The organism is Shewanella marisflavi (assembly GCF_023283925.1).
GTDB lineage: Bacteria > Pseudomonadota > Gammaproteobacteria > Enterobacterales > Shewanellaceae > Shewanella > Shewanella marisflavi.
Window position 1 is genome coordinate 1 of the sequence record NZ_JAKIKX010000006.1, and the last position, 115,343, is coordinate 115,343.

Below are 115,343 nucleotides of genomic sequence, written 5' to 3' on the forward strand. Positions count from 1 at the left end.
GCGATGGCCAAGGTTTGCGCCGCCTGTTGGGCTTCGGCGAGAGTGGGGTAATATTTGTCTTCAGTGCCTAAAAATGAAGGCCAGCTTTGCCAGTCGGCTGCATAGGTTCGGCTTGGGCTGCTGGGTAAGCGAGGGTCCTGACGGTAGCGCTTTTGGTATTCGGTCAGAGTGGCGATGGCCAAGGTTTGCGCCGCCTGTTGGGCTTCGTCGAGAGTGGGGTAATATTTGTCTTCAGTGCCTAAAAATGAAGGCCAGCTTTGCCAGTCGGCTGCATAGATTCGGTTTGGTTGGCTGGGTAAACGAGGGTCCTGACGGTAGCGCTTTTGGTATTCGGTCAGAGTGGCGATGGCCAAGGTTTGCGCCGCCTGTTGGGCTTCGGCAAGGGAAGAGTAGAATTTTTTCATAGCTCTAATTCCCTCATTTTACTTCTGATTTCTTTATCTTGTGGCGATATATAGATAAGACAACTATCTGGATTTTTATGATGCATCGCTTTTTGTATTTCTAATTGGTTGAAGTGAGAGACTGCTAGTCGATAACCATAAGAGTGCCTGTGGGAGTGTGGGCTAGTGCCGAGGTGTTTCCCAGCATCAAGTCCGATGCGTTCTACAGCTCGCTTGTACTTTTGAAGAAAGTTCTTCTTTGATTCAGGCCCACCTATCGAATTGCTAAAAAGATATGGATGATCTCCGTCAACTCTTATCGCTAAGTATTTGTGTAATAACCAGGTGAAATCGTTGGCCTTGTTTGCTGGAAAAAACATGACATCAAATGATAGGTTTCGATTTGTTAGCAGAGGTTGCTTCCAGCCGGAATAAAGCTGATGGGATCGTTTGTACTCATTACGTGGCTTTTGACGAAATCGACTGTTTAAGTAGTCTCTGCGATTTGAGAACCTTGGTTCAGGACTTGCTCCATCACTGGGATGAAAAACTGAAACTATTGCTGAGCCTGTTTTGGTATCAACTGAAATGTCACTGGTATAAATGTGGAAGCATTCGGATAGTCTAAGACCGCCGTAATGCATCAGCATCACAATTAGCAGGCTTCCGAAATCCATGTCACCGGTTCGAGGATTAAGAAAGCCATATTGTAAGAAACGTTCGAAATGTTCTTCTGGGAAGCGATGTACTGATTCAATCGCCAACAGATGATTCAATGGGCCTTGAATGTTGCGCACAACAGAGGAGTGATGTTTTGATCGATTGCTGAGGTGGTTTAAGAAACAGTTTGATTGGCGTTTATAGTAAGCGCACCAGCGCATTCTCTCTTCAGCTTTAGTGGCTTTTCTTAATGGATTTAGATTGGGTAGCTCATGACCATGAAGTTCATCTAAATAGTCGCAATAGAAGTTGATGTGGCCAAGTATTGCGTTAACATCCTCAACCCTTCTTGATTGCCAGTACAAACCAGATTGGTCATCGTTTGAGTTATCTATTGAACCAAAGCAAAGGGTATCGACAAACGAGCGAAGCATCTCCGTGGCCGAAGTAGAAGTATTTATATGGGCATTGATAAATTTTAGTAGTAGTTCTACTGCAAATATATTTCGTTCAATCCAAGATTGAGATTTGTGACGTTTTGAATAAAGGAATCTGAGATGCGATACAAGGAGACCTTGCTCAGTAAAAATTGCAGGAAGCGTAACCATTAAAGCTGATTGATTAGCTTTATAGTTAACATGCCTCTTGAAAACATAAGCCATAACTCACTTCCTAAACTAGATACTTTTTATTACATAGTTAGTGTTACTAACATATGATCTTTGAAATAAAATCTATTGATCTAGAGCATTAAACTATTCACTTTCATTTGTTTAGTATGCTTATTGGCATGGTACTAATACACTTACAACAAGCGTTTACTGCGCCAAATAGACAGCCGTGTGCGCTATCTGGTGAAGCGGGTGGAGGATCTGCAAATTGTCGACTATTCCCCCCAGCAAGAGGGCAAGGTGTTCTTTGGTGCCTGGGTGGAGCTGGAAAACGAGGCGGGCGAAATTGTACGCTATCGCATCGTCGGTAAGGATGAGCTGGATACCAAGCTCGGCTATATCACCATAGACTCGCCCATGGCCAGAGCTCTTATTGGTAAGCAGGTGGATGACGAAGTGGTGGTTAACACGCCCGCCGGTAAGAAAGAGTGGTACGTCAACAAGATCCAATATAAGGCCTTTGAAGACTAGCGGCCAAAGTAGGATGTAAGCCTGAGGTAACAGGTCATCCACTTTTTAACTGATTGATATTATATTTAATATTTAGCTCTTAGCTTCGTTGTAACGAAATCTTGTCACCCTGGAGATCATCTGTCATTGCCTGGCCCCTGATGGCTTGATGATCTCGATCAAAGCGTCGCATTGCGACTCCTCCTAGGCTACAGGCTGTTTTGGATAACCGAGAGCCTGCCGTGTCTGTATCGATTGAATCTAATTTTGGCGCCGATTACGCCGCCCATCTCCCCTTGTTAGGCGATAGCATCGCCGAACTGCTTGCCTTCTTTGGCGTGAAGCGTGTCTATGGTGTTGGCGGTGACTTTGTCGCTAATCTGATTAATGCGCTGGATAAGCAGGTCGCGGTATTGCCGTCCAGCAATGAGATGCACGCAGGTTTTAGCGCCTGTGCTCAGGCCGAGTTAAACCCACTTGGTGTCTGTATGACCACCTATACGGTGGGTAGCTTGCCCTGCACCTCGGCGGCTGCCTTAGCGCGTACCGAAGGCCTGCCTGTGGTAATTATCTCGGGGGCGCCCGGTGAGGCAGAGATCAACAGTCAGGCGCTGCACCATAGCGTGCACCCTCATACGGCTTGGCATACGGATCTCGATGCAGCGCTCAACGCCTTCAAGGCGCTGGGGGTGCGCGCCGAGCGTCTGCAAGGCCAGCGTCATAGCGGTCAGCCCAATGTGGCGGCGGAGCAATTTTTGCAGCTGCTGCTTCATGCCTATGTGAACCGTCAACCCGTGTATATTGAGGTGCCGCGCGACCTCATCTATCAGCCGACTCAGGCATTAAACCTGCCTAGCTGCCCGAGTGAGTTAAGGCCGCAGGCGCTCAATTTGAGTGGCGCCGAGCTGATCGCCAATCAGATCCGCACTCAGCTGACTCGTGCTAAGGCACCCTTGGTGTTTTTGGGAGAAAAGCTCAGGCTTAACCCAGTGTTATTGGAAAAGATTCTGACCTTCTGCGAGCATCACCATCTGCCCTATGCCACCACCTGGTTTGGTAAGGGAATGCTGGATGAGTCAAAGCCGCTCTGTTTAGGCAGCTATAATGGCGTGTTCAGCCGTTTGCCCCAGCAGCAGTATATCGAGTCAGAGGCCGATTATGTGCTGGAGCTGGGTACGGCGATTTTCCCTTCTGACACCAACAATGCCTTTAGCAGTCAGACCCATGCCATAGATAATCACGGCAACAAGACGATGCTGAAGGGCACGGCGCAGTGGGAGACTGACGTAGATGCGGTGATCTCGCTGCTGATTGAGCAGCCGCTGGCATTGCAGACGCAAGTCAACCTGAACCCAATAGAGGCAGAGAAGCCTGCGCCGCAAGCAGAGCTTGGCTATCATCTTCTGGCAGCGGGAATTAATGCTGCGCAGCAGGCAGCGACTCGCCCCTTCATCTTTGTGCCAGAGGTGGGTAATTCGCTGTTTGCCAGCTTTGAACTCGACACCCTTGGCAGCGATATCGGTCGCAGCTATCTGGCCAATCCTTGGTATGCCGCCATGGGCACCAGTCTGCCTTACGCCAGAGCTGTGGTGGACCAACTTTCGGAGCTGGGAAGCGATCAGAGCGTGGTTGTGATCACTGGCGATGGTGGTTTTAACTTTCAGGCCAATGAGCTGATCAATTTGCAAAAGCAGGGCGCAAACTTAGTGGTCGTCTATATGCGCAACAACATCTTCCATCTGGGCAAGGCCGGTGATGCCCCCATCTATGCCTGTAATCACGAGGGATTCGATCCTAAATTATTGATTCAGGCCTATGGCGGCAGGGGGCATCTGTGTCAGTACATTGGTGAATTTGTTGATACCCTGTGTAGCTGCGTCGCCAGCGGTGGCCTGCACCTGATCGAAGTGCCAGCACCGATTGAAGAGGCGGCCCAGAGCGATACCACTCAGAAGCTCAACTGTTATATCGGCTATCGCAATGGTGATGTTGAGGCGATTTCACGCTGGCAAGAGTTGTGCGAACAACGCGGCTAAACTGAGAGATGTGTCGCCTATTTAACTCGCCAAAAACTGGGGTTGCGACAGATAGGGCGTACAACTTAGTCCGTGCCTGTGTTATCTTTGGCGGCAATTAACTCTCTATTTGGGCACGATGTAATCTATGCAAAATATTGCACAAATCATCGCTCAGGAACTCAATGTTCGTGAGCAGCAAGTGACGGCAACTATCACTCTACTGGATGACGGCGCGACGGTACCTTTCGTGGCGCGTTATCGTAAAGAGGTCACAGGTGGTTTAGACGATACCCAACTGCGCACGCTATATAGTCGCCTAGGCTATCTGCGCGAACTTAACGATCGCCGTCAGGTGATCCTCTCCAGCATCCAGGCCCAGGGCAAACTGACCAGCGAGCTACAGGCCGCTATCGACCAAGCCGACAGCAAGACGCGTCTGGAAGACCTTTATCTTCCCTATAAGCCTAAGCGTCGCACCAAGGGACAGATCGCCATCGAGGCGGGGCTGGAACCTTTAGTGGATCGTTTACTTGCCGATCGTCAGGCGGATATCGAGGCCTTGGCGAGCGAGTACCTCAATGCCGAGGCGGGTTTTGATGACGTAAAAGCTGTGCTCGATGGCGCTCGTTTCATCCTGATGGAGCGTTTTGCCGAAGATGCCGAGCTGCTGCAGAAGGTGCGTCAGCATCTGACCCAGAGCGCCGTGCTCGAAAGCCGTGTGCTTAAGGGCAAGGAGAAAGAGGGCGCCAAGTTCAGAGACTATTTTGAACACAGCGAGAAGCTGATGAATGTCCCGTCGCATCGTGCGCTGGCCATGCTGCGTGGTCGCAACGAGGGCATTTTGAGCCTGAGCATGAATGCCGATCCCGATAACGAGTCTAAGCAGGGCAGCTATTGCGAGGTGATTATCGCCGATCACTTTAACCTAAAGCTCAGTGACTCAGCGGTGGATCAGTGGCTTAAGCTAGTGGTCACGTCGACCTGGCGTATCAAGATCGCTTTGCAGATGGAAACCGAATTTATTGCCAAGCTGCGTGAACGCGCCGAGACCGAGGCGATTAACGTCTTCGCCCGTAACCTGGGCGATCTGCTGATGGCAGCCCCTGCCGGTGCTAAGGCGACACTGGGGTTAGACCCAGGGCTGAGAACCGGCGTCAAGGTGGCCGTGGTGAACAACACGGGTAAGCTGATGGCGCACTCCACCATCTTCCCTCATGCGCCGCAAAACCAGTGGGAGAAGTCGATCCGCACTTTGGCCAATCTGGTTAAGATGCATAAGGTTGAGCTGATCGCCATTGGCAATGGCACGGCGTCGCGCGAGACTGACAAGCTGGCGGGAGAGGTGATTGCCGCGGTGAAGGGTGAGATGCCGACACTCACCAAGATCATGGTGAGCGAGGCGGGTGCCTCTGTCTATTCTGCCTCTGAGTTGGCGGCGGAGGAGTTTCCTGATCTGGATGTATCGATTCGTGGCGCCGTCTCTATCGCCCGTCGTCTGCAGGATCCTTTGGCCGAGCTGGTGAAGATCGAACCTAAGTCTATCGGTGTGGGACAATATCAGCACGATGTGAGCCAGAGTCAGCTGTCCCAGTCTCTCGAAGCCGTGGTGGAAGATTGTGTAAACGGTGTTGGCGTGGATCTCAACATGGCTTCTATGCCGCTGTTGACCCAGGTTGCGGGCTTAAACAAGACGCTAGCGCGTAATATCGTCGAGTATCGCGACCAGAATGGTCAGTTTACCTCGCGTAAACAGCTGCTTAAGGTGCCACGTCTCGGTCCTAAGGCGTTCGAGCAAGCCGCCGGTTTCCTGCGTATTCGAGAGGGAGAAAACCCATTGGATGCCAGTGCTGTGCACCCCGAGACCTATGCCCTGGTTGAGCGTATTGCCAAGGCGCAACAACAGGCGGTCGATGCCCTGATCGGCAACAAAGATCTGCTCAAGCAGATCGATGCTAAGGCGTTTGTGACCGAAGAATTTGGTTTGCCTACCATAGAAGATATTCTCAGCGAGCTGGATAAGCCGGGCCGTGACCCTAGAGGCGAGTTTAAGACCGCCGTGTTTAAGGAAGGGGTCGAGGAGATCAAAGATCTTAAGCTTGAGATGATCTTAGAGGGCGTGGTGACCAATGTGACCAACTTCGGTGCCTTCGTCGATATTGGTGTGCATCAAGATGGTTTGGTACATATCTCCTCGCTTACCGACAAATTTGTCAGCGATCCCCATACCGTGGTGAAGGCGGGTGATGTGGTCAAGGTGAAGGTGATGGAAGTCGACGTTGAGCGTAAGCGTATCAGCCTGACCATGCGTCTGGATGAGAAACCCGGCGAAAAGGCAAGTGCTCATCAGGGAGCAAAGGGGCCTGCTAAAGGGCCACAGGGTAAGGGCAGTCAGGGTAAAGGCCATCAAGGCAAGAGTCAGCCTAAGGGGCAATTTAAACAGCCTAAGGCGCCGGCCAACGCGGCCATGGGTAACGCCTTTGCCGATGCCTTTGCTAAATTAAAAAAATAGCCAATAAGTAAATAAAGAAAAAGCCAATTCCTTTAGGGGGATTGGCTTTTTTTGTTTCAATATTCTCGTGTTTCCTATCTCTCAAGCCGCTCCTGCAGGCACCCTTCGACAAAACTTTCACCTTGTGACTGCTCTACTAGATGATGGCCAGACTTGTCTATTTTCGTTGATTGTGCGCACTTTGAAACATAAATAGAACTTAAGTTTTACTTTTATGTCAAACTATCGTTCGACGTGCGCAAGAAAACAAGTGCTTCGCCAGAAAGCATTCGACTATATAAAAATACTTGGAAAATTTATGACTAAAGTTAAGTCAGCTTTGGGGCCCTTTGGCGCCATTATCTATTTTGGATTGATAGCCTTAGCCATCACGACACTGAGCCGTATCGGCTTAGGTATATGGCAGGCCGATAGGGTGGCAGCCGTGGATGGCTGGTCTCATCTTCTGTTACAGGGATTGAGAGTGGATTTCGCTACCCTGTGTTGGCTCTGGGGTATCGCGGCCTTAGGGACTACACTCTTTGCTGGCGATCACCTTGTGGGACGTGGCTGGAAGTCTGTGCTCCGAGTCTGGCTGACTCTGGGGCTGTGGTTGATGATTTTTCTAGAGCTTTCTACTCCCTCATTTATTGAGGAATATGGCCTAAGGCCGAACCGTCTCTATATCGAGTACCTTATCTATCCCAAAGAGGTGCTCTCCATGTTGTGGACCAGCCGTAAGGGGGAGATATTTCTCGGATTGCTGGTCACTAGTCTTAGCCTTTGGGGTGGCTGGCGCCTGAGTGGGCGCTTACTCAAAGATGTGGTTTACCCTCGCCGGCTATGGCGCCCGATAATAGCGCTGCTGGTGATCGTAGTGACCTTGCTGGGCGCGAGATCTAGCCTGGGTCACCGTCCACTGAACCCGGCCATGGTTGCCTTTGCCGATGATCCTCTGGTGAATTCTCTGGTAGTTAACTCCTCCTATTCTTTGGTGTTTGCCATTAAGCAGATGGGGGCCGAAGCTAGTGCCTCTGAGGTTTACGGCAAGCTGGATAAGAGTCAGATCATCGACAATATTCGTAAAGACAGCGGTCGCCCGCTGAGCGCCTTTACCTCAGAGTCCCTGCCCAGCGTGACCTATAACCAGGCAAGTTATCAAGGTAAGCCGAAGAATTTAGTGATCATATTGCAGGAGAGCCTGGGAGCGAGGTTTACCGGCTATCTTGGCGGCTTACCCCTGACGCCCAATATCGACGCCTTGGCAAAGGAGGGGTGGGCTTTTAACCGTCTCTATGCAACAGGTACCCGCTCGGTTAGAGGTATCGAAGCGGTGACCACAGGTTTTACACCGACACCGGCGCGATCTGTGGTCAAATTGGGTAAGAGTCAGACAGATTTCTTTACCATCGCCGATCTGCTTAAGATGAACGGTTATCAGACTCAGTTTATTTACGGTGGTGAGAGTCATTTCGATAACATGCGCACCTTCTTCCTGGGTAATGGTTTTAGCGATATCGTCGACCAGAAGGATTATAAAGATCCTGCGTTTGTCGCTTCTTGGGGTGTGTCGGATGAAGATCTGCTCAAGCGGGCCAATGATGAATTCGAACAGTTCCATAAAGAAGGTAAGCCTTTCTTTAGTTTAGTGTTTAGTTCTTCTAACCATGAGCCTTTCGAGTTCCCCGATGGCCGCATCGAGCTTTATGAGCAACCCAAGCAGACCCGCAACAACACCGCCAAGTATGCCGATTATGCGGTGGGAGAGTTCTTTAAACTCGCTAAGCAGTCCAGCTACTGGAAAGATACCCTGTTTGTGGTGGTGGCCGACCATGAGAGCCGTGTCGGCGGTGCATCGCTAGTGTCTGTTGAGCAGTTTAGGATCCCGGCGATCATTCTGGGGGATGATATTGCCCCTAAGATGGATCAGCGAGTGGTGAGCCAGATAGATTTGGGGCCGACGCTTTTATCGCTAATGGGGATATCGGGCAGCTATCCTATGCTAGGGCGAGATCTGACCCAGGTGGATGACAACTGGGCTGGTAGGGCCCTGATGCAGTATGACAAGAACATGGCCTATCTGCGTGGCAATGATATGGTGGTTCTTCAGCCCGAGCGCGAGCCAGCAGGTTATGTATATGACTTTGAGAGCAAGACGCTTACCCATAGCCCTCAAAGCGATGAGATGAAGCAGATGGCCCTGTCATGGGCGCTGTGGGGGAGCATGGCTTATCAGCAGCAGCTATATCAAACGCCGCTGCAGCAGGTAGCATCGATTAAATAAAGGTGGATAACTCAGGCTCTCCCTTGGGGAGAGTTTGGGTTTGATAGAAGTTGGCGACATGGGCCGACACACTCTGATAGAAGCTGGTGGCCTGATTGTCGAAGCGAGTCTTGGGTTTCTGCGGTTCCTGTGGTGATTCAGCCTGTGGCGATCGTATGTCACGACGGGCCAGCGCAGGTTTCATGATTAGAGGCCGAATGATGGCCGCACCTTGTTTCGCCTGTTGCTGTTGTTGCTGACCTTCCTGCTGATGTTGGCCCTGACCCTGCTGTTTGGCCTGAACTTTTTCGTTGAGCCTAGCTTGTACATTGGCCTGATCGGCAGCGCGCTCGTTCTGCGGGTTAAAGGGGCGCTCTTCGTTGCTCTTGGCCATCTGAGGCGCAGGAATAATAGGCGGGCGTTGCTGACTTTCTACCCGTGCGCTATCGGTCGCGGCGTTGGTCGTCGCGATCGGCACTTGCGGATAGTTGGTCACCACTAACATAGAAAACTCCTAGACGGTTGTCTAAATAATAACCAAAAAGTGTTATGAATTAAAGTGATTATTCTTTAAGCGCCTGCAACCAGGTCTCTACCCCTTCGACAAACTCGCCTTTATGGGAAAAGAAGGGCGCGTGAGAAGCCTTGGGCAAGATAAGATCTTTATATAGCTCGGTATTCACCGGCATCAGCGGCTGTACCCGGCGAGACACCAAGCCATCTAAACGCCCCCATACTCTCAGCCAAGGCCGTTGAATTTCTTCGAGTTGCGGCCTGAGGTCCACCTCTTTGAGCATTTGCAAGCCGGCGCGCAGCGCGCCAGCATCCGGCAGCGGTTTGGCCATTACCAGATCCCTAAGCTGCTTGATATCCTGTTTAGCGGTTTCGCTACCCATGGCTTGTATGGCCAGGAATCGCTCGATCATCTTACCGAGATCTTGCTCCAGCTGGTCGCCAAATTGCCCCAGAATCTGCGGCGGAATACCTGGCCAGCCTTCGGTATCACGCGCCATAAAGCAGGGAGAGGAGGCTATGGTGAGTAGTGCGTCGATACGCTCTGGATAGCGCACCGCCGCACGGGTAGCGATAAGCCCGCCGAGGGACCAGCCAGCCCAGATCGCCTGCTCAGGTACCTGCTCCATGATGTGATCGACCCAGGTATCCAGTTCACCACTGATGGCGGGGCTGTCACCGAAGCCCGGCAGGTCGATGCAAATCAGTTGGTGATCGGCAATTGCGTGGTGCAGGGGGTTAAAGACGGCGCTGTTGACCCCCCAACCATGGAGCATGACGATGGGACGGCCTTGGCCTATAGTTTCAATGTGCAAGGATTGCTGACTCACAAAGATGCCTCTAACGGTCGGATACAAGTTAAATGGATAGAACTCATCTGAATTTATCGCGTTGGCACTGGCTCGGCGCCAGGCTGAAACGCCTGCTGGCGGCTAGTCTACCCAATCGCTGTATGATGTGCCATCAAAGGGTGGTCTTGCCACAGCGAGGGATCTGTTTAACCTGCCTGCACGCGGGCCTTTATTCTTCTCCTAGCTGCTTGGGCTGTGGCCGGCTTATTAGCGTGCAAACCTGCTATTGCGGTGCCTGCATGAAAAGCCTGCCAATTAAAGTGGTTGCCCCCGCCAGTTATCATGATGGGCTGGGTGAGGCGGTGGCGGCAATAAAATATCAGGGGCAGCTGGCTGGCCTGACGCCTTTGGTGAATGCTTTGGTGCAGCGAATACAGGCACTGGTAGAGATAGAGGCGATAACCCTGCCGCAGGTGTTAGTGCCTGTGCCTCTGCATCCTAAACGTTTGCGTGAACGGGGTTTTAATCAGGCTTATTTGATTGCCAGTGAGCTGGGTCAGGCACTGTCACTGCCTGTCTTGCCCCATGCACTAGCGCGGATCTGCGATACTCAGCCTCAGGCTGGCTTAACCGGCAAGCAGCGGCGGCGTAACTTAGCGGGCGCGTTTAGCTTGATGGAAGATTTTGATTATCAGCGCATCGCCCTGATAGATGATGTGGTGACCACAGGCACTACGGTCAGTGAAATCACCAAGTTGTTTGAGCGCCGCTATATTCAGGTACAGGTGTGGTGCCTGGCAAGAGCCGAGGCACCACACCTAAATGATTAATAGCCGTTGCGACGCCAGTTACGGTATTTGGTATGTACCCCGCGGGTAAAGAGCGAGGAGTATTCCTCCAGCAGATCCACGCCGTAGAGAATGGCGACCACCAGGAGCGATAGCTTGATCCCCACAAAAGGATCGATCACCGCAATACAGACACCTATGGCGGCCAAGGCCCAGATGGCGGCGGCAGAGGTCACCCCTACCACGACACCCTCTTTCGCCAGCATGACACCTGCCCCGAGAAAACCTATGCCTGTCACTACCTGACCTATGATGCGCGAGGGATCTGATACCGAGGTGGCGACGGTCATGGAGGCGGTGATGAAGATATAGGTACCCAGCACGATCAGAGAAGAAGTGCGTATACCCACGGGTTTGCCCCTGAGTTGGCGCTCCAGGCCTATGATGAGGCCGCAGAGTACGGCGCTGCCGAGTTCGCGCCAGCTAAAGGGATCGATAGCTACCCAAGCATCAAAGTTCATGGTTTGGTCCTAGTTCAACAGTTTGGTGCAGAGGGCTTACGGGCGGGATAACGTCTTGGGCGGATCTGCGGGTCAATTTTCGGCGAGTGTCGATCTAAAAGGCCCCTGAGTCAATAGGGGCCAGAAGAAAAAATGCTCAGGCTTCAGCGCGGGTTTCATCCTCGAAGATCGCCTCGATGGGAAGTTGAAACAGGCGGGCAATTTTAAAGGCCAGCGGAAGGCTGGGATCGTACTTGCCCTTCTCGATAGCGTTGACCGTTTGTCTCGACACATCCAGCAGACCTGCGAGATCGGCTTGAGTCCAGTTCCGCTCGGCGCGCAGGGGTTTTAGTCGGTTTTTCATCTGTAGTTGAGCCTCCCTATAATGATGCCCAGCATATAGGTTAGCGCCAGCAGTACCACCAGGTAGGCGGCCTTGAGATCCGGTAGCAGATCCGCCAGATCCAGAATCGAATAGATGGAGAAGCCTATGATGCTGACGCCAACAGCCAAGGCGAGGGCATCGAGTTGTATCTTGCGCTCCATCTCGTCAAGCTGGCGTAAAAAGCGCTTAAACGCCAGTAACATCCAGATGCCTAAGACGCTGTGAACTAGCAGGCAGGTGGCCAGTATCCAGTTTGAGGTCAGATAGTCTTGGTGCGCCAGCCAAGAGGTGCCGCCCAGGCTGAGTGCCCACAATAGCGCGAGTAAGTTAACCCGGTTGGCATTCTTGATATCCCTTAACGGCAATCCTTTTGAGCAGATGGCGTCGATGATCTGTTTCATGTGCAGTTCCTCTCGCTTGATTAAAATGTCAAACACCCTTTACACATCAAGTTAAGTCAAAAAACAACCAAGGTCAAGCTTGCTTTACATAAAGTTTGGTTTGTTTGACTTTGCCCAGCAGGCAAGAGATGAAAAAAAGGTGCCCATAGGGGCACCTTAGTGAGGGCATCTAGCTGTGACTGTATTTATCGAGGATCACGGCGCACGCGGCGTCCCCCGTAATATTGAGCGAGGTGCGGATCATGTCGAACACCCTGTCCAGGGCAAACAGTAGTGGTAGTCCATCGATGGGGATACCGGCGGCCAGTAGCACAGCGACGACCAGGAATGACGGGCCTGGCACCCCTGCCTGACCTATGGCGCCCAGGGTCGAGGTGAAGATGATCGCCACATAGGCGCCGAGGCTGAGATCGATACCGTACATCTGAGCAAAGAAGATAGCCACCAGACCGTAATAGATGGCGTTGCCGCTCATGTTAATGGTGGCGCCTAGTGGTAGCACGAAGGAGGCGGTAGGTTTAGACACGCCCAGTTCCTCTTCACAGGTCTCCATGGTCACCGGTAGGGTCGCCATAGAGGAGGCGGTAGAGAGCGCCATCACCTGAGGCTTCTTCATGACACTGATAAATTTTTTGGCGCTCACATTAGAGAACAGCTGCACCAGCAGCGGGAAGAAGAGAAAGCCAAATAGTAAGATGCCGAAGACGAACACGGCAAATAATTTAAACACCACTTCTAAGGCATCGAAGCCGAAAGTACCGACCGAATCGGCCATCAGGCCGAACACCCCGATAGGCGCGATCACCATGACGCAGTTGATCATCCAGACGAAGGCATCGACTATGGTGTTAAGCGCCGCCAGAATAGGCTTGCTGCCTTCTCCCTTCACCTTGGTCAGGGCGATACCGAAGAAGATGCTAAATACCAAGATCTGCAAAATATTGCCGCCGGTGAGCGACTCGAACACATTGGTGGGGATCATACCGATAAAGGTATCCATCACACCGGGCAGAGCGCCTTGCTCTTCGGTCACTTTCATCAGGCCGCTGGCGCTGTGGGCGGTGAAGTCGACGCCCTTGCCGGGTTGGAACAGGTTACCCAGTAGCAGTGCCAAGGAGACGGCCACGCCCGAGGTGAGGATGAAGAAACCAAAGGTGCCTATACCTATTTTGCCCGCCGAGGGGCTGTCTCCCAGGCTGGCGGCACCAGAGATGATGGAGACCAGCACCAGAGGGATAACCAGCATCTTGATCAGGTGGATGAATATGGTGCCCAACGGTGCAAATATGCTGGCCTCTTCGCCCATGATAAAACCGACGGCAGCGCCGATAATCATGGCGATCACCACTTGCACCCCGATATTGCCTAATAGCCTACTTGTCTTGGTTTTCACCTTTGCCTCGTCTTATCTGTGTTTTGCTAGTGGAATGAGTATAGTCTTGCAGGCGCGCAGCGTAGCACGGGCGAGGGGAGGAGTCTGTGAATTGGGGCTTATCCCGAGGATAAAGCCAAAGCACTCATTACAAGCATGAGGTCTAAGCATTAGGTTTAAGTATTGGGCGTGAACGGCGGGATTTTGAGGGGGATAGCCTGGTTCGGCCAAACAGCTCAGGGAACAATTTGTGGAAAGAGAAAGAGAAAGAGAAAGAGAAAGAGAAAGAGGATGGGGTTCACCATCCTCTTTGCTTGTTTAGCTGACTCGCCCGGCTTAAGGTTACTGCCCTTTGACGACTGCCTCCAGGTGTTGGTGGAAGCGTTGGTTGAAGTTGTCTTCATTGCCGTCGAAGCTGAGGCTGAGGTAATCGCCGAGCTTGCCGCTGTAGTCGGTGGCCTCGTAGACACTGACTTCGATGAGCGTATCTTCTTGGATCAGATAGTTATCGACAGACACAAATTCGGCATAGGCGGCTGGTAGGTCTATCTGCTTCACACGCAGAACAGGTTCATCGCTTGGACTGGTGCTCAACGACCATTGATAAGTCGTGACCTCTCCCGTGATGTTGAGTTTGATGGTCTGGCTCTCTTCATCGATCACCACGTCGTCTGGGTAGAAGGCAGGCCAGAAGAGGCGAGCGACATCTGCCGTGGTTAAAAGCTCTGGATCTTGATGGCTTGGCATGGGCCAGGTGGCGAACTCACCCCGTACACGACACATCACGTCCGCAGCCTGCTTTCCACGGTAGCGATACACCTGGCTTGGCCAATTGAGCTCGGCCAGCTTGAGTGCTGGTGGTGTGGTACTGAGAATGGCCTGCCACTCCTCGCCTGTGCCTGAGTATTTAGTGAATTCGATTGTGATGGGGACCGAGGTGCCGCTGTACACTGTGTGTAGTGTGTTGTCTTTGAACTTAATCTCCGGCGGCTGATAGTCTTTATCGCCTTCGATAACCCATAGTTTTAATTCACCGTTCCAGCACTCCTCTGGAGTGTCAGTTCCTTCGCGATCATCGAATACCCGGCCATTGACCTTGCCTTCGACGATAGAACCTACGAAGGTGAGATCGGGTGTGCCATAGGTGAGGGTAAAGAGGCTCTGCAATGTGGCGGGGGCCAGGGTGAAGTTGCTATGCAGCTGGTCGTCCTCAAGGAAATGGTTGTTGATCACCTGCCAATCGGCGTCCGACATGATCTTCTCATCGATTGGCGTCTCGATATAGCCTTGGGCGATCAGCGCATTGCTGACCAGAAAGCGCACCGCCATGGGGTCGCTGGCTAAATATTCCTGAGTGCTTGTACCGCTGGCTTCTACCAGGGCCCTTAGTTGATCCCGGGTCATCGACATGATGTCGTCCACGGCCAGCACATCGCTGAGCTGCTCGCCGATTAGCGCCTCTAGATGGCGGTGCAGTTGGTAGGTGTCGACAAACTCAGGAGCCAGAGATTGCTCGGCGCTGAGTTTATAGGGATTCCCCTCGCGTTCGTAGATAGTCAGTAGCATGGCGGCGAGCAGGGTGCGCTGGGTTGCGATATCAAGGGATGTGGTACCAGCGGCGCGCATGCGTGCGACGCGCTGATACTCTAAGTTAGTCATAGGGTTGAGAGCGCCGCCGTGTTCTTGCAATGCGATCAGCTTGCCTTCTCCTTCCGTGAAGATGATGGTTTGAGTGCTATCTGATTCACCTTGCTCGCTTGAGGTATTTGCATTTAAGAGATCGGTGCGAAACGCAGCCTTGAGTAGGGCTGGCTTGCTGCTGGCCTCAGCTGCCTGCTGCCAGCTGGCGACTAGCTCATAGACGGGCATTTCTACGTCACTTTCCCAGTCGATCTGATACTTACCTTCTGCATCCGCGACTGTGCTGGGCTCATCATTATCACAACTGGCATTTTGGTTAAGGTCCACGCAGACCTCGGCGCCGGCTACTGCGCCCTGATACACCACAGTGCCGATCACTTGATGGTCGAAGCTAGTGGGGGGCGGCGTGCCGCCGTCAGTGGGAGTGTCTGAATCCTTATTGGAGCCGCCGCAGGCACTGAGTAGGCAGGTGCCGAGCAGCAGAGAGCTAAGGTGAGTTAAACGCATATTTGTGTCCTTACAAATATTAACAATGAAAAGGACCCGACAACGACAACTTAGCCAAGGTCCAATACGGCTGAAAGGACATTATCTATGGCTTTGATTAAATTACCATTACCCGAACGGGTAGGTTAGGGCGACTGGGCTTACTGATTCGTGGGCAATAAAAAATGGCCCCGAAGGGCCATTGATTTCTAAGCGCTTTGACCTAGGGCTTAAGCCTTAGGACCTGCCTGCTTGATGGCGTCAGACACGTCGTACTTGGTAAAGTTTGCCGCAAACTCTTCGGCCAGCTGCTGAGCATACTTAGCGTACTCAGCCTTATCGGCCCAGGTATTGACCGGGTTCAGCAGCTTGCTGTCAACGCCAGACACGGCCACAGGCACGTCAAGGTTTAGCTTGTCGATGTGAACAGTTTCAACATCTTTCAGCTCGCCGCTAACGATGGCATCGACGATGGCGCGGGTCGTTGGGATGTCGAATCGCTTACCTACACCGTGTGGGCCGCCAGTCCAGCCAGTGTTGACCAGGTAGACCTGGCTACCGAATGACTCGATACGCTTCATCAGTAGCTCGGCGTAAACGCCAGCCGGACGTGGGAAGAAAGGCGCGCCGAAACAAGTCGAGAAAGTTGACTGAATCGCAGAGGTAGAGCCCATCTCGGTCGAACCCACTTTAGCCGTATAGCCAGACAGGAAGTGATAGGCCGCCTGCTCTTTGCTGAGCTTAGACACAGGAGGCAATACGCCAGACACGTCGCAGGTCAGGAAGACCACGGCATTTGGCTCGGCGCCACGGTTATCTTCCTTACGTTGAGCGATATGCTCTAGCGGGTAAGCCGCGCGGCTGTTTTCGGTCAGCTCTGTGTTGCTGTAGTCAGGAACGCGGTTCTCATCTAGAGTGACGTTTTCCAGCACAGTACCGAAACGGATAGCATCCCAGATAACAGGTTCGTTCTTCTGGCTCAGATCAATACACTTGGCGTAGCAACCGCCTTCGATATTGAAGACACCGCCAGGTGCCCAACCATGCTCGTCATCACCAATAAGGAAACGCTTAGGATCGGCTGACAGTGTGGTTTTGCCTGTGCCTGACAGGCCGAAGAATAGGGTGGTGTCGCCTTCGTTGCCGACGTTAGCTGAGCAGTGCATTGGCAGCACGCCTTTGGCTGGTAGCAGGAAGTTTTGTACCGAGAACATAGACTTCTTCATTTCGCCGGCGTATTTCAGACCTGCCAGCAGCACCTTGCGATCGGCAAAGTTGATGATCACGGTAGCATCTGAGTTGGTGCCATCACGGGCAGGATCACACTCGAAACCCGGCGCGTTCATGATCTGCCAAACGGGTTTGTTGGCGACGTTGAACTGCTCAGGTACGATAAACAGGTTGCGGGCGAAGAGTTGATGCCAGGCGGTTTCTGTTTTGACTTCAATGGGTTGGTAATGTTCAGGATCGGCACCCACTTCCAGTTCAGAAACAAAGGTCTCCTTGTCGGCCAGGTAGGTTGCAACGCGATCCCACAGGGCATTAAAGGCATCCATGGCGAACGGCTTGTTGACCGAACCCCAATCGATATCGTTTTCGCTGCTCGCTTCTTTCACGATAAAGCGGTCGTTAGGTGAACGTCCTGTACGCTCGCCAGTTTTTGCCACTAATGCACCATTCGCCGTCAGCTCTCCTTCGCCGCGTGCGAGTGCAAACTCAACTAGTTGTGCTGTAGAGGGATTTTTATGAGTTTGCTTAGATCCATCCGCCATCTGTAAGGTCTCCATCATTCGAGTAGGGTTGGCTGGTCTGTGCCAGCTTGTTATTTTTTTGTCTGCATGTTAGGCAGAGCTCGATTGTAACTTAAGCGGAATTGAATGTGTGAGGAAGATCTCGAAAATTGCGAAAAAAAGAGGATGCGCACAGGCATCCTCTTAATCTAGCGAAATCAAAGTCGCTGGCTTACTGCTTGGTATCCGACGTCGGGGCGTTTTTGAACAAGGCCTCAACATCGATAGAGTCGAAGCTGTAGCTGCTATTACAGTATTCGCAGCCCATTTCAATCTTACCCTGCTCGGCTAAGATGGCATCCAGCTCAGCTTTGGTGACGGTGCGCAGGGCCTGGCCACTACGCTCACGTGAGCAGGTGCAGGAGAAGGTGACTTCGATAGGATCGAACAGGCGTACCTCTTCCTGATGGTATAGGCGGTGTAGCACTTCGGTGGCTTCCAGCTCAAACAGCTCTTCGGCCTTGATGGTGCTAGTTAGCTGTTCCAGGTGCTCGAACTCTTCATTGTGCTCATTTTCACCCGGCAGAACCTGTAGCAACATGCCAGCAGCTTGCTTGCCATTGGCAAATAGACGGATGGCGGTAGGCAGCTGTTCAGACTGGAGGAAGTATTGCTCCAGACACTCGGCCAGGGTTTCCTTCTCCAGCGCCACCACACCTTGATAACGCTCGCCGTTGCTCGGGGTCAGGGTGATCACCATGTGGCCTTGGCCCATCAGCTGTTGCAGGTTGGCACCTTTGGCGACTTCGCCTTCCCAGCGAGCAACACCGCGCAGCTGCTGCAGGTTGTTGCCATTAATCACCGCCAGAGAGACGGGACCATTGCCTTGCACCTGAATACTTATGTCGCCATCAAGCTTAAGCGTAGCCGTGAGTAAAGAGGTGGCCGCCATCAGCTCGCCCAGCAGACACTGAATTGCTTCTGGGTAGGTGTGGGCCGACAAGATCTCCTGATAGCTCTTCTCTAGCTGTACGATTTGTCCGCGCACATCGGCGTTGTCGAATAGGTAACGGTTTAAGATATCTTTACTCATTTGTGTCTCACAGTTAGCTTTCTTTAAAGCGTATTAGTTGGCGACGTTGCTTCTTGTCTGGCTTGGTATCCGGCGCGGGATTGTTCAGCACATTCAAGCGTCTTGCCTCGGCATAGGTCTCACGTTTGGCTATGCTTTCTGGCGTCTCTTCATATAAGGTTTGGGCGATCACCGCCTTTTGGCGCTGCTCTGATAATTTTTTTATGACGATCTCTTTTTCGTCATATCCTTGTCTTAGTCTAACCACGGCATCGACTTCAGCCATCTTACTCGATTTGGTGCGCTGACCATTGTAGTGCACCTTACCGCCATTGATCATCTCTTTGGCGATAGTACGAGTTTTGTAGAAACGGGCTGCCCATAACCATTTGTCGAGCCTAACCGCGATTTGTTGTTCCGAGGTCATGGTGATTAGGTCTCCTTAAGTGTATAAAGATGTGCAAGTTCACAGCCTGAATATTTAGTCCATACTTATGCTTGGCAAACCGCTGAGATAGCGACAGACTTCACACCCTTTTTAGGCGCGTAAAGTTAGCATAAATCGCCTCTAGAGGCCAATAAAGAGACTGTTATGGGCTTGTTGCGATTAGCTGTGTAGGTTAGCATGAGCCACAGATTGGAAATTATTATAATCAGATTAGAGACCTGACTGAGGGTCCACAAAATATGGATTTATTAGACAAAGTAATATCTAAGGCAGCTGCGATCCCGCATAAGCCACTGAGTTCGGCCGCCTTCTGGCTCGGTTTGATTATCGCTATCTATCTTTTGGCGCAGATCACATGGAAGTTGGTTCCCGTTGCCGAAACCCCACAAAAATGGCAACCCACGCCTGTAGCCAGTAGTGGGTCGTCATCGCAGGTAAATGTTTCCAGGCTGCAAGCCTTAGGTCTTTTTGGTCAGGCGGATCCCAATACGGATAAGCCTAAGCCAGTCGTGGAAGAGAAAATTACCGATGCGCCTAAGACCTCATTGTCTATCCAACTCACCGGCGTGGTCGCTTCAACAGCCGAGCAGAAAGGGCTGGCGGTGATCGAGTCTGGTGGCAGTCAAAATACCTATAGCCTAGGTGACAAGATTAAAGGTACTTCGGCGTCACTAAAAGAGGTGTATGCCGATCGCATTATTATCTCCAACAGTGGCCGATACGAGACCCTGATGCTCGACGGGCTTAAGTATGAGACCCAGGGCGAAGCCAATACCCTGTTACAAGAGGCGCGCTCCTCTCGCGATGTGCGTACCATAGATAATCGCAGCAATAGTGACGTTTCAAGAGAGATAGAAGAGTCGCGCGATGCTTTGCTGGATGACCCCAGTAAGCTCACCGATTACCTGGCGATTTCACCTGTCAACGCCGGTGGCGAATTGCAGGGATACCGTTTGAATCCGGGTAAGGACAGAGAATTATTTGAACAAGCTGGCTTTAAGGCCAACGATTTAGCAAAATCAATGAACGGCTATGATCTGACTGATATGAGCCAAGCATTGGAAGTGATGGCCCAGTTGCCAGAATTGACCGAGATTTCTTTGATGGTAGAAAGAGAAGGTCAGCTGGTCGAGATCATGTTTAGTTTGCCGCAATAAAAAGGGTTTAGGGGAAGTCATTAATGAATAATAAGAAAATACGCCGCAATCTTATCGCGAGCGTCGTGATGGGGGCCTCGTTACTGGCACCACAACTGGCGTGGTCGGAACAATATGCGGCTAATTTCAAGGGCACAGACATTCAGGAATTTATCAATATTGTTGGTAAAAACCTGAATCGAACTATCATCGTCGACCCAACCGTGCGCGGTAAAATTAACGTCCGCAGCTATGATCTGCTCAATGATGAGCAGTATTACCAGTTCTTCCTCAATGTGTTGCAGGTCTATGGCTACGCCGTCGTCGAGATGGATAACAACATCATCAAGGTGATCAAGGACAAAGACGCCAAGACCTCGGCCATTCGCGTTGCCGATGACCAGGCGCCAGGCCTGGGTGACGAGATGGTCACCCGTATCGTCGCCCTGTATAACACAGAGGCTAAACAGCTCGCTCCCTTACTGCGTCAGCTTAACGATAACGCCGGTGGCGGTAACGTAGTTAACTATGACCCCTCTAACGTCCTGATGATTTCGGGCCGCGCAGCCGTGGTAAACAAGCTGGTAGAGATCGTTCGCCGCGTCGATAAGCAGGGTGATACCGAGGTGCAAGTGGTGCCGCTGGAATATGCCTCTGCGGGCGAAATGGTGCGCATCATAGATACCCTGTATCGTTCAACGGCAAACCAATCGCAACTGCCAGGCCAGGCGCCTAAAGTGGTCGCCGATGAGCGTACCAACGCCGTTATCGTCAGTGGTGATGAGAAGAGTCGCCAGCGCGTGGTCAGCCTGATCAAGAAATTGGATGCCGAGCAGGCTACAACAGGCAATACTAAGGTTCGCTATCTGCGTTACGCCAAGGCCGAAGATCTGGTGGAAGTGTTAACCGGGTTTGCCGAGAAACTGGCTAATGACCAAGATGGCGGTCAGGCACAGGGCGGGCGTAGCAAGCGCCGCAATGAAATTAACATCATGGCTCACCCAGACACCAACGCCCTGGTGATCAGCGCCGAGCCCGATCAGATGCGTACTATTGAAAGCGTGATTAATCAGCTGGATATTCGCCGGGCGCAGGTATTGGTTGAAGCCATTATCGTAGAAGTGTCAGAGGGTGATGATGTCGGTTTCGGTATCCAGTGGGCCACAGAGGCCGGTGGTGGTACCCAGTTTAATAACCTAGGCCCGACTATCGGTGAGATCGGTGCTGGTATCTGGCAGGCTCAAGATCAAGATGGCACTAAGGTTTGTACCGAAAATGGTACATGTACCGAAAACCCAACCCAGAAGGGTGATATCACTCTGCTAGCCCAAGCGCTGGGCAAGGTTAACGGTATGGCCTGGGGTGTGGCCATGGGCGATTTTGGCGCCCTGATTCAAGCCGTTTCCAGCGATACTAAGTCGAACGTACTGGCAACGCCTTCGATTACCACACTGGACAACCAGGAAGCGTCCTTCATCGTAGGTGATGAAGTGCCAATCCTCACAGGTAGTCAAAACTCCAGCAATGGTAACAGCAACCCCTTCCAGACGGTTGAGCGTAAGGAAGTCGGTGTGAAGTTAAAGGTGGTGCCACAGATCAACGAAGGCACTACGGTTAAATTAACCATTGAGCAAGAAGTCTCAGGCATTAATGGTAAGACAGGGGTCGATGTGACCTTTGCTACCCGTCGCCTGACTACCACTGTGATGGCCGATTCGGGCCAGATCGTGGTGCTCGGTGGTCTGATTAATGAAGAAGTACAGGAGAGTGTGCAGAAGGTACCTTTCCTGGGTGATATCCCAATCTTAGGTCACCTATTTAAGTCATCATCTAGCGGCAAGAAGAAGAAAAACCTTATGGTTTTCATCAAGCCGACCATTATTCGTGATGGCGTGACCATGGAAGGAATTGCCGGTCGTAAGTACAACTACTTCAGAGCCCTGCAGCTACAGCAGCAGGAGCGTGGTGTGAACCTGATGCCGAACACAAACGTGCCGGTATTGGAAGAGTGGAGCCAGGAAGAGTACTTGCCACCAGAAGTTAATGATGTGCTGCAGCGATACAAGGATCGCAAAGGGTTAGAGACCAAGATGCGTGAAACTGACCCTGCGCTGAGACAAATTAACGAAAACAAGCAGCAAGATAAGACTGATGAGTGATATTCAAGCCACACAGAACGAGGATCTGGCCCAGGTAACGAGTGAGCTCGGGCTGGCCTCGGAGGCCGAATCAGATGAGGTGTTTCACTCAACGAGTCGCGATCGCTTACCTTTTGCCTTTGCTCACCGATTCGAGTTGGTGCTAGAAAAGGGCGAAGATGAGCTTCTGACGCTCTACCATACGGTTAATACGCCTATCGATGCCATGCTGGAGGTGCGTCGTTACACTGGGCAAGAGCTGGCATTGGCAGAGCTTGAACCATCTGTGTTCGAGGCCAAGCTGACTCAGGTTTATCAGGCCAACTCTTCCGAGGCGCAGCAGCTGATGGAAGATATCGGTAACGAGATGGATCTGTTCACTCTGGCAGAAGAGCTACCTCAGACAGAAGATCTGCTCGAAGGCGATGACGATGCGCCTATCATCAAGCTGATTAACGCACTCCTGTCGGAAGCGATCAAAGAGGAAGCCTCGGATATTCATATCGAGACTTACGAGAAGCAGCTGGTGGTGCGATTCCGTGTCGACGGCGTGCTCAAAGAGGTACTCAAACCCAATCGTAAGCTCTCTTCGCTGCTGGTTTCCCGTATCAAGGTTATGGCGCGTCTGGATATCGCCGAGAAGCGCGTGCCCCAAGACGGCCGTATCTCGCTGCGTATTGCCGGACGTGCGGTCGACGTGCGTGTTTCCACCATGCCATCTAGCCATGGTGAGCGTGTGGTGCTGCGTCTACTGGATAAGAACGCCGGTAACTTAGATCTCAAACAACTAGGGATGACAGATGAGATTCGCCATCAGTTCGATGAACTGATCCGCAAGCCTCACGGTATCATCTTGGTGACGGGCCCTACCGGCTCGGGTAAGAGTACCACTCTGTATGCGGGTCTGACCGAGATCAACTCCATCGACACCAACATCCTAACCGTCGAAGATCCTATCGAGTATGAGCTGGCGGGCATAGGTCAGACTCAGGTGAATACCAAGGTCGATATGACCTTCGCCAGAGGGTTGAGGGCGATTCTGCGTCAAGACCCGGATGTGGTGATGATTGGTGAGATCCGTGACCTGGAAACGGCACAGATCGCCGTACAGGCATCACTTACCGGTCACTTGGTGATCTCGACTCTACATACCAATACCGCCTCAGGCGCCATTACTCGTCTACAAGATATGGGCGTCGAGCCCTTCCTGGTGTCCTCGAGTCTGCTCGGGGTGCTGGCACAGCGCCTTATCCGTACCTTGTGTCCTCATTGTAAGAGTGCGCACACGCCAGATCTGCGTGAGCGTGAGCTTTTGGGGATCAGCGAAGATGAGCCTTGTACTATTTACCGTGCGACGGGTTGTTCGGCCTGTGGCAATAACGGCTATCGTGGCCGAACCGGCATTCACGAACTGCTGTTGGTGGACGATAACGTCCGCGAGCTGATCCACACCGGACGCGGCGAATTAGCCATTGAGAAACACATTCGTAAGACGGTACCAAGCATTCGCCATGACGGTATGAGTAAAGTCCTTGCCGGGGTTACTACGCTGGAAGAAGTGTTACGCGTCACTCGTGAGGAGTAGCCATGCCAGCATTTGAGTACAAGGCGTTAAACGCCAAAGGCAAGCAGCAGAAAGGGGTTGTCGAAGCCGACACGGCTCGTCATGCCAGGGGGCAATTGCGCGAGCTGCGTCTGATGCCACTAGAGATCACCCCTGTGGTGGAGAAAGAGGCGAAGGCGAAAAGCGCTGGCTTTAGCTTTAAGCGCGGCATCTCTGTTGCCGAACTCGCCTTAATCACCCGCCAAATCGCGACTTTGGTCGCCGCCGGTCTACCGGTGGAAGAGGCGCTCAAGGCCGTAGGTCAGCAGTGTGAGAAAGATCGCCTCGCCAGCATGGTGATGGCGGTGCGCTCTCGTGTTGTCGAGGGTTATAGCCTGGCCGATTCTATGGCCGAATTCCCCCACATTTTCGATGATCTGTATCGCGCCATGGTCGCGTCCGGTGAGAAGTCGGGCCATCTCGAGGTGGTGCTTAACCGCCTCGCCGACTACACAGAACGACGCCAGCAGCTTAAGAGCAAGATGACTCAGGCGATGATCTACCCTATTGTGCTGACCTTGGTTGCCATCTGTGTGATTGCCATCTTATTGGCCGCCGTGGTGCCCCAGGTTGTGGGACAATTTGAACATATGGGGCAGGAACTGCCCTGGACCACTCAGTTTTTGATCGCGGCATCAGATTTTGTACGTGATTATGGTCTGATAGTCATTGGAGTGCTTATTGCGCTTGCCGTGGGTGCCAAGCAGTTACTGCGCAGCGCGGCGAATCGGATGAAGTTCGATACGGCCATATTAAAGATGCCTGTGATTGGCCGGGTGAGTAAGGGGCTGAATACGGCGCGATTTGCTCGCACCTTGAGTATTCTTACCGCCAGTTCGGTGCCCCTGCTCGATGCCATGCGTATCGCCAGCGAAGTCTTGATGAATGTCAGGGTGCGCGCGGCGGTTGAAGAGGCTACGGCCAGGGTACGTGAAGGCACAAGTTTAGGGGCGGCGCTGGCCAATACTAAACTTTTTCCCGCCATGATGCTCTATATGATCAGCTCGGGTGAAAAGAGTGGTCAGCTAGAGCAGATGCTTGAGCGCGCCGCCGACAACCAAGACAGAGAGTTTGAGTCAAACGTCAACATCGCCCTTGGGGTGTTCGAACCTATGCTGGTCGTCAGCATGGCTGCGGTCGTTCTGTTTATCGTCTTGGCGATCCTACAGCCGATCTTAGAACTGAATAACATGATTAGCGGTTAACGCCACGGCGTTAATGGCCAACAGCCGTCCTAACCCTAAACGTTAGGGCATTTTTTATAGAGGAAGTATTAATGCAAGCAAGAAACAAGCAAAAAGGTTTTACCCTATTAGAAGTTATGGTGGTTATCGTTATTTTAGGGATCCTTGCTTCTATGGTTGTGCCTAACCTTATGGGCAACAAAGATAAAGCCGATATTCAGAAGGCGGTATCAGACATTGTTGCGCTGGAAAATGCCTTGGACATGTATCGTTTGGACAACAGCGTCTACCCTACCACTGAGCAGGGATTAGAAGCGCTGGTTCAGAAGCCAACTATTTCACCTGAGCCTCGCAACTACCGCGCCGACGGTTATGTTAAGCGTCTTCCACAGGATCCATGGCGCAACGACTACCTGCTACTGAGCCCAGGTGAGCAGGGTAAGATCGATATTTTCAGCGCAGGGCCTGACGGTCAGCCAGGTACCGAAGATGATATCGGTAACTGGAACCTGCAAGATTTCCAATAAGCCTTAAGCAGAGTCTGTCGATGCGCGGCGTCCGCCAAAGCGGTTTTACCCTGCTAGAGGTCTTGCTGGTCGTCTTGCTAATGGGATTGGCTGCCGCTGCAGTGACCTATACCACTAGCGGTGCCGATCAGCATAAGACGCTGGAGCGCACCGCGCGTCAGTTTATCGCGGCGAGCGAACTTGTGTTGGATGAAACCATATTGAGTGGTCGTTTTATCGGTATCGTTATCGATAAGCAGCACTATGAGTTTGTCTATTACGATGAAGGTAAATGGAAGCCGCTGCAGCAAGATCGTCTGCTGGCTGCCAAACAGATGGATCCTGGCGTCGAGATGCATCTTGTGCTCGATGGTTTGCCTTTAACCCAAGACGATGAAGAAGATGATGAGTCCTGGTTCGATGAACCGCTTATCGAGCCCAGTGACGAAGAGAAGAAAAAGTTTCCTGAACCCCAGGTCATGCTGTTTCCCAGTGGCGAGATGAGCGCTTTTGAGCTGACCTTTGTGACCAAAGATGAGCGCGGTCAAGAGATTGAGGCGCTGGTAGTGGGTGATGCCTTAGGCCGCCTGAGACTCGGCAGAGAGGATGGGTTCGATGATTAAGCCGATGCCAAATCGAAGCCTTTTGGCCAGGCGCCGTGCCACAGGTATGACACTGCTTGAGGTGATCGTCGCCCTTATGGTGTTTGCTATCGCTGCCGTTTCGATTACCAAAAGCTTGGGCGAACAGATGGCCAATATGCCCATACTCGAGGAGCGTACCCTGGCGCAGTGGGTGGCCAGTAATCAGATGGTGGACGCCAGATTAGAAAAGAAGTTTCCCGATCTGGGGCGTAAAGATGGCAGCACTGAGCTGGCGGGCAAAGAGTGGTATTGGCGTAAAGAGGTGGTGAAAACCACAGATGATAATTTTCGTATGATACGCATCAGTGTCAGTGACGATGAGCGTTATAACCGCATCATCGCCCAGGTGAGTAGCTATGTACTCAAGAATGATTAAGGCTACTCGCGGTTTCACCCTGCTGGAGATGCTGATCGCCATCGCCATCTTTGCCATGTTGGGGCTGGCGGCGAATGCTGTGCTTAGCACTGTAATGAAAAACGATGAAGTCACTGCCGAATTTGCCCAGAGACTGAAGTCGATGCAACAGGGGTTTGGCGCATTAGAGCGTGACTTTGGTCAGATGGTGGCACGTACACCGCGCCTGCTCGAAGGCGGACGTGGCTCGACCGTAATACAGACAGGTAACGATCTGTTTGATTCGGAATCTGAGGCTATCGTCTTTTTCCGTATCGGCTGGTTAAACCCTGATGGTCTGTTGCCCCGGGGCAGTTTACAGTCTGTGGCCTATGTGGTGCAGGACAATAATCTCGAGCGTTGGTATTTTCCTTATCCCGAGCCCGAATTTGGTGCCGATCCGATCAAGACTGTGGTGATTAAGAATGTGCTGTCGGTGGAGTATTCCTTCTTTGTTGAGGATAAATGGCAGCGTAAATTCGACGGTGCCAGCCTACCGCAGGCGATCGCCATGGAGATCGAGGTGGAAGGCATGGGTAAGGTGCAGCGTAAGTTCCTGCTCCCCCTTGGTGCCACATTAGCTGCTAACAGCGACGAGGAAAATAACAACTCGGGCAACAATAGCGGTAACAACAATAGCGGTAACAACAATAATAACGGCGGCAATAACGGCGGCAGCAATAACACCGGTGGCGGTAAAGGTGATGGATCGGGTGGCGAAGACGATGGTGACCAATAACATGCCAAGAAAACAGCGCGGCGTGGCGCTGATAGTCGTGCTATTGATCGTGGCCATGATTGCCGTGATTGCCACCAATATTAATAGTCGGAATCAGATCTCGGTGCGCCGCACCATCAACTTGGCGCAATATGATCAGGCATATTGGTATGCCATCTCAGCCGAAGAGCTGGCGAAGAAGGTGCTAAAGCAAGACTTAGAGGATGCCGATGAGGGCAAGGTTCACCTGCAGCAATATTGGGCTCAGGCCGACGTGGTATTTCCTGCAGAGCAGGGAGAGATAGGCGGGCGTATCACAGATATGCAGTCGTGTTTCAATCTCAATGCCTTATCTATTGAGACTAATGAGGTGGAAAACGGCCAGCCTAAGCTGCCTTTGGCGGCAATACAGTTTAAGGGCTTATTGGTGGCGCTTGGCATGGATGATTTTTCAGCTGAACGCCTGACCCATACGCTAAAAGATTATATCGATGAAGATACGGTTGCGAGTCCCTTCGGTGCCGAAGATGCTGACTATGAGTCGCGCACTGTACCTTATCGTGCTGCTAATACCTTGATGAGTCATCGCAGCGAACTGCGTGCGGTGCTTGGCTATAGCCAGGATGTCTACCTTAAGTTAGCGCCTTATATTTGTGCTATCCCCGGCTATGATCGCCAGGTGTTGAACGTAAATACTATCGAGGTAGAGCAGGCCGCGCTGTTGGCGGGGATGTTTGACAATAAGATCAGCGTGGGTGAGGCGGAAAGCATCATTAACCAGCGCCCCGGTGACGGCTATGAGACGATAGAAGACTTCTGGTCTAACGGTTCTATTGCAGGGTTACGTCAGGAAAAGAACTTGTCGTCGAGCTTTAGCTTGAAGAGTAACTATTTTCTACTAGAGGCGGGTGCTAAGGTTGATAGTGCCGTCTTTAGAATGCAAAGTGTATTACGTGTGGGCGGTAACAACCAGCTGGACGTCTTGACCCGTCAATATGGCGGCCAAAAATAATCACCTGGGTGGACCTCTAGTTCGGCCGGGCCAAATAAAGGACAAGCTCATCGAGAGCAACTTCATGAGACTTGTGGAGAAAGACATTGAGTGAAAGATTATTTATCCGATTAGGAAGAAGCGCAGAGCAGAGCTGCTCTTGGCTGGTATGGTCGGAGCAGGAGCAGGAGATCATCGCTTCGGGAGAGTTGAGCGACGCTCAAGGCTTGTCGACGCTGACTGAACGCGCCGGTAACCGTCCGGTCGATATTCTGGTGCCAGCTTCTGCCATTACCCTGACATCTGTGCAGCTACCGGAAAAAGGTCAGCGCCAGGCGCTGAAAGCACTGCCTTTCATGCTGGAAGAGAACCTGGCCGAAAATGTCGATGAATTGCATTTCGTCACAGGTCCCCGTGATGGTGAATCTTTGAGTGTTGCCGTGGTGGCCCACGAGCAGATGCAGACTTGGCTGTCTTGGCTGAGCGAGGCCGGTATCAAGGCGCGTCAATTGGTGCCCGATTGCCTGGCGTTGCCGCTTCAGGAATGCCAATGGGCGGCGATGAAGTTTGGCTCTGATTACCTTCTGCGCACTAGTGCTGGCAGTGGTGTTAGCCTGGATGCTGCTTGGTTCCAGGCCGCATTGCCTAAGCTCGCCATGAGACAAGAAGAGACTCCGATTACTCTGGCCAATTACAGTGATTTAGAGATCCAAGGTGTCGAGGTGAAACCCCAGCCGCTGGATCTGCCTATGTTGGTGTTGGCCAAAGGGATCCTAAATGCGCCGCTTAATCTACTCAGCGGCATCTATACGCCTAAGCGAGAATACAGTAAGCACCTTATGGTGTGGCGCAATGCGGCGATCATCGTCTTGGTGGCCTTGGTGTTGGCCCTGGTCAACAAGGGATTGAACATTCATCATATGAATGTCGAGCGTGAAGCGTTGCAGCAGCAAACGGCCGATATCTTTAAACAGGTGATGGGTAGCTCGCGTATCGTTAACGTTCGCTCGCAGATGGAGAGTCAGCTGCGTACCCTGCAAGGTGCCGGTGGTGGTGTGGCCTTCTTTACCATGCTGGACGATATGGCCGAGGGCTTTAATAAGGTTCCTGATTTAAAGCCAACCAGCTTGCGCTTTGACAGTGGCCGCAATGAACTGCGGATGCAGATCACCGCTAAGAGTTATGCTCAGATCGAAGAGTTTAAAGAGATTATTTCACCCCGTTTCAATGTGGATTCGGGTGCCATGAACAGTGGCGAAGATGAAGTGACCAGTACCTTAACCCTAAGGAGCAAGTAAGATGGATAACATTAAGACGTGGTGGAATGGCTTAGTGTTACGCGAGCAACAGCTCGTGGCAGCTTGTGCCTTAGTATTGGTGCTGGGCATCTTATATTGGGGGATCTGGACACCCATTAGCCAGGCCGAAGCCGATGCCGAGCGTAATTTAACGGCTCAAGAGAGCACCTTGAATTACGTCAAGCAGACGGCGAATAAGATTATTGGCCTCAAGCAAGCCGGTGGTCAGAAGGGATTTTCCGGCAGCCTCAGTGCCGTGGTGACTCAGAGTGCTAAAAACTATGGCCTGGAGATCACCCGCATGCAGCCCCAGGGCAATAAAATTCAGATTTGGATGGATGAGGTGCCTTTCGATTCGCTACTCGATTATCTGAGCGATCTGGTGCAGCAGAAAGGCTTGTCATTGGAGAGTATCGATTTGGCCGAGGGCGAAACTCAAGGTTTCGTGAATGTGCGTCGTATCCAGTTCTCGCAGTAAAACAGCAGTATTAAGGTGTTCTAGTGAGTGTAGTGAAAAAAATCGTTATTGGTGTTCTCGCCTACCTGGTGTTTTTGGTCGCCCTTTTTCCGGCGAGTCTGGCGATAAAATTGGCTCCCTTGCCTAAACAGGTAAGTGTTGCAGGGATCTCTGGCACCATCTGGTCGGGTGAAATCGACACCTTAGTGTTACAAAAGCGTCGCTTAGAACAGGTGAGTTGGCAGCTGAGTCCCTGGGGACTGCTGATGGGTAAGGCTAATATCGACTTTGTGATAGGTAGTCGCGCCACAGCGGTGAACGGTAAGGGCTTTGTGAGCCTCTCAATGTCAGGTATCGATGCGACGGGCGTGCGTTTCGATGCGCCGAGTGATTTCTTGGTGGGCAATACTCGTCTGCCATTTCGTACCCAGGTAGACGGTAATTTCAGCCTGATGTTGCAATCACTAGAACAGGGCGCGCCCTGGTGTCAGCAGCTAACGGGTAAAGTCTTTGCTCAGCAGCTCAAGGTGAGCAATCAATTTGGCAAGTATCCACTGGGTGACGTTGCGGTGGCGCTCAGTTGTGTCGATGGCAATATCAAGGTGCTGACAGACGATAGCATGAACGCCTTGGGCTTAAGTGGTCATGCGCTGCTAAAAGCCGATAGTCTGGTACAGGTGACCGCTAAGATCAAAGAAACCGCGGCGCAGCCTGATGATCTGAAACAAGCGCTGAGCTTTTTAGGTAAGCGTGACAGCCAGGGATATTATCCGATCAATTATCAGGGACGAGTCCCTGGGTTATAAGCTTGAGAATAGGATTGTAAAAGCCCCCGCAAGGGGGCTTTTTTGTGGAGCATTATTGGCCTTGTGGGGCTGTCTGGTTCATTACCCTTTGGCGATAGTCCAGCAGGCTAAAGACACCGAAGCACATGACGCTAAGGTAGTTCGCGTAGGTGATGGCCATCAATGGCTTAAACAGGGTGCGAAAGATCAGCGTCTGAATGCTATGCATAATGAGAGTGACCAACAGCAGTATGGTCAGCAGGGTACCTATATTGCCTTCAACGGGCACAAACAGGTTGTAGAGCATTACGCCCCAGGCAAACAGTGTAATGGCCTTACCACCTAGTATCATCAATTTCATTGGTTTTCCTCTGGCTTCTCTACTTGAAACAGGCGAAAGGTCACCTGACCGGCTTTCTTCTCTTTTAGGGGGATCCAATTAGAGGGGAGCTTTAAAGGAGGATGCTCGCTCTCGGTCTCAACATAGACAAGTGCATCGTCATTTAACCAGCATTGCGCGATGAGGCCATCGATGCAGGCCTGTGCCAGCCCTTTGCGAAAAGGGGGATCGATAAAGACAATGTCAAACCCCTCAGTGGGTGGCGTCTTAAGTTGCGCCAAGGTATCGCCTTGTACCACATCAGCGCAATCACACTTTAGGGTCGCTAGATTTTGATTGAGCTGTTTGGCGGCGCTGGCTTGTAGCTCGAATACCTTAGCGTATTTGGCGTAGCGAGAAAGGGCCTCGAAGCAAAGCGCACCGCTACCTCCGAAGCAGTCCAAGACTCTTGCGCCCGGTAGATCGCTGGCCAGCCAATTAAACAGGGTTTCTCTGACTCTATCTGTGGTGGGACGTAGCCCTTCGAGATCGTGAATAGGGAGTCGTCTGGAGCGCCACTGTCCGGCGATGATCCTCACCTGTCCGCTTGCGGGTCGATTTCTTGCCATTTTCTACCTGTATATTTGTGGATTCATTTAGCGACAATTTGGCCTCACCGGATTAAGTGATAGACTGTTGCGCTAAATTAAGGCTGCTATTTTAACGTAAAGCACGAGAAAAAGGTGCAAAGCCAGAGAGTTTAGGCAAAAAATGCAGCGCTTTTCCGCGTCACAAGTCTAACTATCTGGTTATAATGACGGGCGCAAAACGACTTTATAGCGAATTTTAAATCAGTTAGTTGAGTACTGGTATTACACATGGCAAAAAAAGGTTTTTTTTCTTGGTTCCGCAAAGATAAATCACAGCAGGAAGCGGCGGCGCCAGAAGTAGAAGTTTCGACCCAGTCGGAAACCGAACAGGCTAGTCACGAAGCCGAGCTGGCTGAGCAGGCTCGTCTGGAAGAAGAGCAGGCCGAACAGGCGCGTTTAGCGGCAGAGCAAGCCCATCTCGAAGCAGAGAGTGAGCGTCTGGCAGCAGAGCAAGCTGAGCAGGAGCGTCTGGCTGCAGAGCAAGCAGAGCAGGCTCGTCTGGAAGCAGAGCAGGCCGAGCAGGCTCGTCTGGAGGCAGAGCAAGCCGAGCAGACACGTCTGGCGGCAGAGCAGGCCGAACAGGCACGTCTGGAAGCAGAGCAGGCCGAGCAGGCACGTCTGGCGGCAGAGCAAGCCGAGCAGGCACGTCTGGAAGCAGAGCAGGCCGAACAGGCACGTCTGGAAGCCGAGCAGGCCGAGCAGGCCAATCTTGAGGCAGAACAGGAAAAGCAGCCTGAGCCACAACAGAAACCGACAAAAGAGGGTTTCTTTGCCAGACTCAAACGCGGACTTAAGCGCACCAGTGAAAATATCGGTAGCGGATTCATCGGCCTGTTCAAGGGCAAGAAGATAGATGATGAGCTGTTTGAAGAGCTGGAAGAGCAGCTGTTGATCGCCGATGTTGGCGTAGAAACGACCAGTCGCCTGATCGCCAAGCTGACCGAGCAGGCCAGTCGTCGCCAGCTAAAAGATGGTGAGGCGCTGTACGAGCTGATGCGCGAAGAGATGCAGAAGACGCTGGAACCTGTGAGTATTCCTCTGGTGCCGGAAAACAGCGAAGGGCCATTTGTGATCCTTATGGTTGGCGTGAATGGCGTGGGTAAGACCACGACTATCGGCAAGCTGGCCAAGCAGTATCAGCAGCAAGGCAAGTCTGTGATGTTAGCGGCGGGTGATACTTTCCGCGCCGCAGCGGTCGAGCAGCTGCAGGTTTGGGGTCAACGTAACGATATTCCTGTGATTGCTCAGCATACGGGGGCCGATAGTGCTTCTGTGCTGTTTGATGCGCTACAGGCCGCGCGTGCCCGTAATATTGATATCCTTATCGCCGACACAGCTGGACGCCTGCAAAACAAAGCGCATCTGATGGATGAGCTGAAGAAGGTCGTGCGGGTGATGAAGAAGCAAGATGAGAGTGCCCCACACGAGGTAATGTTGACCCTGGATGCGAGTACGGGTCAGAATGCCATCAGTCAGGCGCAGCTGTTTAAAGAGGCGGTTGGTGTTACAGGCATCACAATGAGCAAGCTCGACGGCACGGCCAAGGGCGGGGTGATCTTTGCCATTGCCGATAAGTTTGGTATACCTATCAGACATATAGGTGTGGGCGAGCAGATCGATGATTTAAGAACTTTCGATGCGAAAGACTTTGTCGATGCCCTGTTTAGTCAAGAGGAAGAAGCCAAATAAGCTGACGCCTATATACCCAAGGCCAGCAAGGTTCCTACATGGGGCTGGCCTATAATAATAACGCATAAATGCAACATCTAAGATTGGGTACTTATGATTCGATTTGAGCAGGTTAGCAAAATTTATCCAGGTGGACAGAAAGCCCTCACCGATGTGAGTTTTCATTTAAAGCGTGGAGAGATGGCGTTTTTAACCGGCCACTCAGGTGCTGGCAAGAGTACCCTGCTTAAGTTGATCACTGTGATAGAGCGAGCCAATGCTGGTCGCGTCTCCATCAATGGCCATGATATCGCTAACATCAGGCCCAAAGATGTGCCCTTCCTGCGCCGCGATATCGGCATGATTTTCCAAAACCACCATCTGCTGATGGATCGCACTGTGTTTGATAATATCGCGCTCCCCTTGGTGATCGAAGGGTTTGCTTTGCATGAGATTAAAAAGCGAGTGATGGCGGCGCTGGATATGGTGGGGCTATATGGTAAAGAGCGTCACTATCCCATCATGTTGTCGGGCGGCGAGCAGCAACGTGTCGGCATCGCCCGCGCCATTGTGAATAAACCCCCTCTGCTGCTGGCCGATGAGCCAACAGGTAACTTGGACCCCAAGTTATCCATGGATATTCTGCGTCTGTTCGAGACCTTTAATGATGCCGGGACTACCGTGCTGATCGCCACCCATGATTTGGGCTTAATTGCCAGAATGCGTTACCGTACCCTGACCCTGAAGCAAGGGCGCATCTTGGGTGGTGACGAGCTGGCTACCGCTAACGCCTTTAGTGAATAATTGAGGAGACTCAGATGAATCAGCAACCTCAATTGGTACGCAGTAAATTGCCGATCAGTGGCCGCATTGTGATGTTTTTCATTCGTCATATTCAACATGCCATGGCTAGCATGGGTGAGCTGTGGCGCAACCCTATCTCATCGCTAATGACCATGGCGGTACTCGGTGTCAGCCTGAGTCTGCCCGCCGCGCTGCAGGTGTTGGTTAAGAACGCCGAGACCATCACGCAATCCTGGAACAGCGCCGCCGAGATCTCTCTGTTTATCGACGAGGGCCGCAGCGAGCGCAGCATACAAAGCCTGATCAGCCGTATTAGCGCCTATTCTGAGGTCAGTGCCGTTAGCTATATCGATCGTGACAAGGCGTTAGAGGAGTTTCAGCGCCTTTCAGGCTTTGGCGAGGCGCTTGCCTATCTGGATGAAAATCCGCTGCCTGCGGTGATCACAGTAACCCCAAGTATCAAATATGCTAGCCCTAATGGTGCCCGAGAGCTGCTGAAGAAGCTGGAGTTGGAACCTGAGGTGAGCTTCGGTCGCCTGGATATCGAGTGGCTCGAGCGTTTACAGGCCGTTGTCAGATTGCTTGAGCGTACCGTCATGGCGATTGCCGCCTTGCTGGTGTTGGCCGTGGTGCTGGTAATAGGTAACACTATTCGTCTGGCAATTATGAATCGCCGCACCGAGATCGAGGTGATGAAGCTGGTGGGCGCCACCGAGAGCTTTATTCAGCGTCCCTTCCTTTATACTGGCATCTGGTTTGGGGTGATTGGCGGTGTGCTGGCCTGGGTGATCATCAATTTGTTAGTCTGGTATCTCGATGGCGCACTGGCGAGTCTGCTAGGCCTCTATGGTAGTACGCTTGAGATGCAGTCGCTGACACTGATTGAGCTGGGTGAATTGATACTGCTAGCCTCGTTTTTGGGCTGGTTGGGTTCATACTTATCAGTGAGACAGCACCTTAGAGCCATTGAGCCTTCTTAGTTCCTTTTTTAAGCGCTTTTTTAAGCTTGTTTGCTGGATTTATGAACTAATTTTCACTTGTAATGTCTATAGAATCGGGTGAAATTAAAACCAGTTCAGTTTCGAGTGTTGACATAGACTGTCAGATAGTTAATAGTTCATCAGCTTGTCCCTGGGCGTACCCACCTTTCACGATACCCCCACGGAACGCCGCTTTTATGCGGTGCTGAGCACTCAAAGTGTTAAACACATGCAAGATAAGAAGTTAGGAGCGTTAATGACGAATCAAACGCAATCAATGGCACTAATGGTACCTCAAAGCAGCAGTAGCATAGAGGCTTATATCCATTCTGCGCACAACATTCCAATGTTGGAGGCGAATGAGGAATATGAGCTGGCGAAGCGTCTGCAGGAGACCGGTGACATTCAGGCTGCGAAGCAGTTGATTATGTCTCATCTTCGTTTCGTAATTCATGTCGCCAAAGGTTATTCGGGTTATGGTCTGCCACAGGCTGATCTTATCCAAGAAGGTAATATTGGTTTGATGAAGGCGGTAAAACGCTTTGATCCCGATGTGGGTGTGCGTCTTGTCTCGTTTGCCGTACATTGGATTAAAGCCGAGATCCACGAATACGTGTTGAAAAACTGGCGTATCGTTAAGGTCGCAACCACCAAGGCACAGCGCAAGCTGTTCTTCAATCTGCGAAAGGCCAAGAAGCGTTTGGGCTGGTTTAGCGATGAAGAGGTGACCATGGTTGCCGAAAACCTGGGTGTATCTAAGAGCGACGTGACCGAAATGGAGTCGCGTATGGCAGCTCAGGATCCCGCTTTCGATCTGGCTAGCGATAATGATGATGACCAAGATTATGCACCTGTGCATTACCTTGAGGACCATTCATCGGACATCGCTTCTCAGGTGGAAAACGACAACTTTGAAGCCGATAACCAAACTCGTCTTCTGGCGGCCATCAAGACCCTTGATGAGCGTAGTCAGCATATTCTACAGGCGCGTTGGTTGGACGAAGAGAAGACCACGCTGCAAGAGCTGGCGGCAACTTATCAAGTCTCTGCCGAACGAATCAGGCAGCTTGAAAAGAACGCCATGAATAAGCTTAAAGGCCGCATGGAAATGTAACGGCGAAAGCTAAAAAAAACCTGCTATTAAGCAGGTTTTTTTATGTCTAATCCATAGCGCTGCGCCGCGGCTTGTATCACCTGTTTGCGCTGTAGCTTAAGCCCGGTTTGCTCGATCTCTGGCCAAGGGTAATAACGGCGGGGACGCTTGAAGCGGGCAATATGTTGGCAGAGAAACGCATCGAGTTGTGCTGTGGGCGGGTAATTCCCCTTGATAAGCGCCGCCGGTAACAGGCCAAACTCTTTGTCCTGCATGGCAAAGACCAAGGCTTCCTCTATGCCAGGATAACGCCGCAGCACAGCCTCTATCTCCTCGGGCTGTATATTCTCGCCCCCACAGATAAACATATTGTCGGTGCGGCCCAGGATGAGCAACTCTCCGGCGGCATTCCACCTACCGCGATCTTGGGTGCAAAACCAACCATCTTGTTCCAGTGGTTTGGCTATCGTCTCAGGCGACTCGCCATCCAGGTAACCGAGAAACAGAGTATCCCCCCGTACATAGATCACCTCATCGACAATCTTAAGTTGGCGCCCCGGTAGCGGAATACCGCAACTGCCTTGGGCGTTTGCCTTGGCCGTGGTGATCTGCGAGCTCATCTCTGTCATGCCATAGCTGGTATAGGCGGGGATCCCCAGAGGCTCGAGCCGGGCGATTAGCTGTTCATCGATGGCGCCGCCACCCAGCAGCAGCGCCTTGAGGCCCTTAAGGGTCTCGGGTGCGTCATTAAGCAATCTGAGTAGCTGAGTTGCCACCAAGGAGAGGTGAGTCAGTGGTCGTGCCTTAAGTTGCTCTGCCAAGGAGAGCTCAGGGGCAGGCAGTGTCAGGGCCGCGCCCGCCAAGGCGCAGCGATTGACTATAGCCAGGCCGCCGATATGAAACATTGGCAGTGATAGGAGCCAGTTATCTCCCTGTGTCAGGGGTATGAGCTGAGTCGAACCTTGGGCGCTGGCGATATGATTGTTCAGGCAGTGCACGGCGGCCTTGGGCATACCACTGCTACCCGAGGTGAGTATGATATTGCAGGGCTTGCTTGGGTCTATTGCCTGTGGCTTGCTTGGGTCTATTGCCTGTGGCTTGCTCTGTAAATGGCGCTCAAATGTCAGCGACAAACTGGCTTGCGGTAATAGGGCCTGATAGGCCTTGTCTGCCCAGAAATGACGTAACTGATAGCGATTGGCCAGGGCGGCGATCTGAGCCTTAGGAAATTTGGGATTCAGCGGGCAGAAGATGGCGCCGAGATCCACACAGGCCCAGTACAGCACTACCATGGCCAGAGAGTTTTGATCTACACAGGCCAATTTGTCGCCTTTACCAAGGCCCAATTGGGCTAGCTGCTCGGCGCAGCCTAATACTTGCTGACTGAGTTCCTGATAGCTGATGGCTTGATAGCTCCCCTCTCGCCAGCAGTATATCGCGACGCTGTCTGGATGCTGAGCTGCACTCAGGTGCAGCGGTGAACAGTCTTGCTTCAAACCGCCTCCCGGTTCACTTGCTTTAGGCAGATAAGGTTTTCCAGGGTCAGGCAGCGGGTCTTGCCGGTCGAGACCAGAAGGTCCGCGCTAAAGGCACTTAGGGTATCGAGACCTGGTATCTCATCTGGAGTAAGTGCCTCGCTCAAGGCTTGCAGGGCTGTAATACCCAGGCTGGCTTCTAAACTGGCACTTAAGATCACCCTGACACCGGCCTCATGAGCTTGCTGGGTCAATTGCTGCAGTCGGGGCAGCGAGCCGAGCAGCATAGGTTTGACAATCAGCGCGGCCAATCCTGCTTGCATAACAAATTGATAGTTAGGATCGTTGAGGCTTTCGTCGAGGGCGAAACCCACCCCTAGGGCTTGAAAGAGTAAGCTGTTATCTTGGCGCTCTATGCAAGGCTCTTCGATATATTCGATTGCGGCTAACGGCAGGCAGGCGAGAAAGTCGATAGCCTGGGACAGAGTAAAACAGCGGTTAGCATCTAATCTGAGCTTAAGATCGGGGCGGATTGCCAGCACTCTGTGGATCATGGCGATCTCCTGCTCCATGGAGGTCTGGCCCACCTTAATCTTGACCGAGTGGGTCGAGGTATCGAGCGCCTTGATGCGGGCATCTAATACCTGAGGCGGCTCGTCTTGCGCCTGATAGATCAGTGGAATGGTTCGTCGCCCCTGCCGCGCTGGGCGCAATCTGTCTGTGAGTTTGGCATGTAGCAGTGACAGTCCAAAAGCGATGGAGGGCAAGCTTGTCTGTTCTGAACGGGTTATTAACTGATCGATATCGCTTGTGATCAGCTCATCGAGAATAGGTGTCAGCTCTTCGATAACCTCAGCGAGTGTCTCCTGACTAAAACCTTTCAGCGGCTGCTCATCAACGTCTTGACCGCTCAGTGGAGAGATCTCCACCTCGGCGCTAACGAGGGTTTGCCCATCGTCCTGGGCTGAGGCTCTAAGTACTAGCCCCTGGCGACTGTCGATACGTTGTTTACCCACTGGAAGCAGTTTATCCAGAGGGATCTGATAGCGATAGAGGCTAAGGTGCATGAGTTTCATGAGTGTGTCCTGAGCTTGGCGATAAGGCTATCGCAGAAGGCCTCTGGCTGAGCCAGATGCACGTTGTGACCCGCTTGGTCAAATAGGGTGAGCGAGATAGGCTGATGCGACTGCCATGACTGCGCTAGGGTGAGAAACTTATTGTCCTGTTTACCGGCATAGTAATGCCAATCTATGGCTATTTGTTTAGGCATGCGCGACAAATCGGCTTGATTACCCAGAGAGGTCGGCAGATAAATACTTGCCAGTGCCTTAGGGTTATTAGTTGCCCTAGCTTGGATCAGGGCCTGTCTCTCACTGTCATTCAGTGTGGCAAATACCCCTTGTCGATACCAGAGGTCGAGAAATTCGACCAAGGGCAGAGACAAGAGCCGCGTTTGCCACTGGCTGTCTTGCATAAGGCGCTCAGTTCGCGCCTGCTCACTGTCTAATCCTGGGTGGCAGGATTCCAGGTTGATGCTTAACAAGCGCGCAGGAGCGCTGGCGGCTAAGTGCAGGGCAATACGGCCTCCTAGCGAGTAGCCCAGCAGGTGAAAGTGTTTGACCTCGAGCTTATCCAGCGTCGCTAAGATCTGCTCAACTACCAGGTCAAAACCTGTGGTCTGTGACGTTTCAGCTAGCGCTGGGCTGTCGCCATGGCCAGGCAGATCCACTGCGATGCAATGGAAATGGCGGCTTAGCCTTGGCATCAGGAGTTGCCAGTCAGTTTTACTGCCCAGAAAGCCATGCAGCAATACTAGCGCTGGCAGTTCTGCCTTCCCCATGGTGCGATAGGCCAGCATCAGCTTTGCTTTATCCAGCTGGCAAGGCGGGCAATCTGTTCACTGGCTTGATCTTGCGCCACGCAGACCTCAATAACGGAGGCGCCCCGATAGGCGAGCGCGTGGCGATAAGCTTCGTTAAAGCTCAATAGATCTTCTACCCTGTTGTAGGGCAGGCCGAACATGGCGGCGCCATAGCCAAACTCTAAACCGTGGGCAAGGCGATAGTAGTTGCTACGTAGCTTCTCGTCGGGCACTGGTAACAGATTGAAAATATTGCCGCCGTCGTTATTGAGTATGACGATGACAAAGGGGCCTTGCTGCTTTGCTGCTAATGCCAGCGAGTTGAGATCGTGTAGCTGGGACAGATCCCCTATGATCAGGGTTGTCGCTTGCCCTTTGTGCGCCGCAATACCGCAGGCGGTCGCGAGTAGACCGTCGATGCCGGATGCGCCCCGATTGGTGTATATGCTGGGCGCCGAGGCTGTTATCGGGGCGAACATATCATAGAGGCGCACCGGTAGGCTGTTGCCGATAAAGAGTTGTTGCTCGCCCTGGTTGGCGACGGCGCGCACCACCTGCGCCTCACCAAATTCGGCGTCGTCTATCTGTTGCTGGAACAGGGTAGCCAGCTGCTCGTTAGCCTCTATTAGCTGCACAGCCCAATTCGCCTCAGAGGATCTGGGCCAGGGCAGTTGCGTAAAGTTGGCAAGCGGGCTTATCCAGATCTGCTTAGCGCTATGGCTAGGATCGAGGCGGGTCTGCTCGGGCAGAACCTGCCAGTAGCGTTTCCATTTTTGCTCGTTTAAGTAACTGATTAGGCGTTTCGACAACAGGCGGCCGCCAAAGACCAACACAGTATCGGCGGCTTGCAGCAAGGCCTTGGCTTTAGGTTGCAGCAGCAGTTGGTCTATGTTGCCGATGGCCGCGCCATGTTGCCTGAGTTGAGATTGGGCATCGGTCAGCAGGGGCCATCCTAGTTTCTGGGCCAGTTCGATCAGCTGCTCAGGATGCTCGTGTGGCGCTAGAGTGCCCGCAACTATCACCCCTTTACCGTGGACGAAGCGCGCTAAGGCATCGGGCGCGGGTGAACTGATAAGTTTGGCCTCAGCATAGTGATTGTAGGGATTTACGCTATGTTGCCAGTTGCCCAGAGGGCTGAGGTACTGGGTAAAGTCGGCGCTCATTGAACTCGGGTATAGCGGCTCGCGATACATGCAGTTGACGTGCACCGGCCGTTTGGCGTTGGCAACAGACTCATCCAGCAGGGTCAGTAGCGCCTGGGGGGGGATCGCCTGATCTGGTGTCGGCAGGTTTACCTGTTTGGCGTAGTCGGCAAAGATCGCCGGCTGTACTATTGCCTGGTTGGCGCCGCAACCCAAAAGCTCAGGCGGTCGGTCACCGGATAAGACGATCAGGGGGACCTGTGTCAGCCAGGCTTCGACGATAGCAGGGTAGAGGTTAGCGACTGCGGTACCCGAGGTGGTAATAATGGCCACTGGGGCACGACTGGCCTTGGCCAATCCCAGTGCGAGGAAGCCCAGGCCTCGCTCGTCGAAGTGTAAATGTTGTTTGAGTTTGCTTTGCTTGGCTGCCGCCAGTGTCAGAGGGGTAGAGCGGGAGCCGGGTGCCATGCAGACATGCTGTACCCCAAGGCGTGCTAGCTCTTCGAGAATAAGTGAGCCCCAAAGAAGATTTAATTCGGCGGTTTTTTCAATCTGCATAATGGCTTAATCAATGAAAGAGTTAAGGTTAGTCTATCGCTAAGCGTATCCTAAAGGAAACCAGACGGCCAAACTGTTAGCCATGTTCAGCCTTAGGTAATCTCTGCGTTAGCCACGATTGTCGATCCATTCGCTCATTACCACATGGGTTTTGAGTTTGATGATGTCGGTTTGGGCGTCGATATATTCGCGGATCTCGTGTAACCGTCGCATCGAATCGGCCTGCACATAAACCAGCAGATCCATGTCGCCCGTGATGCCGCGGCAGGTGATCACCTCGGGGATCGACTGAAACACATGCACCACATCGGCACAGCGGGGGCAGCGGTGCTGAATTTCGAAGTAGGCAGAAACGCCCTCTTTTTGCGATTCGCTCAGTAGCACTTGGTAGCCACGAATAATACCAGTCTGTTCCAGTTTCTTGATCCGTTCGGAGACGGCGCTGCGTGACAGGCTGACGGTGTCGGCTATGCTGGAAACACTCTGCCTGGCGTCTTGCCGCAGGGCGCTGATGATGGCCTTATCAAACTTATCCAAGGTATCCTCTCTTGTCTCTGCCAAAGTCTCTGACCGACAAAGTGTCGGTATATTGTGATAATTCCGTCAAAGTGTCGGTATAGATGCTCCTTTCGGCGGAAATCTTTGACAGACTGTTTTACGCGCTAAGTCTATACTAACCCCATTAATAACCCTAACAGAACCTAAGATGGAACAGAATCACGGTACGATCGGCCGCTGGCAAGGCGCCGGATTGATGGCCACCACTTTGCTTGGCACAGGCGTGTTTATTCTGCCTGAAATGACCATAGCCACCGCCGGCAGCGGCGCTTTGCTTGCCTGGATCTTGCTGACGTTCGCCATTATTCCCGTGACTCTGGTCTTTGCGCGACTGGCGGGGGTGTTTCCCCATGCCGCCGGTCCAGCCTATTTTGTCGAGAAAGCCTTTGGCCGAACGGCGGGACGTACCACAGGTCTTATCTTCCTCTTAGTGGTGCCCATAGGCACGCCTGCGGCGATCTTGATGACCTTTCAATTTATCAATGCCTTAGTGCCGCTGGTGGGCTGGCAGCAGTTGATGACTGAGCTAGCCTTGTTGTTGCTGTTATTGGGCTTAAACCTCAAGGGGATACAGGTCTCAGCCAAGTTACAGTTTGCTCTCACCCTGGCCATCGTCTCTGTGGTGGTGATCTTGTTTGGTGCCGGCGGTGCAAAATTGGGAGATCTGGAATTGGCCACGCCCCATGCCGGTAGCGATATGAGTCTGGTGATGGCTGCCGCCGGTATCGCCTTCTGGAGTTTTCTGGGTATCGAAGCGATGACACACCTGTCGAATGATTTTAGGCGCCCCGAAAAGGATATGCTGCCGGCGATGATCATAGGCACAGTACTGGTTGGGCTAGTGTATGTGACCTGCACGCTGATGCTCTTGTTTGTCCCTAAGGGTGAGGGCTTGGCTATGGTGGCCGCATTCGATCATCTACTGGGGGGTTATGGTGCCCAGGTGATAGGTATTTTGGGGATAGCCGGTGGCTTGGCGACAGTGAATGTCTACACCGCCAGTGTGGCGAGATTGATCTGGAGCTTTAGCCGTGAAGGGGTATTACCGCGCTATTTCGACAAGCTTAACCAGCACAGGGTCCCGGTGCGAGCCTTGGTGGCCGTGTTGCTCACCATGGCGCTGGTGATCTGTCTGACCTATCTGCTCGGCCAAGAGCTGGAGCACTTGATCGCCTGGACCAATGGGGTGTTCGTACTCATCTATCTGGTTTCTATGCTGGCGGCGGCCAAGCTACTGAGTAAGCGCTATCTGCCGCTGGTGATCATGGGGGTTATCTTCTGCCTGGCGATGGCCGTGGCGCTGGGCGCGAGCATGCTCTATGCCCTGCTGTTGGTGTTGGTACTGGCACCGTTACTCTGGTGGCAGAAGACCCATCTTGTGCGTAAGCAGGCTTACCCTTAGGGAGCTTGTTAGCAGGGAGTTATCGCTATACTCCCTGCTCGATTTTCCTAGCGCTTAAATCTGTTGATCCAGCTTAAAGTCGAGCCTTACCTGTTGCTTGGTTTGCGCCATCACCCGACCCTCTTCCATCCTAGGTTTATATTTCCATTTCTTTAACGCATCTATGGCCGCCTGGTTAAAGATCCGCTTAGGTTTAGCCTGAATCACCTTGATATTCTCCACCGACCCACTTGCTGAGATATCAAATTCCAGTAGTACGTAGCCCTCTTTGCCCTCTTGCGCGGCTGGTATGGGATACTGAGGCGATACCTGGATGATAGGCAGGGCATCACTGCTGTTGTCTACCCCGCGTGTCTCCTGACTTACCGGGTTCACCTTGGGCATGTCTATGGCGCCTGGTGTCAGCCCTGTCTCACTGGTTTCGCTCTTTTCAAAGCCCTTTATATTCCTTGGCGGCTGAATCGGTTCTTGTTGAGGCTCGATGACTGTTTGGTGCTGGTTTTCTTCTGGCGGTTGCTCCTCGAAGGAGAAGTTGAGATCAGGCGTTGCAACAACATATTCAGCAGTGGGCTGCTGGTTATCGATCAGCTTGGCCATGAAAGCGAATAGAGCCAGGGTGATGACACCACCTAGGACGGCGATAAAGGTTCGTTTTAACAGTGCAGTTTGTTTCATAAAGCTTCCTTACCTTATTCTCTTTGCCACAAACCAGACAGCCTATTTGTAAGCAAATGTAAACGACAGACTTATAGGCTTATCACCCTTTTTTAGCTTTGGCTAATAAAAAGTCAATCTCCAGTTAAATTAAGATATTTTTGATTACATTTTAATAACCGGTGGTTTACATCTTGCGGGTATGCTGGTTCGAAATATAAGTTAATGTGTGGGGGGGAGTAAGTATGCAGCATTTGAATCTTGCGATGTTGTGCCTGATGGGAGGTATGGTGTTGGGAAACGTGAACAGTTGTTTTGCTCAGGGGGAGGCTGCGGCGATCAATGCTGCGGTTGATAGCCAGCAGAGATTGGCCCGTGACAAGGAGCGTGATGCGAGTCGGCATCCTCGTGAGATCCTAAGCTTTTTCGAGGTCGCTCCAGGCCAGAGGATATTAGATCTTTTCTCCGGTGGTGGCTACTACAGTGAACTCCTGTCTCGAGTCGTGGGTGAGCAGGGGAGTGTATTGGTACACAACAACCAGGCCTACCTGCCGTTTGCCAAGGAGGATCTGGCCGAGCGACGATATCAGGAACGTCTGCCCAATGCCGAAGTGATTATTAGCGAAGCCGACGATCTGCAATTGCCTGAGGCAAGCTTTGATCGGATCTTCTTTATCTTAGGCTTCCACGACACCTATTATGATGAGCCGGGTTGGCCAGCCATCGACAGGGAAAGACTCTTAAACCAGATGTTTACCAGTCTCAAGCCCGGCGGCCTGGTCGCGATTATCGATCATGATGCACAGGTTGGCAGTGATACCAGCACGGCCCCTGAACTGCATCGACTGGCTAGGGCTCATGTGGTGAGCGCTATGGAAGCGGCTGGATTTAAGCTACTGGGGAGTTTGGATCTGCTGGAAAATCCAGAAGATAAGCTCACTGTGTCGGCCTTTGATCAAGCTGTGCGCGGCAAGACAAGTCGCTATGTGCTTAAGTTTGCTAAGCCATAAAGGGTGAATTGTTAGCGCGTCTTGTTGATCGCGGCGTTTCTGAGCTGGATCAGTTCGCTGTGTTTGAGGTAGAGGAGCTCTGCCGTGCGGCGGATGATCTGATCCTCATAGCGGCAGAGGTTGCCATCGGCATAGGCGAGGGTCCACATTGCCAGAATCAGCTGTTGTTTCTGCTCCAGACTGCATTGGTCGTTGATCTCTTTGGTGAACTCATACAGTGAAGTGGCATTGCCCTGTGCCTGTTTGGCTTCTTGCACCAGGGATTGTGCTTCCAATGGCGTGAGCGACAGCGCCGAGGTCAAAAGTTCAGGCAGTAAGGCGGCTTCCTGTTCATCTATGGTTTGATCGGCATAGACGACCTCCAGTAGCAGACTGGCGGCAGCCAACTGAAGGTGCTTGGCCTTCTCCTCGGGGGATTCCGAGTGAGTCTGGGCGGTGAGAAACTGTTTAAGCTTGGCGATCATCACTCGTACCTTTTTGACTGAGATAGGGATTTAGAGTGCCAGAGTGACAGAGAGTTCATCCGATACAGATGAACTCTTTTTCATGGAGAGTTAGAGTATTGCCCCCAGGCCCTGCATCAGCAGATCTGTGGTACCGGCGCCAGCATTGGCGTCGAGATAGCCTTTCACTATATCCACCATGGGCATAGCCAGATCTTTGGAAATACCGAGTTTTTCGAAAGAGTCATACACCTTGGCGCCGCCTTGAAGTGAGCTGCCCAGATCGCCAGCCTTAGACAATAAGCCTGACATGCCTGAATCGCTATCGAGTTGCGGCGCAGCGGATAGCAGACCATCGATACCGGGTATCGCCTCGGCGATAGGACCAAAGCTGTCACCGCCCAGAGTGGTTTTGGCTAACGAAAGCAGGCTGCCGAGTCCACCTTCCGCCTGATTCTGGTTTAAGCCGAGTTGAGACATGACCGAGCCAACCAGATCGTTGTTTTGTGTCTGGGTCGCAGTCGGCTGGCTCTGTTCCTGCTCGGTGAGATCGTCAAACCAGCCTGCTGATGCCGGGCTGCTAAGCAGTAAAGTACCAATGATAAAGGAGCTGATAGTGGAAAATTTCATGAATCGCCATCCTCTGGTGATAAGTGCTAAATTTAAGGCTCATTCTAGCCTAGGCGGGCGTTAATTTTGTATCTATTTTTAGACATCTGTTGTGCATTAGCGCTGAAATTTCGGTATCCTGTCGCACTTACAAGTTGGTTTATAACTATCTAATGGAAAGTCACATGTCATTGTCAGCGATTTTGACCGAAGCTTATAACTTCTTTCGTAATCATATTCGCCAATTAGCTATCTTAACAGTGCCTATTTTGTTTGTTCAGGTGGGCATTCAGATGTGGTTGGGGATGGAGATCAATAACGCCGATCTGGAAAATCCTCAGTTTGGCGTGCCCCATATGGTCGCTATGATGGTGCTATTGCTGGTTTTTTCACTCTTGATCGCCGCTCTGACTCTGTTTATGGAGGTGCGATCTCACGGTCACGAGCCCTCGACTGGTCAGGTCATTAAGACCAGTGTGAGCTTTGTTCCGCCGCTGCTGTTGGCCGGTGTCTTTTCTGGTTTGGCTATTTTGGCGCCCGTGATGCTGTTTGCGGCATTTGGCCCTCTTTGGTTGGTGGGCCTGGTGATCAGTATTTACGTCTTTGCCCGTCTGGCCTATGTCAATTTCATGGTGGTGGTTGAGCGCCTGACACCGCTTGAAGCGATTAAGGGTAGCTTTAGATTTAGTGGCCCTATCGCCTTTAAAACCTTGCTGGTACTCATGCTATATATTCCGATCTCGCTGATCGGTGGCACCCTATCTAGCCTGGCACAGAACGGGGGCTTCCCTCTGATGCTGGTGGTCGAAGTGCTAGTGGCCTTCTTTGGGCTATTCGTTAACGTTGCTCTGTTTCGTCTTTATATGGTGTCACGCCCAAGTATTGATGAGCAGGTGTAAGCCCAGTTATTTCACTGCATATAACCGATAAATAGATACCCACGGAGTCCTCACCTTGCTTAGCGATATCGAACTGGTTAGCCAATTTTCTCGCGACTTAGGTGAAGACTACCGTGTGGCCAAGAGCTATGTGCGAGACGTGCCGACCCAGGCACTGTTACATGTACGTAGCTTTACCCATAAGTTGACCGATAAGCTGGCTTCATCTCAGCAGTTGGTGTTCGACAGCCCTAATCTTTACGACCGCATCGAAACCCTCAACCGTCAGCGCGTGATCAATGTCAGGGTGACCCGGGCATTGCACCGTTTGCGCGGCGATGGTAACCGCGGCGCTCACCCTGAGAAATATCACCTCACCCAAGAGGCGTTGCAGCAACTGGCTGAAAAGGCAATTGAGCGCCTGGTTAAACTGGTGGAAGAGCTTTATCCCATCTTCTGTGATGGCGAGGCCCCTGAATATCAATTTGAGCCTTTCGATGCCTTTGCCGGGCGGGATCTCTGTTATCGCGCCGTGATGGAGAACGATCCCCAGGCGCAATATTTGGTGGGGATGTCGCTCAAGACAAAGGCGTTGATGCAGAAGGAGCAGGAGCAGGCGCTGCGTGATGAGGCTGATGCCGAGCCTAAGCTTGATAGCGAAGCAAGCTTTAAGCAGGCTGCCCATTGGTTTGCCCTGGCTGCCCCTTATCTGCCCGAGGCTCAGCACGAACATGGGGTGAGTTTACTGCACGGCTATGCGGGCGAAGTAGATGCAGCGGCCGGAGAGAGTGCCATTATTGCCGCTGCCAAGGCGGGTGTGGTTAATGCCATGGCACTGCTGGGGTATTTCTATCTGGTCGGTGGTGAGCAGATCAGTGTCGATACCCAACTGGCTTATCGCTACCTGCAGGCCGCCGCCGATCGCGAGCAGTCTGAGGCGATGGCGAATCTGGGCGTGCTCTATTATCAACAGGCCAACTATGCTCAGGCCTATCACTACATCTCCAGTGCCGCTCAGGCGGGTTTTCCCCATGCACAATATCATCTTGCCTTGATGTTGGCGCGCGGAGAAGGGTGTCAGCCCGATCCCCTAGCGAGCGAGCAGTGGATGGCCGAGGCCGCCGAGCAGGGGCAACTCGATGCCATGCTGCATTGTGCCCAGCAGATGCTGAACAATGAGAATGCCCTGGGTAATGACTTCTCCTTGGCCGAGCGTTATCTGAGAGAAGCGGTGAAATATGGTCACAGCGTGCCGGCCATGATAGAGCTGAGCATCGCCCTGGCCGATGGCATCTTAGGCCGTATCGATGTGGTAGGCTCCGCGGCGCTACTCAAGATGGCCCGTCAGCGTGGCAACGCCCGCGAAAAAGAGGTGATAGCCCCCTTGTGGGAGTCGCTGACCCTGCAGATAGATAAGGTATTGGCGGTCACTCAGGCCCCCGATGAACTAAAAGCCCTGCAGCGTGCTCGCGAGCTTTTGAGCGATCCCGAATAACCCCTCCTCATTGCATACAATATTCATTTATGGCTTAATGAGCGCCTCTGTTTCTCAGCTGGTGTGGAGTCTCTGTGTCTCATCCTCAAACGGCCGCTTGTGTCATCTGCCATCAAACCTCTGCTGCGGCCCAGTGCGCTACCTCTAACAGGACGCTCAACGCCTTAGCCGAAGGCTATATCAAACTCGTCTTGGCGATAGGCTGTCATCAACCTCTTTATGTCGACGCCTATTATGGTCCCGCTGACTGGCAAGCTCAGGCGAGCCTTAGGCCGCTTACTGAACTGGTCGCTGACTCTGCTTCGTTAAGGGCGGAGTGTGACAAGGTAAGCAAGGGGTTAGATTGTCAGGCGCTCCTCCAGCGACATCGCTTTTTAACCAAACAACTGACCTCGGTGGCAAGTTATTTAACCGGACTCATGGGGGAGTCGTTGAGTTTCGATCAGGAATCTTTGGCTCTCTATGATGCTAAAGCGCCTAAGCATCAGCTGAGTCACTTTAGTGAGACCCTTGCCGAGCTCGATAGGCTATTGCCGGGTGAGGGGAGTCTGACTTCAAGGTTTGAAGCGTACCGGCGCCCGTTTATCGTGCCGTTTGACAAGGTGCCTCAGGTCTTTACCGCCGCGGTGGAGCAGGCTAGAGCGTTGACGCGGCAACATATTGTGCTGCCGGAAGAGGAGCGCTTTAGGGTGGAGTTCGTCAAGGATAAGATCTGGACTGCCTACAACTGGTATCAGGGTGACTACACGAGTCTTATCCAGCTTAATCAAGACCATCCCTTGTATCTGGAGCGGGCAATGGAGCTGGCCAGTCACGAAGGGTATCCGGGGCATCATCTGTTTAATCTGTTGCAAGAACGGGATCTGGTTAAGGGCCTGGGTTGGATGGAATATGCTGTTTACCCGCTTTACAGCCCTATCTCGTTTCTCTCTGAGGGCAGTGCCAACTATGGCTTATCACTCTTGATGTCTAAGGCAGAAATTATTGCCTTCGAGCGGGAGGTGTTAATGCCTTTGGCGGGTATTGAGGGCGATATTCACCACTATCATAGGGTGATGGATGCCTACAAAGGCTTAGCCCATTTGGATGAATTGGTGTGCCGGCAGTTTATCGACGGTGAAATCGATGCTGATCAGGCGGCGCAAATGTTAGTGGAGTTTGGTTTGTATAGCAGTGCTAAGGCGGCGCAGCGGGTAGACTTCTACCGCTCTAATCGCAGCTATGTGATTAACTATCACTTTGGCGAGGCTAGTGTCGGGGAATATGTTAAGAGTCAGGCCCGTGACACAGCACAGGCCTGGAAGGTGTTTACCGCCCTATTGGCCAGACCAAGGGCGGCGAGTGAGATTATACCAATCCTAGTAAATAGCAGATCATCCTAGCTTGTTTAATCGCTCGATAACTGCATTAGCATTTTTGATTGTAGAATAACTACTTATCGAAAAATTCCGCCTTGTTCCCGAGCGTTTATCCGACGCTATTTCTGACCACTTACTTACTGTGATTGGTATTATTCGTTAGGGTCGTGCTCGAAGGTACGTCCCTGACGTGGGGCCTGGGTTTGACCGAAGGGCGATGCGGTGTCAAATGACCGCGCCGAATATCCCTTTTGGTCAAAACCTGCTGTACGCTCGCCAAAGGCGGCGTTCCCCTGCTGGCGAAACTTTGCCAGCTGGCGCTTAAGAAAGACCCGGCCAAACAGGCTCAGGATAATAAAGCTTAAGGCGCCGACGAGAATGACAAAGGGAAGCGCTAGCAAGACCAATGTCATGACTACTAAACCGATTGCGAAGGCCATCCAGCCTTTAGTACCCGAGAACCTATGCTGAAAAGGCGTCTGTTGAAATTGATGATAAATCATAGTTTCTCCCTAAGGGCCGTCTAACTTTCAGGTTGAATTTCTGTTCGATATGCCCTGCATTGATGGCTCGATTGTGCACATACAGCCCAGCGAGATCACGTTAAATTCGTTTAATCTAAGCCGTAAAATGTTACTGAATGTCTCCGTGGCTACCCAAGCATCATAACCAGTCCAAGGTTAACCTAAGCTGAACCAAGGGCCGATTTACGGCATTAGTCTTGATGAAATGCCTGGGCAACACTCTTACAGATGGTTTCGCGTATCCACTTATGTCCTGGCTCGTCGTTATTGCGCTCATGCCATAGCAATACATAGGCCAGGGAGTGGAAATCGAAGGGCAGGGGCAACTCCTCCAGGGCATAGAGTTTGCGGGCATGGGCCGCAAAACTGGAGGGTAAGGTAAAGATCAGATCGCTATGGGCGCAGACACTGGCGGCGCCATAGAAATCGGGTACTGTGGTGCTCAGGTGGCGACGCTTACCCGATTTAGCCAGAAAGTAGTCCAGTGCCCACCACTCATTGCCCTCGCAGCGTACCTGTACATGAGACATCTCCAGATAGATATCCAGATCCCATCGATGATTTCTGATGGCTGGCAGCATGGGATGATCCTGGCGAACCAGACAGACCTGATAGTCGGTAAACAGCGTCTGATGAGCTATCCCTTCAGGTAGCCGGTCGATGATGAGATCCGATTGCGGATTGATATCCCGTCCGGTAATACCAAAATCTATCTGCCCCTTCTGCAGCGACGAGAGGGATTTTTCCATCCAAAGATAGGAGTCCAACCTGAGGTTGGGGGCATTATTGAGCAGGGGCCCGATAAAGTAGGGGATCAGCGTCTCATAGGCACTCTCGACCATGGCAAAAGAGAACTGGCGCCGACTGCTGGCGGGATTGAAGCTCGGCGGCTGGGTCAGCAGATAGAGTCCTTGCAACATGTCGGGCAGCTGCTGGCCAAGATAGGCGGCATGGGCCGTGGGTTTAAGGCCGTGTGCGGTGCGGATAAAGAGTGGGTCGCCTAAGGTATCACGCAGACGGTTGAGGCTCTTACTCAGGGCGGATTGGCTTAGGTGCAGACGGCTGGCGGCGCGGGTAACGCTGCGCTCTTCCAGTAGGACTTGCAGCATGACCAAGAGGTTTAGATCGATTCGGGCCAGGTTGTCGAGATTCATAATGATATTCCTTAAAGGAAATTAGCTTTTGAAATTATACCATTTCTGTTCATAACTCGGCTGGTCTAAAATGCTCCCTATTACCTTAACCCCTATGTAAATTAGAGAAATATGCGTCGAAACCTGTTACCCATACTTATGTTAATGGTGGTCTTGAGCCCCCTTGCCATCGACATCTATCTGCCCTCAATGCCAGTCATGGCGGCTGAATTTGCCGTGTCTGCTAGTCAGGTGCAATCGACGCTAGTGCTGTTTTTGTTTGCCATGGGGGTCGGTCAGGTGTTGATAGGCCCACTGGCGGATCGCTATGGTCGTCGCCCTATTGCACTGGGTGGTCTGCTGCTCTATATCGCCAGCAGCCTATTGGCTGTGGTAGCGATGGAGTTTCATTGGCTGCAACTGGCCCGCGTGCTACAAGGCTTAGCAGCCTGCTCAACCTCTATCGTGGTCTTTAGTGCCGTCAGAGATTGCTTTACGCCTAAAGAAGGTGCTCGTTATTACAGTTATCTGAACGGGGTGATCTGTGTGATCCCGGCGTTGGCACCCACCCTAGGCGGCCTGTTGGCGCTGCAGTTTGGCTGGCGTTCTACCTTCGTGTTTATGACGCTGTACGCCATCATCATCATGATCATCGTCGGCTATCGCCTGCCGGAGACCCGCCCCGCGAATACCGTGACCGAAGGGCCGCTCTATCGCTGGTCACGCTATAAGCCTGTGCTGATCGATCCGCACTTTATGTTCTACGCCTTTGCCTGTATGGCTGGTATGGCGGCAATTCTCGCCTATGTTTCCTACTCGCCTGTGTGGCTTATCGAGACAATAGGCGTGTCCGAGCTGACCTTCAGTGGTCTGTTTGGTCTCAACGCCTTAGTGAACATCGCAGCCTGTTTTGCCGCGCCAGTGGTGATTCAGAAGCTGGGTAACCGTCCGACAGTGATCCTAGCGCTAAGCACCATGTTGGTCTCTGCCCTATTGCAACTTGGGGTACAGTGGGCTGGCCCGCAGACGGGACTGGCGGCGGCCTTTGGTTTTATGCTGCCTATGATGCTGCTGTGTATCGGCTTTGCTCTGCTGCTCGGCCCGGCGACCAGTATGGCATTGGCAGGCTTTGGTGAGCGTGCAGGTACGGCCACCGCCATGCTTGGCTTTATCCAGATGAGTGGCGCCTCTATTTTGGCAGGACTGGTGCAGCAGACATCGCTCACCGCTCCCTACGCCGTGGTCGTCGTCATGGGTGGCTTGGCAAGCCTGTTGTTGGTCGCCATGAACATGGGCCGACTAGATGCCTGGCACCAGGAGCGTCACGCCCATTGATAGCCGTAACCTAATCCATTCGCAACACCCTTTTAGCCTGCATTAGTGAACTCAATGCAGGCTTTTTTTTCGCCTGATGTTAGAAGCGGGCGTTTACCCCTATGCCGATAAGAAAATCATCGGCGAAATCTTCATCGGAAAATCGCTTTACCCCAGCGAAGTTGGCGGCGAAGTGGTTGGAGAACTGCCACCAATACTGTGTCGATAGGCTAAACAGGTTGATGCTGTCCTCAAAGGTATTTGTGTTAATACCATTATCTGGGGTGAGCCACTGGATTTTTGCATCGCTATTTAACCAAGTATAACCGGCGCCAACAGACCAGGCTGGGGTGATATACCAGTCTGCGCTCAGGCTCACTTGAGTCGTGTCATTGTGATAACCAGCCACTTCTAATTGTGAACTTATGGTATTACTGGTTTCCAGTTGGCCATATTCTATTTGGGCCTTGAAATCTAAGCCCGTGGTGGATTGCAGCGGAAAGTAGCTACGGATATGGGCGCCGTATAGATCGCTGTCTTTATCGAATGTAATAACTTCTGCAGTGCTTAGATTCCAAGAGTCTGAGTTGCCTTGATATTGATAATAGATGGCGACTTCGGAGCTATCGTTAAAATAGTAGCCAAGGTTTATGCCATAGCCGGTTTCATCTTCATCTATTGGAGAACTTAAAAACTCACTGCTATCTACGTTGAGATAGAGATAATTGGCGCCAATAAACCAATTTGAGGCCATCACATATCGGCCATCTACACTGTATCTCACCGTATCGTCATAGGCGTTGGTCTGGGCATACATACCGCCGAGATAGGAGCTTTGTGCTAAAAATCCGGCTAAAGCATGGGGGGCATTGTTATTTTTCACCGGCTCAAAATAGAAACGGTAGTCAAGATTCCACAGACCGTCTTCGAAGTTATCGGTATCGGTACCGAAGCTCACATTGGCTTCATGTTGGAAGGTGTTAACGGCTTCACCGGCAAATACCTGTGTGGTTAAACCTAAGAGAAGGGGGAGTGTGAGTAGCTGCTTTTTCATTTTTCTTCCTTGTTGTCATGATGAAGGCTGCATCCATGCTGTGATAACACTCTGCTGCCCGTTATAATCTTGCTGGTATACGAGCTGTTGCCCGGTAGCGGATTATATTTGTTAAGCAATTGTTGTGTAAAGGTTTGATTTTTATGCGTCAGTTCCAGAGCAAGCCGCCTTTTGCGTCAGTTAGGTTAGCATTCAGCGCCTACCCATTAATCGTGAGGATCTTGTGAGCCGTCCTGTTTGTCCCAAATGCCAATACCCTGTGAATGCCTGCCTGTGCGAGCACATTCGGCCGCTGTCGACTCAGGTCGAGCTGATTGTGTTGCAACACCCGAGTGAGGTGTCACATGCCAAGAACAGTGTAAAGCTGATGCAAGCCGTGATGGGGGATAGATTGCGACTGGTGGTAGGGGAGACGCCGACGGATTTTACCGACTTGAGGACCTACCTTAAGGCCCAGACTCGGCCAGTGTTGTTGCTCTACCCGAGTGAAACCAGTCAGCCGCTAAAGTCACCTAAGAATAACCATGAAGCGATCTTGCTGCTGCTCGACGGTACTTGGCGAAAAGCTTTTAAGCTGCTTAAGTTAAATCCCTGGTTGGCCGAGTATCCTGCGGTGCATCTGGATCTCGACGCCCCGTCTAAATACACCATACGCAAAGCCAAACGCGATGATAGCCTGTCCACCCTTGAGGCGGCGGCATTGGCCATTGAAACCTTGGAATCAAGCTGTGATGTGTCACCGCTCACCGATGCCTTAGCGGCCTTGGTACGGCAAAGACTCGATGCTATGCCGCCAGAGGTGAGGCAAAGGTATCTTCAGAAATAGGCAATGGTAAAACTGTGAAGCAGATATAAATTGGCAGATCAGCCTATGGCATAGATCACGATAATGTTAGGTAATTTAGGGTTTAATAGTCTTAGTCACCCTTGATAGGGTGGTCAGATAGCTGTGTCAGTTTACTGTCCATGCAGGGAGGCAGTATTGCCCTAGAGGTGCTGACACAGTTATCGGTTCAATGGGCCATGAAGTTTGCCTTGGTGAACTGCCCCGCCGCTGCCGGATATCCATAGAAATACCCTTGAGCAAACCCTTTACCCATGCCTGACAGTATCTGTTTCTGTTCCAGGGTCTCGACGCCTTCCACCACGAATTGAATATTAAGTGCCTGGGCTAGTTGGATCATTGCCTGACAGAGCTCTCTTCCTTGAGGCTCGTTGAGCCGTTCGGCGAAGCCCGCATCTATCTTCAGCGTGTCTATAGGCAGATTCCCCAGCTTGCTAAGAGACGATAGCCCTGCGCCAAAATCATCGATGGCGATACGCACGCCCAGCGCCTTTAGCTGGCTTAGGGTCTGTTTAACTCGCATGGGTTGGCGCAGTAGCGCCGACTCAGTGATCTCCAGTACCAGGTTGCAGGCGGGCAGGTGACTCAACGCCAGCGCGTGTTTGACCTGTTGGACAAAATCTGGATGTTCGAGCTGGGTTGCCGACACATTCACGCAGGCCTGTAGTGGCTTTTTCAGCTCATCTTGCCATTTGGCGACCTGAGTACAGGCAGTGGTGAGTACCCACTGACCTATATTGATCAACAAGCCTGTTTCTTCCAGCAGCGGTACGAAATCGCAGGCCTCTATGATCTCGCCATCGCTCTTGTGCCAACGCAGCAGGGCTTCGACGCCAATCACCTGGTTACCCTCAAGATCCACAATCACCTGATAAGCCAGTTGGAACTGATTCAGGCTAAAGGCATGGCGCAGGTCGTTGATTGTCTTGAGTCTATGCTGAGCATCTTTGTGCATCTTGTTGTCATAGAAGAGCACATGATTAGGGCTTTTCTTGGCACAATACATGGCGGTATCGGCACAGCTGAGAAGCTGAGCAGCTTGATCGCTATGGGTTGGGAATAGCGCGATACCAACACTGGTGCCCAGATAAAATTTCTGACCGTTGATCTCAAAGGGAGCATCAAAAATGGCGAGCAACTGCTGGGAGACGGCCTCTATCTCGTCAACATTGTGGTAATCGGTTAAGACTAAAGTGAACTCATCGCCACCGAGCCTGGCGATATGGGCCTTGTCGATACAGCTGGCTTCGAGGCGGGCGGCGACCAGTTGCAGTACTTTGTCGCCGGTGGCATGGCCAAAGCAATCATTCACATTCTTAAAGCCGTTGAGATCCATAAACATCACGGCGCCCAGCTTACCCGTTTGCTGTTTGACCTCGGCGAGGGCTTGATCCAGATGCAGCTTGAGCTGATGTCGATTGGGCAGGCCTGTTAGGGTATCCACCATGGCTTGCTCTGTCAGGCGTGACTCCAGGCGTTTCTTGGCGCTGATGTCGCTGAACAGGGTGACATAATAGATCTCGCCATCGATCTGTATCTTGCGGCAACTCTTCCAGGCGGGAAATTGGCTGCCGTCTGAGCGGGTTTTAGTGGTTTCTCCCTGCCAGCTTCCTCTATCTTCCAGGCTCTGTAGGAAGTCGCTGTGACATTGGCTGGCATCGCTAAAGCCCTGTAGCTCGTCTGGCCCTTTGTGGAGTAGCTGATCGGCACTATAGCCACAGATGCGGCACATCGCCTTGTTAACCGCGATGATCTCATGTTTGTCATTACTGATGTAAACCGCCTCGGCGCTATCTTCCAGTATGCTGGAGATCAGTTGTGCGGGCAGGCGCTCGAAGCCGTTAGAGATGTTGTTGCGCCGCTTGGCGCGTCTGTCGGCGGGGTCGAAACGGGCCAGAATGACCTCTGCGTCGCCTAGCTTGGCAGGTAGCATGCTGACCAAGGTGGGCAACTCGCTGCCAAGCTGGCTCATATGCAGCCAGTTGATGCTGATGTGCTCACCTTGATGGACTCGCTCAATTAACTGCTGCGCACGTTCTATGCTGTTGATACCATTTGACTGAATACGCGGAGAGAAGTCGTAGGGGGTGGCATTGATAAAGCTGTCCAGCTGGGTTTGAAAATAATCCAGGGTGCCTTGGTTGGCGCCTATGAAGGAGTGGCCCTTGAGGATAGCTAAGAAAGCAGAGTCGTCCTCACGCCAACGTTCGAGTTGCCGCTGAGTCTCAGGCTGTGCGCTGCTTAGCTGCGCCAATAAAGTTAACCAAGGGCCCATAGGGTGCTCCATGAGATAGGGCAATGAGACGTTAATTTACAGTGGCTTAAGTGATAGCCTCATTACAGGTATGGTTAAAAGTACCGCGAATCAGGAGCAGACTCAAACCTAAGGATAGGTTTTTGCGCTATTTTTAATGCTTTTTTATGACGTTTCGCACGCCTAAGCGTGAGTGGAAAGGTTTTTCGACGTTGTGATGACGATAGTGCTAAAATCGGCTCACACCTCTCGATTAGTTAAGGATAACTGTCATGATTAACGCCATGATGCCCCGTCTAGCCTTGGTATTACTGGTCGGCTTGAGTCTGAATCTCGCCGCCAAAGAACATAAGCGCCTCAGCCCGACTGCCGAGGAGGCCAGCGCGATTGCACGCCAAACCGAGGCGGAGCAACTTGAGAAAGCCAGGGAGGCGGCTAAAGACACCCAGACACGGGAAAAGGAAGTGCTCAAGCGCCAGCAATCGGGTGAATGGCAGGAATCGCAGCGGGAGAAAGCCCAGCGACAGTTTAATGAGCGTGAAAGCCGAGAGGCTAAATATTTAAAAGACGCGATCGATGCGGCGGCGCAAGATCGAAAAATTCCTAAACCTTAACTCTAATTGGATGCTGCGTGAGTCTTTGCCCCCTTTGTCATAGTGAACACTTAAGTTTATTTCATCGCGATAAACACAGAGAATACCTGATCTGCGGCCAGTGCCAGCTGGTGAGTGTTCCTGAACAGTACCGTTTAAGCGCCGAGGATGAGAAGGCGTTTTATGATCATCATGAAAACAACAGTGAAGATGCCGGCTATCGGCGTTTCCTGGGGCGTACCTGGCTCCCCCTGCTTGAGCGCTTGACCCCAGCCCATAAGGGGTTGGATTTTGGCTGTGGCCCTGGCCCCACCATAAGTGTCATGGCCGATGAGGTGGGCATTGTCATGGAGAATTACGATCTCTACTACTTCCCCCATGAGGCGTTGCTCGAGAAGCAATATGACTTTATCACCATGACAGAGGTGATTGAGCATGTGGCTGATGCGCAAGGTTTACTTGCTCGACTTGACGCCATGATGAAGCCCGGTAGCTGTTTAGCTGTGATGACCAAGCGAGTGTTGAGTCAGGCGGCTTTTACTCATTGGCATTACAAGCAGGATCTGACCCATATCTGTTTCTATAGCCAGGCGACCTTTGAGTGGGTCGCCAATCAGTTCAATTGGCAATTAGAAGTCATAGACAAAGATGTCGTCTTCTTTACCAAGGCTAAAATCGGCTAGCTTTTGGGTTGCTGCATCAGGTGGTTGATGATCACCTTTTGCGCAAAGCCCTGCTGATCTGCCTCCATATGCGCGTCATCTAAGGTAAATCCATATTGGAACTGCTGCCGTCCCACGCCCGGTGGCTGAATGTTTTTCAGTATGATGGGCACACTTAGGGTTTCTTCAGACTGGGTAAGCTTGACCTGTAACAGATAGGTCTTGTTGAGCGTGCCGCCTTCTATTTCATTGCCTATATAGGCGCCCCCCTTGATTGAGATATCCTGTAAAAATCCGCTTGAACAGAGAAGTGGCGACTCGCTCTCTGCCTGATGTTCATGTATCGAGGCGGGTACATTGACCGGGATGCGGCTATGTTGCCTCAGCGCCACACTCTGAAGCGTCTTAGGGTATTTCACTACTAACCAACGACCGGCGTGGTTAAGCAGGGTTTTGATTTGACTGCGAAAGGCCAAAATGTTGGCTTCCGGGTCGTCGCTATTGATTAGGCGCACCACAACCCCCTGGCCCTGGGTGATGTACTCCTGAGCGGCCTGCCAATATTTGTCTTGTCCCAAGGCGAGGATAATGGCGTTGTCGGGATCGATGCCGATGAGCCGGGTTCTGAGTCTAATGGGTCTGAGCGGTGTGAGTATCTGCAGCTGGGCTTCCGTGTTGCAGTTGATGCGATTAAGGTAAGCCAAGTCAATTTCTGTGGCTGACTGCAAGGTGAATTCTCCCTTGGGTTAATGTGGCCATGCTTTTTTCTTAGCATGGCACAAAAGCAATAAGTTACAATTCTGTTTGGCGATAATTGCTACAACAGACTTGATCTTATTTATAATTTCACCTCTTATACGAATCACAGTAAGTAAGTGATCAGAAATTGCGTAAGAAAAACGCTTGAGAACAAGGCAGAATTTTTTGATAGCTAGTGATGCTACTATCGAAAATGATAATGCCGTTTTAGAGCGTTTTAACAAGCTAGGATGAGCAGTTATTTACTACGATTGGTATTTAGGTTTCAAATAGCGAGGGCATTTGCCTTGGCGGTCCTCGATACCGAGATAAATTCTATCTGCTCACGAATGAGGGAACGACAGATGATGCGAAAGATAATCGCACTGTGCCTAACCATAGGGGGATTACTCTCCGCAATGGGGGCGCAGGCTACTCAGGCTGAAGATATAAAAAGCTTCACCTTAGATAACGGCATGAAAATTATGGTGCTCGAAGATGCATCTATCCCCAATGCCAATATGTACCTGTTTTGGAAGGTGGGCTCTCGCAACGAGGTTCCTGGCATTACCGGTATCTCACACTTTTTCGAACATATGATGTTTAATGGCTCGAAAAAATATGGTCCTAAGATGTTCGACCGCACCATGGAGGCGGCAGGCGGTGCCAATAACGCCTACACCACAGAAAACTTAACCGTCTATACCAACTGGTTCCCGGCTAATGCGCTGGAAACCATCTTCGATCTCGAGGCCGATCGTATCGCCAATCTGGATATCAATGCAGAGATGGTGGAGAGTGAGCGTGGAGTGGTGGCATCTGAGCGCACCACAGGGCTGGAAAACTCCAACTGGCGCACTTTGCAAGAAGAGATCAAAGGCGCAGCCTTTCGCGCGCACCCTTACAGCTGGTCTGTTATAGGCCATGAGTCAGACATTGCCGCCTGGACCCTAGAAGATCTGGTGCAGTATCACAAGACCTACTATGCCCCGAACAATGCCGTGGTGGTGATCGCCGGTGATGTGAAGCTCAATGAGGTGAAGGCGTTAGCTAACCAATACTTTGCGCCTATTCCTGCTCAGACCCCACCTCGCGAGGTGAAGACGGTTGAGCCGCTGCAGAAGGGTGAACGTCGCGTCTTCGTGCAAAAGGCGTCGGTGAGCACGCCCAACGTGATGCTGGCCTTCCATGTACCGGCAACTTCACACCAGGATTACTACGCCCTGGATCTACTCTCCTCTATCCTCACCACAGGCAATAGTTCACGCCTCTATCAAGGGCTGGTTGAGAAGCAAGTCGCCATTGAAGTGGAGACCTATATGCCGATGAGTTTCGACCCGAACCTCTTCTATGTCATGGGCGTCGCCAATCCTGGTATCACAGCCAAAGAGCTTGAGACAGGCATGATAGGCGAGATCAATCGTATCGCCCATGAAGGCGTGACTCAGGATGAGCTGGAGAAGGTGAAAAACATCAAGTTGATGAATTTCTACCGAACCATGGAAACCATCAATGGCAAGGCCAATACCCTGGGTACCTATGAGCTCTATTTCGGCAGCTTTGAGAAACTATTTAATGCGCCAGAAGCCTATAGCAAGGTGACCCCAGAAGATATTCAGCGCGTCGCGCAAACTTATTTACGCCGCGCCAACCGCACCGTTGGCGTGTTAGCGGCCACAGAGGAGAGTGACCAATGAAGACCCTATTGACTCAATTCCCTCAAAGCCTTGCTAAGCTGGGCTCGGCCGCCATGATGGCCGGAGCGCTCACCTTGGCGGGCTGTGCGACGACGCCGAGCCAGACTGTCGATACCGGCAGCTTTAGCATGCCGGCTTACGAGCAGTATCAACTGGCCAATGGCATGACAGTCTATTTGATGCCACAAACCGAGGTGCCGCTCATCACTGTCAGCGCCGTGGTGCGCGCCGGTGCAGTCAACGACACGACTTCCGGGGTAGCCAGCATGACGGCTAAATCCCTGCTGCTGGGTGCTAATGGCAAGAGTAAGTCAGATATCGAGCAGATGGTCGATTTCCTGGGGGCCTCAATTGCCGCCGATGCGGGCAAAGAGGGTAGCTTTATCGATGCCGACTTTATGGCAAAAGATACCGATAAGCTGCTACCTCTGGTGCGGGATCTGCTGCGCAGCCCAGATTTCGACGCCAACGAATTCGACAAGTTACGCCAGCGCGAAATGGCGGGCCTGGCTCAGGAAAAAGAGAGTCCTCGAGTGGTGATCCACCGCTACTTCGACAAACTGGTGTTTGGCGATCACCCTTATGGTAATCCGGCATCGGGCAATCGGGATTCACTGGCAGAGCTGACGGTTAATCAACTGCGCGCCTTTCATATGAGTTACTACCAGCCGCAAAATATCGCCTTCTCTGTGGTCGGCGATTTCAAGCCAAGTGAGATGAAGGCTAAGCTCGACAAGCTGTTTGGCGACTGGCAGAACGGCGAGGCGATCACCAAGCAAGATCTGGCCAAGGGACAACCTCAGCTAGATGCCAGCAAGGTACTGCTGGTCAACAAGGGTGATGCCATTGAAACCACTTTCCTGATCGGCGGTAAAGGCATTAGCCGCAACAACCCTGATTACGTGGGGCTACAGGTGGTAAACACCATCTTAGGTGGCCGCTTTACCTCTTGGCTTAACGATGAGCTGCGGGTGAATGCCGGTTTGACCTATGGTGCCCGCTCAGCCTTTACCCCGTATTCTCAAGGGGGCGTGTTCAGAATCAGCACCTTTACCAAGAGTGACACCACCAAGGAGGCGATCGATCTGGCGCTGAAGACCTATGCACGTCTGTGGCAGACGGGGATAGACCAGGCGACGCTGGATTCGGCCAAGGCCTACGTTAAGGGACAGTTCCCACCTAAGTTTGAGACCAGTGCGCAACTTGCCGGCCTCTTGTCGAGCATGTACCTCTATGGCTTCGACGACAGCTTTATCAACGACTTCCAAAAGAATGTCGACGGTCTGACCCTTGCGGAAACTCATCGTTTGGTGCAAAGCTACTTCCCACAGGATAAGCTGCAATATGTGTTGATCGGTAATGCCGACAAGATAGGCACTATTGCCGCCGAATATGGTGAAGTGAAGCAGGTGGATATCGGTGCGGTTGGGTTCGCCCAATAGCCGATAGTTCATCAGGCTGAATCGATAAAGGCTCGCGGGTTACCCCCTGCGGGCCTTTTTATTGAGTGGCAAATCCCGCTGGTGAGTGCTCGCATTTCTACAGGCTTTCATCTAGGGTTAATAAAACCTTAGCTTAGTCATACTGGGAGATATGAATGGAATCTCGTGTCGAACCTACCTCGCCTGCACAACCCACAGAGCAGGCTTGTGACCATACCGATTGGTGTCACCTGCAAGAAACCACTAAGCTGCTCCTGTTAGCGACGGCGCAGATCGAGTTGTCGCTAACCGATGGCGACCATAATGTTACAGGTCTGGGGCAGCTGTTTACTGAGATGGCGGCGCATTTAACTCAAGTCAATGGCCATCTGCATGGCAAGGGCGATACTCCGAGTGATATTCTGGCTCACAGTGATAACCTTGTGCAGGCGATCGACAGCGGCGTGCAGGCTTTTCAGTTTTACGATCGCATCTCCCAGCGGCTCAGTCATGTGATCACCGCCTTAAGCCTGATGGAAGGCATGTTGGGAGATGAGAAGCGGCGTCAGTCCCCTTCGGCTTGGCAGGCGTTACAGACTGAGATCCAGGCGCATTATTCGCTCGACTGTGAGCGCGAGATGTTTGAGGCGCTATTGCGAGGCGTGCCGATGCATGAGGCACTTCAAGGTTACAGAGATAATCACCTACACCAAACTAAACAAGATGTTGAACTGTTTTAGACGACTTTTTTTGCTGTGCGCCCTGTTAGCGACGCCTATGGCGGTGGCCGATAAGATAGCCCTGTCGCCTTTCTGTCAGGCTTTAGCGGGCGAGTGGCAGGGAGAGGCGTCTCGGCCCCAAGGGCAAATCAAACCGGTAGAGGTCGAAGGGATCTGCAGCGCCGACAGGCGTCAGCTGATGCTCTCGGTGAGCCAACATGCCAGCCATCCACTGAGCGAGACCTGGTGGTTTCGTGAAGGTGATGGCGAGATCAAGCTAACCTACTTTAATGGCGTGGATGCCGACAAGATCCTCTACTTTAGCCTGTACCGCGAAGGGGCGGGATTTTCGCTTTTAGGCAAAGGGATAGTGCAGCAGCGCCCGGCGATGATCCGTCTTAATTTCACGCCTCAAGGGAGCGGCTGGTTATGGCTACAGAAGGTGCAATATCTGGATCAGGACGATGATGACTATCAAGTCTATCGCGGCATCGCACTCAATCCTATTGCTCAGGGTTAACAGGCACCCGGATAGCCGAGTTGACGCCAGGCTTCATAGCTGATGATGGCGACCGAGTTCGACAGGTTCAGACTGCGGCTGCTGGCGGCCATGGGGATGCGCAGGCGCTGGCTGGTGGGAATCGATTCGATTATCTCCATCGGCAGGCCGCGAGTCTCTGGGCCAAACAGCAAGACATCATCCTTCTCAAAAGCGATTTCGCTGTGAGGGCGACTGCCCTTAGTGGTGCAGGCCATGATGCGTTTACCCGCCATGGCGCTAAGAAAACTCTCAAAGTCTTTATGGCGGGTGACTCGGGTCAGATCGCTATAGTCCAGCCCGGCGCGGCGCAGCTTTTTCTCTTCAAGATCGAAACCCAAAGGCTCGATTAGGTGTAGCTGGCAGCCATTGTTGGCGCACAGGCGAATGATATTGCCGGTATTGGGGGCAATCTCTGGCTCATAGAGGGCGATATGAAACATCTTGGCGTACCTTTGAACGGATGAGCGGCGATTATAAGGTAAATGGTGATGGGGGAAAACCGCCCTTTTGCCGTGGGAAGTTGCCTGACTGGTGAGGGGGGGGCTGGTTAGTTGTTGTGGCGTCTGGCTGAGTTGATGTTTGCCGGGGTTATGAAGGGCTAACCTTCGCTGTTTCTTATCGCCTACCCGGCGGGTGCTTTATATGGAAGCACTAATGTCGTGATCACAGGGGCGGTGAGCTTCCCTTCATCAAGCCGATATTTTCTAAATCCCTTTATTACCCTTTTATCTTATGGCTTTCATCTTCTATCGACCTATTGCCTATTTATTGCCTTCGGCAGATCACCTAGCCTTGATTGATGGTATTTAGGGCAGAGAGTGTTTATGGAAAACATTGGCAGATTGCGGGATTTTGTTCAGTCCTTTACTCAGTTGGTTGAGCAAGTCGGTAGCGATGAGGCGGGTATCTTTACCCATGGCAAGGCGCTATTGTCGGAGCTTATTGCTCACGATGACTGGCTACCCCATGCCTTTGCTCAGCCGAGCAGCGAAAGCTATCGGCAGTATCTGCTCTATTGTGATCCTCTGGAGCGTTTTTCTGTGGTGAGTTTTGTCTGGACGCCCGGGCAGACCACGCCTGTTCATGACCATACAGTGTGGGGCATGGTGGGTGTGCTGCGCGGCGCTGAACGCTGTGAGGAATATGAGCTGGAGACTGAAACCTCAGGCTTGCGGGCGAGTGGCAGCCATGAGTTGCCCGTTGGCAGTGTCGATCTAGTCTCGCCAGATATTGGCGACATCCACAGGGTATCGAACGCCCTCGCGGAGGGGGTATCGGTCAGCATTCATGTCTATGGCGCCAACATAGGTGCGGTGCGGCGGCATATCTATGATCTCGATACCGGGGTCAAGAAGCCATTTATATCTGGGTATTCGAATAGTGTAGTGCCGAATATTTGGGGGTAATCGGGCTGATGCTTCCAGCTGCATTTGTATTTGAAGGGATTTTGAGGGGCGAACCTTCACCTTCATCAATTGCCTGCGGCAGGCTTATGTGCAAGCACTCTTTTGGCACGCTGTGAATATGTCCTTATACGCTTCACGGCGGCGTCCATGCCGCCGAGAGCCAAAAGCGCGCTTACACCGGTGTCTATAGTCTCTTCGATTTGGCGGCGTAGGGGAGGTAAGGGAGTAAAGCGTTAACTTATTTCTGCCCCAAAGTGTGCTGCCCTTAGAATGAAGGTTTGGCATTTCTATAGTTTGCTTGGTTGGCATTTGGCGACTTGCTCATTTATTAAGTGAGTTGAAAGTCGTACCTTCATGGTAACCTATCACCTGCGGTGAGCTTATGTGCAGATACGCCTGTGACACGCTGTGCGCCATCCTTGGCTGCTCTGCGGTTTCGTCCCTGAAACCGAAGGTCACCGGCGTATCTACACTCAATATCCAACGTCTCTTCGATTTGGCCGTATTGAGTGTGATGGGGGAGCTAAAAGCTGCCCAAAGTGAGTTAACCAGTTGTCGGTGGAGCAGTACCGAACTGATTTTCTGACCTAAAGATATTCATCGTTACCCCCCTGTGATGTAATTCACTACTCCCCATCAAAAACTGGATAAGGATACAGTCATATTAGAATCATAAGGATTTTGAACGATTTTCATCCTGTATTCGTGCGCGTTTTTCCAGATGGTGTATTTTAAGCAAAGGTGATAACTTCTTTGTAATACAATCAGTTAACAATGCGCGTTTTCACTGGTTTAATGAGATAAACGCGCATGCGCACTAATAAAATGTTAAATTTTAAATTGACATAGGTGTAAAATGTTAGAAACAAGAATATTGTTTATTGATACGCAATACTTTGTGAAGAGTAACTTTAATTTTTCTTCACGCCCTTTCTTAACATTAAAAGAGCTATGCCAAGAAGGGGAGCTACGATACTTATTGACAAGTGTTGTAGAACAGGAGGTCGATGGCAAAATAGAAGACTCTATTCGAGAAGCTTTAAGCTCTCTGCAATCATTCAAAAAGAAAGCTGGTGTCTTGTCGACGATTGAAGATGAACACCTCTCATCACTATTCTCTGACGTTAATGAGCCCGAGGTATATCAGAAAGCAAGTCAGGTTTTTCAGCAATACAATGCAGATTGCAATTACGAGTATGTCGAAGCTGACGCTATAGATCCGGAGCATTTGCTAGAATTGTACTTTCAGCAAAAACCGCCTTTTGGGGTTGGTAAGAAGAAAGCAGAATTTCCAGATGCAATCTCTCTCCTCTCATTAGAGAGTTATCTTGAAGATAATGAAAAAATTTATATTATCTCGGATGACAAAGACTTGAAGACATACTGTGAAGGCAATGATCGTTTAATCACATTAGACAGTTTGGAAAAGCTTCTCGATGTTTATAACCAACATACAAACGCTCGAACTGAAAAAGTAAAAGAATACATCGTGGCAGAAAGTGAGCAGATCCAACGTATGTTCAGGGATTATGTCGAAGATTGTGATATCTACAATAGTTCAACTTGGGAAGATGCAGAAGTCGAAGAGTATGAGGTCAAAAATGTTAGTGATTTTGAAATAAACGTTATTGACATTGATGATGAAGAGAGTCAAGTAACCGTTGAAGCTAGTGTTGATCTTTTTGTTGAAGTGGTGGGCCCTGACTTTGCTAATGGCACTTACGACAAAGAGGAGGGCTTCATTTATACGTTTGGTTCAACGAAAAGAGAAGAAACATTCACGTTAACACTTACAGCTGAATTAGATTTGCAATATACGTTTGAAAATGGCGAACTTCATGAACCTCATATCTCAATGTTTACAATTCCTTCATTACGTGGAAGTGTTGAAGTTAGTGTAGAAGAGCACCCTGAACCAGACTGGTACTAATTGAAATTTAACAAAGCATTTAAGAGTGATTCGCAACGCTTGGCAGTTTCGCTTCGCTCAAGTATAGCCAAGTGCCGCTCACACCTTAATGCGGCGTTATGTGGCTAAGGACAGTCAATGAATGTGTCCGTAAAAGTTACTTTTCTAGTGATTGAACGACCTCCTCATAGGTTTAGGTATACAGGTAGTATTTGGCCAAGAGTCCACTATCTAGATGGTGTTGATACTAGCTGCAGACTGATGTTTCCTGAAGATGTGGAAGCGTTTGATGGAGATACAGTCGAACTCAACATGAGTTTTCTAGATGATGAAATTCATCAATCTAAAATGTATGAGGGTATGCCGTTTGAGCTTTACATATGTAGTGTCAAAATCGCAGAGGGGCAGGTACTCAGACTTGAAATGTAGCTACATAACCAGTCGCTCAAGATTACTCCGTCAGCTACGGCTGGTTCCGTGAGACTGGCGCGTAGCAAGGCGTTAGTTGATTATGGAGTATAAATGGGTAATTGGAACAATAATGGTAGCTCTAATAATAATCCAATAGCATTTGGAATAGGTATAGGAATAGCTATTGGCTCTGGACTTGGAGTTGCTCTTGGGAATTTAGCTTTAGGTATTGGAGTTGGAATTGCAATTGGTGCAGCCATAGGCCTGGAACAAAAGAAAAAACAAGAAAAAAGTGACGATGAGTAGTCTAGTAATCAGCAACTAACAAGCGCATGTAGCAACGGGACTGCTAACAGCTTGCTCGGTTCCGCTAGGCTTCACATTTTAGCAAGCTATTATCAGCCTCTAATGCGGGCGTTCTGTTTACAAGGGCAAGTATGCGTAATCTCATAGTTCTTTCATTTCTTCTTGTACTGTCTGGGTGCAGTTCTCGTATAAATGTTCCTGATACTTGTTCAACTATCGAAGCCTGTATAAATTTGGTTAAATTGAAACTTCAGTCAAATTTGATCGTTGAGGAATCTTGGAAAGGTGAAAGCGTCTTGATCGAATTCTTTTTGGACGATGAAGGGAATGTAGTCGAGCTTAATGTGTCCACTACGACTGGATTGGCAGAATTAGAAGTTGCGGGAAGAAAAGCGGTGTATGACTCATCGCCATTTAAGGAGCTGTTAGGGTTACCTAAAAATGATTATGAAGAGTTTAAGCATATCGCTTTGACTATAAAACCATATGGGTAACCATACAAGCGCATTCAACTGGCCAAATACTGGTTGGCTCCTACGCCGCGCTTCGGATGTTAGCCAACCAGCATTTGCTCGTTAACGCGGGTGATATGTAGAAATTTCACAAAGGAAGTTTATGATGAATTTAAACGCAACTCTCTGGGGGCAAATCCTCTTCGTCTTAGCGCTAATAGTCATTTTTTTACAGTAAGGTTTGCACAGGGTAAAGCGAGCAATGTTCCTTTGGTTGGCTTTTATGCATTTCTACTAAACTTCTTAATTCCGCCTGGTGGCTGGATTTATTGCGGCTATTGGTATTTTAAAAAGTCCTAACTGAGAGCGGTTAGTTTCAATGTAGGCTTTCGAACGCCAACTCGTTTCTGTCCAATTGAATTTTAGTGTCAGGCTATCCATTAACGTTTAATCGAAGAGACGATAGATATCAGTGTCAGCGCGCTTTTGGCTCTCGGCGGCAAGGACGCCGCCGTGAAGCCTCCAGGGACGGAATATCGGCGTGTCAAAAGAGTGCTTGCACATAAGCCTGCCGCAGGCAATTGATACACCATGAAGTCATGGTTCAAGGAAACCCTTCAAACAGCAAGGTAGTGTGATGCTCACTTACTAAGACCTTCGCTGAAAGGCCATTCAGATCCCCTCGAGCTGCACCTGCTGCAGGCAATTAATACACCATGAAGTCATGGTTCAATGAAACCCTTTAAAACAGCAAAGTAGTGTGATGCTCACTTACTAAGACCTTCGTTGAAAGGCCATTAAGATCCCCTCGCGCTGCACCTGCCACAGGCAATTAATACACCATGAAGCCATGGTTAAAATCACCCTTTCCAAGTCTCAAATTGGTTTGATGTAGCTACTTAGATAGCTGTCCCTTAATGAAGGGATAGCGCCTGCTGAGATCCTGTTTCAGCAGGCTTTGGGTTGAGCCAGATTGCTAGGTTAGAAGAAACCTAGCGGGTTGACGTCGTAGCTGACGAGCAGGTTCTTGGTGTTCTGATAATGGCTGAGCATCATCTTGTGAGTCTCGCGGCCGATACCTGACTTCTTGTAGCCACCGAAGGCCGCGTGAGCTGGGTAGGCGTGGTAGCAGTTGATCCACACGCGTCCAGCCTGAATGCCGCGGCCCATGCGCTGGGCGCGGTTCATGTCGCGGGTCCAAACGCCGGCGCCCAGGCCATACTCGGTATCGTTAGCGATGGCCAGTGCCTCGGCTTCATCCTTAAAGGTGGTGACCGAAATGACGGGGCCGAAGATCTCCTCCTGGAAGACGCGCATCTTGTTGTTGCCCTTGAGAATCGTCGGTTCGATATAATAGCCGCTGCTCTGATCCCCTGATAGCTGACAACTGGCGCCCCCTATTAACACCTCGGCGCCTTCGCTTCGACCAATTTCAAGGTAACTTAATATCTTATCGAACTGCTCCTGTGAGGCCTGGGCACCCACCTGAGTTTCGCTGTCCAGCGGGTTGCCCTGCTTGATCGTCTTGGCACGGGCGATAACCTTGTCGATAAACTTGTCGTAGATCGATTCGTCGATCAGTACTCGGGACGGACAGGTACAGACCTCACCCTGGTTGAAGAAGGCCAGCAGCATGCCTTCTACCGCCTTATCCAGGTATTCGTCTTCTTGATCCATCACATCGGCAAAGTAGATATTAGGCGACTTGCCGCCCAGCTCGACGGTAGAGGGGATCAGCGATTCGGCGGCGCACTTGAGGATATGGTGGCCGATCTGAGTCGAGCCGGTGAAGGCCAGCTTGGCGATACGCTTGCTGACCGCCAGTGCCTGACCCGCCTCGGTACCGAAACCGTTAACGATATTGAGCACGCCAGCAGGTAGCAGATCTTGGATAAGTTCGACCATTACTAAGATAGAGACAGGTGTCTGTTCGGCGGGCTTAAGTACGATGCAGTTACCGGCGGCCAGCGCCGGGGCGATTTTCCAGGCAGCCATCAGCAGCGGGAAGTTCCAGGGAATAATTTGGCCGACGACCCCGAGTGGCTCGGGGAAGTGGTAGCTGACGGTATTGCTGTCGATATCGGCGGCGCTGCCTTCCTGGGCGCGGATACAGCCCGCGAAGTAACGGAAGTGATCGACAAACAGCGGTAGATCCGCATTGAGGGTTTCGCGCACCGCCTTACCGTTCTCCCAAGTTTCGGCCACCGCGAGGAACTCCAGGTTTTGCTCGACACGATCGGCGATCTTCAGGAGTAAGTTGGAACGTTCGGTGACCGAGGTCTTGCCCCAGGCATCCTTGGCGGCGTGGGCGGCATCCAGTGCCAGCTCGATATCGCGTGCATCGGATCTGGCTACCTGACAAAACACCTGGCCATCGACAGGTGAGCGGTTATCAAAATATTCTCCGCCCACAGGCGCGACCCATTCACCCCCAATGAAGTTGTCGTAGCGGCTGTTGAAGTTAACGATGGCATCTTTGCTGCCTGGCTTGCTATAGATCATCTTGAGCTTCCTTGTATGGTTTTGTCTTGTCGAAAGACGCCTCTGGCGGGCGTCCTATTTTTATGTTTAAAAAACAACAGGTTTAAATTTTTTATCTCTGCCCCAATCGAGTGTCACGTTTGTGTTCAATAGGGCTCAGATTCCCTTTAGCTATCGTAAGAACTAAGGCAAAGCCTAGGCCAAACTGGCAGGAGTTGTGCTGTGGGATTAGTAACAGTATGATGAAAAACTAATTTTTGATGTCCGAATGTGCGTGGTCCAGGAAGGGGTTGCACTGGCAGTTGGCATGCACTGTGACATAAGAGCACACCTTGGGTGTGCCAAAATGGAACACAGTTATGACGATAGCTCTACAGACACAAGCTTGGCTGTCAGACTCATGGTCGCGCAGCCAAGGGGCTGGGCTGGATGAAGCCAAGTTACCTCAAGAGTTGCGCCTCAACGCCGACGCACTTGCCGAGCGGCATCACGCCAATCAGCAACTCATCGCCCTCACCAAGCAACATGCATTGCCACTGTTTAACCAGATAATGACCCATACCCAGAGCCGTTTGATCCTCTCAGATCGTGATGGCTATGTGCTGTGTCATTGGGGCGTGAGCCGTTACTCCGACAAGCTGGCCAATGTGGCCCTGGATGTGGGGGTTAACTGGCGCGAGGAGCATAAGGGCACCAACGCCATCGGTACGGCATTGACCGCCAGGCAGCCCGTTGCCGTGATAGGCGATCAGCACTTTATTCGTCACCACAGGTTTATGAGCTGCACCGCCAGCCCTATCTTCTCACCCGAGGGTGAGCTACTTGGCGCTATCGATATCACCAGCGAGCAGCAGCGTCACACCCAGCAGACCCTGGTATTAATTGCTAGCCTGGTGCAGCAGATAGAAACCGCGCTGCTGTGCCATCTGCCGGGCAGTCACTACCGCATCGATCTGGCAGAGCAGGCGTCACTCATCACCTCGGGGTGGCAGGGAATTGTGGTCGCCAATGCCGATGGCAAGATCTTAGGCTGTAACGCCATGGCGAAACGCTTGTTGCATCGCCCGCTTATTGGCGACGATATTCATCAACATCTGGGGAGTCGCTGGCATAGCGGTGCCCCAGTGTGTCAGCAGCAGCGCCTTCACCTTAAGACCCAAGAGTTGGTTGCCACTAAGCCGAGCCAGTTGGTGAGCCAACAGATAGGGGTGCGCTTTCGTGACCCTAAGTTAGAGCGTGCCTGGCAGCAGGCCAATAAGGTGGTGAGCCGCAATATTCCCCTGCTGATCTGTGGTGAAACCGGGGTGGGCAAGGAGCAATTTGTGAAGAAACTCCATGCTCAAAGCGCCCGCGCCCAGCGTCTCTTAGTGGCAGTTAACTGCGCCGCGCTGCCGGCCGAACTGGTGGAATCTGAGTTGTTTGGTTATCAGCCCGGCGCCTTTACCGGGGCTAGTCGGCAAGGGTTTGAGGGGAAGATACGTCAGGCCGATGGCGGCTTTTTGTTTCTCGACGAGATAGGTGAAATGCCGACGGCGACTCAGAGCCGGCTGCTCAGAGTCTTGCAGGAGCGGGAAGTGGTGCCTGTGGGCGGCAATCGCAGCTATAAGGTGGATATTCAGGTGGTGGCCGCGACCCACGCCGATCTGCGTCAGCTGGTGAGTCAAGGCGCGTTTAGGGAAGATCTCTATTACCGACTTAATGGCCTGCAGGTGTCACTGCCACCGCTGCGCCAGCGCACCGATATCGAGCGCATCATACATAAACTGCATAAGCGCTATCGTCAGGCGCCACAGCAACTTTGCCCAGAACTCTTGCTGCGTCTGTTGGCCCATGATTGGCCGGGCAACCTGCGCGAGTTGGATAACCTGATGCAGGTAGCTTGCCTGATGGCCGACGGCGACCCAGAGCTCAACTGGCAACATCTTCCGGACACCATACAGGCTCAGCTTAATCAGGCTGGAGAGATAAATAGTCAGATGACGGCAAGCGAGAGTGAGCTAAGTCTGATGGTAAACGCTAATATTGTCTCTAGTTTCCACCGGTTTGAGGGCAACGTTAGCCGCTGCGCCAAACATCTGGGGATTAGCCGTAATACCTTGTATCGCAAGCTCAAGGCCTTGGGCCTTAAACCCTGATCTGATTATGCGTAATATGCATGTAGTTTATGCAAAATGTGCAGTGTATTCATGATGGCAGATGCACTAATCTGTCAGTCCATTTTGTTGTTAAGGAGGCCCCATGTTCAAGGCACTCGTATTGACCCAGCTAGATAAACAGACCCAAGCCGATGTGAAAATGCTGCCTGAGAGCGATCTACCCGAGGGTGAGGTGCTGGTGGACGTGAGCTACTCATCGCTCAACTATAAGGATGGCCTGGCGATCACCGGATTAGGCAAGATCATTCGCCAGTTTCCTATGGTGCCGGGCATAGACTTTGCTGGCGTGGTGAGCGAGTCGGCCGACTCCCGCTTTAAGCCTGGTGATGAGGTGATATTGACAGGTTGGGGCGTGGGCGAAAACCATTGGGGCGGTATGGCCGAGAAGGCGCGGGTAAAAGCCGACTGGCTAGTGCCCATGCCTAGTGGCTGTGACGGCGCTAAGGCAATGATGATTGGCACCGCTGGATTGACTGCCATGTTATGTGTGCAGGCACTGCAACAGGCGGGCGTGACCCCTGAACAGGGCGATGTTTTAGTGACGGGTGCTAGTGGTGGCGTAGGCTCAGTGGCTGTGACCTTGCTGGCTCAGCTAGGTTATAAGGTCGTTGCCAGCTCTGGCCGCGTCGAGGTGAATGGCGACTGGCTAAAAGCCCTGGGCGCCAGTGAAGTGATCGACCGTAGCGAGCTGGAACAAGAGTGCCGTCCATTGGAGAAACAGCGCTGGGCGGGTGTAGTCGATACCGTAGGTAACAAGGTGTTGGCTAGCGCCTTGGCGCAGATGCAATATGGCGGTAGCGCCGCTATCTGTGGCCTGGCGGGCGGTTTTGCCCTGCCGACGACGGTGATGCCCTTTATTCTGCGTGGCGTGAATCTGTTAGGTATCGACTCAGTGGCCTGCCCAATAGACAAACGCGTTAAGGCCTGGCAGCAGGTACTTGAACTCTTGCCCGATAGCTATTACCAGCAGGCCTGTCAGACCGTCAGCTTAGAGCAGCTTGGCGAGTACGCCGACAAGATAGTCAAAGGCAAGGTGACCGGGCGGGTACTGGTCAAGGTGTAGCCTTTCTCAAACAAAAAAAGTGGCCGCTGGCCACTTTTTTTTGCCTGCTTGCCAGCCAGTGGCCAAGTGCTGCCTTGCGGTATTCAGGTTTGCCCTTGCTATTGCTGGGTTTTCTCTTGTGAGCCTAACGTTCCCCCTGCTGGCCAAGCAGCGGCCTAATCAGGTCGGTGATCATCCCCCGCAGCCAGGCCTGCGCCTTATCCAGTTCGCAGCGCGAATGCCAAAACAGGCTGTAGTTGAGCGCGGCGATCTCAAAGGGCAGGGGCTTAACCCTGAGACGGTGGCGGGCGGCGGCCATCTCGGCCAGTCCCTCGGGCAGGGTGATAATAAGCGGATGAATCGACAGTAGGGCCAGGGCACTGTCTAAATGGGCGGTACGCAAACACTCGTGCCGAGGCGGATGCTGGGCAATGGCCGCATCGACGATCGCCTTAACCCCGTCGCTGATGGCGATGGTGGCGTGGGGATAGTGCAGATAATCCGTGAGGGTTAATGGGCGATCCGCTACCGGATGATAGCTGGAGACCAGGCAGCTGACACCGACTCTGCCCAAGGGGGTGCTGGCAAGTGGCGACACCTGACCCAAGGCGCGGCAGATCGCCATATCCACCCCTTGTAAACTCAGCTGCGAGGCGAGCGTCTGGTGCTGTACCGGCAGGATATTCAGCCTGATGTTTGGGGCTTGGCGATAGATCTCCGGCAGAATAAAGGGCAGCAGACCCTGAATGGCAAAATCAGTCGCCGCCAGGGTAAAAGTTTGCCTGCACTGGCTGGGTACGAAAGCATTGGGTGTTAAGAGTGTGAGTAGTTCACTGGTCGGCCCCTGAAGCTGGCGATAGCAGTCCAGAGCATATTGGGTCGGCACCAGTTGCTGGCCCACCCGAGAAAACAGCGGATCATCCAGCATCTGCCTTAGCCGCCCCAAGATGCGGCTGGTGGCTGACTGGCTCAAGTGTAACCGTTTAGCGGCGCGGGTGACGCTGCGTTCTTCGACTAAGACTTGCAGGGCAATTAATAGGCTTAAATCCTGTCGATAGATATCTTCGAGTTCCATAAGTCGGCTGCGCTAGATCTGTATAAGGCTTAACTTACCAGTGCGGGCCGCATCTTGCCTGACTTTTTATTTTGCCGTTGAGCTAAGTCTCATTCCGCCTTAGGGGCTTTGAGACATGGCGTCATGCTTTGGAACGGCTTCCAAAATACCCACAAAGTAGTATTTCTGTGTAATTTTTGAGCTGGTTATAAGTTTGGTGATGTGAACAAGTTGTTTTAAAAGTAACTGTTGATTAACTCCCGTTTTGGAACCTGTTCCAACCCTAAGATGGCGCTGTCGAATAAAACAAAAAGGGTGATAACAGATGAGCAAGGTAGATCTGCTAGGACGCCGTAATTTCATTAAAGGTATGGGTGCCGCTGCGGGTGTCGCAATAGCCTCGCCTGCAATGGCAGTTTCCGAGAAAGCTGACGGTGTGAAATGGGACAAAGAAGTAGAAGTATTGATTATTGGCTCTGGCTTTGCCGGTTTAGCGGCCGCGATTGAAGCCACGCGCAAAGGCGCAAAAGATGTTCATATCTTTGAGAAGATGTCTTACTTCGGTGGTAACTCTGCCATTAATGGTGGTCTGTTTGCGGCGCCGGGTACGCCAATGCAGAAGAAAGAGGGTGTAGAAGACTCGGTCGATCGTATGGTAGCGGATCAGCTTAAGTCTGGCCGTGGTATCGCCGACGAGGCGCTGCTGCGTCATGTGGCTTCGCACGCCGTTGAAGCCCTGCAGATGACCATAGATGCGGGCGCCGAATTCCATCCTTATCTACAGCAACTGGGTGGTCACTCAGTAGCTCGTACTTACCAAACCACGGTGAGCTGTGGCGCTGGTATTACTCAGCCGCTCTATAAAGAGTGTAAGAAGCTTGGGGTTCATACTCACAACCGTTCTAAGTTCGAAGGCTTCCTCGTGGGGGCCAAGGGTGAAGTGGTTGGCGTTAAAATGCGTCAGAACTATCACTTTGGCGAAGACCAGCCAGGCAAGGTGGTTAATATCCGTGCTAAGCGCGGCGTGATCATGGCGACCGGCGGTTTTGCACAAAACGTCGATCTGCGTATGGCTCAGGATCCAACCCTCACCTCAGAAGTGGGTTGTACCAATGCACCAGGTGCCACCGGTGAAGGCATGTATGAGATGTTCCGTCTGGGCGCAATTCCGGTTCACTTGGCCCATATTCAATCCGGTCCTTGGGCATCGCCTGACGAAGGTGGCTTCGGCTACGTGTCTAACTACTCAATCTACAACTTCCCGCATTCAATGGCGATCAACCGTCTGACGGGTAAGCGTTTCATGAATGAGATTGCCGACCGTAAGACCCGCGCCGATGCCGAGTTGGCTTGTCGTGACGAGAAGGGCAATCCGCTACCACCGATTTTGATCACTAGCTACAAGGATTCTAAGAAGCATCCAAACACCAAGAAGGTGATCAAGTACAACGTGGGTTGGAAGTTCGACACTATCGAAGAGTTGGCTAAACACTTTGAGGTACCTTTGAAGCCGCTGAAAGCGCAAATCGAAGAGTACAACAGCTATGTGAAGAGTGGTGAAGATAAGCAGTTCGGCAAGAACATGACTAAGGCCAAAGATAAGTATATCGAAGCGCCATTTACCGTGGTTCGCCTATGGCCAAAAGTGCACTACTGCCAAGGTGGTGTGCAGGTGAATACCAAGGCCGAGGTGAAAGACAGCTTCACCGGTAAGCCAATTCCAGGACTCTACGCCGCAGGCGAAGTGTGTGGTGGTATCCACGGCGTCAGTCGCCTGGGTAGCTGCTCAATTCCTGAGTGTATGGTAATGGGCATGACGGCTGCTCGCAGCATCATGAAAGCTTAACGACCGGTTATTAAGAGGAATCAATAATGAAAAAGGTAAATATTGTACTCGCGCTGGTCTTAGGTGGCTTAGTGAGTTTGTCTGCTCAAGCGGTAGAGCAACGCCCTTGGCACAAAGAGGTGATCGGCAAAGATTGTAAGGTGTGTCATGACAATGGCATCAAGCAATTCCCATCGGATCAGGCTTGTCTGCAGTGTCACGATGTCGATGACTTAGCCGAGCAAACGGCCCGTAGCGAAGAAGACAAGTGGCAGAATCCACATAACAACCTTCACTATGGTAAAGACCTGCCTTGTCAGGAGTGTCATGGCGAACATAAGCCGAAGCAACCTTTATGCAGTAACTGTCATACCTTTAAGTTTGACAAGCATAAAGAGTAACTTCTGCTAAGAGAGACCCATGGCTATCATGGGTCTTCTCTCATCTTAGCGTCTCCCCCCACTTGGGGTCACAAGTTGTGGCACATTCCCTTGGCTTGTGAAAAAAACTTTTAGCGACATTGACCGTTTTATTATCCCTGCAAAGACAATTTACTGTTAACAGTTTCGCTTTATATGCCCCTTGGTCGACATGACTTAGGGGCTTTTTTATTGCAGTTGAAATCTGTCTATTTTCTTTATAAACAATGCGTTAGTCAGTTTGTGAGCTGGGTTGTCATTTTGTCGTTTAATTTGTTGCAAATATGTGCTGGTTACATTTTTGGAATGGATTCCAAGCCTATGATTTCGCTCCGCAAGTGGTGAAAAAATAATGTGTAAATTAAGGATGAGATGAATGAAAAAGACAATTATTGCTTTGTCGTTGCTATCGGCAAATGGTGCCATGGCGGCAAACCTCCCCAACTTTCTGGATCAGCAGGATATCGACCAGGCTGAGTTCAAGTGTCTGGGTGAGCCAGTCAAGTACGGCTCGGCGGATCAGAAGTATGTCGATATGCTGTGGGACGAGACCCTGACCTACCTTAAAGCCTATGCCGTGGCCTTAACCAATGGTGAGAACAGTCACTGTCTTAACTCAGACGAAGCCCTGTTCGATTCGACTCAAGGTGGCCAGAAGATGTGCATCATGGATCGCCGTGATATGAAGCTGATGGTGAAAAACATCTACCAGGTGATCAATAACCCAGACAAGGCTAAACAGTGCTTCGGAGCTCGTGAAGAGGTTAACTGGATCTATAACCCGGGTGGCGAGCTCACCAAGAACTCACCCGTGGCGCAGCACTTTAAGCGCACCACCTTCGATGAGTTCTTCAAGACCAAGGTAACCAATAAAGAAGTACAAAATTTGGGTAAAACCTTTACTAAGCACTTCGCCAAGATGGTTACCGGTGATGAAGTGAAGATGCCGTCAGCTTTCCCCTATGATATCAGCGCCAATGCCCTGCCAAACCTGTGGGCGGCAGCGGGCTGGTTCCCTATGTACGCCGAAGAGAGTAAGCGTAACGATAAGAACTTTAACAACATTCGCGGTGGCTATGCCTATGCCGAGATCTTCGGTCACTGGGGATTGCTACGCATCGATGAGATCAATGGCGAGAAGGTGGGGGCCGAAGTGGGGATGACGGTGCAGTCTGTCGATACCCTTTATCCCTACCATAACCATGCTATCTCTGAGATCTACTACAACATGCGCGTACCCGCGTGTGCCAATCAGTTTAAGAGCTTTGCTGTACGTGCCGACTCTCCTCTACTGACCACTGTTAAAGAAGATGACAAGATGCGCCGGGTGCAATTCGACGCCTCCCAGCACAACGGCCATACCCAGTGGTTAGCCGGCAGCTATCAGCAAGATCCCCTGCTTTATTTCCATCAGAACACCATACATGCCTTCGATGTGGACGGTAGCTGCGAAGCCAAGCCTGAAGAGCGCGCCATCGTCTCCGTTTGGGCCAGAAGTAACGCCCACGATAAGCGTAATGATTATGGCACCACCTTGTTGTGTGAGTCGGCGAAAAATCCAGGCACACCGGCGAATAAAGATGAAGTGATTCAGTGCGACCTGACACATGTGAAGTGGTAACAGCAGCGTAAAAATAAGGCCAAGCATATGGCCAATTTAAGGTTCGCCGTGCGCCTTTGTTGCACGGCAATTAACAATAAAGGGTGAAATGATGAAGAAGTTTAATTGGTCTCTCCTTGCGGCATTAATGCCGCTGGCGATGATGACGGGCATGGTTCAAGCGCAGGAAGATGGTATCGATGTTTCCGGGACTGTGAGGGTCAACTACGCCTATAAAGATTACAGCGAAAGCTCGAAGGATAAAGGTGGCGACTTTGCCTTTGATATGGCGGCGATCAAATTCAACGGTAAGCTTGGCGACTGGGGCCTAGCCAGTGAGTATCGTTTCTATGATGGTTGGCAGGCACTGCGTTTTGGTTATGGCTTCTACGATTTTAATTCAGATTGGCAGCTGCAATTTGGCGTTAACCAGGTTCCCTTTGGGAATCCTGGCTTTATCTCTAACAGTTTTTGGTTTGGCGTGCCCTACTACTTAGGCTTCGAAGATGATTATGATCTGGGCATCAAAGGGGTTTATAAGCATGGTGCCTGGGGGACTGAGATGGCTTTCTATAAGAATGCCGAATATGGTGCTGGGCGCGCCGATCGCTATTCTACCGACCTCTATTCAGGTGTCGTCAATGGTACCGAATACAATAACGAGGAGACCAACCAATTAAATCTGCGTCAAACCTATGAGGTGAGCTATGAAGGCGGTAACACGCTGATTGGTGGTTCGGTCGAGTATGGTCAGATCTATAACGGTAAGACAGGTAACAATGGCGACCGTTATGCCGTCGCGATTCATCTGGATAGCAGTTACAAAGGTTGGAATTTGCAACTGCAGGCGATGCAATATGAATATAACGCGGCTGATGCAGTAGATAGCAATAAGATCGCCGTTGCAGCCTATAACTGGCAGTATGAGATCGCCGCAAAGGCCCAGGCATATAGCGTTAATATTGCTAAGTCCCTGGCGACCGACTGGGGCAGCCTGAAGTTTTATAATGATTTTGGCATGGTGACCCCTGATGTGGCCGATGATAGTTATGACACCAGCTATCAAAATGTTACGGGTTGCGCCATTGCGGCAGGTGCGACCTATACCATGGTCGACTTTATTGTCGGTAAGAATATGTATGCTTCGACCCGCGACAATGGCCATGTGGGCTTGCCTGAGGTCGGGGACAGTTGGGATAAGCGTATCAATATTAACTTTGGTTATTACTTCTAACTTGATACCGCCTCATTAACGTGAATCGAAAAAAGCCAACCTCAGGGTTGGCTTTTCTTTAATTGCTCAAGGATGGTGTTAGTCGTCGGCAATTTCAGCCAGATTGTGCACATTTGCCTTGATCAAAGTGATCAGCTGCAAGGTCGCATCGGTTTGCGTATCGGGATTAAGGTATAAGGCTTCATTAAATGTCGGTAACACAGGCAATTTATGCTCTAGCGGATCTAAAATCTGCATTTTGTCGTTGATCCTGAATTCGGCAATGGGGGCAATCGCCAAGTCGTTTTCGACCGCCATACAGAGCGCCTGAGGCGATGGCGTGGAGAGCAGCACATTGATAGGACGCATAGATAGCTGATGGTTGGCAAATACCTGGGCGCGTATCGGGCAGTTTTCCGGGTAGAGCGCCATGGGTATGGTCTCGCGTTTATGGGCATTGCCACCCTTGGCCGCTACCCAGTGAAATTTGCGCTCGAACAGGAGTTCGCCGTTGACCGGCGGCTGCCAGTGGGTGGCGACGACCAGGTCAAACTCTCCTTGTTGTAGCCGCTTATACAGGTTGCCACTGACATCTGTATCTATGACCAGCTCGATACAGGTAAATTCGCGAATAAACTCGAGCAGACAGCTCCCCAGATAGCGTTTGATGTAATCTGTGGGGACACCCAAACGGATGATCTCGCGGTTTTGGCACTCTTTAAGATCGTCCAGCGCCTGTGAATTAAGCTGCATCATTTTATAGGCGTAGTTCAACAGGGTTTCCCCCGACTCGGTGAGCGTGACGCCTTTGTTGTCTCTGAGTAGCAAAGATTGGCCCACGCTCTCTTCGAGCTTCTTAATCTGCAGGCTGAGGGTCGATTGAGTGCGACAGATCTTATCGGCGGCTTTCGACAGGTTGCCCGCTTCGGCTACAGCTATAAAACTCTCCAGTAATTCGATTTTTAACATGTGCTATTGAGTTTGTTCATAGTGGTATCAGTATTACTCAATATTCTCTGGTACATAAGACTGTTATGGTTTGATTGTGAAGTTGCAATCATTTTGTTTGTCAAAGTGTGATGGGGTCGATATGAGTAGTTGGGAACAGAGAACAGATTATCTTGTGGAGGTAGCGCAGCGCTGCCTTAGAGGGCATCAGAGCTTTGAACTGTGCCGTTCTCACCTTGTTGGCGCCAGCCAGATATCTAAGGGAACCATCTATAATCATTTCACCACAGAGGCCGATCTGGTGGTGGCGGTCGCTTGTGCCCAATACCAAGGTTGGCTCAAGATGGCCGAGCGTGAGCAGGCGTACTATACCGACCCCTTTGAATGTTATCTGTTTCATCACTGTCAGCGTCTGTATGATGTGTTAGCTCAAAAGCGCTTTGTGATAGAGCGCATGATGCCCAATCAAGAGTTGTTGCTGCAAGCCTCTGAGGTGTATCGTGACGGGTTTAATGAGGTGTTTGAGCAATATTGTCAATGGAATAAAAGCATGATCTCAGCCGTTGGCGAGTGTCCCGGCTTTGATCGTTATGAGCTACTTAAAAACTATATTCGCGGCACCATGATTAACAGCGATGATGGCGTTAAGCGGTGTGATGACGTGCAGACCTATTATCAATTTAGCTATGCGATGGCCCAGCTCATGGGACATTCGGATAGACGTATTCCCAGCAAGCAAACCTTTTCACTCTGGTTACAGCAAAGAGAGCTGCAGCAGACTAACGCGGCAGCGTAAGGGTCACCTTTAATCCGTTAGGTTGATGATTGGTGGCGATGATCTGTCCTTGGTGAGCCTGTATCGCGGCCTTGGCGATTGCCAGCCCGAGTCCCCAGCCACCCGATTCTCGCTCGCGAGCGGATTGTGGTCGATAGAAGGGCTCGAAAATGGATTGTAGATCGGCAGGGTCCTCTATACCCGGGCCATCATCGAGGATCTCCAGGATTACCTTGCTTGGCTCGGCAAAGGCGCGGATGCTGATCTCTCGCTCCGCATAGCGAATGGCGTTACGCAGCAGGTTTTCTACCGCTCTGGCCAAGGGGCGAGGGTTAAGTTTCAACATCAGGCTGTCGTCAATGTCGATCACCAGAGATTTCTGCTGCTGCTCAGCCTCAAATTCAGCGTCGTCCAGCACTTGTCCCAGGGTTTCCGCCAGCGACAACATGTGTTTATTTTCATGCACATCCAGTTTTACCCGCGACAGTTCCAGTAATTCGGCGATCATCGCCTCTAACTGCTCGGCCTCATAGCCGATGCGCTCAATCTCTTTCGAGTCTTGTCCCTTTTTACGCGTCAGCGCCAGTGCGAGCTGTAGCCTGGTCAGTGGTGTTCTGAGTTCATGGGACATATCGCTAATTAATCGCTGCTGGCTGTTGACCATAGACTCGATGGAGTCTGCCATGGCATTAAAGGATTGCGCCAGCTGGCCTATCTCATCGTTACGCGCCGTGGTACTGGGGTCTGCCCTGTGACTGAGATCGCCACTTGCTACCGCTTCGGCGCTCTGTTTGAGGGAGCGCAGGGGCTTACCCAGGTGCCATGCCAGCAGACCACAGAGCAGACCTGAGAGTAAGATGGCTAAGGTTAGTGTCAGTGCGATGTTCTCGGCAAAGAAGAAAAACCAGGGTCTGGGGTGCATCTCCGCCAGGCGGCCATAGAGGCTGTAGCGCTTGCCTTGTAGGGTGAAGACTTTGGGACCAAACAGCAGCTCACTCTTAAATTGGTGACTGATGGGGCGTCCGGCCTCATCGGCCATCAACATGAAACGACGTATGCCGTGAGAGGCTCGCTGGTTGTTGATTAGTTGTCCCTGCTCATCGGCCACATAGAAGCGCACCGGCTTATTATCCATCTCTCTGAGTCTGTGCCAGTGTCTGTCGCGCTTCTTGGTCAGGAGCTCAGGCTTGTCCTCTAACCGCTTTACGACACGTTCTAGCAGTTCCTGCAGATCTGGTGGGATAGGGGCCTGATCATGGTTCTGCTGCAGCAGTGGCAGCAGGCCAACGATGGCGATGATCAGGCTACTACAGAGCCAGAAGCTCAGTAGCAGCTTGATAAAGATGCGATTAGGAAGACTACTAATTTTCATCAGGTTAGCCAGATATAGCCCTTGCCTCTGAGGGTCTTAACTCTGGGGCGCCCATCGGCGCGCTCGGGGAGCTTTTTACGTAAGTTAGACAGGTGCATGTCTAAGCTGCGATCGAAGGGCATCAGCTTCTTACCTAATACATTCTCGCTGAGGTTGTCCTTACTGAGCACTTCGCCACTGTGCTGAATCATATGATATAGCAGGCCAAATTCTGTACCTGTGAGGATAAGTAGCTGATCTTGGCAGACCACCTCCTGACGGCTGGGGTCTAGCTTGATGTCGGCAAACTCTATGATGCCTGGTTGCTGCTCGTCTACCTGTTGGCTGGTGCGACGTATGATTGCCTTAATGCGCGCCACTAATTCGCGGTCGTTAAAAGGTTTAGGCAGATAATCGTCCGCGCCAATTTCGAGCCCGACTACTCTGTCAATTTCATCGCCGCGAGCGGTCAACATGAGCACAGGTGTCTGTTTCTTGGCCCGCAGCGCCTTGAGCACCTCAAAGCCATTGAGCTTGGGGAGCATGACATCCAAGAGAATGAGATCGAACTGCTGTGATAAGGCTAAGTTGAGCCCAGCCTCACCATCATGGGCGAGTGTTAGGGTAAAACCTTCAAGTTCAAGCAGTTGTGCTAGCAGTTCAGCTAGTCCCAGATCGTCATCAATTAACAGAATTTGGCTCATGGTACGTCTCTCTACACCTATAACAGCTTGAGTATACCCGTTTAGACGTCAATTGCAGTCTAAGAATGTAAGTCTACGTAAAGTCATCATCAACAGTAGATTATGGGGGGATGCGTAAACTTTACAGAGGTTTACCAATTGAAAACCCTGGATTACATAGGGGGGCGTAAACTGTAAGTGTCGAAGCTCTTCACAGAGCAAATTAACTACCCGCAAAAAGCGTAAGAGGCAGATTATGAATAAGATGACCCTAAAATCAGGATTGTTTGCGTTAATGACCAGTGCGGCCCTGTTGGCTCCGGCAGTTTACGCCGCGGGCCCAAGTAATGATGGCGGTTGCCGTCATGAGATGCGTGGTGAACACCGAGGCTATCATGGTGATATGCACAAGATGTTTCGTGGCCTGGAGCTTACCGATGCTCAGCGCAGTCAGATGAAGGAGTTGATGCAGTCTCATCGCGAGGCGATGCAGGCGAGTCGTCCATCGGATGAGGTGCGCGCCGCGCATAAGCAGCAGATGCTGGATATGATCACCTCAGACAGCTTCAATGAAGCCGATGCTCAAGCAATGATGGCTCAGCGCAGTGAGCGAAAAGCCATGGCCGCCGTTGAGCGTATGAAGATGCAACGCGCTATCTATCAGATGCTTACCCCAGAGCAGCAGGCTAAATTTAAGGAGAATTTTGCCAATCGAGGTGGACGTAAAGGTAATCGCCCATAAGGTCTAACTGAGTTACACTTGGGTCATATTCTTCCCCTGCTAACAATTAGCTGTAATGTGACCCTATGACCGACACTTCCCAATACGATTTTTGGGTGAAACTGGCTAGCCGCGCCTCAGTGGCCACAGCGCTCATCCTGATAGTGATCAAACTGGCGGCCTGGATGTATTCAGGTTCCGCCAGTATGCTCGCCTCTCTAACCGATTCTTTTGCCGATGCCCTGGCGTCTATCGTCAACTTTATCGCGATTCGTTATGCCATAGTGCCAGCAGATAAAGATCATAGGTACGGCCACGGTAAGGCCGAACCCTTAGCATCTCTGGCACAATCGGCTTTTATCTTAGGCTCGGCGTTCCTGCTGCTACTTCATGGTGGTGATAGACTGATTAACCCGGCACCGGTACAACATGCCATGGTCGGTGTGGTGGTATCTGTGATCGCTATCGTCTTAACCCTGGCTTTGGTGCTATTGCAGCGCCGCGCCTTGGCTAAGACCTCAAGCACCATTGTTGAGGCCGATGCCCTGCACTATAAATCGGATCTGTTTTTAAATGGCGCCGTCTTGCTGGCTCTGGTGTTGTCGCAATTTGGCTGGTGGTGGGCCGATGGCCTGTTTGCCCTGTTGATTGCCCTGTTTATCGGGCAACAGGCGATGGAACTGGGCTACCGCTCGGCGCAGTCCTTGCTGGACCGTGAGCTGGATGCCGATACTAAGCTCAAGATAGTACAGGCGATAGAGAAAGATCCCCGCATTAATGGCTTCCACGACTTGCGTACCCGTACATCGGGCAAGACAACCTTCGTTCAATGTCATCTGGAACTGGATGGTAACCTGCCGCTGGTGGAAGCCCATGCCATTGCCGATGCGGCCGAGGCGCGGGTAAGAAGCCTGTTCGATCATGTGGAAGTTTTGATCCATCAAGATCCTGTCTAGTGGTCAATCTGCTGGCGAAGAGATGTGAACTTCGCCAGCAAAATTCTACATAATCCTGCCTTTAGGGGAATTATTTCCCTGCCAATTCAAATGGAGTTCTTCTAGTATTAATTCTTCTATTGAGGAATTTTTATGGCAGAAGTAAAAAGTCGTGTCGGCCGTCCCAGCGGAGACACACAAAATCGCGATAAGCTGATTCTGGCGGCGAGAAATCTGTTTATCGAACGTCCCTATGCTCAGGTGTCTATTCGAGAGATCGCTAGCCAGGCGGGTACAGATCCTGGCCTTATCCGCTACTACTTCGGCTCGAAGGAGCGTCTGTTCTCGACCATGATCCATGAGACGGCGATGCCCGTGTTGGCCCAATTGCACAAGGCGAGAAAAGAGGTGCGTCAGGAAAGCCCAGCGGCATTGTTGCAGACTTACTACAGCGTCATGAGCAAGCACCCGCATTTTCCCAGAATGATTCTGCGCATCGCCGGACTCGATCAGAGCCTGCCGGAAAATGCCGAAGTGACCAAGGCCTTCAACGAGGTAGTTAACTTCGAGAATATGGCCATATTTCAACGATTAAAAGAGAAGGGCTTGCTGAAGGATGATGTGGACCCACACTGTGCTCAGCTGAGCTTCTTCGCCATGATGGTGTTCCCGTTTCTGGTGCCGGAAAATTTCCTGCAAAGAATCGGTATTGAGATCACGCCAGTATTTTTACAGCAGCTTGCAGAGCAAAATGCCAATTTGCTGCAACGCGGTCTCATGGGTGAAAAGGATACAAGTGATGAATAACAAGAAACGTTTTTTGTTGGTCGGTGTAGGGATTGGCGCCCTGGTGTTGATCTTGGCGGCGTTGCTTAAGCCTTCCCCTTCATTGGTTGCGGGTTATGACAAGGCCAGGGCGGTCGAGGTGATGACATTAACCGAGCAGGCTATCTCTCCGAGAGTGATCGGCTTTGGCCGGGTTGAGCCCAAGCATGTGTGGCAGGCGGTAGCCGAAGTGGGTGGCAAGGTGCTTTATCGTCATCCTCAGTTAGAAACCGGCCGCATGTTACCTCAGGGCACCTTAGTGCTAGAGATAGATCCCCTTGAGTATCAGCTCAAGGTTGCTCAGGCTCAGGCAAGCCTACATGCCACCGAGGCGCAGCTGACCCGCCTGGATCAACAAGAGAAAAACCTCAATACCAGCCTCAAGATAGAGCAGCAAAAGCTGGTACTGGCTGAGCAGGAATATCAACGTAAGCTCACCCTGAAGAAACGTAATTTAGTCTCCAGTTCTGAACTGGAAAACCAGAAGCAGTCACTGTTGGCGCAGACTAAGTTGGTGGAAGATCTGCAAAGCTCACTAAAACTGCTGCCCGATGATCGCAAGGTGAGTGAAGCTCAGCTCAGTGTCGATAGAGCTTCCTTGCAAGACGCCGAGCGTCGCCTGAACCAAACTAAGGTGGTGCTACCCTTCGATGCGCGCGTGTCAGATATCAATATCGAGCAAGATCAGGTGGTGGCCAATGGCGCCGTGATGTTGGTAGCGCACAGGCTAGGCACCGCCGAAATCAAGCTGGAACTGTCGCTACAGGATATGCGTACTCTGGTCAGCAGCATGTTCGAGGCATCACAACCCAGAAGCATGCCCTCCATCGACGAATTTGATCTCCAGGCTGAAGTCACTTTTCAGGCGGGTAATCATAGCTTTAGTTGGCCAGCCAAAGTTACCCGGGTCGCCGAAACGGTCAATCCAAATCAGGCCACTATAGGTCTCTATCTGGAAGTTGAGCAGGACTTTAATCAGATGGACCTGCTGCTGCGTCCACCACTGACAAAGGGGATGTTTGTCAGTGCGGTGATCAGCGGTAAGCCCAAGCAACATTTGGTGATCCCCGAGCGAGCGCTGCGGGGCAATCAGGTCTATCTGATGGATGCCGAGCAGAAACTGGTGATTAAACCGGTCGAGGTGCTATTTCGTCACGAGCAATGGGTGGCCATCGAGGGGGAGCTTAACCCGGGTGATACCTTAGTGCTCAACGACCTTATCCCAGCGATTGCCGGCATGTCCCTTAAGCCTGTGACCAATGAGGGAGGGGCAAAGCTGTGATAGCTTACATCACCAGGCATCCTACTCTGGCCAACTTGCTGATGCTGGCCTTTCTGCTGCTGGGATTGATCAACATGAGCAGCATTAAGCGTGAAACCTTTCCCGAGTTTTCACCACCCTATGTGATCGCCTCAGTGGTTTATCCGGGCGCTTCTCCGGTGGAGGTGGAGGAGAGTATCTGCCTGAGCATGGAAGATGCCGTCGATGGGTTGGCCAATATCGAAGAGGTGAAGTGTGATGCCCAGGAGGGGATCGCCTCTATGCGGTTAAAGCTAGAGTCTCAGGCCGATCTGGGGCGCATGTTGGTGGATGTGCAAACCCAGATTAATGCCATTAAGAACTTCCCCAGTCAGATTGAATCACCCATAGTCAAGGAGCTGGATTGGGCCGAGCCTGTGGTGGATATTGCCGTTGTTGCCGATACCAGTTGGCCACACCTGAAGAGCTACGCCGAAGATCTAAAGCGTCGACTTAAGATAGATGCTGGGGTCAGCTTGGTCTCTATTGCCGGATTTTCCGATCATCAGTTACGTATCGAGCTTAATGAGGTGGATATGCGCAGGCTTGGCCTGACCGCCGGCGAGATAGCCGATAAGGTAGGTCGGCAGAATGTGAAGATGCCGGCGGGTAACATAGAGCTGAAAGATAAGAATATCCTGCTGAGGTTCGACGAGCGTAAGGTGACACCTGCCTCGCTGGCGAAGATCATCGTCGCCTCTAACCCCGACGGCAGCGTGGTGCGTCTGGGTGATATTGCCAGCATCAGCGACAGGTTTGAGCTTGATGAGGAGCATATTAAGTTCAATGGCAGTAATGCCGCCCTGATTAAGATCCAGAAAAACAAGGCCGACGACGCCCTGAGGATCAAGGCCAAGGTGACAGAGTTTATTGAGCAGGAGCAGGCCCGCGCGCCTGATGGCATTCGTCTGACACTGACCAATGATCTCTCCTCCGTGTTGCAAGACAGGCTGCAGATGATGATCACCAATGGTTGGCAGGGGATTATCTTAGTCTTTCTTAGCATGTGGCTGTTCTTTTCATTGCGCTACTCCTTCTGGGTGTCAGCCGGTCTGCCGGTCGCCTTTATGGGCGGCCTCTATTTGATGAGCCTGTTTGGGGTATCGATCAACCTTATGAGTCTGGTGGGGCTCTTGATGGCGATCGGTATCATGATGGATGACGCCATAGTGATCGCCGAGTCCATTGCCTCTCATATAGACAGAGGTATGGTGCCCCACGAGGCAGTGGTTAAGGGCGTGCGCAAAGTCGCTCCTGGTGTGGTTTCCTCCTTCCTGACCACAGTGCTGATCTTCAGCGCACTACTGGGGCTGGATGGCCAGATGGGCGCTGTATTATCCGCCATTCCGACCGTGCTGATCATGGTGCTAACCATCAGCCTGTTTGAAGCCTTTTTGATTCTGCCCAACCACCTTAATCATTCCTTGTCGCATGCTAAGCCCGAGACGACACCAAACCGTATCGGTGAGCTTAAGGCGAGATTCCTCGCCCGATTTGAGGCGTTTCGTAATCATAGATTGGTGGACATGGTGAGCTTTATGGTGCGCTGGCGTTATGTCAGTGTTGGGGCCACCTTCGGCTTGCTGTTGATTTCCATCGCCTTAGTGGTTGGCGGTGCGCTTAAGTTTGTGCCCTTTCCCGATCTGGATGGCGATATCGCCGAGGCACGCATCATCTTGCCGCCGGGCAGCGCCTTGAGTCAGACCCAAGAAGTGGTTGAAACCTTGATCGCCAGCGCCAAGCGAGTCGGCGACAGGTATACCCATGAGGTGGAAGATGAGCATGAGCTGATCCGAGATATCACGGCGCAATATAACTTTAATGCCGACGCTGGCGAGAGCGGCCCCCATGTGGCGACCGTTAGGCTGGATCTGCTGTCGGCCGAGACACGCAATACGCTGATCGAGGATTTTATCCGCGATTGGCGTATCGAGACGGGTGAGCTGGCCATGCCGCTGTCCTTGGTGTTCAAGCAGCCCACCATGGGACCGGCTGGCAGGGATATCGAGATACGTTTGCAGGGCGATGACCTAGATATGCTCAAACAGGCCTCGGTCTCGCTGCAGAGCTATCTTGGGCAGTTTGATGGCATTAGTGGCATTCTTGATGACATGCGCCCCGGAAAGGAGGAGGTCAAGGTCAGCCTGCGCCCGGGTGTGGAGAGCTTCGGTATCGATGGCCAGCTGGTGGCATCGCAGCTGCGCAGCGCTTACTATGGTCAGCTCGCCGATGAGGTGCAGGTGGGGCCGGAGAATATCGAGATCGAGGTCAGGCTGAACAAGCAGCAGGCGGGGGATCTGCATGCCCTGGCGAATTTCCCCATCATGCTTAACGACGGTAGTCAGTTGCCGTTATCGTCCATTGCCTTGCTGCAAGATCAACGCTCTTACGTGCGTATTCAACGTATCAACGGGCTGCGCAACGTGACCGTGATGGCCGATGTCGACAACCAGCGCGCCAATGCTAACGAGACCATTGCCGCGATCAAGCGCGAGTGGTTGTCTCAGATACAGACTCAGTTTCCAGAGCTGAGGGTGGATTTCGAAGGCTCGGCCAAGGAGACGGCTAAGACCGGCAGCTCTATGGGGAAGGGCTTCTTGATCGGCTTGTTTGGCCTGTTCGCCATCTTAAGTTTTCAGTTTAGGAGCTATCTGGAACCTGCCGTGGTGATGCTGGCGATCCCCTTGGCCTTGATCGGCGTACTCTGGGGGCATTTGCTACTGGGCTATAACCTCTCAATGCCCTCGATTATGGGCTTTATTTCCCTGGCGGGCATAGTAGTGAATGACTCTATCCTCCTGGTGCAATATATTCGCCACCATGTGGATGAGGGGGATAGCGTGCATCAGGCGGTGGTGAGTGCCAGTCGTGAGCGTTTCAGGGCGGTGTTTTTAACCTCGCTAACCACGGCGGCGGGTTTGTTACCTCTGCTGCTGGAAACCAGCCTGCAGGCTCAGGTGGTGCAGCCACTGGTGGTGTCGATCGTGTTTGGTATCTTTGCATCGACCCTGCTGGTCTTGTTTGTTATCCCCTGTGCCTACGCCATATTGGCCGATTTTGACAAGGTAAGGCCTCATACCGAGTTATAGGGTGAGATAACGAGTCTAAGGCAAATAGAAAGAGCGGCCTCTATATGAACATAGAGGCCGCTCTTGTTTTTTGGGGTTAAAAGTAAGCGGACTTAGAGTGAGGCGGCCTCGCCCAGATAACTCAGACGCGCCATTTGGCTCTGATCTTTAAGCTCCAGCGCCTTGATGGCGTAGGGAGCCACCAGACCCGAAGCGGCGAGCTGCTCGGCGTCGAAGCTCAGAGTTATCTGACCATCGGCATCGAGCCACTGAGCCGTCTCGGCGCGCAGGATATTGCCCTGTTTACCTTGAGCATCCGTGCCGGCTAACACGGCAGACACCTGGTAGCGTCCTGGGCTCGCGACTTGCAGGTCGAACACCGCTTGGGTTGGCTTGGTGTCTTGCCAATGGATGTTGGCCTTGTCTAGCAGCTTGGCTGCGGGCACATATTGCTTAAAAGCCGTCTTGACGGTGCGGATTAGCGGCAGGCCGTTAACCCGGGTCTCTATGTCGAGCTGGATCTCGCTCAGGCCCAAGTTGCTGCTGGGCAGGGTTAAATCGTCCGGTAGCTGGGCCTGCCACTGTTCGCCCTGTTTGACCACGGCTAAGCTGTGGTAACGGCCATCGCTCTGCTTCAGGGTCGCCGTGGGGCTAAGGTCGATGTCGCTGTTGCTCAGCTTTAGATCGAAGGCCAACAGGGGCGTTTGACTGCTCAGATGCTTAGGCGCAGAGAGTGTCAGCTGATAGGGGCTGCCCTTCTCCTTGACGTTGACCAAATAGCTGTCGTTAGCACTGAGGGGCTGAACAACTTGTAGCTGATACATACCTGGCGTTGCCCGCTTTGACAGCCTTAAGGCGCTGGAGTCGTCGACGATACCAGCGGTCGCCATTGCCTGAGGATCGCTCATGGATTGGATTAGTGAGACCGACTTATCAAGAGTTTGCTTATTGACCTTGTAGAGGCGCAGTTGATCCGGCGAGATGGCCGGGCTCTGACGCAGTGCGCCCGAGCTAACATCGCCCCTAGGTGCCACCCGAATCACGCTATCACTCTGGCTGACGGCCAGCATGATTCCCTGATTCAGCTCGGCGCCTGAGACGGTGCGCCAATACTGGTCGCTACTGCTCTGTTCCAGTTGGGTTGGTGCCATGAGTTGGGCTGTATGGTTTATGGGAGCGCTGAAGCTCACGCCGCCGCGATTGCCATTGACTGGCGGCAGCTCGGTGGCAGCCAGAGTGTCTACGGCGAGATCCCCTGAGGAAGGCGCCAGCAGGGTCACCTGAGTGACGGTCACGGCACTGGCCTGTGAGGCATTATCTGCCTGAGGATCATCGCTTTGACAGGCGCTCAGCAGGACGGACAGGGCGAACACACTCGCCATTTTGATTGATGGTTTCATCTTATGGCTCCTAGATATGGTCGCGGATCAGGGTGTCGAGATTAAAGCAGGCGCGGCGGCTCTGCTGGTGGCTCAGGGGCTCCTTGCCAGTGGTGCGCTGGATATCGGTAAACCAGACGCTGCCCGCCGCCGATTGTGATCGGCACTCCAAGAAGCCGTCAGAGCAGTTGTCGAGCCAGTTCTGGGTGGTCTCGAGGGCCACTTGATACTGATAGCCCGCGCAGTAGCTGTCGCCGTCCCATATGGCGGAGTCGACATCTGAGCCCACGACGACCTCGAAGGGAGAGGGCAGCGCCGGGCGACCCGTGGTGCCATAGAGCCAGCTGTTGTTATAGCTGCTCATCCAGCTGACTTGTTGCTGTTTCACCGCATTGCTGCCATAGCCTAGTAGCCAGCCAAGGGAGGTCTCGAAAACATTGCCCTGGGTGACGGCGTCAGCCAGAGGTGTGCCGCCGCTGGAGGGGGCCAGGGCGATCACCTTAGAGGTGGCACTGATGATCTTGGGATAGCGACTGTCCCAGGTAGGATTGGATAGGATCCAGCGCACCACATTGCCCCCATTGGAGTGGGTCAGCAGGGTGAGATCCTTGATGTTTTTATTGTCAATAAACTGGGTAAGTTGTCCGGCTAGGCAGCCTGCGGCGGCGTCATCCCACATGTATTGGTCGAAATCGCAGTTGATCACCAGGTAGTTATCGGGCGAGGCTGCCCCCTGGCGGACTGAGTCGACAAATTCCCTCGTCCAATAGTCCGACAGCGCATCGGTCTGATGCCCGGTACCATGGATAAACACGAGTCCGGAAGCGGCATAAGTCAATGGGCTGACAGCAAACAGACCCAGCATCATGAGCTTTTGGTAGATCTTCATTGGCTTATTTCTCTTATTTTGATGATGTTGTCCTTAGTGCGTTTTGACGACTAAGGTTGAGTTACTCAGGTGTTGAGATCAGACATCTGACCTCTTAAGGGAAACTAACGGCAGGAAAGTGCGGCGGCAAGGCTTTTCAACGGTACATTAGTACCAGTTAAACTATGACTAGGTGTTTGATTGTTTTAAACAAAATCGCATATGACGCTAGCCTTGGGCTTGAGGTCGTCTGCGGTGTTTGAATATCGTACGAAAAAAAGTGCACCTTTATTGTGCAAGAGGGAGCCGCTCGACTCATCGCTAGTGATTTTATCTGTGAGCGGCTTACCTACTAGTTTCAGATGGTTAATTTACTAGTATTTTCGGCTGAATATCCGGTAGTTTTTAACCCGCATCAAGGGTGTAGATGGGCTTGTTCGCTAAGGTCCAATAGCGCCTGAGCCGCCGGGGTAAGGGGTAAGTCTTTACGCCAGATCAGCGCCAGATCCCAGGTGAGATTAGGTTTGATGGGGCGGAACACCAGTTCGCTGCCCTGTAACTTATGGCAGATAGGTTCCGGCAAGATGGCGACCCCCATTTGTGCCTCCACCATGGTCGCCAAGAAGTCCCACTGGCCGCTGCGAAAGGCGATATTCAGTTGTACGCCAGCCTGATGGCTTAGGCGGGTGATCAGCTTGGCCAGTGAGAAATCTTCGTTGTAAAGAATAAAGGGATAGGCCTCGAAGTCTTGCCAGGTGACCGCATCTTGCTGAGCGAGGGCGTGATCTTTGGGTAGACAGGCCAGCAGCGGATAGCGGGTGAGAGCGCGGTTGGCTAACTCCTCGTCATGGGTGGTGGGCAGGGCGGTGAAGGCGATATCTAAGCTGTTATTCAATAATGCCTTTTCGCAACCGAAGCCCCCGTATTCGTACATCTGTAACTCGATTCCAGGGTATTGCTGGCGAAAGGCGGTGAGTAGATCGATGATCAGGCTGCTCATCATGGGACAGACCCCGAGACGCAGGTTGCCTGACTTTAGACCGCTGAGGTTGGTGAGATCTTCTTGGAGTCTATGCCATTGGCCCAAGATCTCTTGGGCACTGTGTTGTAGCAGTATGCCCGCCTGGGTCAATTCGATTTTCTGGTTATTCCTGTGTAGCAGTTGTTGGCCCAAATTATCTTCCAGGCGCTGAACTATCTTGCTCAGGGTCGGTTGAGTGATAAATGACTTTTCCGCTGCCCGAGTAAAATTTCCCGTTTCAACTAGGGTAAGGAAGTAATGTAAGCTCTTGATTGGTATGTTCATTCTTATATGGCATTCACAGGATACAGTTTATTCATTTTACTAATAATCGCCTTAGTATTACTTTGATCGAGTTGGCAAAAACGAGGGGAATATTATGAAAGCGAATCAAAGTTTATGGGTAGGTGCTTTATGGCAAGCGGCTATGCCAAATGAATCTATCGAATCTGAATATCAGTCAGAGAGTGTTGTTGTTAGCGCAAACAATGTACCTGTAGAAGAGGCACAGAAGCACCCAGCCTAAGCTGGGGGCTTTCACTCAATCCATCTCAAGTTCTTTCAGCTTACGCGTCAGGGTATTACGACCCCAGCCCAGACGCTTAGCTGCTTCCTGTTTATGTCCTTTGGTGTGTTTCAGCGCCGTTTCTAACAGAATTTTTTCAAATGCCGGTTGTATCTGCGTCAGCAGATCGCTTTCACCTTCGCTTAAACGCTCATCGATCCACTGAGTCAGCGCCTCTTGCCAGCCGCCTTTGCTTGCGTCATTGCTACTGGCATTGTTGGCACTCGGGGTGAGCAGCTCGGGTGGCAGATCCTGTGGCAGAATCTCTTGACCTGAGGCCATCACCATCAGCCAGCGACAGGTATTTTCAAGCTGACGTACGTTCCCCGGCCAAGGCAGGCTGGCTAAGGTCTCGGCAGTTGCCTTGGTCAGTATCTTAGGTTCGACGCTGATCTCCTTGGCGGCCGTGGCGAGGAAGTGACGTGCTAGCTGGGGGATATCCTCCCTGCGCTGTGACAGCGGCGGCAGATGTACCCGAATCACGTTGAGACGGTGGAAGAGATCTTCACGAAAATCCCCTTTAGCGACCAATGACTCCAAATTTTGGTGGGTCGCGGCGATGATGCGCACATCCACCTGCACCGGTGAGTGACCGCCGATACGATAGAACTGACCGTCGGCCAGCACCCGCAACAGGCGCGTCTGCACATCCAGCGGCATATCGCCTATTTCGTCGAGGAACAGGGTGCCACCATCGGCTTGTTCGAAGCGGCCCTGGCGCACGTTGGCCGCGCCGGTGAAGGCACCTTTTTCATGGCCGAACAGCTCAGATTCGATCAACTCCTTGGGGATTGCCGCCATATTCAGGGCGATAAAAGGTTTGTCTTTGCGCGGGCTGTGTTTGTGCAACGCGCCGGCAACCAACTCCTTACCTGTACCCGATTGGCCGTTGATCAACACGCTGATAGAGGAACGCGACAGACGGCCGATGGCCCGAAACACCTCCTGCATGGCCGGGGCCTCGCCGATGATCTCGGGCGCTTTAACTTCGGGTTGGCTCTTGGCCTTAGGTGATTGCTCTTTAGCGTGGCTCAGGGCGCGTTCCACCAGACCGATCGCCTCGTCGATATCGAAAGGCTTGGGCAGGTATTCGAATGCACCAGCCTGATAAGCACTGACGGCACTATCCAGATCGGAATGGGCAGTCATGATGATCACCGGAATATGGGGATAATGCAGCTGCAGGCGATCGAGTAGCGTCAGGCCATCTGTGCCCGGCATACGAATATCGGAAATGATCACCTGAGGTTGTGCCTGCTCCAGCGCCTGCCATAGGGATTCGGCGGCGGCGAAGCTGGTACAGCTTATTTTGGCACCTTTAAGCGCCCGTTCGACAACCCATCGTATCGAACTATCATCATCGAGAACCCAAACTTTTTCTGTCATACACCTACTCTCTTAAGTTGAATACTCATAAGACACACACGCTAACTCTTAAGTGGCAGCAGTATGGTAAATTCGGTTTTACCGGGCACTGAGTCGCAGTCTATGCGTCCACCGTGCAGCCTGGCGAAATTGTGGGCAATGGAAAGCCCTAGTCCTGACCCTTGCTCTCTACCCGTGACCATAGGGTAGAAGAGGGTATCCATCAGCTCAGGTTTGATCCCTGGACCATCATCAATGATGGACAGCGCCAGCACTAACTTATGGCGTGTAGTGCCTAAGGTGACCTGATGTTGGGTGCGGGTCTTGATGCGAATTTCGCCACCCTCGTCTTCAACTTCCAGGGCCTGAATGGCGTTCTGTACTATGTTGAGTACCGCCTGTTGCAGCTGCTCCTGATCCATTTCGATATCCGGGATAGAAGGGTCATAGTCCTGGATCAGATGGATATTACTTGGCAGCGTGACGGCAACCAGCTTGAGCACCTTCTGGATCACCTCATGGATATTATGCAGGCTGTGCTCAGTGGGCTTCTGAGGGCCGAGCAGCCTGTCGACCAAATTACGCAGCCTATCAGCCTGCTCTATGATGAGGTCGGTAAACTCGCGCTGGTCGGCGTCTTCTAGTTCACGAGACAGTAGTTGCGCCGCGCCTCTGAGGCCTCCTAGGGGGTTTTTGATCTCATGGGCTAGATTGCGCACCAGATACTGAGCCGCCTGTTGTTGGGCATCTAAGGTCAACTGCTGATGAATCCGCCTTTGTTGATCCACCTGGCGTAACTCCAGTAGCCCTTGTTCAGGCTGATCGGGCTGATTTTCCAGTGGTGTCAGCGTCATGTCGACCGTATGCTGCTGACCATCCAGCGTTACCAGGTTGGCTGTATTGATTGTGAGCCCCTGATGTTCCTGAATGGCTGTGCGAAGTAACTGATAATCTATGCTGAGTAACTGGCAGCAGTCGGGGAGGCTGTGCTCTGTGAGGCGATGACTGCCTAACCCAAGAAGTTGCTCTGCCGCGCTATTGGCATAGCACAGCTTGAGATCATCTGAGATGACAAGTACGGCTGTCACCAGATGATTGAGCAGAGGGTCTGTGTTCATTTACGGCTCCCGGGAAGAAGGTTGCACCATAATGGTGCACCAATTTGGTGCACGCTGCAAGCTATCTTCACCGGATGCCCTATCGAAGGGAATTTCTAAGTTGTTAAAAATTAAGGTCTAATTTTTTAACCGCCCCCAAATGGGGTTGCCCTAGGAAGTGCATTTATAGTCGTTCGGTGAAGAAAGACGGTTCTAGGGGGAGTGGATGCAAGTTGTTTGCCGTTTTGTGCCAAGGCCTTGATTTCAAATTTATGTTCGCCGCGATCGACATTTTCCAGACTAAATACGGGAGTCGCCTGAGGCGGGCTCATCACCTTGCCATCCATGAGTAATACCAGCACATGACCGGCCGCCAGATCTGGGGTAATAGAGCCGATCACCGTAATATTGCCGTTATTGTCGCGAATGGTTTCCTCTTCGATGGGGCTGGTGATGCTCATCTTATAGAGTGCCTTGGGCTCCTCCTTAGCGGGGGGAGTGTGTTCGCGCACCACTGGGGGCGGCAGTTTGACCTGATTTTGGGTATTTTCTTTGAATTCGACCTGGGTGGAGTTCTCTACCGGGGTGTCCGAGTAATGTACCTTGCCATCCTTGTCGACCCATTTGTAGATGGCTGCCTGAGCTCCCAGGCTCACTAATAGCAGAGTAAACAGCAGTAACGGGCGCATAAACATTCCTTTTATACCTTGTCTTTGCTACAGATTAGTCGCTTTCGCGGTAAAAAGCATCAGGGCTAGGGCTTGTTGACCTTTCCTGTTTGTTTTTGCTGCCGTTTGTAGTTGATTGGTGCAAGGCAGAGCCTGTGCCGTGTAGTTACGCTACACAAACTGGCGATAACGCAGTAGCAATTGCCTACAAGCGCAGCCCAAGGGGTTCATCTAAACGCGTCTATCTCATTATGAAAGGCTTCCAGCCTTTCACCACCGACTGTTAGAAATCGTTCCAAGCGATTTCTTGGTTGTTTGCCATTCCCATAGTGCAACTATGCGTCATGGCACAGCCCTTGAGCATAACGCGTTGAGATTGAACAAAAATTAAACCTGAAAGATAAACAGGCCCTAAGTTATAGGCAGTTGATGGCGAGAGAAGGTCTGTTTCAGTACCACGGTCGACTCTATGCTGGCGATACACTTAAGGCCGCCCAGAGAGTGTTTGACGAAGCCTTCATATTCCAGCAGATCATGAGCGACTATCTTAAGTAGGTAATCGTAGGCGCCGGTGATCACCGAGCATTCCTGTACCTGAGGTAGACGACTCATCTCCTGTTCAAACTGCTCGCCATAGGTGGCGGAGTTTTCGGTGAGTCGCACAAAGGCATAAACAATGACATTGAGTGCCAGCGCCTTTGGGTCGAGACGGGCGCTGTAACCCTGAATATAGCCGTCCTGTTCCAACTTCTTGATGCGGCGCAGGCAAGGGGTGTCGGACAGGTTGAGCCGGTTGGCCAGTTCGGCGACGGGCAAGCGCCCCTCATCTTGCAATATGCTTAAGATCTGTTTGTCTTTGCTGTCGAGTCGTTTCATTGTCCAAGAGCTTCTTAGTGGGGTGAGTCACAGCCTAATAGCAAGGCTTATCGCTAGATGGCTTATTTAATCTTGTTGGTTATCACTATTTAAAGGTTTATTTTGATCGGAATCCACTAAAATTTCTGTATTTTGGTGATAGATATTGCAGGTTTGCGCTAATGGCTTAATGGTAGCTTATTGAGTCATTATTAAAATAATTAAGAGATAAAAACCCTATGAGTCAAGATGTCGCGGCCTTCGATCACTGGATCAGGCAGGAGTTTGTCGAGATCAACTCGGCGCTGGAGCGCCTCTACATGCAGCAGAGCGATCCCGCTAATGTGGTGGGAATTGGCGACGATCTTAAGGCACGGCTGGAACAGGAAGGGCGCACCCTTATTAAGGCCTTGCTGGACGAGGGCAATACCGATGAGGGCTTCGATGCCGCCTTCGATCTGCTCGGCAATGTTGGCCTCTATATGGCCGCCTGTCGTCGTCACGAGATCACCGAACCGAGCCGTGAAACCAGCTCGCCGCTGCTGGAGGCCTCTGCCCTGGCGATGCATATCGGCGCCTCTATCGGCGTGACCCCGCGCTTTGCCACTGCTCACCTGACCACCCACAATCGCGCGGTGAATGGTCTTTATAAGCGCTTTACCGATCTCGACGATGAGAAACTCTTTGTCGACTACAATACCAAGGGGATTTTGGCCTACAAGCGGGCGGCCGATGCGCTGCTAAAAATCCAACCCCTGGGGATCTCTCATCCTATGACCGCCGAACTCTTGGCCGTGGCCAAGGTAGCACTGGATCAGGTGATCGCCTCAAATCAAACCCTGTTTGAGCGTCTCGATACTCAGGCGTTTTTCAACAGTGTGCGCCCCTACTACAAGCCCTACCGTGTCGGTCAGCAGGTTTATCGCGGCGCCAACGCCGGTGATTTTGCCGGGATCAATGTGATCGATCTGCAGCTGGGTCTCTGCTTCGCCAACGAGGCATCTTACTCTCAGCTGTTGGTGGATAAGTTTCTCTATATGATGCCGGAAGATCAGCGCATCTTGCGCGACTGCATGCGCCGCACCAGCTTGATGGATGAGTTTCTTGCCGCGTGGGAGCAGCGTGATCAGCCTTGGTATCGCGAAAACCTGCAGCAGTTTCTGCAGGTGTGTGATGCCCACGGTCAGGGGGCGATACAGCACCACGACCAGCTGGTGGAAAAGTATATTGCTCAGCCGGCCAAGCAGATGGAAAGCCAACATATCGATAAAGTGACCGCCAGTGGCCCGCCGTTACCTGTACTCTTGGGGGCGCTGGAGAAGCTCAGAGACAGACGTGCCGCCGCCAAGCGCGATGATATTCGTACCCGTTACGACGATATGGCCAAACTTCGTGCCAGCTTAGAGGGGTAATCCATGTACCAGAAAGATTTTGTGATGCCTAAGGCGGTTTATCTGCTGAATCACTCGGTGGGACGGCCGCAGCAGAGCTTGCGTCAGGCGTTCGATGAGCACTTCTTTCTGCCTTGGCAGGGCTCGGGGCGCGAACCATGGGGAGATTGGTTGGCTGTAGTGGAAGATTTTCGCATTCAGCTGGCCAGGCTGTTTAATAGTGATGCAAAGTTGTTTTGTCCTCAGGTCAACCTCTCCAGTGGCCTCACCAAGCTGGTGCAATCTCTGCCCAGACTGACGCGCCCTGGGGCGGTGATCCTGATGAGTGAGAACGATTTTCCCAGTATGGGCTTTGCCTTACGTCAGGCGCTGCCTGAGGCTGAGCTGCGTTTTATTCCTGCCGATCAGGATGTGAGCCTGCTGGAAACTTGGCGGCCCCATCTGAGCGCCGATATCGATCTGGTGTTTATCAGTCATGCCTATTCCAACACGGGGCAGCAGGCGCCACTGGCTGAGCTTTTGCCCCAGGTACGCGCCTTGGGCGCGCTCTCTTTGGTGGATGTGGCCCAGTCTGCCGGAGTATTACCCTTAGATCTTAGCGCCTTGGCGCCCGACTTTTTGTTGGGCTCTAGCGTTAAGTGGCTCTGCGGCGGCCCCGGCGCCGCCTATCTCTGGGTCAATGGTGAACAACTTGCAGCGTGTCAGCCTCGGGATGTGGGGTGGTTTAGCCATGAGAATCCCTTCGAGTTCGATATTCATGACTTTCGCTATCACGATTCGGCGCTTAAGTTTTGGGGCGGTACCCCTTCGGTGGCGCCCTATGCCATGGCTGCCCACAGCATCAGCTACTTTGCCGACTTGGGGAGCGCCAAGGTACGCCAGCATAACCTGATGCAACTTGAGCGCATTTGGGACTTACTTGGCGAGGCAGTGCGTTCTCCCAGGGTGGCTTCTCGTTGCAGCGGCACCGCCATTTTGCACTTTGGCGAGAGGCAGTCGCAGGTGCTAGAGGCGCTCACTCAGGCCAACATCAGCTTGGATGTGCGCCAGCAAGGGATGCGTATCTCGCCCCATATCTATAATGGTGAGCAGGATATGCAGATCTTGTTGGAGGCCTTGAGCCCCTTCAGTGGTTAGCCGGCGGGGTTATCAAAGATAAGGGTTAACAAAAAAGCCAGGCTCTAGGGCCTGGCTTTTGTATCAGAGACAGTGTCTCGTCCTGAAATGTTTTTAGCGCTTTGCTAATGTTTTTCTAACGCTTCGCTAATGTCAGCTCGACGAAACGTTTGATGATGGCGGCATTGGCCAAAATGCGCTGATCGAAACTTTGCTTGCCTGGGGTTTCACTACACACGCCGACGCTAGCGCCCAGACGAACCAGGAAGGCTTCGAAGGAGAGGTCGAAATGGTTGAAGATGATGCCATCTTTTACCGGGCAATCATCGATCAGTCCGTCCTGGGCGATAGGGAAATAGTGTCCTAGGGCGTCGCGCAGTTCACGGCTGAATTGGCCGGGTTGCTGATTGGCCTCGAAAGAGTAGATGTAGGTGTCATTCATTAGCACATCTTCATGGCAGGTCAGTATGCCATCTTTACTGGCGGCGGCCAGCAGCTGTGAGTGCGCCAGTAAGATCTCACCCTCGCTTGAGGTATCTTGGTTGCTACGGCCACGACCATTTTCCAGCACGAACCCACGATTAGGGTTTTGCCCCTGCTTATTAAATCTGTGTCCTCGCTTGAAACCTGTGGGGTTTACCAGAGGCAGTAGGCTGAGATTGAGCTGACTAAAGAGTTCGGGTTCCAGCTCGTTGAGAAAGTAGAGCAGACCCCAAGGGCCGGCAGCCTCTTCACCGTGAAAGCCTGCGCTGATCAGGATAGAAGGCTGATCGGCTTTCTGCGCTGGTGATTGATACAGTTCCAGTGGGTGTGGCCCGGCATCGCCCAGTTTTCGCGCCTGTAGACCCAGTCGGCTGGTCTGCTCAGACAGGCGGGCATAAAAGGTGCTGATTTCATTGCTTTGACAACTGAAAATATCACTGTGCCAGGTAAAAGACTGGAAGGGATCACGGCTAGACATAATGGATTCTAAGGTAATTGTTGGGCGTGATCATGATAGCAGTTTGGTCATAAAGATAAATCAATTTTGTGGTGCTTGTCAGGTGGTTAAGCCGATAGCATCTCTTGGTAAATAGGCATAAAAAAGCCGCCTTAAGCGGCGGCTTCTTCAAGCGATAATCCTATCTTACAGGAAAGGATTACAGGCTGTAGTACAGCTCGAACTCAGCTGGGTGAGTCGTGCGAGATACTTTCTCGGCTTCAGCAGTCTTCAGTGCAATGTAAGAATCGATGAAGTCATTGCTGAATACGCCGCCACGAGTCAAGAACTCACGGTCTGCATCCAGGTTCTCTAGTGCGTTCTCAAGAGAGGTCGCAACCTGTGGGATCTCTGCCGCTTCTTCAGCTGGTAGGTCGTACAGATCCTTGTCCATAGCTTCACCTGGGTGGATCTTGTTCTGGATACCGTCAAGACCAGCCATTAGCAGTGCCGCAAACGCCAGGTATGGGTTAGCCGTTGGATCTGGGAAGCGAGTCTCGATACGACGAGCCTTAGGGCTTGGTACTACTGGGATACGGATAGACGCAGAGCGGTTACGTGCCGAGTAGGCCAGCATGACAGGTGCTTCGAAGTGAGGTACTAGACGCTTGTACGAGTTAGTGCTTGGGTTAGTAAAGGCGTTCAGCGCGCGAGCGTGCTTGATGATACCGCCGATGTAGTAAAGTGCTGTCTCGCTCAGACCGGCATACTTGTCGCCAGAGAAGAGGTTAACACCGTCTTTTGCCAGAGATTGGTGAACGTGCATACCGCTACCGTTGTCGCCAACGATTGGCTTAGGCATGAAGGTTGCTGTTTTGCCGTAAGCGTGGGCCATGTTGTGAACCACATACTTAAGGATCTGGATTTCATCGGCTTTTTCAGTCAGCTTGTTGAAGCGAGTTGCGATCTCGTTCTGACCGGCAGTCGCCACTTCGTGGTGATGCGCTTCAACTACTTGACCCATCTCTTCCAGTACCAGACACATGGCGCTACGAAGATCTTGTGAAGAGTCAACCGGTGCTACTGGGAAGTAACCACCTTTAACGAATGGGCGGTGACCAGTGTTACCGTCGTCATAGTGAGTACCTGAGTTCCAAGCCGCTTCTTTAGCGTCTAGCTTAACGAAACAGCCAGACATGTCTGTGCCGAATTTAACGTCGTCGAACAGGAAGAACTCTGGCTCAGGACCAATCAATACGGTATCGGCGATACCAGTAGAGACCAGGTACTCTTCGGCTTTCTTAGCGATAGAGCGTGGGTCACGGTCATAACCAGTCATAGTGCCTGGCTCAAGAATGTCACAACGGATCAGCGCTGTGGTTTCTTCGGTGAACGGGTCAAGTACGAAGGTCGTTGGGTCTGGCATCAGTACCATGTCTGATTCGTTAATGCCTTTCCAGCCAGCAATAGATGAACCATCGAACATTTTACCGTCTTCAAAGAAATCGGCATCAACCTGATGAGTAGGGATAGAAACGTGCTGCTCTTTACCTTTAGTATCGGTAAAACGCAAATCAACAAACTTAACTTCAAGTTCTTCTAGTTGTTGTAAAACTGATTCAACTGACATTCTAAAGTCTCCGAGTAGAGTAGAGGGGATGCCCTTCTTATATCATTCAACGTTGCGACCAACGCGGTTATGGCATGAGTATAGCTAGACTCATGCCAAAAGTTTAAAGTATTGATTTTTATAGGAACAATAAAGATGGTCAGTGACGGGAATCGCACGTTTGCACCATTAAGGTGCATTGCTTGCACCCTGCTGGTGCGGTCACCAAGATGGTGCGCACCAAGATAAACCTGACTATTCATGCTGACTAAAAAATAATCCTGTGCGAGAGCCCTCTGCTAGAGTAGAATGGCACGTTTTTTATTGCAACAGCTATTATTAGAGCTGTTATCAATACCCTATTTTTTTGATGGTAAGAGGTTTATCCGTGTTAGAGAATTTACGTAACATCGCCATTATTGCGCACGTTGACCATGGTAAAACGACCCTGGTTGATAAGTTGCTGGCACAGTCTGGAACCCTTGAGACTCGAGGAGAGGCCGCTGAGCGGGTGATGGATTCCAACGATCTTGAGAAGGAGCGTGGAATCACGATTCTGGCGAAAAATACTGCCATCAAGTGGAACGATTATCGTATTAATATCGTTGATACCCCAGGTCACGCCGACTTCGGTGGTGAGGTTGAACGTGTACTTTCTATGGTTGACTGTGTGTTACTGCTAGTTGATGCGGTCGATGGTCCAATGCCACAGACACGTTTCGTGACCAAGAAAGCTTTCGCACAGGGCCTTAAGCCTATCGTAGTGATCAACAAAATCGACCGTCCAGGCGCGCGCCCTGATTGGGTTATCGACCAGGTATTCGATCTGTTCGACAACTTAGGTGCAACCGACGAGCAGCTGGACTTCCCGATCGTATACGCCTCTGCACTCAACGGTTTCGCGACTCTGGATCCTGAAGACACAGGTACCGACATGACACCGCTGTTCGAAACCATCGTTGAGAAGGTTTCTTCACCGGATGCTGATGCCGAAGGTGCTTTCCAGATGCAGATCTCTCAGCTGGACTACAACTCATATGTAGGCGTTATCGGCGTTGGCCGTATCAAGCGTGGTAGCGTCAAGGTAAACCAACAGGTTACTGTTGTGTGTGCCGATGGTAAGACTCGTAACGGTAAGATTGGCCAGGTTCTGGGTTACATGGGTCTGGATCGTCACGAAGTGACTGAAGCTAATGCTGGCGACATCGTAGCAATTAACGGTCTGGGTGAACTGAAGATCTCTGACACAGTATGTGCCGTAGGCAGCGCTGAAGCCTTGCCGCCTCTTTCTGTGGACGAGCCAACACTGACCATGACTTTCCAGGTCAACACCTCTCCATTTGCAGGTAAAGAAGGTAAGTACGTGACATCACGTAACATTCTTGAGCGTCTGCAGCAGGAGCTGATACACAACGTGGCACTGCGCGTCGAAGAAACTGACAGCCCAGACCGTTTCCGCGTATCGGGCCGTGGTGAGCTTCACCTGTCTATCCTGATCGAAAACATGCGTCGTGAAGGCTACGAGCTAGCGGTTTCACGTCCAGAAGTGATCATCAAAGATATCGACGGCGAGAAGTGCGAGCCATTTGAAACTCTGACCGTGGATGTTGAAGAAGAACACCAAGGTGCGGTGATCGAGAAGCTAGGTACTCGTAAGGCCGACATGCGTGACATGCAGCCAGACGGTAAGGGTCGTGTACGTATCGATTTCATCATTCCTAGCCGTGGTCTAATCGGTTTCCAAACCGAGTTCATGACAGCCACTTCGGGTACGGGTCTTATCTACCACTCATTTGACCATTACGGTCCAGTGAAGGGCGGTGACATTGGTCAGCGTCAAAACGGTGTGTTGATCTCTAACGCTACTGGTAAGGCACTAACCTTTGCTCTGTTCGGTCTGCAAGACCGTGGTCGTCTGATGATTGGTCACGCTGCCGAGGTTTATGAAGGCCAGGTAGTGGGTATCCACTCTCGTGCTAACGATCTGACAGTGAACTGTCTGAAAGGTAAGCAGCTGACTAACATGCGCGCCTCTGGTACCGACGAAGCTCAGGTACTGACACCGCATATTCAGATGACCCTTGAGCAGGCGCTTGAGTTTATCGATGACGACGAATTGGTAGAAGTGACCCCGCTAAGCATTCGTGTGCGTAAGCGTCACCTGACCGAAAACGATCGTAAGCGTGCTAGCCGCGCCTCAAAAGACGCTTAATTTGGGTTTGCACCATAAGGGTGCAACTTAAGTTACTAGCCCCGGACATGAATGTGTCTGGGGCTTTTTTATGCTGGCCTAGAATGATTGCTTATTAAGGTCATTATGATTTTGTTGGCCATATGCCTGTAAAACACCCATGCTAGCTTTTCAGCTTGTTCGCCTTGGTCACTGAAGGTAACAGGTGGTAAGGGCTCGGTCAGTCTGGCGTATTTATTTTGGATAAGAAAATAGCAATATCGCTGAATACCTAGGCTTTTTTGCTATCCTTCTAGGGGGAGAGAGTTTGTTAGTAAAGCTGGCGCCTTGAATTTACCGCTATCTTGAGAGGTGCGCTGCAAAGACATAGCATCATCACTGTTTCAATCGCTAAGTGTGCGATACTTGAGCTAAATACTGATCGCCAAGTCTGTATGACATCGACAAAAGTCATGTTTGCTTCTGGCAGAGTTTAATGAATATCAATAATAATTTGTATGCTTCAGTTGTCAGAGGTGTATCTTTAGGAGGAATATCATGGTGCCGATAAAGGTTTTACTGTCTTTACTTGTCTTCTTTGCCCCATTGAGTGTTGCCCAGCAATCATTTTTTCCCATTTGGGGGGAGGAAGCAGAGGCGCGCGGTTATACCCTACCAAAACCTTATGGTATTTCACTTTCTTATATGGATATGAGCAATCCTGTTACGGTCAATAGCATTGATCTGACGGGGCATCCGGTACTCGAAGCCATAGATATCGACGCCACACATGCTGATTTTAAAGGGTCAAATGTTACGCTGCGAGGCGATGTGTGGATTTTTCCATTTATGAATCTATACGGCATTATTGGTTACACCGAAGGAACCAGTACCGCTAACATTACTTCTTTGCATTGTGACGCCACATCGGTGCCTGGTATTGGCAATAAAGCCTTATGCCTACTGCTCGATACTGCAGGAGCCAATTTGCCGGATAACGCTACTTTTCAATTGGATATGGATGGTGGAACCTATGGTATAGGCACTACCTTGGCAGGTGGCGTAGGCAATTGGTTTGCTTTGGTAGACATTAACTACACCTACACCAGTATTGCCGCCATTAATGGCAATATTAAAACCTTAGTGGGGGCTCCTCGCGTAGGCTACCGTTGGGAGTTCGACGGCGGTCGTGAGTTGAGGGTGTTTGTGGGCGCCATGTATCAAGATGTTCAGCAAGAATTATCCGGTGATCTGAAAAGTTTAAATCTTCCGCCACAGGTGGTGGACTTGATCGATACACTAAGTCCTGAAGCGGGCTTTGCCGTTAGCCAAAGTGCAGATGAAAACTGGAATGGTATCTTAGGTTTCCAATATGCCTTTAATCGCGATTGGGATATCTTAATGGAGGCTGGATTTGGTGAGCGTGAGACCCTCTTTATAGCACTGGGACGTCGATTTTAAGGTGCTGATATGATTAAAAAAGTAATGCTTGTTATTAGCTTGTCCATATTCACATCAAGCATGAGCTTTGTTGCAGCCAGTGAGGAGCCAACAGAAGAACCTGAGTTGACTCTGTATCAGAAATACCAGAATTGGCTAGAGAAATTTTTGTTGGAGTTAGGTGCCGATGGTCAGTTTAACCCAGAAAAGGGCGTTGACTGGAGTGTGATGCCGGGACCTTTCTATACACCAGAGAAGAAGTTCGGTATCGGCGTGTCGGCGGTTGGTTTATACAAGCTAGATCTCAATGATGCGGTCTCTCAGCCAAGTTCAATAACCATTAATGGTTTCGGCTCAATCAATGGTGCCTATGGCGTATCTGTGCGCAATGCAAACTACCTGATCAATGATAAATACCGCCTGTTTGCCGATGTAGAATTAACGGATTCCCCTGATGTCTTTCATGGACTGGGCATTGATGCTGGCAAGCACAATGGCCGTGTCGATTATGATCGCCGTACCTATTCTGCCGGAGTGACGGGAATGGCGAGGATATTCCCTTATACCTACTTAGGCCTAGGGATGACATTCTCCCATAATGAGGCCGCTAACATTGAGCTCCAGCAGGTCGAGTTACCCTGGCTTGGCGATGGCATTGCCCAGTTTCCTGAAACACAGAATAACCTTGGCGGTTTAGTTAGCGTGACCTACGATTCAAGAGATTTTGCGCTTAATGCGTCGAAAGGGCGATTGGTTGAGCTTGAGTATCATAATTTCAGTACAGCGTTAGGCTCAGACAATGATTTTGAACGTGTAAAGTTGAATTACAGCGAATACTACACTTTGTCAGTGGTTCCCGGTGTGCTCGCTTGGCAGTTGCGCGCAGAGTCTAATTTTGGCGAGGTCAGCTGGGATCAGATGGCATTATTAGGTGGGGCCGGAGCTTTACGTGGTTACGAACAAGGCCAATACCGAGATAAGAACATGCTTATCTCTCAGTTGGAGTATCGTCAGCCAATAACCGGCCGCCATGGAATGGTGTACTGGTTAGGGGCGGGTACCTTGGCCGATGAGTTTGATCATTTAGGTCAAGACAGTTGGCTCTATACTGTTGGCCTTGGCTATCGATTTGAGATTAAGCAAAGAGTCAATTTGCGATTGGATATGGGCTTTGGTAATGACCAGAGTGGTTTTTATTTTGCCATTAACGAAGCGTTTTAATAGATATGAACCGTATGTTTTTACGTTATTTTTATGCACTGAGTGCATGTTATCTACTCGCGGGCTGTGCGGCTAACAGTTGGCAAATTCATTCTGAGCCGACGTCAGATGAGGTGGCAGAAATGCTGACCGTCGAGCAACCGGCGACTAAACGTTGGAATATGACTGGCTCCAACTTGCCGCAGTTAACCGTGCCTCAAAATGTGCGTCCCTGCTGTGCATTTGGTGATATGCAGAAGGTTAATCTTGGGTCTGTTCCCATCCCTTTTTTCAGACTGCGTAATGTTGTGGGACTTGAGCATATCGGTCCACATAAGTTTGCAAGCGGTATCTATCATTACACACCTTCCTCGTCATCGGCACTCGGCCATGGTGGCGGTGAAAGCAACGGCATTTTATATTCGGCGAAAGGCGGTTTTATCGACCTGGCGCATGTACGCGATACCGCTGATGACACGATAGGCTTATTTTTCGAAATACTGAGCAATTTAGGAAATGACCATCGTATCGAGCTGCCCGCCGAGCTTGGGCCTAGATATATCGAAATGAAGGCTTTCGATGTGTTGCGACTCAACGATGAGCAAAAATGGCTAGTGGCGGCACACTTGGCTGCACGTCTAGCGTATTTTAAAGCTGAGTCTCACGAGATCGCGCAGTGGCATGGATATGCGAGCTTTTCTGGGTGGCCAGAAACCATTTCGGCATACTCGCTCGAAGATCTCTATTCCAATATGTTGGGCGCCAAGATTACGCTTAATTTAATCAAGCAACATAAAGTCTTAAGTGAAACCGATTACAACCAAAACGCCAGCTTGTGGCTAAATGCGACCTTAAAAGAGCTGGGAATTGTCGAGAAGGCTGAGTCTAAGGCCGTGTTGGCGGCGGTAGATGGGATATGGTGGAACTCGCAGGAGCCGATCCCAAATAAGTATATGGTTTTACAGCGTCACTACGACCTTGGCGATCGTCAGGTTCCCTATCTACTGCCTAAGGCATTGGCGGACCAGTATCCTGACTTGCAGCATCTTGCCGATGCATCACCGACAGTGATCTCCTTACCTGCCAATGTGGAGTCGGTTGAATTAGATGATGTTGCAAAGCTAGTGCTAGAGATAGATGCGAGCTATGCAGAGACCTTTAACCATATTCCCGCGGCAATCTGGTCTACGCGAATTGAACATCCACAGTTTCCTGTGATTGCACAATATGCCAAAGAGCAGGACAGCAAAGACCTGGAGATGCTGAAAACTGATGATACAGAGAACTAATACTGAGAACTTATGATGAGTAATGCTCCAGTTTGGCAACAGATGTACAAAGGACTCATTGTCGCTTTGTTGTGTGTGGGAACATATGGATGCTCGAGTGTAAATCAATATGACGAGCTTACAGCCCAAGAGATTAAGCTGCCTGCTGTGTCGGTTACACCCATTGAAGAGCAAGCCTCTATAGCGCATAAACCTAAGCTGGCAATCGCCTTTGGCGGCGGTGCAGCGCGCGGCTTAGTGCATCTTGGCGTCATTAAGGCGCTTGAAGAAGCGGGAATTAAAGCCGATATCGTCACCGGGACATCTATCGGTTCAATTGCGGCGGCGCTTTACAGTAGTAATGAATACGCCGACATAGAACGTAAAATATTCGAATTCAACGAACACGACATTATCGATATCAATTTTTCGGGTGCAGGTCTGTTAAAAGGCAAGGCGTTGGCTGAGTGGGTCAATAAGCAGACTGGCTATGATGATATTCAAGAGCTGCCCATCACCACAGGTATTGTCGCCACCAACTTAACTCAGCACAAAGCGGTAGTGTTTACAGCTGGTGATATAGGCCAGGCGGTACAAACATCATCGAGCGTGCCCGGCGCCTTTGTACCGATTTATCACCATGGCGATATTCTGGTTGATGGTGGAGTGCTTTCACTGGTTCCCGTATACGCTGCTCGGCAGCTGGGGGCCGATATCGTTATCGGTATCGATGTCTTTTGCAGTATACCGCCTCCACTGGACTACAGTGCAATAGATGCGATGACCAACACCTTTTGGCTTCAAAGCTGTATTATCGCTAAAGATGAACTCCACAGCGCAGATATCGTGTTAGTGCCAACGGCTCCAGACCCTAGCTTAGTTAATTTTGGTGATGAAGAAACACGCAGGGAAGCCCTGCAGGTGGGTTATGAAGCGATGCAAGCGCAATTGCCCGAACTTAAGTTGAAATTGAATCGTTCACATTAATATCAATTTAGTTTCTTCTTTTACTGTTAGCTGTATCACTTCACCTGCAATCGATTGGTGAGAAGATCTCTTTATCCTCTAAAAGAGCAACATTTCATCGCTTGGTTAGCACCTTGAACTGATACTTTATATCGTTCTTGAAAAGTCTTTGTTCATTTATGCGGATTTCACCAATCTGTTGTAATTGTTGATGCAATGTATCTATGAGCGATCTACAATTAGTTGGCATACCAATATTAAGTTATTGATTATGAAAAATGTTTCTCTCACACCATCATTTATTAGTTAACAGGGAGATGTAGACTTTGGCTAACTTTATCTGCTTAATCTATCAGCGTGTTCAATGTGCATTGATGAGTAAAAATGGCATTCGAGCGTTTGCCATAGTCTTGGGTTACTTCGCATTGCCGTATTCAACAGCGACTGCAGAAACCGTTTTCGAACAATATGGCATACCTAACCATTTGCCTAAATATGGCATCAGCTCTCTGACGCAGGGAGATCATATTGTTGAGCATGTTGAGAAGATCACCACAATTGATGGTGAAGCCGCTAAATCCTCTTTCTATTTAGTTCAGACAACCAATGAGAAGGGTGTGATTGATCTGAGAGTAAAATATTTTCCGGATCAACTTTCCCAAGATGAAGACGGCCTTTCCCTAGTCGATGATGGCGATGTAATTGACTCAATAGAATATCTGTCACGAACTGAATATAAGTTACGTCAGTATGCCGATAATTATGATGCTGCTTCTATCGTGGTTAAAGATATTGATGATAGAACGGCAATTGTGAGTTTCAATTACTCAAAATATGCGCTGCCTCAAGATGTTGCTTACTTTCGTTTTATGAAAGTCAATATTCATGTGGTTGATCGTCAACCGCAAAAAATGGTTGTCGTGAATTCAGCGCCATTCGAGTATGGACGCTATAACATCAGTGATTATCATCAAGAGATCATCTTCGACAAACTAAGTGATGGTTCCCTGTACGTCAAAACAAAATCGGTCATTGCCGAGGGTACCTTTAAAGGCAAACCCGCAAAACTGGAAGTGACCACAACACCTGTGGTTTTCTATGATGATGTGACTGGTATCGAAGTGAAGAATGAGGAGCTGTTTAAAGTCGTCTCCGATCCCCGTATTCGAGAGCAAAAAATAGCACTCGATCGAACCTTCCCTTTGATGGCCGATCTCGTTCGAAAGCAGGGTATTGATCTACCGCTTCCCTATGGCATCTCTATAGCGTACCGCAATCAAACGATGGATTTAGGTTTTGATACCTTCAATCTAGGCCTGGGCAAACTTGGCTATCAAAACTTAGATAAAGACTTTGACCCAAGTAAAAGCTTTGCTTCTGTAACGGCAGAGAGTGTTTCGCTTCGTGGTGATGTGTTTATTTTACCCTTTTGGAACGTTTATGCTTTGCTAGGCAAGATCAAGGTGCGGGCAGATATCGATGCGCAGTACACAGCAGCGACGATGAATGAGATCCGTGATCGTCTTAATGGGGATTTTTTGAAACTGGGTGACGCATTGTGTGAGTCCCTGGCCGATGATGGACTCCCCTTGTGTGATGAGACTCGGTTAGGCATTCCTCTGGAGTTGGATTACGATTTAGTGGGTGTAGGTACCACCTTAGCGATTGGCTATCGGGAATTCTTTGCCACATTAAATGCTACCGTTTCTAAGACGCGTTTAGAGGGCCAGAGCTCATGGGGAGACTCCTTATTGGTGGTACAACCTATGATTGGCTACCAGTTGGTAGACTACCGAGCGCAAATTTTGGTAGGTGCGGAATATCAAGGAATCGACTCTCGTCTTAACGGTAACTTAGGTTACGTGGAGGCATTAGAAGGTGATTTTGAATATGATGTGGGTGTAAAAATAAATGAGTGGGCTTATTTGGTTGGCTTCAACAAGCAAATCGGCCGACACTATAACATTACAGCACTGTATAACTTTGGTGAAACCCGTGATGCTGTAACGGTCAGCTTTGGCTATCGCTTCTAAAGGCTATCCTTCTGGATTGTCTTCAAGCAGCGTCAGAGATTATTCTGGCGCTGTTTCATTCAGGCTTATAGATAACCTCTTCGTCAGCGTGTTACTCAACGTCGCATTTAGTCGATTTATCTACTCATAGAGATCGCTGTTTGCAGATCCCTATGAATCAGGTTGATAAATAGAACAATGAGGTGCATTAGTTCAGTACAGTATAACCTCTGCCTACCATGCAGTTACGCATGACATTTTGCGTTTGCTGCTCAAAATTCTGTTCCGCTCGACGTTTTTCTGCCCCATGTTTTAAGGCGCCACCAATAATACCTATCCCTGCGCCAGTTTTTGCACCATTAGAGCCGCTTCCACCAGATATTGCACCGCCAGCCGCGCCGATTGCCGCCCCTTTCGCGGCAGAGCCCAGCAGGTCATGGCCTAAAGACTTTGATTCAGAATGCTCTATTTGCTGACTAAGCTGTTCACATTCATACATATCAGCATGATATTGGTTGGTATCAACATTTTTTGTGTCGACTATGATATTGGCATGAGTGTAGGCAGAGACTGATAGTAGTAGTGTTGCACTCATTAACAAGGTTTTTCTGTTCATAATTGACCTATAGGTTCAAACGTATCCGAATTGTCTAATGTAACCGACCAATTAACATCAACAATATCCGTTTTGCATGATTGGATCCATCAAATATTTTCCTCAATCCTTTTCGGGTCGCGTCTCTTTGATGTTTGTTTGTAGGGTCTGACCCTACAAATGCGATTAATTGTCTCTCTAGTAGTTGTTTAAAATACATCCATTCAAGAATTTTGCGGTGCTCAGTGAACGCTTTGGGCATTTGCTAACTTTAGCCGGGCCTTTGGCTCATCTGTTGTTTTAAATTCACTGCTACAGAGTGGTGAACCTAGTAAGGAGATAATGATGGTTAACACTAAGTCTCTGCCTATGGTGATGTTTTTAGGCCTGTTTCTCGCGGCGTGTAGTTCAACGCACACACTTGAGAATCGAGTGACTAAAGATAATTACCGCGCGGTAACTTTAGCGTCTAACGAAGTCGATGCGGCCTCTGAGCCTTATCGTGTCTGGTCTGATGATGCATCTGATTTTCTATTTAATGCCGAAGATGGTACCACCCCTCTAAAAGTGAGAGGTGAAAGGCTGAATATCCTCGCATTGTCTGGCGGCGGCGCTAAAGGAGCATTTGGTGCGGGCATTATTAATGGCTTGTATGAAAGTGAGCAGCTGGAAGATTACACCATTGTCACTGGGATCAGTGCTGGCTCGCTTATCGCACCCTTTGTGTTTGTGGGCGGCGAAGAGATCCCACGTCTAAAGCAGGTGATGCTTGGCCTCAACGATAAGATGATCTTAGGTAAGCGCAACTTTCTGAACACTCTGATTAAAGATGCCTTTACCAATGGCGAGCAGATGTTTGATTTTATCGAGCAGGTTTATCCCCCTGAGATGATCGAAAAGATTGCTGAGCAGCATAGAGCGGGTCGTCGTTTGTTTATCGGTACCACTCATTTTGATTCAGAAGAGCTGGTGGTGTGGAACATAGGACGAATTGCAGATAGTCATTTGCCTAACAAGGCGCGTCTGATCCACCAGATTCTAGCTGCAAGCTCATCAATTCCTGGGGTTTTCCCACCTCAGTTTATTGAAGTGGAGCATGATAATCAGCGTCTCGAAGAGTTACACGTCGATGGTGGCATGACGGTGCAGATGTTCTTTGAGGTAGTGAATGTTGACTATCAAAAGCTCAACAAGGCGCTCGGTTTAACCACTAAGCCACAGGTACATGTTATCCGTAATGGCCTGTTGAAAATGCCCTACGAGCCAGTTGAAGACAAGGGTGTTCAGTTGTTGACCAGAAGTCTTACTAGCATGACGATTCAACAGGCGAAAGGCGATCTATATCGCATGCTTTATTTCAGTGAAATGAGTGGTTTAGAGCTAACGTTTGCCTATGTTGACGATGAGTTCAATCCGCCAAAGGCCACGAAAGATATGTTCGACTTCGAGTACATGAAGTCCTTGTACCAATATGGGCATGACAAGGCTATCAACAATAAACTCTGGTCAACAGAAGTCCCCTAGGGATGAGTCCTGAGAATGCGTTTCTTAGGTATACAGCCCATAAATAATGAACTCCTTAAAGAAGGTATTAATATGAAAAAAGCACTCTTGTCACTGACTTTGGTCGCACTGAGTACCAGCGTTTTTGCTCAGGACGTCGATCGTCTGGAAACCAAACAGCTGGCCCATGATATGGAGCAGCTAGTGACTGTGACGGAAGAGGCCGAACTCTTTGTCACTATAGATGAAGAGGCTAGTTTTGAGTCTGTCAAATATCAGGGGTTCATCACTGAGAAATTCAGTGAAATCTATGTCACGAGGGAGCAGGCCAAAGCGCATAAACTAGAGAAAACTAGCAAGTTTTATGTGTATGGTAAGTATGCGTATGGCGAGAAGGATATCACTAACCTAGAACATAAGATCGTGCAGCGTATCGAGCAGGATAAGCCGCTATTTTTCTCAGTCGATCTTTATCGCGACTACCATGGTGATTCAGGCGAATTTAACTACGTCGCCCGTGTCATAGAATATAAGTAGTCACCATTGTTTTATAAAGCCCGCCTCAGTGCGGGCTTTTTTTTGGCCTAAGTTTGTGGGCATCAGCCTTATGGATTTAACATTATATCTCTGGCGTTATAGCCTTGGTGCGATTAGCGTGCGACCGATAGGCTTTCGCCAGTGAATGCTATTTTGTTGACCAAGTGCTTATATTGGGCACTTATGACACTGTGTTAACGAGTTTGCCCCTAGTTCAGCTATGCTCTTCACTCGTTGCCTTGCCTCATCAGCGCTAACCTTTAGTGCTAAATCGTCGCTGAGCGAGCACATCTTTATACTAATTGGTTTAACCCGTGAACTTGCTCTGTTCTCGCTTGCTCTGCTTGAGCAGTATCGTTTTTCATTTCTTCAGCCTTCCATCGTCTGGTCGCAGCGTGTTTCCATCGCTCAGCATGTCAGGCATTTAGCTCTTTAGACCGCTTCTCGATTAATCCATATCCCAATGGAAGACGCGCCTTATTTCCCCCAGCCTAAAAAACCGGATGTCTCTTTGCCGAGAGGTAATACTCGCGGCCATCAAAGGCCATAGGCAC

General features: G+C 51.3%; 104 protein-coding genes and 1 pseudogene. 62 read left to right on the plus strand and 43 right to left on the minus strand.

Annotation, left to right across the window (positions count from 1 at the left end; all coding sequences use genetic code 11):
- Together L2712_RS12795 and gmtY are read right to left on the minus strand one after the other, a co-directional pair.
- Window positions 1-404 (minus strand): integrase repeat-containing protein (locus tag L2712_RS12795; RefSeq protein WP_283104842.1); only part of this gene is annotated, 404 nt, incomplete at its 3' end.
- Entirely contained in the window at window positions 401-1,705 is a 1,305-nt protein-coding gene (gene gmtY, locus L2712_RS12800) for a gamma-mobile-trio recombinase GmtY (protein ID WP_248978001.1), read from the minus strand. The genes L2712_RS12795 and gmtY, both read right to left, overlap by 4 nt.
- A gap of 138 nt (window positions 1,706-1,843) precedes the next feature.
- Between gmtY and L2712_RS12805 the strand changes: the two are divergent.
- From L2712_RS12805 to L2712_RS12820, 4 genes and pseudogenes are all read left to right on the plus strand, one after another.
- Window positions 1,844-2,185, plus strand: a pseudogene (locus tag L2712_RS12805) (GreA/GreB family elongation factor); the annotation flags it as partial.
- Between the two features lie 221 nt (window positions 2,186-2,406).
- Window positions 2,407-4,200: a thiamine pyrophosphate-binding protein gene (locus L2712_RS12810; protein ID WP_248978002.1), complete on the plus strand. Its 1,794-nt coding sequence runs from the start codon at window positions 2,407-2,409 to the stop codon at window positions 4,198-4,200.
- A 127-nt stretch (window positions 4,201-4,327) separates the two neighbouring features.
- Window positions 4,328-6,691, plus strand: coding sequence for a Tex family protein (locus L2712_RS12815; RefSeq protein WP_248978003.1), 2,364 nt, complete (start codon window positions 4,328-4,330; stop codon window positions 6,689-6,691).
- Between the two features lie 298 nt (window positions 6,692-6,989).
- Entirely contained in the window at window positions 6,990-8,954 is a 1,965-nt protein-coding gene (locus tag L2712_RS12820) for an LTA synthase family protein (protein WP_248978004.1), read from the plus strand.
- On the opposite strand, the gene L2712_RS12825 is transcribed toward L2712_RS12820, so the two are convergent.
- Both L2712_RS12825 and bioH read right to left on the minus strand, forming a co-directional pair.
- Window positions 8,947-9,438 carry a hypothetical protein gene (locus tag L2712_RS12825; RefSeq protein ID WP_088905702.1) on the minus strand — a complete coding sequence of 164 codons (492 nt, stop codon included), beginning with the start codon at window positions 9,436-9,438 and terminating at the stop codon, window positions 8,947-8,949. The genes L2712_RS12820 and L2712_RS12825 overlap by 8 nt on opposite strands.
- A gap of 58 nt (window positions 9,439-9,496) precedes the next feature.
- The gene (gene bioH / locus L2712_RS12830) at window positions 9,497-10,276 is read right to left on the minus strand and encodes a pimeloyl-ACP methyl ester esterase BioH (RefSeq protein WP_346347564.1); all 780 of its coding nucleotides are present in this window, start codon (window positions 10,274-10,276) and stop codon (window positions 9,497-9,499) included.
- A gap of 32 nt (window positions 10,277-10,308) precedes the next feature.
- On the opposite strand from bioH, the gene L2712_RS12835 reads away from it, so the two are divergent.
- On the plus strand, window positions 10,309-11,067 hold the full coding sequence (locus tag L2712_RS12835) for a ComF family protein (RefSeq protein WP_248978005.1): 759 nt from the start codon (window positions 10,309-10,311) through the stop codon (window positions 11,065-11,067).
- Here L2712_RS12835 and L2712_RS12840 read toward each other — a convergent pair.
- From L2712_RS12840 to hslR, 8 genes are all read right to left on the minus strand, one after another.
- The gene (locus tag L2712_RS12840; protein WP_033540290.1) at window positions 11,064-11,546 is read right to left on the minus strand and encodes an MgtC/SapB family protein; all 483 of its coding nucleotides are present in this window, start codon (window positions 11,544-11,546) and stop codon (window positions 11,064-11,066) included. The two genes, L2712_RS12835 and L2712_RS12840, sit on opposite strands and share 4 nt — an antisense overlap.
- Before the next feature lie 136 nt (window positions 11,547-11,682).
- Complete coding sequence (locus tag L2712_RS12845; protein WP_033540289.1) at window positions 11,683-11,889, minus strand: helix-turn-helix transcriptional regulator; 207 nt, start codon at window positions 11,887-11,889, stop codon at window positions 11,683-11,685.
- Window positions 11,886-12,311 (minus strand): hypothetical protein, encoded by a 426-nt coding sequence (locus L2712_RS12850; protein ID WP_033540288.1) that lies wholly within the window; start codon window positions 12,309-12,311, stop codon window positions 11,886-11,888. Before L2712_RS12850 ends, L2712_RS12845 begins: the two co-directional genes overlap by 4 nt.
- Window positions 12,312-12,480: 169 nt before the next feature.
- Window positions 12,481-13,704 carry a dicarboxylate/amino acid:cation symporter gene (locus tag L2712_RS12855; protein WP_346347565.1) on the minus strand — a complete coding sequence of 408 codons (1,224 nt, stop codon included), beginning with the start codon at window positions 13,702-13,704 and terminating at the stop codon, window positions 12,481-12,483.
- A 321-nt stretch (window positions 13,705-14,025) separates the two neighbouring features.
- Window positions 14,026-15,831: a hypothetical protein gene (locus L2712_RS12860; RefSeq protein ID WP_248978006.1), complete on the minus strand. Its 1,806-nt coding sequence runs from the start codon at window positions 15,829-15,831 to the stop codon at window positions 14,026-14,028.
- Window positions 15,832-16,040: 209 nt separating this feature from the next.
- Window positions 16,041-17,582, minus strand: a complete 1,542-nt coding sequence (locus L2712_RS12865) for a phosphoenolpyruvate carboxykinase (protein WP_248978007.1) — start codon at window positions 17,580-17,582, stop codon at window positions 16,041-16,043.
- A gap of 190 nt (window positions 17,583-17,772) precedes the next feature.
- Window positions 17,773-18,633, minus strand: coding sequence for an Hsp33 family molecular chaperone HslO (gene hslO / locus L2712_RS12870; protein WP_248978008.1), 861 nt, complete (start codon window positions 18,631-18,633; stop codon window positions 17,773-17,775).
- Between the two features lie 13 nt (window positions 18,634-18,646).
- Window positions 18,647-19,039, minus strand: coding sequence for a ribosome-associated heat shock protein Hsp15 (gene hslR, locus L2712_RS12875; protein WP_248978009.1), 393 nt, complete (start codon window positions 19,037-19,039; stop codon window positions 18,647-18,649).
- 260 nt (window positions 19,040-19,299) lie between these two features.
- On the opposite strand from hslR, the gene gspC reads away from it, so the two are divergent.
- The 12 genes from gspC (at window position 19,300) to L2712_RS12935 (ending at window position 30,935) form a co-directional block, all read left to right on the plus strand.
- Window positions 19,300-20,217, plus strand: a complete 918-nt coding sequence (gspC, locus tag L2712_RS12880) for a type II secretion system protein GspC (RefSeq protein WP_033540282.1) — start codon at window positions 19,300-19,302, stop codon at window positions 20,215-20,217.
- A 23-nt stretch (window positions 20,218-20,240) separates the two neighbouring features.
- On the plus strand, window positions 20,241-22,355 hold the full coding sequence (gspD, locus tag L2712_RS12885; protein WP_033540281.1) for a type II secretion system secretin GspD: 2,115 nt from the start codon (window positions 20,241-20,243) through the stop codon (window positions 22,353-22,355).
- Window positions 22,348-23,919 (plus strand): type II secretion system ATPase GspE, encoded by a 1,572-nt coding sequence (gene gspE / locus L2712_RS12890; RefSeq protein WP_088905695.1) that lies wholly within the window; start codon window positions 22,348-22,350, stop codon window positions 23,917-23,919. The genes gspD and gspE overlap by 8 nt, the downstream gene beginning before the upstream one ends.
- Window positions 23,920-23,921: 2 nt before the next feature.
- Window positions 23,922-25,142, plus strand: a complete 1,221-nt coding sequence (gspF, locus tag L2712_RS12895) for a type II secretion system inner membrane protein GspF (RefSeq protein ID WP_033540279.1) — start codon at window positions 23,922-23,924, stop codon at window positions 25,140-25,142.
- Between the two features lie 71 nt (window positions 25,143-25,213).
- Window positions 25,214-25,648, plus strand: coding sequence for a type II secretion system major pseudopilin GspG (gspG, locus tag L2712_RS12900; RefSeq protein WP_011867410.1), 435 nt, complete (start codon window positions 25,214-25,216; stop codon window positions 25,646-25,648).
- A 20-nt stretch (window positions 25,649-25,668) separates the two neighbouring features.
- Complete coding sequence (gene gspH / locus L2712_RS12905; RefSeq protein ID WP_033540278.1) at window positions 25,669-26,250, plus strand: type II secretion system minor pseudopilin GspH; 582 nt, start codon at window positions 25,669-25,671, stop codon at window positions 26,248-26,250.
- A 4-nt stretch (window positions 26,251-26,254) separates the two neighbouring features.
- Window positions 26,255-26,647, plus strand: coding sequence for a type II secretion system minor pseudopilin GspI (gene gspI, locus L2712_RS12910; RefSeq protein WP_052125818.1), 393 nt, complete (start codon window positions 26,255-26,257; stop codon window positions 26,645-26,647).
- Window positions 26,628-27,404: a type II secretion system minor pseudopilin GspJ gene (gspJ, locus tag L2712_RS12915; protein ID WP_248978010.1), complete on the plus strand. Its 777-nt coding sequence runs from the start codon at window positions 26,628-26,630 to the stop codon at window positions 27,402-27,404. Before gspI ends, gspJ begins: the two co-directional genes overlap by 20 nt.
- A gap of 1 nt (window position 27,405) precedes the next feature.
- Window positions 27,406-28,395: a type II secretion system minor pseudopilin GspK gene (gspK, locus tag L2712_RS12920; RefSeq protein WP_418078067.1), complete on the plus strand. Its 990-nt coding sequence runs from the start codon at window positions 27,406-27,408 to the stop codon at window positions 28,393-28,395.
- Between the two features lie 86 nt (window positions 28,396-28,481).
- The gene (gspL, locus tag L2712_RS12925) at window positions 28,482-29,672 is read left to right on the plus strand and encodes a type II secretion system protein GspL (protein ID WP_248978011.1); all 1,191 of its coding nucleotides are present in this window, start codon (window positions 28,482-28,484) and stop codon (window positions 29,670-29,672) included.
- A 1-nt stretch (window position 29,673) separates the two neighbouring features.
- Window positions 29,674-30,150: a type II secretion system protein M gene (locus L2712_RS12930; RefSeq protein ID WP_033540275.1), complete on the plus strand. Its 477-nt coding sequence runs from the start codon at window positions 29,674-29,676 to the stop codon at window positions 30,148-30,150.
- Between the two features lie 23 nt (window positions 30,151-30,173).
- On the plus strand, window positions 30,174-30,935 hold the full coding sequence (locus L2712_RS12935; RefSeq protein WP_248978012.1) for a type II secretion system protein N: 762 nt from the start codon (window positions 30,174-30,176) through the stop codon (window positions 30,933-30,935).
- A 52-nt stretch (window positions 30,936-30,987) separates the two neighbouring features.
- On the opposite strand, the gene L2712_RS12940 is transcribed toward L2712_RS12935, so the two are convergent.
- On the minus strand, window positions 30,988-31,275 hold the full coding sequence (locus L2712_RS12940; protein WP_033540273.1) for a DUF1145 domain-containing protein: 288 nt from the start codon (window positions 31,273-31,275) through the stop codon (window positions 30,988-30,990).
- Complete coding sequence (gene rsmD, locus L2712_RS12945; protein WP_248978013.1) at window positions 31,272-31,862, minus strand: 16S rRNA (guanine(966)-N(2))-methyltransferase RsmD; 591 nt, start codon at window positions 31,860-31,862, stop codon at window positions 31,272-31,274. Before rsmD ends, L2712_RS12940 begins: the two co-directional genes overlap by 4 nt.
- Window positions 31,863-32,111: 249 nt before the next feature.
- Between rsmD and ftsY the strand changes: the two genes are divergently transcribed.
- The 4 genes from ftsY to rpoH all read left to right on the plus strand — a co-directional run bounded on the left by ftsY (window position 32,112) and on the right by rpoH (window position 36,449).
- Window positions 32,112-33,572: a signal recognition particle-docking protein FtsY gene (gene ftsY, locus L2712_RS12950; protein ID WP_248978014.1), complete on the plus strand. Its 1,461-nt coding sequence runs from the start codon at window positions 32,112-32,114 to the stop codon at window positions 33,570-33,572.
- A 93-nt stretch (window positions 33,573-33,665) separates the two neighbouring features.
- A complete protein-coding gene (gene ftsE, locus L2712_RS12955) occupies window positions 33,666-34,355 on the plus strand; it encodes a cell division ATP-binding protein FtsE (protein WP_088905688.1) in 690 nt (229 codons plus the stop codon).
- Window positions 34,356-34,369: 14 nt separating this feature from the next.
- Window positions 34,370-35,335 (plus strand): permease-like cell division protein FtsX, encoded by a 966-nt coding sequence (gene ftsX / locus L2712_RS12960; RefSeq protein ID WP_088905687.1) that lies wholly within the window; start codon window positions 34,370-34,372, stop codon window positions 35,333-35,335.
- A 256-nt stretch (window positions 35,336-35,591) separates the two neighbouring features.
- Window positions 35,592-36,449, plus strand: a complete 858-nt coding sequence (gene rpoH / locus L2712_RS12965; protein WP_033540268.1) for an RNA polymerase sigma factor RpoH — start codon at window positions 35,592-35,594, stop codon at window positions 36,447-36,449.
- Between the two features lie 26 nt (window positions 36,450-36,475).
- Here rpoH and menE read toward each other — a convergent pair whose 3' ends face one another.
- From menE to L2712_RS12990, 5 genes are all read right to left on the minus strand, one after another.
- A complete protein-coding gene (gene menE, locus L2712_RS12970) occupies window positions 36,476-37,924 on the minus strand; it encodes an o-succinylbenzoate--CoA ligase (protein WP_248978015.1) in 1,449 nt (482 codons plus the stop codon).
- The gene (menC, locus tag L2712_RS12975; protein WP_248978016.1) at window positions 37,921-38,979 is read right to left on the minus strand and encodes an o-succinylbenzoate synthase; all 1,059 of its coding nucleotides are present in this window, start codon (window positions 38,977-38,979) and stop codon (window positions 37,921-37,923) included. Before menC ends, menE begins: the two co-directional genes overlap by 4 nt.
- Window positions 38,976-39,761 (minus strand): 2-succinyl-6-hydroxy-2,4-cyclohexadiene-1-carboxylate synthase, encoded by a 786-nt coding sequence (gene menH, locus L2712_RS12980; protein WP_248978017.1) that lies wholly within the window; start codon window positions 39,759-39,761, stop codon window positions 38,976-38,978. The genes menC and menH overlap by 4 nt, the downstream gene beginning before the upstream one ends.
- Window positions 39,761-41,464 carry a 2-succinyl-5-enolpyruvyl-6-hydroxy-3-cyclohexene-1-carboxylic-acid synthase gene (menD, locus tag L2712_RS12985; RefSeq protein WP_088905683.1) on the minus strand — a complete coding sequence of 568 codons (1,704 nt, stop codon included), beginning with the start codon at window positions 41,462-41,464 and terminating at the stop codon, window positions 39,761-39,763. Before menD ends, menH begins: the two co-directional genes overlap by 1 nt.
- A 108-nt stretch (window positions 41,465-41,572) precedes the next feature.
- A complete protein-coding gene (locus tag L2712_RS12990; protein ID WP_088905682.1) occupies window positions 41,573-42,001 on the minus strand; it encodes an Lrp/AsnC family transcriptional regulator in 429 nt (142 codons plus the stop codon).
- Window positions 42,002-42,170: 169 nt separating this feature from the next.
- On the opposite strand from L2712_RS12990, the gene yjeH reads away from it, so the two are divergent.
- On the plus strand, window positions 42,171-43,424 hold the full coding sequence (gene yjeH, locus L2712_RS12995) for an L-methionine/branched-chain amino acid transporter (RefSeq protein ID WP_088905681.1): 1,254 nt from the start codon (window positions 42,171-42,173) through the stop codon (window positions 43,422-43,424).
- Window positions 43,425-43,478: 54 nt separating this feature from the next.
- On the opposite strand, the gene L2712_RS13000 is transcribed toward yjeH, so the two are convergent.
- Window positions 43,479-44,099 (minus strand): energy transducer TonB, encoded by a 621-nt coding sequence (locus tag L2712_RS13000; protein ID WP_088905680.1) that lies wholly within the window; start codon window positions 44,097-44,099, stop codon window positions 43,479-43,481.
- Between the two features lie 224 nt (window positions 44,100-44,323).
- On the opposite strand from L2712_RS13000, the gene L2712_RS13005 reads away from it, so the two are divergent.
- Entirely contained in the window at window positions 44,324-45,088 is a 765-nt protein-coding gene (locus tag L2712_RS13005) for a class I SAM-dependent methyltransferase (RefSeq protein WP_248978018.1), read from the plus strand.
- 11 nt (window positions 45,089-45,099) lie between these two features.
- Here L2712_RS13005 and L2712_RS13010 read toward each other — a convergent pair whose 3' ends face one another.
- Together L2712_RS13010 and L2712_RS13015 are read right to left on the minus strand one after the other, a co-directional pair.
- Window positions 45,100-45,552, minus strand: coding sequence for a tellurite resistance TerB family protein (locus L2712_RS13010; protein WP_088905679.1), 453 nt, complete (start codon window positions 45,550-45,552; stop codon window positions 45,100-45,102).
- A gap of 90 nt (window positions 45,553-45,642) precedes the next feature.
- Window positions 45,643-46,161: a DUF2780 domain-containing protein gene (locus L2712_RS13015; RefSeq protein WP_088905678.1), complete on the minus strand. Its 519-nt coding sequence runs from the start codon at window positions 46,159-46,161 to the stop codon at window positions 45,643-45,645.
- A 164-nt stretch (window positions 46,162-46,325) separates the two neighbouring features.
- Between L2712_RS13015 and L2712_RS13020 the strand changes: the two genes are divergently transcribed.
- From L2712_RS13020 to L2712_RS13030, 3 genes are all read left to right on the plus strand, one after another.
- A complete protein-coding gene (locus L2712_RS13020) occupies window positions 46,326-47,039 on the plus strand; it encodes a hypothetical protein (protein WP_033540258.1) in 714 nt (237 codons plus the stop codon).
- 55 nt (window positions 47,040-47,094) lie between these two features.
- Window positions 47,095-48,513: a tetratricopeptide repeat protein gene (locus L2712_RS13025; protein ID WP_088905677.1), complete on the plus strand. Its 1,419-nt coding sequence runs from the start codon at window positions 47,095-47,097 to the stop codon at window positions 48,511-48,513.
- Between the two features lie 74 nt (window positions 48,514-48,587).
- Window positions 48,588-49,895, plus strand: a complete 1,308-nt coding sequence (locus L2712_RS13030; protein ID WP_248978019.1) for a DUF885 domain-containing protein — start codon at window positions 48,588-48,590, stop codon at window positions 49,893-49,895.
- A gap of 128 nt (window positions 49,896-50,023) precedes the next feature.
- On the opposite strand, the gene L2712_RS13035 is transcribed toward L2712_RS13030, so the two are convergent.
- Both L2712_RS13035 and L2712_RS13040 read right to left on the minus strand, forming a co-directional pair.
- Window positions 50,024-50,374 carry a hypothetical protein gene (locus L2712_RS13035; RefSeq protein ID WP_033540255.1) on the minus strand — a complete coding sequence of 117 codons (351 nt, stop codon included), beginning with the start codon at window positions 50,372-50,374 and terminating at the stop codon, window positions 50,024-50,026.
- Between the two features lie 212 nt (window positions 50,375-50,586).
- The gene (locus L2712_RS13040) at window positions 50,587-51,549 is read right to left on the minus strand and encodes a LysR family transcriptional regulator (protein WP_033540254.1); all 963 of its coding nucleotides are present in this window, start codon (window positions 51,547-51,549) and stop codon (window positions 50,587-50,589) included.
- Window positions 51,550-51,660: 111 nt separating this feature from the next.
- On the opposite strand from L2712_RS13040, the gene L2712_RS13045 reads away from it, so the two are divergent.
- Complete coding sequence (locus tag L2712_RS13045; RefSeq protein ID WP_033540253.1) at window positions 51,661-52,863, plus strand: multidrug effflux MFS transporter; 1,203 nt, start codon at window positions 51,661-51,663, stop codon at window positions 52,861-52,863.
- 79 nt (window positions 52,864-52,942) lie between these two features.
- On the opposite strand, the gene L2712_RS13050 is transcribed toward L2712_RS13045, so the two are convergent.
- The gene (locus L2712_RS13050) at window positions 52,943-53,896 is read right to left on the minus strand and encodes a porin family protein (protein WP_248978020.1); all 954 of its coding nucleotides are present in this window, start codon (window positions 53,894-53,896) and stop codon (window positions 52,943-52,945) included.
- Window positions 53,897-54,119: 223 nt separating this feature from the next.
- On the opposite strand from L2712_RS13050, the gene L2712_RS13055 reads away from it, so the two are divergent.
- Window positions 54,120-54,722 (plus strand): tRNA-uridine aminocarboxypropyltransferase, encoded by a 603-nt coding sequence (locus tag L2712_RS13055; RefSeq protein ID WP_248978021.1) that lies wholly within the window; start codon window positions 54,120-54,122, stop codon window positions 54,720-54,722.
- Between the two features lie 187 nt (window positions 54,723-54,909).
- On the opposite strand, the gene L2712_RS13060 is transcribed toward L2712_RS13055, so the two are convergent.
- Window positions 54,910-57,015 carry a putative bifunctional diguanylate cyclase/phosphodiesterase gene (locus tag L2712_RS13060; RefSeq protein WP_248978022.1) on the minus strand — a complete coding sequence of 702 codons (2,106 nt, stop codon included), beginning with the start codon at window positions 57,013-57,015 and terminating at the stop codon, window positions 54,910-54,912.
- 251 nt (window positions 57,016-57,266) lie between these two features.
- Between L2712_RS13060 and L2712_RS13065 the strand changes: the two genes are divergently transcribed.
- A complete protein-coding gene (locus L2712_RS13065; RefSeq protein WP_248978023.1) occupies window positions 57,267-57,608 on the plus strand; it encodes a hypothetical protein in 342 nt (113 codons plus the stop codon).
- Between the two features lie 17 nt (window positions 57,609-57,625).
- Entirely contained in the window at window positions 57,626-58,270 is a 645-nt protein-coding gene (locus L2712_RS13070; protein ID WP_248978024.1) for a class I SAM-dependent methyltransferase, read from the plus strand.
- On the opposite strand, the gene L2712_RS13075 is transcribed toward L2712_RS13070, so the two are convergent.
- Entirely contained in the window at window positions 58,267-58,977 is a 711-nt protein-coding gene (locus tag L2712_RS13075; protein ID WP_248978025.1) for a flagellar brake domain-containing protein, read from the minus strand. The two genes, L2712_RS13070 and L2712_RS13075, sit on opposite strands and share 4 nt — an antisense overlap.
- A gap of 375 nt (window positions 58,978-59,352) precedes the next feature.
- On the opposite strand from L2712_RS13075, the gene L2712_RS13080 reads away from it, so the two are divergent.
- The 4 genes from L2712_RS13080 (at window position 59,353) to L2712_RS13095 (ending at window position 63,344) form a co-directional block, all read left to right on the plus strand.
- Entirely contained in the window at window positions 59,353-60,684 is a 1,332-nt protein-coding gene (locus L2712_RS13080) for a M16 family metallopeptidase (RefSeq protein ID WP_248978026.1), read from the plus strand.
- A 53-nt stretch (window positions 60,685-60,737) separates the two neighbouring features.
- Window positions 60,738-62,126, plus strand: coding sequence for a M16 family metallopeptidase (locus L2712_RS13085; protein ID WP_418076203.1), 1,389 nt, complete (start codon window positions 60,738-60,740; stop codon window positions 62,124-62,126).
- Window positions 62,127-62,281: 155 nt separating this feature from the next.
- Window positions 62,282-62,845, plus strand: a complete 564-nt coding sequence (locus tag L2712_RS13090) for a hypothetical protein (RefSeq protein WP_248978028.1) — start codon at window positions 62,282-62,284, stop codon at window positions 62,843-62,845.
- A 10-nt stretch (window positions 62,846-62,855) separates the two neighbouring features.
- Window positions 62,856-63,344, plus strand: coding sequence for a hypothetical protein (locus tag L2712_RS13095; protein WP_248978029.1), 489 nt, complete (start codon window positions 62,856-62,858; stop codon window positions 63,342-63,344).
- On the opposite strand, the gene trmL is transcribed toward L2712_RS13095, so the two are convergent.
- On the minus strand, window positions 63,341-63,805 hold the full coding sequence (gene trmL, locus L2712_RS13100; protein WP_033540243.1) for a tRNA (uridine(34)/cytosine(34)/5-carboxymethylaminomethyluridine(34)-2'-O)-methyltransferase TrmL: 465 nt from the start codon (window positions 63,803-63,805) through the stop codon (window positions 63,341-63,343). The genes L2712_RS13095 and trmL overlap by 4 nt on opposite strands.
- Before the next feature lie 384 nt (window positions 63,806-64,189).
- On the opposite strand from trmL, the gene L2712_RS13105 reads away from it, so the two are divergent.
- From L2712_RS13105 to L2712_RS13125, 5 genes are all read left to right on the plus strand, one after another.
- Window positions 64,190-64,771, plus strand: coding sequence for a cysteine dioxygenase family protein (locus L2712_RS13105; RefSeq protein ID WP_248978030.1), 582 nt, complete (start codon window positions 64,190-64,192; stop codon window positions 64,769-64,771).
- An 856-nt stretch (window positions 64,772-65,627) separates the two neighbouring features.
- The gene (locus tag L2712_RS13110; protein ID WP_248978031.1) at window positions 65,628-66,701 is read left to right on the plus strand and encodes a PIN domain-containing protein; all 1,074 of its coding nucleotides are present in this window, start codon (window positions 65,628-65,630) and stop codon (window positions 66,699-66,701) included.
- 117 nt (window positions 66,702-66,818) lie between these two features.
- Window positions 66,819-67,109: a hypothetical protein gene (locus L2712_RS13115; protein ID WP_248978032.1), complete on the plus strand. Its 291-nt coding sequence runs from the start codon at window positions 66,819-66,821 to the stop codon at window positions 67,107-67,109.
- A 93-nt stretch (window positions 67,110-67,202) separates the two neighbouring features.
- Window positions 67,203-67,397: a glycine zipper domain-containing protein gene (locus L2712_RS13120; protein ID WP_248978033.1), complete on the plus strand. Its 195-nt coding sequence runs from the start codon at window positions 67,203-67,205 to the stop codon at window positions 67,395-67,397.
- A 131-nt stretch (window positions 67,398-67,528) separates the two neighbouring features.
- Window positions 67,529-67,891: a cell envelope integrity TolA family protein gene (locus tag L2712_RS13125; protein ID WP_248978034.1), complete on the plus strand. Its 363-nt coding sequence runs from the start codon at window positions 67,529-67,531 to the stop codon at window positions 67,889-67,891.
- A gap of 939 nt (window positions 67,892-68,830) precedes the next feature.
- Here the strand turns inward: L2712_RS13125 and exaC are convergent.
- Window positions 68,831-70,351: an acetaldehyde dehydrogenase ExaC gene (gene exaC / locus L2712_RS13130; RefSeq protein ID WP_248978035.1), complete on the minus strand. Its 1,521-nt coding sequence runs from the start codon at window positions 70,349-70,351 to the stop codon at window positions 68,831-68,833.
- Window positions 70,352-70,689: 338 nt separating this feature from the next.
- Between exaC and L2712_RS13135 the strand changes: the two genes are divergently transcribed.
- Both L2712_RS13135 and acuI read left to right on the plus strand, forming a co-directional pair.
- The gene (locus L2712_RS13135; protein ID WP_248978036.1) at window positions 70,690-72,465 is read left to right on the plus strand and encodes a sigma-54-dependent Fis family transcriptional regulator; all 1,776 of its coding nucleotides are present in this window, start codon (window positions 70,690-70,692) and stop codon (window positions 72,463-72,465) included.
- Window positions 72,466-72,568: 103 nt separating this feature from the next.
- On the plus strand, window positions 72,569-73,549 hold the full coding sequence (acuI, locus tag L2712_RS13140; protein ID WP_248978037.1) for an acrylyl-CoA reductase (NADPH): 981 nt from the start codon (window positions 72,569-72,571) through the stop codon (window positions 73,547-73,549).
- A 124-nt stretch (window positions 73,550-73,673) separates the two neighbouring features.
- On the opposite strand, the gene L2712_RS13145 is transcribed toward acuI, so the two are convergent.
- Window positions 73,674-74,603 carry a LysR family transcriptional regulator gene (locus L2712_RS13145; protein WP_248978038.1) on the minus strand — a complete coding sequence of 310 codons (930 nt, stop codon included), beginning with the start codon at window positions 74,601-74,603 and terminating at the stop codon, window positions 73,674-73,676.
- Window positions 74,604-74,907: 304 nt separating this feature from the next.
- On the opposite strand from L2712_RS13145, the gene ardA reads away from it, so the two are divergent.
- The 4 genes from ardA to L2712_RS13165 all read left to right on the plus strand — a co-directional run bounded on the left by ardA (window position 74,908) and on the right by L2712_RS13165 (window position 79,660).
- Entirely contained in the window at window positions 74,908-76,428 is a 1,521-nt protein-coding gene (gene ardA / locus L2712_RS13150) for an acrylate reductase flavoprotein subunit ArdA (RefSeq protein WP_248978039.1), read from the plus strand.
- Window positions 76,429-76,454: 26 nt separating this feature from the next.
- The gene (ardB, locus tag L2712_RS13155; RefSeq protein WP_248978040.1) at window positions 76,455-76,808 is read left to right on the plus strand and encodes an acrylate reductase cytochrome subunit ArdB; all 354 of its coding nucleotides are present in this window, start codon (window positions 76,455-76,457) and stop codon (window positions 76,806-76,808) included.
- Window positions 76,809-77,202: 394 nt separating this feature from the next.
- Window positions 77,203-78,447: a dimethylsulfoniopropionate lyase DddY gene (gene dddY / locus L2712_RS13160; RefSeq protein ID WP_248978041.1), complete on the plus strand. Its 1,245-nt coding sequence runs from the start codon at window positions 77,203-77,205 to the stop codon at window positions 78,445-78,447.
- An 88-nt stretch (window positions 78,448-78,535) separates the two neighbouring features.
- Complete coding sequence (locus tag L2712_RS13165; RefSeq protein WP_248978042.1) at window positions 78,536-79,660, plus strand: hypothetical protein; 1,125 nt, start codon at window positions 78,536-78,538, stop codon at window positions 79,658-79,660.
- A gap of 78 nt (window positions 79,661-79,738) precedes the next feature.
- Here the strand turns inward: L2712_RS13165 and L2712_RS13170 are convergent, their stop codons facing one another.
- Window positions 79,739-80,608, minus strand: coding sequence for a LysR family transcriptional regulator (locus tag L2712_RS13170; RefSeq protein ID WP_033540745.1), 870 nt, complete (start codon window positions 80,606-80,608; stop codon window positions 79,739-79,741).
- 121 nt (window positions 80,609-80,729) lie between these two features.
- Between L2712_RS13170 and L2712_RS13175 the strand changes: the two genes are divergently transcribed.
- Window positions 80,730-81,383, plus strand: coding sequence for a TetR/AcrR family transcriptional regulator (locus tag L2712_RS13175; protein ID WP_248978043.1), 654 nt, complete (start codon window positions 80,730-80,732; stop codon window positions 81,381-81,383).
- Here the strand turns inward: L2712_RS13175 and L2712_RS13180 are convergent.
- Both L2712_RS13180 and L2712_RS13185 read right to left on the minus strand, forming a co-directional pair.
- A complete protein-coding gene (locus L2712_RS13180; RefSeq protein ID WP_248978044.1) occupies window positions 81,367-82,734 on the minus strand; it encodes an ATP-binding protein in 1,368 nt (455 codons plus the stop codon). The two genes, L2712_RS13175 and L2712_RS13180, sit on opposite strands and share 17 nt — an antisense overlap.
- Window positions 82,734-83,417 carry a response regulator gene (locus L2712_RS13185; RefSeq protein ID WP_033540742.1) on the minus strand — a complete coding sequence of 228 codons (684 nt, stop codon included), beginning with the start codon at window positions 83,415-83,417 and terminating at the stop codon, window positions 82,734-82,736. The genes L2712_RS13180 and L2712_RS13185 overlap by 1 nt, the downstream gene beginning before the upstream one ends.
- Before the next feature lie 235 nt (window positions 83,418-83,652).
- On the opposite strand from L2712_RS13185, the gene L2712_RS13190 reads away from it, so the two are divergent.
- The 5 genes from L2712_RS13190 (at window position 83,653) to L2712_RS13210 (ending at window position 90,266) form a co-directional block, all read left to right on the plus strand.
- A complete protein-coding gene (locus L2712_RS13190) occupies window positions 83,653-84,138 on the plus strand; it encodes a Spy/CpxP family protein refolding chaperone (RefSeq protein ID WP_248978045.1) in 486 nt (161 codons plus the stop codon).
- 65 nt (window positions 84,139-84,203) lie between these two features.
- Window positions 84,204-85,073 carry a cation efflux pump FieF gene (gene fieF / locus L2712_RS13195; protein WP_033540740.1) on the plus strand — a complete coding sequence of 290 codons (870 nt, stop codon included), beginning with the start codon at window positions 84,204-84,206 and terminating at the stop codon, window positions 85,071-85,073.
- Between the two features lie 132 nt (window positions 85,074-85,205).
- On the plus strand, window positions 85,206-85,859 hold the full coding sequence (locus L2712_RS13200; protein ID WP_248978046.1) for a TetR/AcrR family transcriptional regulator: 654 nt from the start codon (window positions 85,206-85,208) through the stop codon (window positions 85,857-85,859).
- On the plus strand, window positions 85,852-87,159 hold the full coding sequence (locus L2712_RS13205; protein WP_248978047.1) for an efflux RND transporter periplasmic adaptor subunit: 1,308 nt from the start codon (window positions 85,852-85,854) through the stop codon (window positions 87,157-87,159). Before L2712_RS13200 ends, L2712_RS13205 begins: the two co-directional genes overlap by 8 nt.
- Window positions 87,156-90,266, plus strand: a complete 3,111-nt coding sequence (locus L2712_RS13210) for an efflux RND transporter permease subunit (RefSeq protein WP_248978048.1) — start codon at window positions 87,156-87,158, stop codon at window positions 90,264-90,266. Before L2712_RS13205 ends, L2712_RS13210 begins: the two co-directional genes overlap by 4 nt.
- Before the next feature lie 92 nt (window positions 90,267-90,358).
- Here the strand turns inward: L2712_RS13210 and L2712_RS13215 are convergent, their stop codons facing one another.
- The 3 genes from L2712_RS13215 to L2712_RS13225 form a co-directional block, all read right to left on the minus strand.
- Window positions 90,359-91,645, minus strand: a complete 1,287-nt coding sequence (locus L2712_RS13215; protein ID WP_248978049.1) for a DUF4785 domain-containing protein — start codon at window positions 91,643-91,645, stop codon at window positions 90,359-90,361.
- A 10-nt stretch (window positions 91,646-91,655) separates the two neighbouring features.
- Window positions 91,656-92,513, minus strand: a complete 858-nt coding sequence (locus L2712_RS13220; RefSeq protein ID WP_248978050.1) for a hypothetical protein — start codon at window positions 92,511-92,513, stop codon at window positions 91,656-91,658.
- A gap of 394 nt (window positions 92,514-92,907) precedes the next feature.
- A complete protein-coding gene (locus L2712_RS13225) occupies window positions 92,908-93,798 on the minus strand; it encodes a LysR family transcriptional regulator (RefSeq protein ID WP_033540733.1) in 891 nt (296 codons plus the stop codon).
- 94 nt (window positions 93,799-93,892) lie between these two features.
- Here L2712_RS13225 and L2712_RS13230 point away from each other — a divergent pair, with 94 nt between their 5' ends.
- Window positions 93,893-94,039, plus strand: a complete 147-nt coding sequence (locus L2712_RS13230; protein WP_157705022.1) for a hypothetical protein — start codon at window positions 93,893-93,895, stop codon at window positions 94,037-94,039.
- A 15-nt stretch (window positions 94,040-94,054) separates the two neighbouring features.
- On the opposite strand, the gene glnG is transcribed toward L2712_RS13230, so the two are convergent.
- The 4 genes from glnG to L2712_RS13250 form a co-directional block, all read right to left on the minus strand.
- Window positions 94,055-95,464 (minus strand): nitrogen regulation protein NR(I), encoded by a 1,410-nt coding sequence (glnG, locus tag L2712_RS13235; RefSeq protein ID WP_033540732.1) that lies wholly within the window; start codon window positions 95,462-95,464, stop codon window positions 94,055-94,057.
- 41 nt (window positions 95,465-95,505) lie between these two features.
- On the minus strand, window positions 95,506-96,561 hold the full coding sequence (gene glnL / locus L2712_RS13240; RefSeq protein WP_033540731.1) for a nitrogen regulation protein NR(II): 1,056 nt from the start codon (window positions 96,559-96,561) through the stop codon (window positions 95,506-95,508).
- Between the two features lie 125 nt (window positions 96,562-96,686).
- Window positions 96,687-97,229 carry a DUF4124 domain-containing protein gene (locus L2712_RS13245; protein ID WP_198387091.1) on the minus strand — a complete coding sequence of 181 codons (543 nt, stop codon included), beginning with the start codon at window positions 97,227-97,229 and terminating at the stop codon, window positions 96,687-96,689.
- A gap of 390 nt (window positions 97,230-97,619) precedes the next feature.
- Window positions 97,620-98,084: an Lrp/AsnC family transcriptional regulator gene (locus tag L2712_RS13250; RefSeq protein ID WP_033540729.1), complete on the minus strand. Its 465-nt coding sequence runs from the start codon at window positions 98,082-98,084 to the stop codon at window positions 97,620-97,622.
- Window positions 98,085-98,302: 218 nt separating this feature from the next.
- On the opposite strand from L2712_RS13250, the gene L2712_RS13255 reads away from it, so the two are divergent.
- Both L2712_RS13255 and L2712_RS13260 read left to right on the plus strand, forming a co-directional pair.
- On the plus strand, window positions 98,303-99,475 hold the full coding sequence (locus tag L2712_RS13255) for a PrnB family protein (RefSeq protein ID WP_088905645.1): 1,173 nt from the start codon (window positions 98,303-98,305) through the stop codon (window positions 99,473-99,475).
- Window positions 99,476-99,478: 3 nt separating this feature from the next.
- Window positions 99,479-100,591, plus strand: coding sequence for an aminotransferase class V-fold PLP-dependent enzyme (locus L2712_RS13260; RefSeq protein WP_248978051.1), 1,113 nt, complete (start codon window positions 99,479-99,481; stop codon window positions 100,589-100,591).
- A 115-nt stretch (window positions 100,592-100,706) separates the two neighbouring features.
- On the opposite strand, the gene L2712_RS13265 is transcribed toward L2712_RS13260, so the two are convergent.
- Together L2712_RS13265 and glnA are read right to left on the minus strand one after the other, a co-directional pair.
- A complete protein-coding gene (locus tag L2712_RS13265) occupies window positions 100,707-101,531 on the minus strand; it encodes an N-acetyl-ornithine deacetylase (protein WP_088905643.1) in 825 nt (274 codons plus the stop codon).
- A gap of 178 nt (window positions 101,532-101,709) precedes the next feature.
- Window positions 101,710-103,119 (minus strand): glutamate--ammonia ligase, encoded by a 1,410-nt coding sequence (glnA, locus tag L2712_RS13270; RefSeq protein ID WP_088905642.1) that lies wholly within the window; start codon window positions 103,117-103,119, stop codon window positions 101,710-101,712.
- Between the two features lie 367 nt (window positions 103,120-103,486).
- Here glnA and typA point away from each other — a divergent pair, with 367 nt between their 5' ends.
- The 6 genes from typA (at window position 103,487) to L2712_RS13300 (ending at window position 112,175) form a co-directional block, all read left to right on the plus strand.
- Window positions 103,487-105,310: a translational GTPase TypA gene (gene typA, locus L2712_RS13275; protein ID WP_088905641.1), complete on the plus strand. Its 1,824-nt coding sequence runs from the start codon at window positions 103,487-103,489 to the stop codon at window positions 105,308-105,310.
- 516 nt (window positions 105,311-105,826) lie between these two features.
- Window positions 105,827-106,729: a hypothetical protein gene (locus L2712_RS13280; protein ID WP_248978052.1), complete on the plus strand. Its 903-nt coding sequence runs from the start codon at window positions 105,827-105,829 to the stop codon at window positions 106,727-106,729.
- A 9-nt stretch (window positions 106,730-106,738) separates the two neighbouring features.
- Complete coding sequence (locus L2712_RS13285; protein ID WP_232479472.1) at window positions 106,739-107,929, plus strand: BamA/TamA family outer membrane protein; 1,191 nt, start codon at window positions 106,739-106,741, stop codon at window positions 107,927-107,929.
- Window positions 107,930-107,943: 14 nt separating this feature from the next.
- On the plus strand, window positions 107,944-109,197 hold the full coding sequence (locus tag L2712_RS13290; RefSeq protein ID WP_198387089.1) for a DUF4056 domain-containing protein: 1,254 nt from the start codon (window positions 107,944-107,946) through the stop codon (window positions 109,195-109,197).
- Window positions 109,198-109,209: 12 nt separating this feature from the next.
- On the plus strand, window positions 109,210-110,163 hold the full coding sequence (locus tag L2712_RS13295) for a patatin-like phospholipase family protein (RefSeq protein ID WP_088905638.1): 954 nt from the start codon (window positions 109,210-109,212) through the stop codon (window positions 110,161-110,163).
- 305 nt (window positions 110,164-110,468) lie between these two features.
- Window positions 110,469-112,175, plus strand: coding sequence for a hypothetical protein (locus L2712_RS13300; protein WP_198387088.1), 1,707 nt, complete (start codon window positions 110,469-110,471; stop codon window positions 112,173-112,175).
- 187 nt (window positions 112,176-112,362) lie between these two features.
- On the opposite strand, the gene L2712_RS13305 is transcribed toward L2712_RS13300, so the two are convergent.
- On the minus strand, window positions 112,363-112,770 hold the full coding sequence (locus L2712_RS13305; RefSeq protein WP_232479471.1) for a glycine zipper family protein: 408 nt from the start codon (window positions 112,768-112,770) through the stop codon (window positions 112,363-112,365).
- A gap of 321 nt (window positions 112,771-113,091) precedes the next feature.
- On the opposite strand from L2712_RS13305, the gene L2712_RS13310 reads away from it, so the two are divergent.
- Window positions 113,092-114,273, plus strand: a complete 1,182-nt coding sequence (locus L2712_RS13310; protein WP_248978053.1) for a patatin-like phospholipase family protein — start codon at window positions 113,092-113,094, stop codon at window positions 114,271-114,273.
- 72 nt (window positions 114,274-114,345) lie between these two features.
- Window positions 114,346-114,789: a hypothetical protein gene (locus L2712_RS13315; protein ID WP_248978054.1), complete on the plus strand. Its 444-nt coding sequence runs from the start codon at window positions 114,346-114,348 to the stop codon at window positions 114,787-114,789.
- Window positions 114,790-115,343: the final 554 nt, after the last annotated feature.

Bases quoted from the DNA above. Each gene is read 5' to 3' on its own strand.
- L2712_RS13185 (WP_033540742.1), bottom strand. From the start codon at position 83,417: ATGAGCCAAATTCTGTTAATTGATGACGATCTGGGACTAGCTGAACTG.
- yjeH (WP_088905681.1), top strand. From the start codon at position 42,171: ATGGAACAGAATCACGGTACGATCGGCCGCTGGCAAGGCGCCGGATTG.
- menC (WP_248978016.1), bottom strand. From the start codon at position 38,979: ATGAAACTCATGCACCTTAGCCTCTATCGCTATCAGATCCCTCTGGAT.
- L2712_RS13020 (WP_033540258.1), top strand. From the start codon at position 46,326: ATGTCATTGTCAGCGATTTTGACCGAAGCTTATAACTTCTTTCGTAAT.
- L2712_RS13265 (WP_088905643.1), bottom strand. From the start codon at position 101,531: ATGTCTAGCCGTGATCCCTTCCAGTCTTTTACCTGGCACAGTGATATT.
- L2712_RS13065 (WP_248978023.1), top strand. From the start codon at position 57,267: ATGATTAACGCCATGATGCCCCGTCTAGCCTTGGTATTACTGGTCGGC.
- L2712_RS12845 (WP_033540289.1), bottom strand. From the start codon at position 11,889: ATGAAAAACCGACTAAAACCCCTGCGCGCCGAGCGGAACTGGACTCAA.
- L2712_RS12860 (WP_248978006.1), bottom strand. From the start codon at position 15,831: ATGCGTTTAACTCACCTTAGCTCTCTGCTGCTCGGCACCTGCCTACTC.
- L2712_RS13255 (WP_088905645.1), top strand. From the start codon at position 98,303: ATGAGTCAAGATGTCGCGGCCTTCGATCACTGGATCAGGCAGGAGTTT.
- glnA (WP_088905642.1), bottom strand. From the start codon at position 103,119: ATGTCAGTTGAATCAGTTTTACAACAACTAGAAGAACTTGAAGTTAAG.
- L2712_RS13115 (WP_248978032.1), top strand. From the start codon at position 66,819: ATGAATGTGTCCGTAAAAGTTACTTTTCTAGTGATTGAACGACCTCCT.
- L2712_RS13285 (WP_232479472.1), top strand. From the start codon at position 106,739: ATGATTAAAAAAGTAATGCTTGTTATTAGCTTGTCCATATTCACATCA.
- gspK (WP_418078067.1), top strand. From the start codon at position 27,406: ATGCCAAGAAAACAGCGCGGCGTGGCGCTGATAGTCGTGCTATTGATC.
- L2712_RS13135 (WP_248978036.1), top strand. From the start codon at position 70,690: ATGACGATAGCTCTACAGACACAAGCTTGGCTGTCAGACTCATGGTCG.
- gspD (WP_033540281.1), top strand. From the start codon at position 20,241: ATGAATAATAAGAAAATACGCCGCAATCTTATCGCGAGCGTCGTGATG.
- gspG (WP_011867410.1), top strand. From the start codon at position 25,214: ATGCAAGCAAGAAACAAGCAAAAAGGTTTTACCCTATTAGAAGTTATG.
- L2712_RS13315 (WP_248978054.1), top strand. From the start codon at position 114,346: ATGAAAAAAGCACTCTTGTCACTGACTTTGGTCGCACTGAGTACCAGC.
- L2712_RS13040 (WP_033540254.1), bottom strand. From the start codon at position 51,549: ATGAATCTCGACAACCTGGCCCGAATCGATCTAAACCTCTTGGTCATG.
- L2712_RS12815 (WP_248978003.1), top strand. From the start codon at position 4,328: ATGCAAAATATTGCACAAATCATCGCTCAGGAACTCAATGTTCGTGAG.
- rsmD (WP_248978013.1), bottom strand. From the start codon at position 31,862: ATGGCAAGAAATCGACCCGCAAGCGGACAGGTGAGGATCATCGCCGGA.
- L2712_RS13125 (WP_248978034.1), top strand. From the start codon at position 67,529: ATGCGTAATCTCATAGTTCTTTCATTTCTTCTTGTACTGTCTGGGTGC.
- gspJ (WP_248978010.1), top strand. From the start codon at position 26,628: ATGTACTCAAGAATGATTAAGGCTACTCGCGGTTTCACCCTGCTGGAG.
- L2712_RS13310 (WP_248978053.1), top strand. From the start codon at position 113,092: ATGATGGTTAACACTAAGTCTCTGCCTATGGTGATGTTTTTAGGCCTG.
- glnL (WP_033540731.1), bottom strand. From the start codon at position 96,561: ATGAACACAGACCCTCTGCTCAATCATCTGGTGACAGCCGTACTTGTC.
- gmtY (WP_248978001.1), bottom strand. From the start codon at position 1,705: ATGGCTTATGTTTTCAAGAGGCATGTTAACTATAAAGCTAATCAATCA.
- menH (WP_248978017.1), bottom strand. From the start codon at position 39,761: ATGCTGGCCTATCGCACCATGGGGAAGGCAGAACTGCCAGCGCTAGTA.
- gspC (WP_033540282.1), top strand. From the start codon at position 19,300: ATGGATTTATTAGACAAAGTAATATCTAAGGCAGCTGCGATCCCGCAT.
- gspF (WP_033540279.1), top strand. From the start codon at position 23,922: ATGCCAGCATTTGAGTACAAGGCGTTAAACGCCAAAGGCAAGCAGCAG.
- L2712_RS13280 (WP_248978052.1), top strand. From the start codon at position 105,827: ATGGTGCCGATAAAGGTTTTACTGTCTTTACTTGTCTTCTTTGCCCCA.
- hslR (WP_248978009.1), bottom strand. From the start codon at position 19,039: ATGACCTCGGAACAACAAATCGCGGTTAGGCTCGACAAATGGTTATGG.
- menD (WP_088905683.1), bottom strand. From the start codon at position 41,464: ATGCAGATTGAAAAAACCGCCGAATTAAATCTTCTTTGGGGCTCACTT.
- ftsY (WP_248978014.1), top strand. From the start codon at position 32,112: ATGGCAAAAAAAGGTTTTTTTTCTTGGTTCCGCAAAGATAAATCACAG.
- hslO (WP_248978008.1), bottom strand. From the start codon at position 18,633: ATGAGTAAAGATATCTTAAACCGTTACCTATTCGACAACGCCGATGTG.
- L2712_RS12840 (WP_033540290.1), bottom strand. From the start codon at position 11,546: ATGAACTTTGATGCTTGGGTAGCTATCGATCCCTTTAGCTGGCGCGAA.
- ardB (WP_248978040.1), top strand. From the start codon at position 76,455: ATGAAAAAGGTAAATATTGTACTCGCGCTGGTCTTAGGTGGCTTAGTG.
- L2712_RS13000 (WP_088905680.1), bottom strand. From the start codon at position 44,099: ATGAAACAAACTGCACTGTTAAAACGAACCTTTATCGCCGTCCTAGGT.
- L2712_RS13015 (WP_088905678.1), bottom strand. From the start codon at position 46,161: ATGAAATTTTCCACTATCAGCTCCTTTATCATTGGTACTTTACTGCTT.
- L2712_RS13225 (WP_033540733.1), bottom strand. From the start codon at position 93,798: ATGAACATACCAATCAAGAGCTTACATTACTTCCTTACCCTAGTTGAA.
- L2712_RS12940 (WP_033540273.1), bottom strand. From the start codon at position 31,275: ATGAAATTGATGATACTAGGTGGTAAGGCCATTACACTGTTTGCCTGG.
- rpoH (WP_033540268.1), top strand. From the start codon at position 35,592: ATGACGAATCAAACGCAATCAATGGCACTAATGGTACCTCAAAGCAGC.
- fieF (WP_033540740.1), top strand. From the start codon at position 84,204: ATGACCGACACTTCCCAATACGATTTTTGGGTGAAACTGGCTAGCCGC.
- L2712_RS13180 (WP_248978044.1), bottom strand. From the start codon at position 82,734: ATGAAAATTAGTAGTCTTCCTAATCGCATCTTTATCAAGCTGCTACTG.
- ardA (WP_248978039.1), top strand. From the start codon at position 74,908: ATGAGCAAGGTAGATCTGCTAGGACGCCGTAATTTCATTAAAGGTATG.
- gspH (WP_033540278.1), top strand. From the start codon at position 25,669: ATGCGCGGCGTCCGCCAAAGCGGTTTTACCCTGCTAGAGGTCTTGCTG.
- L2712_RS13250 (WP_033540729.1), bottom strand. From the start codon at position 98,084: ATGAAACGACTCGACAGCAAAGACAAACAGATCTTAAGCATATTGCAA.
- L2712_RS13260 (WP_248978051.1), top strand. From the start codon at position 99,479: ATGTACCAGAAAGATTTTGTGATGCCTAAGGCGGTTTATCTGCTGAAT.
- L2712_RS13295 (WP_088905638.1), top strand. From the start codon at position 109,210: ATGATGAGTAATGCTCCAGTTTGGCAACAGATGTACAAAGGACTCATT.
- L2712_RS13080 (WP_248978026.1), top strand. From the start codon at position 59,353: ATGATGCGAAAGATAATCGCACTGTGCCTAACCATAGGGGGATTACTC.
- L2712_RS12825 (WP_088905702.1), bottom strand. From the start codon at position 9,438: ATGTTAGTGGTGACCAACTATCCGCAAGTGCCGATCGCGACGACCAAC.
- L2712_RS13245 (WP_198387091.1), bottom strand. From the start codon at position 97,229: ATGCGCCCGTTACTGCTGTTTACTCTGCTATTAGTGAGCCTGGGAGCT.
- ftsE (WP_088905688.1), top strand. From the start codon at position 33,666: ATGATTCGATTTGAGCAGGTTAGCAAAATTTATCCAGGTGGACAGAAA.
- L2712_RS13230 (WP_157705022.1), top strand. From the start codon at position 93,893: ATGAAAGCGAATCAAAGTTTATGGGTAGGTGCTTTATGGCAAGCGGCT.
- ftsX (WP_088905687.1), top strand. From the start codon at position 34,370: ATGAATCAGCAACCTCAATTGGTACGCAGTAAATTGCCGATCAGTGGC.
- L2712_RS13090 (WP_248978028.1), top strand. From the start codon at position 62,282: ATGGAATCTCGTGTCGAACCTACCTCGCCTGCACAACCCACAGAGCAG.
- L2712_RS13060 (WP_248978022.1), bottom strand. From the start codon at position 57,015: ATGGGCCCTTGGTTAACTTTATTGGCGCAGCTAAGCAGCGCACAGCCT.
- trmL (WP_033540243.1), bottom strand. From the start codon at position 63,805: ATGTTTCATATCGCCCTCTATGAGCCAGAGATTGCCCCCAATACCGGC.
- L2712_RS12835 (WP_248978005.1), top strand. From the start codon at position 10,309: ATGGATAGAACTCATCTGAATTTATCGCGTTGGCACTGGCTCGGCGCC.
- L2712_RS13110 (WP_248978031.1), top strand. From the start codon at position 65,628: ATGTTAGAAACAAGAATATTGTTTATTGATACGCAATACTTTGTGAAG.
- L2712_RS13220 (WP_248978050.1), bottom strand. From the start codon at position 92,513: ATGAAGATCTACCAAAAGCTCATGATGCTGGGTCTGTTTGCTGTCAGC.
- L2712_RS13010 (WP_088905679.1), bottom strand. From the start codon at position 45,552: ATGATCGCCAAGCTTAAACAGTTTCTCACCGCCCAGACTCACTCGGAA.
- L2712_RS13035 (WP_033540255.1), bottom strand. From the start codon at position 50,374: ATGATTTATCATCAATTTCAACAGACGCCTTTTCAGCATAGGTTCTCG.
- gspI (WP_052125818.1), top strand. From the start codon at position 26,255: ATGCCAAATCGAAGCCTTTTGGCCAGGCGCCGTGCCACAGGTATGACA.
- L2712_RS13175 (WP_248978043.1), top strand. From the start codon at position 80,730: ATGAGTAGTTGGGAACAGAGAACAGATTATCTTGTGGAGGTAGCGCAG.
- acuI (WP_248978037.1), top strand. From the start codon at position 72,569: ATGTTCAAGGCACTCGTATTGACCCAGCTAGATAAACAGACCCAAGCC.
- L2712_RS13200 (WP_248978046.1), top strand. From the start codon at position 85,206: ATGGCAGAAGTAAAAAGTCGTGTCGGCCGTCCCAGCGGAGACACACAA.
- glnG (WP_033540732.1), bottom strand. From the start codon at position 95,464: ATGACAGAAAAAGTTTGGGTTCTCGATGATGATAGTTCGATACGATGG.
- L2712_RS13165 (WP_248978042.1), top strand. From the start codon at position 78,536: ATGATGAAGAAGTTTAATTGGTCTCTCCTTGCGGCATTAATGCCGCTG.
- L2712_RS13045 (WP_033540253.1), top strand. From the start codon at position 51,661: ATGCGTCGAAACCTGTTACCCATACTTATGTTAATGGTGGTCTTGAGC.
- L2712_RS12865 (WP_248978007.1), bottom strand. From the start codon at position 17,582: ATGGCGGATGGATCTAAGCAAACTCATAAAAATCCCTCTACAGCACAA.
- L2712_RS13105 (WP_248978030.1), top strand. From the start codon at position 64,190: ATGGAAAACATTGGCAGATTGCGGGATTTTGTTCAGTCCTTTACTCAG.
- L2712_RS13190 (WP_248978045.1), top strand. From the start codon at position 83,653: ATGAATAAGATGACCCTAAAATCAGGATTGTTTGCGTTAATGACCAGT.
- L2712_RS13305 (WP_232479471.1), bottom strand. From the start codon at position 112,770: ATGAACAGAAAAACCTTGTTAATGAGTGCAACACTACTACTATCAGTC.
- L2712_RS13170 (WP_033540745.1), bottom strand. From the start codon at position 80,608: ATGTTAAAAATCGAATTACTGGAGAGTTTTATAGCTGTAGCCGAAGCG.
- L2712_RS12820 (WP_248978004.1), top strand. From the start codon at position 6,990: ATGACTAAAGTTAAGTCAGCTTTGGGGCCCTTTGGCGCCATTATCTAT.
- L2712_RS13120 (WP_248978033.1), top strand. From the start codon at position 67,203: ATGGGTAATTGGAACAATAATGGTAGCTCTAATAATAATCCAATAGCA.
- exaC (WP_248978035.1), bottom strand. From the start codon at position 70,351: ATGATCTATAGCAAGCCAGGCAGCAAAGATGCCATCGTTAACTTCAAC.
- L2712_RS13145 (WP_248978038.1), bottom strand. From the start codon at position 74,603: ATGGAACTCGAAGATATCTATCGACAGGATTTAAGCCTATTAATTGCC.
- L2712_RS12850 (WP_033540288.1), bottom strand. From the start codon at position 12,311: ATGAAACAGATCATCGACGCCATCTGCTCAAAAGGATTGCCGTTAAGG.
- L2712_RS13290 (WP_198387089.1), top strand. From the start codon at position 107,944: ATGTTTTTACGTTATTTTTATGCACTGAGTGCATGTTATCTACTCGCG.
- L2712_RS13085 (WP_418076203.1), top strand. From the start codon at position 60,738: ATGATGGCCGGAGCGCTCACCTTGGCGGGCTGTGCGACGACGCCGAGC.
- L2712_RS12930 (WP_033540275.1), top strand. From the start codon at position 29,674: ATGGATAACATTAAGACGTGGTGGAATGGCTTAGTGTTACGCGAGCAA.
- L2712_RS13205 (WP_248978047.1), top strand. From the start codon at position 85,852: ATGAATAACAAGAAACGTTTTTTGTTGGTCGGTGTAGGGATTGGCGCC.
- gspE (WP_088905695.1), top strand. From the start codon at position 22,348: ATGAGTGATATTCAAGCCACACAGAACGAGGATCTGGCCCAGGTAACG.
- L2712_RS13215 (WP_248978049.1), bottom strand. From the start codon at position 91,645: ATGAAACCATCAATCAAAATGGCGAGTGTGTTCGCCCTGTCCGTCCTG.
- L2712_RS13050 (WP_248978020.1), bottom strand. From the start codon at position 53,896: ATGAAAAAGCAGCTACTCACACTCCCCCTTCTCTTAGGTTTAACCACA.
- dddY (WP_248978041.1), top strand. From the start codon at position 77,203: ATGAAAAAGACAATTATTGCTTTGTCGTTGCTATCGGCAAATGGTGCC.
- L2712_RS13005 (WP_248978018.1), top strand. From the start codon at position 44,324: ATGCAGCATTTGAATCTTGCGATGTTGTGCCTGATGGGAGGTATGGTG.